69 protein-coding genes (2 of these 69 cut by a window edge) are annotated in these 115,343 nt (G+C 41.3%); 27 read left to right on the forward strand and 42 right to left on the reverse strand.

What is annotated here, in order from left to right; translation table 11 throughout:
* Together FLL46_RS14805 and FLL46_RS14810 are read right to left on the reverse strand one after the other, a co-directional pair.
* Positions 1 to 1,183, reverse strand: partial view of a hypothetical protein gene (locus tag FLL46_RS14805; protein ID WP_142932053.1) — the 5' portion only. 1,067 nt of this gene lie to the left of the window's left edge; 1,183 of the gene's 2,250 nt are visible here — the first part of the coding sequence; the start codon lies at positions 1,181 to 1,183; its stop codon lies off the left edge, out of view.
* Positions 1,184 to 1,186: 3 nt separating this feature from the next.
* Entirely contained in the window at positions 1,187 to 2,371 is a 1,185-nt protein-coding gene (locus tag FLL46_RS14810) for a nucleoporin Nup88 family protein (protein ID WP_142932054.1), read from the reverse strand.
* Between the two features lie 530 nt (positions 2,372 to 2,901).
* Here FLL46_RS14810 and FLL46_RS27850 point away from each other — a divergent pair.
* The 3 genes from FLL46_RS27850 to FLL46_RS14825 all read left to right on the forward strand — a co-directional run bounded on the left by FLL46_RS27850 (position 2,902) and on the right by FLL46_RS14825 (position 6,171).
* Positions 2,902 to 4,815 (forward strand): DUF2817 domain-containing protein, encoded by a 1,914-nt coding sequence (locus FLL46_RS27850; RefSeq protein WP_142932056.1) that lies wholly within the window; start codon positions 2,902 to 2,904, stop codon positions 4,813 to 4,815.
* A gap of 186 nt (positions 4,816 to 5,001) precedes the next feature.
* On the forward strand, positions 5,002 to 5,565 hold the full coding sequence (locus FLL46_RS14820) for a hypothetical protein (protein WP_142932058.1): 564 nt from the start codon (positions 5,002 to 5,004) through the stop codon (positions 5,563 to 5,565).
* Positions 5,566 to 5,844: 279 nt separating this feature from the next.
* Positions 5,845 to 6,171 (forward strand): hypothetical protein, encoded by a 327-nt coding sequence (locus tag FLL46_RS14825; protein WP_142932059.1) that lies wholly within the window; start codon positions 5,845 to 5,847, stop codon positions 6,169 to 6,171.
* Positions 6,172 to 6,266: 95 nt separating this feature from the next.
* Here the strand turns inward: FLL46_RS14825 and FLL46_RS14830 are convergent, their stop codons facing one another.
* Positions 6,267 to 8,255: an alpha/beta hydrolase family protein gene (locus FLL46_RS14830; protein WP_142932061.1), complete on the reverse strand. Its 1,989-nt coding sequence runs from the start codon at positions 8,253 to 8,255 to the stop codon at positions 6,267 to 6,269.
* Between the two features lie 357 nt (positions 8,256 to 8,612).
* On the opposite strand from FLL46_RS14830, the gene FLL46_RS14835 reads away from it, so the two are divergent.
* From FLL46_RS14835 to FLL46_RS14845, 3 genes are all read left to right on the forward strand, one after another.
* Entirely contained in the window at positions 8,613 to 10,715 is a 2,103-nt protein-coding gene (locus tag FLL46_RS14835; protein ID WP_168204176.1) for a Bd3614 family nucleic acid deaminase, read from the forward strand.
* A 329-nt stretch (positions 10,716 to 11,044) separates the two neighbouring features.
* Positions 11,045 to 12,355 carry an isochorismatase family protein gene (locus FLL46_RS14840; RefSeq protein ID WP_142932064.1) on the forward strand — a complete coding sequence of 437 codons (1,311 nt, stop codon included), beginning with the start codon at positions 11,045 to 11,047 and terminating at the stop codon, positions 12,353 to 12,355.
* A 187-nt stretch (positions 12,356 to 12,542) separates the two neighbouring features.
* A complete protein-coding gene (locus FLL46_RS14845; RefSeq protein ID WP_142932065.1) occupies positions 12,543 to 12,845 on the forward strand; it encodes a hypothetical protein in 303 nt (100 codons plus the stop codon).
* Between the two features lie 128 nt (positions 12,846 to 12,973).
* Here the strand turns inward: FLL46_RS14845 and FLL46_RS14850 are convergent, their stop codons facing one another.
* Positions 12,974 to 13,726, reverse strand: a complete 753-nt coding sequence (locus FLL46_RS14850; protein WP_142932067.1) for a hypothetical protein — start codon at positions 13,724 to 13,726, stop codon at positions 12,974 to 12,976.
* Positions 13,727 to 14,320: 594 nt separating this feature from the next.
* Here FLL46_RS14850 and FLL46_RS14855 point away from each other — a divergent pair.
* Positions 14,321 to 18,265 (forward strand): InlB B-repeat-containing protein, encoded by a 3,945-nt coding sequence (locus FLL46_RS14855; RefSeq protein WP_142932069.1) that lies wholly within the window; start codon positions 14,321 to 14,323, stop codon positions 18,263 to 18,265.
* Between the two features lie 352 nt (positions 18,266 to 18,617).
* Here the strand turns inward: FLL46_RS14855 and FLL46_RS14860 are convergent, their stop codons facing one another.
* Entirely contained in the window at positions 18,618 to 18,872 is a 255-nt protein-coding gene (locus FLL46_RS14860; protein ID WP_142932071.1) for a hypothetical protein, read from the reverse strand.
* A 168-nt stretch (positions 18,873 to 19,040) separates the two neighbouring features.
* Here FLL46_RS14860 and FLL46_RS14865 point away from each other — a divergent pair, with 168 nt between their 5' ends.
* Positions 19,041 to 19,379: a hypothetical protein gene (locus FLL46_RS14865; RefSeq protein WP_142932073.1), complete on the forward strand. Its 339-nt coding sequence runs from the start codon at positions 19,041 to 19,043 to the stop codon at positions 19,377 to 19,379.
* A gap of 309 nt (positions 19,380 to 19,688) precedes the next feature.
* On the opposite strand, the gene FLL46_RS14870 is transcribed toward FLL46_RS14865, so the two are convergent.
* The 8 genes from FLL46_RS14870 to FLL46_RS14905 form a co-directional block, all read right to left on the reverse strand.
* Positions 19,689 to 19,919, reverse strand: a complete 231-nt coding sequence (locus tag FLL46_RS14870; RefSeq protein WP_142932075.1) for a hypothetical protein — start codon at positions 19,917 to 19,919, stop codon at positions 19,689 to 19,691.
* Positions 19,920 to 20,020: 101 nt separating this feature from the next.
* Positions 20,021 to 20,554, reverse strand: coding sequence for a TerB family tellurite resistance protein (locus FLL46_RS14875; RefSeq protein WP_142932077.1), 534 nt, complete (start codon positions 20,552 to 20,554; stop codon positions 20,021 to 20,023).
* Positions 20,555 to 20,634: 80 nt separating this feature from the next.
* Entirely contained in the window at positions 20,635 to 20,988 is a 354-nt protein-coding gene (locus FLL46_RS14880; RefSeq protein WP_142932078.1) for a hypothetical protein, read from the reverse strand.
* An 11-nt stretch (positions 20,989 to 20,999) separates the two neighbouring features.
* Positions 21,000 to 32,747, reverse strand: a complete 11,748-nt coding sequence (locus FLL46_RS14885) for an Ig-like domain-containing protein (RefSeq protein WP_142932080.1) — start codon at positions 32,745 to 32,747, stop codon at positions 21,000 to 21,002.
* Between the two features lie 816 nt (positions 32,748 to 33,563).
* Positions 33,564 to 34,544 (reverse strand): sterol desaturase family protein, encoded by a 981-nt coding sequence (locus FLL46_RS14890; protein ID WP_142932081.1) that lies wholly within the window; start codon positions 34,542 to 34,544, stop codon positions 33,564 to 33,566.
* A gap of 34 nt (positions 34,545 to 34,578) precedes the next feature.
* Complete coding sequence (locus FLL46_RS14895; RefSeq protein WP_142932083.1) at positions 34,579 to 36,876, reverse strand: TonB-dependent receptor family protein; 2,298 nt, start codon at positions 36,874 to 36,876, stop codon at positions 34,579 to 34,581.
* A gap of 156 nt (positions 36,877 to 37,032) precedes the next feature.
* Positions 37,033 to 38,310 (reverse strand): imelysin family protein, encoded by a 1,278-nt coding sequence (locus FLL46_RS14900; RefSeq protein WP_142932085.1) that lies wholly within the window; start codon positions 38,308 to 38,310, stop codon positions 37,033 to 37,035.
* A gap of 164 nt (positions 38,311 to 38,474) precedes the next feature.
* On the reverse strand, positions 38,475 to 40,190 hold the full coding sequence (locus FLL46_RS14905) for a DUF4856 domain-containing protein (RefSeq protein WP_142932087.1): 1,716 nt from the start codon (positions 40,188 to 40,190) through the stop codon (positions 38,475 to 38,477).
* Between the two features lie 447 nt (positions 40,191 to 40,637).
* Here FLL46_RS14905 and FLL46_RS14910 point away from each other — a divergent pair, with 447 nt between their 5' ends.
* The 5 genes from FLL46_RS14910 (at position 40,638) to FLL46_RS14930 (ending at position 48,820) form a co-directional block, all read left to right on the forward strand.
* Positions 40,638 to 41,072, forward strand: a complete 435-nt coding sequence (locus FLL46_RS14910; protein WP_142932088.1) for a hypothetical protein — start codon at positions 40,638 to 40,640, stop codon at positions 41,070 to 41,072.
* A gap of 88 nt (positions 41,073 to 41,160) precedes the next feature.
* Positions 41,161 to 42,150 (forward strand): tetratricopeptide repeat protein, encoded by a 990-nt coding sequence (locus tag FLL46_RS14915; protein ID WP_142932090.1) that lies wholly within the window; start codon positions 41,161 to 41,163, stop codon positions 42,148 to 42,150.
* 106 nt (positions 42,151 to 42,256) lie between these two features.
* Positions 42,257 to 42,991, forward strand: a complete 735-nt coding sequence (locus tag FLL46_RS14920) for a hypothetical protein (protein ID WP_142932091.1) — start codon at positions 42,257 to 42,259, stop codon at positions 42,989 to 42,991.
* Between the two features lie 182 nt (positions 42,992 to 43,173).
* Complete coding sequence (locus FLL46_RS14925; RefSeq protein ID WP_142932093.1) at positions 43,174 to 44,394, forward strand: response regulator transcription factor; 1,221 nt, start codon at positions 43,174 to 43,176, stop codon at positions 44,392 to 44,394.
* Between the two features lie 253 nt (positions 44,395 to 44,647).
* Positions 44,648 to 48,820 carry a hybrid sensor histidine kinase/response regulator transcription factor gene (locus FLL46_RS14930; protein ID WP_142932095.1) on the forward strand — a complete coding sequence of 1,391 codons (4,173 nt, stop codon included), beginning with the start codon at positions 44,648 to 44,650 and terminating at the stop codon, positions 48,818 to 48,820.
* Between the two features lie 116 nt (positions 48,821 to 48,936).
* Here the strand turns inward: FLL46_RS14930 and FLL46_RS14935 are convergent, their stop codons facing one another.
* From FLL46_RS14935 to FLL46_RS14955, 5 genes are all read right to left on the reverse strand, one after another.
* On the reverse strand, positions 48,937 to 50,925 hold the full coding sequence (locus FLL46_RS14935; protein WP_142932097.1) for a hypothetical protein: 1,989 nt from the start codon (positions 50,923 to 50,925) through the stop codon (positions 48,937 to 48,939).
* 402 nt (positions 50,926 to 51,327) lie between these two features.
* Positions 51,328 to 51,606 (reverse strand): hypothetical protein, encoded by a 279-nt coding sequence (locus FLL46_RS14940; RefSeq protein ID WP_142932099.1) that lies wholly within the window; start codon positions 51,604 to 51,606, stop codon positions 51,328 to 51,330.
* Between the two features lie 69 nt (positions 51,607 to 51,675).
* Positions 51,676 to 52,104 carry a GNAT family N-acetyltransferase gene (locus tag FLL46_RS14945; protein WP_142932100.1) on the reverse strand — a complete coding sequence of 143 codons (429 nt, stop codon included), beginning with the start codon at positions 52,102 to 52,104 and terminating at the stop codon, positions 51,676 to 51,678.
* A 286-nt stretch (positions 52,105 to 52,390) separates the two neighbouring features.
* Positions 52,391 to 53,374 carry an ABC transporter substrate-binding protein gene (locus tag FLL46_RS14950; protein WP_210418715.1) on the reverse strand — a complete coding sequence of 328 codons (984 nt, stop codon included), beginning with the start codon at positions 53,372 to 53,374 and terminating at the stop codon, positions 52,391 to 52,393.
* Between the two features lie 144 nt (positions 53,375 to 53,518).
* Positions 53,519 to 54,394: a siderophore-interacting protein gene (locus FLL46_RS14955; RefSeq protein ID WP_142932101.1), complete on the reverse strand. Its 876-nt coding sequence runs from the start codon at positions 54,392 to 54,394 to the stop codon at positions 53,519 to 53,521.
* A gap of 291 nt (positions 54,395 to 54,685) precedes the next feature.
* On the opposite strand from FLL46_RS14955, the gene FLL46_RS14960 reads away from it, so the two are divergent.
* The 3 genes from FLL46_RS14960 (at position 54,686) to FLL46_RS14970 (ending at position 57,827) form a co-directional block, all read left to right on the forward strand.
* The gene (locus FLL46_RS14960) at positions 54,686 to 55,756 is read left to right on the forward strand and encodes a FecCD family ABC transporter permease (RefSeq protein ID WP_142932103.1); all 1,071 of its coding nucleotides are present in this window, start codon (positions 54,686 to 54,688) and stop codon (positions 55,754 to 55,756) included.
* Between the two features lie 70 nt (positions 55,757 to 55,826).
* Positions 55,827 to 56,873: a FecCD family ABC transporter permease gene (locus FLL46_RS14965; protein WP_168204177.1), complete on the forward strand. Its 1,047-nt coding sequence runs from the start codon at positions 55,827 to 55,829 to the stop codon at positions 56,871 to 56,873.
* A gap of 102 nt (positions 56,874 to 56,975) precedes the next feature.
* On the forward strand, positions 56,976 to 57,827 hold the full coding sequence (locus FLL46_RS14970) for an ABC transporter ATP-binding protein (protein ID WP_142932107.1): 852 nt from the start codon (positions 56,976 to 56,978) through the stop codon (positions 57,825 to 57,827).
* Between the two features lie 64 nt (positions 57,828 to 57,891).
* Here FLL46_RS14970 and FLL46_RS14975 read toward each other — a convergent pair whose 3' ends face one another.
* The 6 genes from FLL46_RS14975 to FLL46_RS15000 all read right to left on the reverse strand — a co-directional run bounded on the left by FLL46_RS14975 (position 57,892) and on the right by FLL46_RS15000 (position 79,605).
* Positions 57,892 to 71,079: a non-ribosomal peptide synthetase gene (locus FLL46_RS14975; RefSeq protein WP_142932109.1), complete on the reverse strand. Its 13,188-nt coding sequence runs from the start codon at positions 71,077 to 71,079 to the stop codon at positions 57,892 to 57,894.
* Between the two features lie 225 nt (positions 71,080 to 71,304).
* The gene (gene dhbA, locus FLL46_RS14980; RefSeq protein WP_142932111.1) at positions 71,305 to 72,105 is read right to left on the reverse strand and encodes a 2,3-dihydro-2,3-dihydroxybenzoate dehydrogenase; all 801 of its coding nucleotides are present in this window, start codon (positions 72,103 to 72,105) and stop codon (positions 71,305 to 71,307) included.
* A 33-nt stretch (positions 72,106 to 72,138) separates the two neighbouring features.
* Positions 72,139 to 75,450, reverse strand: coding sequence for a non-ribosomal peptide synthetase (locus FLL46_RS14985; protein ID WP_142932112.1), 3,312 nt, complete (start codon positions 75,448 to 75,450; stop codon positions 72,139 to 72,141).
* A 1-nt stretch (position 75,451) separates the two neighbouring features.
* Positions 75,452 to 76,396: an isochorismatase gene (locus FLL46_RS14990; protein ID WP_142932114.1), complete on the reverse strand. Its 945-nt coding sequence runs from the start codon at positions 76,394 to 76,396 to the stop codon at positions 75,452 to 75,454.
* Positions 76,397 to 76,478: 82 nt separating this feature from the next.
* A complete protein-coding gene (locus FLL46_RS14995; protein ID WP_142932116.1) occupies positions 76,479 to 78,152 on the reverse strand; it encodes a (2,3-dihydroxybenzoyl)adenylate synthase in 1,674 nt (557 codons plus the stop codon).
* A 148-nt stretch (positions 78,153 to 78,300) separates the two neighbouring features.
* Positions 78,301 to 79,605 (reverse strand): isochorismate synthase, encoded by a 1,305-nt coding sequence (locus tag FLL46_RS15000; protein ID WP_142932118.1) that lies wholly within the window; start codon positions 79,603 to 79,605, stop codon positions 78,301 to 78,303.
* A gap of 389 nt (positions 79,606 to 79,994) precedes the next feature.
* On the opposite strand from FLL46_RS15000, the gene FLL46_RS15005 reads away from it, so the two are divergent.
* Positions 79,995 to 81,194, forward strand: coding sequence for an MFS transporter (locus FLL46_RS15005; protein WP_142932119.1), 1,200 nt, complete (start codon positions 79,995 to 79,997; stop codon positions 81,192 to 81,194).
* A 118-nt stretch (positions 81,195 to 81,312) separates the two neighbouring features.
* Here the strand turns inward: FLL46_RS15005 and FLL46_RS15010 are convergent, their stop codons facing one another.
* Both FLL46_RS15010 and FLL46_RS15015 read right to left on the reverse strand, forming a co-directional pair.
* Complete coding sequence (locus FLL46_RS15010; RefSeq protein WP_142932121.1) at positions 81,313 to 83,676, reverse strand: serine/threonine-protein kinase; 2,364 nt, start codon at positions 83,674 to 83,676, stop codon at positions 81,313 to 81,315.
* Positions 83,677 to 83,698: 22 nt separating this feature from the next.
* Entirely contained in the window at positions 83,699 to 84,259 is a 561-nt protein-coding gene (locus FLL46_RS15015) for an ECF-type sigma factor (RefSeq protein WP_168204178.1), read from the reverse strand.
* Between the two features lie 423 nt (positions 84,260 to 84,682).
* Here FLL46_RS15015 and FLL46_RS15020 point away from each other — a divergent pair, with 423 nt between their 5' ends.
* The 4 genes from FLL46_RS15020 (at position 84,683) to FLL46_RS15035 (ending at position 89,121) form a co-directional block, all read left to right on the forward strand.
* The gene (locus tag FLL46_RS15020) at positions 84,683 to 85,480 is read left to right on the forward strand and encodes a response regulator transcription factor (protein ID WP_168204179.1); all 798 of its coding nucleotides are present in this window, start codon (positions 84,683 to 84,685) and stop codon (positions 85,478 to 85,480) included.
* Positions 85,481 to 85,982: 502 nt separating this feature from the next.
* Positions 85,983 to 86,897, forward strand: a complete 915-nt coding sequence (locus FLL46_RS15025) for a hypothetical protein (protein ID WP_142932127.1) — start codon at positions 85,983 to 85,985, stop codon at positions 86,895 to 86,897.
* A gap of 328 nt (positions 86,898 to 87,225) precedes the next feature.
* Positions 87,226 to 87,948 carry an aspartate/glutamate racemase family protein gene (locus tag FLL46_RS15030; protein ID WP_142932129.1) on the forward strand — a complete coding sequence of 241 codons (723 nt, stop codon included), beginning with the start codon at positions 87,226 to 87,228 and terminating at the stop codon, positions 87,946 to 87,948.
* Between the two features lie 408 nt (positions 87,949 to 88,356).
* Positions 88,357 to 89,121: a hypothetical protein gene (locus tag FLL46_RS15035; protein WP_142932131.1), complete on the forward strand. Its 765-nt coding sequence runs from the start codon at positions 88,357 to 88,359 to the stop codon at positions 89,119 to 89,121.
* Positions 89,122 to 89,405: 284 nt separating this feature from the next.
* Here the strand turns inward: FLL46_RS15035 and FLL46_RS15040 are convergent, their stop codons facing one another.
* Positions 89,406 to 90,521: a hypothetical protein gene (locus tag FLL46_RS15040; protein ID WP_142932133.1), complete on the reverse strand. Its 1,116-nt coding sequence runs from the start codon at positions 90,519 to 90,521 to the stop codon at positions 89,406 to 89,408.
* A gap of 279 nt (positions 90,522 to 90,800) precedes the next feature.
* Between FLL46_RS15040 and FLL46_RS15045 the strand changes: the two genes are divergently transcribed.
* Complete coding sequence (locus FLL46_RS15045) at positions 90,801 to 91,295, forward strand: YbjN domain-containing protein (protein ID WP_142932135.1); 495 nt, start codon at positions 90,801 to 90,803, stop codon at positions 91,293 to 91,295.
* 12 nt (positions 91,296 to 91,307) lie between these two features.
* Here FLL46_RS15045 and FLL46_RS15050 read toward each other — a convergent pair whose 3' ends face one another.
* The 6 genes from FLL46_RS15050 to FLL46_RS15075 form a co-directional block, all read right to left on the reverse strand.
* The gene (locus FLL46_RS15050; RefSeq protein ID WP_142932137.1) at positions 91,308 to 92,168 is read right to left on the reverse strand and encodes a DUF1223 domain-containing protein; all 861 of its coding nucleotides are present in this window, start codon (positions 92,166 to 92,168) and stop codon (positions 91,308 to 91,310) included.
* A 129-nt stretch (positions 92,169 to 92,297) separates the two neighbouring features.
* A complete protein-coding gene (locus tag FLL46_RS15055) occupies positions 92,298 to 93,458 on the reverse strand; it encodes a PKD domain-containing protein (RefSeq protein WP_142932138.1) in 1,161 nt (386 codons plus the stop codon).
* Between the two features lie 328 nt (positions 93,459 to 93,786).
* Positions 93,787 to 94,509, reverse strand: a complete 723-nt coding sequence (locus FLL46_RS15060; RefSeq protein ID WP_142932140.1) for a hypothetical protein — start codon at positions 94,507 to 94,509, stop codon at positions 93,787 to 93,789.
* Between the two features lie 345 nt (positions 94,510 to 94,854).
* Positions 94,855 to 95,172 (reverse strand): hypothetical protein, encoded by a 318-nt coding sequence (locus FLL46_RS15065; protein WP_142932141.1) that lies wholly within the window; start codon positions 95,170 to 95,172, stop codon positions 94,855 to 94,857.
* Between the two features lie 30 nt (positions 95,173 to 95,202).
* Complete coding sequence (locus FLL46_RS15070) at positions 95,203 to 95,553, reverse strand: hypothetical protein (RefSeq protein ID WP_142932143.1); 351 nt, start codon at positions 95,551 to 95,553, stop codon at positions 95,203 to 95,205.
* 515 nt (positions 95,554 to 96,068) lie between these two features.
* On the reverse strand, positions 96,069 to 96,353 hold the full coding sequence (locus FLL46_RS15075; RefSeq protein ID WP_142932145.1) for a hypothetical protein: 285 nt from the start codon (positions 96,351 to 96,353) through the stop codon (positions 96,069 to 96,071).
* 290 nt (positions 96,354 to 96,643) lie between these two features.
* On the opposite strand from FLL46_RS15075, the gene FLL46_RS15080 reads away from it, so the two are divergent.
* From FLL46_RS15080 to FLL46_RS15090, 3 genes are all read left to right on the forward strand, one after another.
* Entirely contained in the window at positions 96,644 to 98,716 is a 2,073-nt protein-coding gene (locus tag FLL46_RS15080) for a PD40 domain-containing protein (RefSeq protein ID WP_142932146.1), read from the forward strand.
* A gap of 399 nt (positions 98,717 to 99,115) precedes the next feature.
* Entirely contained in the window at positions 99,116 to 99,484 is a 369-nt protein-coding gene (locus FLL46_RS15085; protein WP_142932148.1) for a hypothetical protein, read from the forward strand.
* A complete protein-coding gene (locus tag FLL46_RS15090) occupies positions 99,474 to 100,277 on the forward strand; it encodes a hypothetical protein (protein WP_142932150.1) in 804 nt (267 codons plus the stop codon). The genes FLL46_RS15085 and FLL46_RS15090 overlap by 11 nt, the downstream gene beginning before the upstream one ends.
* A 128-nt stretch (positions 100,278 to 100,405) precedes the next feature.
* Here FLL46_RS15090 and FLL46_RS15095 read toward each other — a convergent pair whose 3' ends face one another.
* The 3 genes from FLL46_RS15095 to FLL46_RS15105 all read right to left on the reverse strand — a co-directional run bounded on the left by FLL46_RS15095 (position 100,406) and on the right by FLL46_RS15105 (position 107,064).
* Positions 100,406 to 104,566, reverse strand: a complete 4,161-nt coding sequence (locus tag FLL46_RS15095; RefSeq protein WP_142932152.1) for a two-component regulator propeller domain-containing protein — start codon at positions 104,564 to 104,566, stop codon at positions 100,406 to 100,408.
* A gap of 379 nt (positions 104,567 to 104,945) precedes the next feature.
* On the reverse strand, positions 104,946 to 105,941 hold the full coding sequence (locus FLL46_RS15100; protein WP_142932154.1) for a glycoside hydrolase family 16 protein: 996 nt from the start codon (positions 105,939 to 105,941) through the stop codon (positions 104,946 to 104,948).
* 292 nt (positions 105,942 to 106,233) lie between these two features.
* Entirely contained in the window at positions 106,234 to 107,064 is an 831-nt protein-coding gene (locus FLL46_RS15105; protein ID WP_142932155.1) for a mechanosensitive ion channel family protein, read from the reverse strand.
* Between the two features lie 322 nt (positions 107,065 to 107,386).
* On the opposite strand from FLL46_RS15105, the gene FLL46_RS15110 reads away from it, so the two are divergent.
* Both FLL46_RS15110 and FLL46_RS15115 read left to right on the forward strand, forming a co-directional pair.
* Positions 107,387 to 107,734, forward strand: a complete 348-nt coding sequence (locus tag FLL46_RS15110) for a hypothetical protein (protein ID WP_142932157.1) — start codon at positions 107,387 to 107,389, stop codon at positions 107,732 to 107,734.
* 83 nt (positions 107,735 to 107,817) lie between these two features.
* On the forward strand, positions 107,818 to 109,215 hold the full coding sequence (locus FLL46_RS15115; RefSeq protein ID WP_142932158.1) for a class II fumarate hydratase: 1,398 nt from the start codon (positions 107,818 to 107,820) through the stop codon (positions 109,213 to 109,215).
* A gap of 42 nt (positions 109,216 to 109,257) precedes the next feature.
* Here FLL46_RS15115 and FLL46_RS15120 read toward each other — a convergent pair whose 3' ends face one another.
* The 6 genes from FLL46_RS15120 to FLL46_RS15145 all read right to left on the reverse strand — a co-directional run.
* A complete protein-coding gene (locus tag FLL46_RS15120) occupies positions 109,258 to 110,223 on the reverse strand; it encodes an FAD:protein FMN transferase (RefSeq protein ID WP_142932160.1) in 966 nt (321 codons plus the stop codon).
* Positions 110,224 to 110,309: 86 nt separating this feature from the next.
* The gene (locus FLL46_RS15125) at positions 110,310 to 111,452 is read right to left on the reverse strand and encodes a DUF3570 domain-containing protein (RefSeq protein ID WP_142932162.1); all 1,143 of its coding nucleotides are present in this window, start codon (positions 111,450 to 111,452) and stop codon (positions 110,310 to 110,312) included.
* A gap of 12 nt (positions 111,453 to 111,464) precedes the next feature.
* A complete protein-coding gene (locus tag FLL46_RS15130; protein WP_142932164.1) occupies positions 111,465 to 111,686 on the reverse strand; it encodes a DUF4266 domain-containing protein in 222 nt (73 codons plus the stop codon).
* A gap of 6 nt (positions 111,687 to 111,692) precedes the next feature.
* On the reverse strand, positions 111,693 to 112,184 hold the full coding sequence (locus FLL46_RS15135) for a TlpA family protein disulfide reductase (RefSeq protein ID WP_168204180.1): 492 nt from the start codon (positions 112,182 to 112,184) through the stop codon (positions 111,693 to 111,695).
* Positions 112,185 to 112,230: 46 nt separating this feature from the next.
* The gene (locus FLL46_RS15140; protein WP_142932166.1) at positions 112,231 to 113,553 is read right to left on the reverse strand and encodes a DUF1552 domain-containing protein; all 1,323 of its coding nucleotides are present in this window, start codon (positions 113,551 to 113,553) and stop codon (positions 112,231 to 112,233) included.
* A gap of 25 nt (positions 113,554 to 113,578) precedes the next feature.
* Positions 113,579 to 115,343, reverse strand: partial view of a c-type cytochrome gene (locus FLL46_RS15145; protein ID WP_168204181.1) — the 3' portion only. The gene runs 3,092 nt beyond the window's last position; the window shows 1,765 of its 4,857 coding nt (coding positions 3,093–4,857); its start codon lies beyond the right edge, outside the window — the gene reads right to left on this strand; it ends in the stop codon at positions 113,579 to 113,581.

Below are 115,343 nucleotides of genomic sequence, written 5' to 3' on the forward strand. Positions count from 1 at the left end.
AACCAACTATTTCGCTAAACGAATCAGTAAATGTTTTGACCAGATCGGCCGCAGTTTTTTCCCAGGCGTTACTGCCGTCAGCAAAACGATGGACATTCTGACCGACAGTGCTTAACGCAACTTTAACCAACTCAGTACTTAGTTCATTGTCAAACGGTGGCTGCATGTTTTGTAAAACTGTGGCAAACCCCGACAATAAATCTTTGGCAAATTGATCCTGAGTTCTACCGCCGGCTCCAACAAACAATTGTGGCTTTTCCGCCACCACACCTAACGCAGCCTGGTACAATCCAAGCAAACCTTCTTGGGTGAATTGTTCATCCAGCCCTGTCTCTGCAGCCTGAGTCAATAACGCAGTGGTCAATGCCCCTAACGCTTTATCGCCACTAAAATCACTGCCGAGAAATGTTGTTGGAGAATTGGCAACCGTCGTTAACATAACCTTAGCGGCCGGCCCGACAATAGCATCGGTCACGGCCTGCCAATGAAGTTGTCCACTCAGATCATCAGGGAATTGATCAATCACAGGTTGTAGCGATGAGGTAATTAATTCCTGAATATGTTTTTCCGAAGCAACCCAGCTAGAATTTTCAGAAAGCGTTTCTAATCCCGCGCGTAAGAACACACCAAGTATTCGCTGTCCGAACTGTTCTTTGCTACCAAACTCACCGCTATCTGGAATCAGTTTGGCTAAATTAGACGCATAGGCAGAGACAAGAACCGCACCACTACCACCACCAATAATTCCGGGGTTGTTACCCACATAATCTAAAACAATATCGCCGGCAGTGAGTACGACTCTGGCCCAGGGACTAATCGGTCCTTTTTTGGGATCCCATTGATTAATTAAAACGGCAGATGTGCTGGTTCCATAAATGCTACCACCCTTTGCTGTTTCCAGACTGACCGCAGCGGTATAAAGTGCATCAATGGAAGAGGGCTCTAATTTAACTGCAAATCCATCCCAATATTCTGCATAAACAGCACCGTCTCCGGTAACATACTTCGAATTTTCAGGCTTGTTAAAATAACCGTTAACAAAATTTTCGGTATTAAAGTCGACTGCTTTTAGTGCGGGAAAAATCGCTGGTTCGTCGCGCGCGGACTGTTCTAGCGCTTCACGACCAGCTCTTGCCAGACGAGTTACCGACTGGACGCCAAAAAGTAATAATGTTGGGTTCATTAGTTATAATCTCCTATCAATAGTTCCATCTGAAGTTAATAGCACTCGACCGTTAATGTTGCCTAACTGATTTGCTTTCGCAGCTTTTTCAAATATTTCTACCAAATTCTTTTTGTCCTGTGTTTCGCTCACTTCCTCTTTCGCCTTTTGAACAGTTGTTTGTAAGCCACGAGCCACACTGGTGAGCGCAGTCAGCTTGCGAAAAATATCGAACCAGAATGGCCCGCCTAAACCTATCAGTATTCCCGTTAAAAAAACTGAAATAAGCCAAACAAAAACCATGCTGGATTTCGCCCAGAAAATACCAAGGCCAGATTGCGATTTTTCAATATCTTGCCATTCTGATAAATTCCAAGGACGCGTTTCTGAGCCAATTGGAATCCCGCTTGAATTTATCGATGCCTTTAACGACCTTAATTGCACAAAGTTTTCTCGAATTTTTTCTGCTTCATCTTCAGTTGTTGGTGGTGCAGGTTTCGATTGGTCACTCTCAGAAGCATCGATAACTTTTTCTTCGGTATTTTCAGTGCGATTAAGTTCACGCCGTTGACTTTCTAATTGCTTATCTAATTGTTTAGCAACAGACTCACCTTTGCTAATCATTTCCTGACGCAACTCCTTGTCCATCAGAAATGTTTGAAATAGATGAATTGCGTTTACGTTTAAAACGAAGGCGACTAAAATAGCAGTCATCACAGAGAACAATCGTGCCCTGCGCGCAAAATACTCCCTTGCATTTTCGCCGAAGTCTTCATACTTGCTTGCGAGATCTTCAAGAAATGTCTCTAAATATTTTCTGCCTCGCTGACGGGTTTCATTAAGCAGCTCTTTGCCCGCAGGCGTTTCCGCCAAACGCTCAATAAACTCAAGTGTCGTCAGTGATTTGATTTCCTTTGCATTGACCCGGTTGTAAACCCATTTTTTTAACCCGGTAGCCTGCTCATCGACCGGAAGAAATCGCGCCCCGGTCATGCCAGTTTGAAAACGAGCTGTTGAGCCATCGCCCCAATTAAGTCGATGAGATAGTCGCGGCTGAATAACATCACGATAAATATGCGACATTAACCGCTTAAGCCCCTTTTCACGCAGGCGTAAAACACGATGGGCAGTTTCAATAATGACGGAAACGATAGTGGAAAACACCATCATTGTGACAGCAAATGCAAGAGAAGCTTCAATCCATTGCATTATCGGTTCCTTTATTATTGGATGAGTGGGTTGCGATAAAGTTAAGCACGACTATTCTTATAATACAAACCAGTCACCCAACGCAACAACTTCTCTTTTTGAGATAAAACTCAAACAGTAAAATCTGAAATTCATCATTCAAAATCTCAAACCGCTACATCGATAGAAATACTCACAGGTGTAGTTTTTCTTCCGACAAGAAACATAAGACACTTTCTATTCGCGCCTTTTCTTGAAAATGTTTTTATATTGATTTATTGGCCATTTGAAAGAAGTTCGATTCGCCACGCCAATTATTTTTTAATTCTAGGACAACTAATTTTAAGTCAGGCGGCAACTTTCTAATAATCGACTAAAAAAGCAAACTTCTTTATTGCAAAAGCAATAGAGGCGAGTATATTTTTTCTTGAGCCTAAGACTGAGCCCACCAGTTTTCTTGAAAAGCAGGTTCACCCAAATAAAAAAAACGTGCTAATTCCAATAAAAAGGTCTAGCGAATTCCTACAAAAAACATTTCTCTGGAGCGCAACATGAGATATTTTAGATTAGTATTTTACATACCAATAATAATTGCTATTTTATTTTCCAACTCAATCTATTCGACACCGTTAGTCGACGAGGATTTCCCCGCGAGTGTTCGCGTTACTTGTGATAAGAATTTATGTGAACAGCTCAAGAAAGATTTTACTCTCGACAATATAGAAAAAGGTTTTGTCGACCTATATTTGCCCAGTTACTCTGATTATCAAAATTTACAAAACTACTTTTCATACGCTGCTTTAGCAAATGAATCTCCAATCGAAATTTTACTTTCAAATCAACAGGCGGAAATTAATTTCAAATCGATTGGCGTCAATGGCGAGGCTTATCATACCTATAACTCGATGCTAGCAGAAATTCGACAACTGGAGAGTAACAACTCTAATATTGTTAAAGTCATCAACCTGGGAAATTCAGCCAGTGGCTCACGTTCAGTTTGGGCGGTAAAAGTATCTGATAATGTGACTTTAGAAGAAGATGAACCCAATACTTTTATTACTGGTGGTATTCACGGCAACGAACGTCCTAGTCCAGAAGTTGCACTCTATGCGTTAAATAAAATTGTTAATAGCTATAACTCTGATCAACAAGTCACAACATTAGTGAATGATACGCAAATGTGGTTTATTCCGATGGTGAATCCTGATGGTCATACTGCAAACCGAAGAACGAATAGTAATAATGTTGACCTCAATCGAGACTATCCCACAGCGTGGAATAACTACCAAGTCACAGCAGCCGAGCAACCCGAGACTCGAGCAATAATTAATAACCTGGAAGCAAGGCAATACGTTGCTGGAATCGACTTGCACACCCACGGAAGAATGGTGATGTATCCATGGGCCCATACATCACAGTCGGTTCAAGATCTTGCAGTGTTTAAAGAGCTCGGTAATATGATTGGTCGTGCAATGGGCGGTTATCGTGTTGACACATTGTATAATCTATTCGGGCGGATTCTTGGTGGTAGTATTGACTATGAGTATGGTGCCCATGGAATTATTTGTCTCGGCGAGGAGTTAGGAACCTCCCATAGCCCGCCCATTTCGACAACCAATCAATTGGCGCGAGATAACTATCAGCCGATAGTGAACTTCCTGAGCCGTGTTTTAAAGTCGACTATTACCGGAAAAATTACTGACGCTAATACAGGTCAAGCTATCGTGGCGACAATCAAAGTCAGTCAGATAGACACAGGTGGCGCGAGAAAAGACTATCAAAGTGAATCGAAGTATGGCCGCTACTATCGAATTTTACCGCAAGGCAATTACACTGTAACAGTCACTGCCCCTGGATACAAAAGCCAGACTTTTAATAATGTGAATACAAATAACAGTAATCAAACAACACTTAATGTGGCGCTTGTTGAAGATGGCGATCCGCCACCACCGCCTCCCGGAGACAATGAACTCACTAACGGCCAGCCGGTAACAGTTAGCGCCGCTAAAAATGAAGTAAAAGGTTATACACTTGATGTTCCAGCCGACACTAGCAGTTTGAATTTTGTTATCACTGGCGGAAGTGGCGACGCTGATCTTTACGTTAAATTTGGCAGTGCGCCAACCTTAGACGACTATGATTGTCGCCCCTACAAAAATGGTAATGAAGAAACCTGTAGTATCACTAATCGACGTGCAGGAAAATACTATGCTTCACTGGTGGCTTACGCCGACTTCTCAAACGTCAATTTAACCGGTACTTATCAAACAGATACGCCGCCACCGCCTCCTCCACCCGGAGATTGTAATGGTATTCCAGCGTGGAACTCGTCGACCTTTTACAATCTCGGCGATGAAGTGAGTCACAATGGAAGTCGCTATAAGGCTTTATACAATGTTTGGTATTACGCGCCGGACGATCCTTATTTTGGCTCGACCTACTGGGAAAAAGTTGGTAGTTGTTAGTACCCTTATTTCATAAGCATTGACGACAGGGATGTTGTCAGTGTTATTTGCTAGTTCAAATACGGTTCAATGTTAATATGAAGTAAGATTAATGACTCCATGATTTAAGGTCTTCAAACTACACAATGACGTAGTAAGCGGATGATGGTATAGTAATTACAAGGTGTTATTTCAATGTGTTAACCAATGACAAGAGCTTGCTTTCTAATCTTATTATTTCTTTTTCCACTCAATGTAATAGCGAACTCAAATGAGAAATTTGTACTGCAAATTCTAGAACCAACAGGTGGAAAAATTGAAAAGCCGGTTAGTTGGTTTTACGAAGAACGCCACCGTTCCGCCAGGTCGTTATCTTGGGTGATATCCAAAGAAGAGCCAACAAATGGCTACGAAACAGGATTAGCCATTCAATTAATGGTTGGTATTCAAGACAAAACAAAAATGACTCCAGCACAGTTTGTTAAAAATCACCTCAACGCAGTCGCTAAGGCAGCTATAAGTGCGAAAGCTTGTGAACCGGAAAGTATTGGCTTTTTTATCAGGCAATGCCTTGAACTGGAAGAAGAAAAAGTTGTTAACGGAAAAGTAATTCAGTTTCACGTCCTCTACTCTTTTTTCTGGAACGATGATACGGATATGGTAGGTGTTACTGTTGCAGGTTCTCCATCGGATAGCTGGTCAAAATATCAAGGCATTTTTGAAAGAATGTCAAAAATAGATTTGATAGACATGGATCGATTTAAAGAATAATAACGGGCCACCACCTGTCAAAGCCAATAAAGTTCACTCCATTGTCAAATACCATTCATCTTTAAATTCACTTTTTCTAATATTTTGTCAATGAATTAACGCTGACTTTCTATCACAATAAATCACTCTTTAATTTATTTGTGACAATTTGCTTCAATTTCCCAATTGAGAGGAGAGTTCTTACTAGTTAGCATTAGTAATGTTAGTTGCAACGTAACTTGTTTATGTAACTTTCTCAAAAACATTTTTACTAGTTTAAATTACTCAGAGGTAACGGTTATGAAAATCAGCAATAAAATTAGTCTAACTCTCGCACTATCACTTGTCTTTTCAACAAGCATCAATGCACAGCAACAAGAATATGAAGCCATGGTAGAGGCTAGTAAGTTTTGTTCGGACCAACAGTGTATTGATTTTGAAAAAGTTGTAATGATCGGTTACGCGTGGTTAGATAAGACCGATACAACCCAAATTGTTACAGAGTCTGCAGCGATAGCGTTGAAAACACCAGGGCTTACAAAGAATATCGTAAAAGCGTTTAATACCTATCTCGCCAAAAAGGAAGCTTATCAAAAGGCTGCACAAAAAATTCACACGATAAAGTAACCTAATACTACAACAGAGGTGAAAATAATATGTATCCATTTAAACGGATACATATTATTGAAATAAGTCATCAGTTCAGAAATGCCCGATAAGCCTTAGTTTTTTTGTTTAGTCTTAATATGTTGGTCCAAAAAGTTAATTAACATTTTAAGCACATCTATTCGAGTTTCACTGCTAGATAACGCATGATCCTCACCTTCAAATTGTCGAAATACTACAGGCTTTTTAAGTTCAGTCAGTTCTTCTAACATACGCTCTGACTGTTCAATGTCCACAACGCGATCTCTACTTCCATGAATAAGCATGATTGGCGCAATAACCTTGGCAACAAAATTAATCGGTGATGATTTCGCTAGCACAGCTTCATCCCCCTTTTCATTTCCGGTTATCAGGCTGTTCCAATAAGAAAAAACCCAATGTTTTCGGCCATGTTCTGCTCTCTCCTTTTTCATCATCAGTTCCAGGTCACTAATGCCATTAATGGAAACCGCACATTGATATAGTTCAGGCGTTAATGTCGCTCCCGCAAGCGCAGCATAACCACCATAACTCCAACCGACAATGCAAACTCGATTAGGATCGGTTATACCTTCTTTAACTAAAAACTTTATGCCATCACTCAAGTCACTCTGCATTTTCTTACCCCACTCGCCGTGTCCTGCCTTAATGTGAGAAAGACCAAAACCAGACGAGCCTCTAAATTGCGGCTGTATAACCAAGTACCCTCGGCTCGCGAGTGCCTGCGCCAACCAATCGAATCGAACGCGATCGTAAGATTCTGGTCCACCATGAGGTAACATGATCGTTGGTAAATGACTCAATGTATTGCTTTCTTCGGCAGGAACCGTCAACAATGCAGGAATGTTAAGTCCATCTTGCGCTTTATAACTGAACTGTACAATAGGGTTAATGTCCCTGGCTTTAATTTTAGGACGAAGATTGGCCAAGAACTTGTGTGCTTTATCTGAAGATGACAAATAATATGTTCCGCTCGACGAACTTCCTGAAACACTAAAAATGATATCGTTAAAATCAGCGCTCCAATCACTTAATATTACCGACTCGCCAGAAAATCCCGCCAAAATCTTTGACACTCTTGCTTGAAGCTTTTTGTCAAAGAATTCGTAACTCGGTGTAAACCCGGAATACCTCACTCCTTTTACAATTCGGAAAATTCCATCAAAAATAATGCTCTCAATATCTGCATCGTCACGGCTAAAAATTGGGCCAGATATCTTTCCGTCTTTCAAGGACATAGTATATAAAACCTTTCTATCGGTATCTTCATCACCAGCACGAATAACCAGAGCCTTCTGATCGGGCGTTAAACCCACAGGAGCAATTTCCCTGATTGTCGTTTCGTTTCGGTAGATCTTTACTTTCTTATCACCCACTTTAGAAAATATCTGATGTAAATTTTTATCATTATCAAAGCGCTCCTCAGCGACAACAACGCCATCAGAATTGATAAAGTAGTCGATAGTTGAAGTTGTTCCTTTATCAAGAATTTTAGGGCTTTTGCGTGATGTTAGTGACGCTTTAACCAAGGCCAAACGCGACGATTGAAAATTATTGGTAACCCCGACATAGGCTGGCATGAGTGCATATTTTTTATCCGGCGTAATACCAGCAATATCTCCGAGACCGCTTTGCCCTCGATAAATAACGTCACCAGGCGTCAACAGCTGCCTGATTTTTCCGGATTGGGTATTGATTACAAATGCAGTACTCAGATCTAATTCACCGCGAATTCCTAGCACGCGCTGCACTTTCGATGCTACAAATATGATTTCCTGGTCACTAATAAAATATAATTCCCGAGGTTTTAAGTCGCCTAATTGAGCACCGGATATGATTTTATTGTCGAGCAATGAAAAAACCACTATGGCATTTTTATCGATTGAATTTTTGATAAAAGCGACTCGCTCGCCATTGGGAGACAATCTCATCAGAGAGACCGAGGTCTGAGCAGCGTAGTCTTCTAAGGTAGGTTTTGAATGGGCGAAAAAGGAACTGCTCACCACAAACAAAAATACGCACCCCTTCGCCAAAAAACTGCCAAAATTTCTCAAACTTTTACTCACTTTTTACTCCCATAAAATTTCCACTACCAGCCGGTCACAAAACTTACATTTCAGCCGACATTTATTCTCTGATTATTCCACACAGATATCTAACACCAACGGCACATTTCATCGGTGAAATAGCAATACCTTAACATTAAGCCGTCCAGACTTTGATTTCAGGAATGTCTTCCAATAATCAATTTTCTTCACTCAACATTAACAACATGAATGTTATCAATGTTTTCCTGCTAATCCAATGTAATCGAGTGTAATGTTGGTCAAAGTTTCACCATGCTAACCTGAATCAAAATTTTTTAAAAATAATGTAACCAACAACGGTTATTCATTTTTATCAGATACTTTTCAAGGATGGCTATGACTTGCCCAAGATGCCTTAAACCAATATCAGAATGTATTTGTAAAAAATCAGTCTCCATTCAACTCGCTAAGGTTTCAAGTAGCAAAAAGGTACTAACGCTTCCAAAGCTGGACACGAAACGAACGGTATACGTGACCATGCAATTAAGAAGCATTAAATCCCCAATTCCAGCTCAAAAGGGAAAACTATGGGTTTATCAACCTCGTCACTTTTACTCCATTAGCCCGGTTGGAGCCGCCCCATGGAACGCAGTCATTAACCTGCTGCAATATCTGGCAGAAACTTTTGGCATGAGCGGCATTGGCTCATTAACTTTTTATGGTGTTCATCCACATACAATTCCTCGTCAAACATGGGCAATGCTCAGCTTCTTAAATCCATCACACCATAAAAAATTTGACGTTTCCTATAAATCGTTAAGCGAAATGCCTCCGAATGTTTATTCGGAAGCTCTACCGGTTTTCAGACAAGATATTGATGATATATTGGTTTACGGTCGGCACATGAATCTGGCGGATTTTTATGAACAGATCAACCAATATGCGCCACGTGGAGTTCAACTCAGCGCTCTCAATACTACCAGCGGTCGCTATGCGCTGGTTAAAACGAATGCTCATCGAATGTATATGTTGTTCGCCTACGCACTATTAGGATTCGATATTGAGCATAGCGGCCACGAAATAGCCTCGCTCTTAGTTTCACCTGACGGGCGAGTGCTTTCATGGGGCCTCAACAATTCTCATTGCAACCCGACATTTCATGCCGAAGTGAGCATGTTGCAGCGATACTACTATTACCACAGCCAGTGTGGTGGATGCGAGAACTGTGATAAAGGTCAGATACCAATGGGCTCGATCATTTATACAACGCTGAAGTCCTGTTGGATGTGCGCAGGTATGGCTCACGATTATTGCAACGGCAGACAAGTCACCGTGATTTATAATCAAAATGATGATGGACGGCACGCTCACAACACACCGTTAGACTTGCCTATGAGAAGTGACATTCGGCAAATCCAACTTGATGGAAAAAATGGCATTAAACCAATAAAACTTTACAATCAATCGAAGTACTATCCAAAGTTACGAAAGGCAGGGTTAGTTTCAGTCAGTGCATCGGCAACACTCGATCGTAATTGGGCACAATATAAAGCAAGGAAACGAGAACTTAGCCAACCCAGCTCTTCGCATTCCTTTTCGAAGTTTTCTTCAGTCTCAAGGCAATTCGTCAAAAATCCTTCTATTGTCAAATTTCTGGAAAGCCAGTCAGAAAATTTTAACGACTTGGTCAGAAAGACGATGGCGCGTAAGCTTTTTAAGTATGTTCAAGACGGACGACCGCCGATGCACAAAAAGCGGATTAACCTAATGATGGACAATGTTATGTATTATATTGTCAATTTGAGTTTGATACTCTCAGGATCTGACACTATTTCTTCGAAAGGATCGAATAGCCGCTTTAACCGAAAACTCAGAATTGATGAGCGTGTTTTAGCTGCATCAAATGTCATTCACGGATTGCCCAAAAAAATTCAGGCAGCGGCGGAAAAGCACTTAAACGACATTATTCATGGACTCTATGATAAAATCAGGCAGAGTGGAGCGCTCGCTGCGCTAAGTAGCCTGGAAATCTGTTTGGGGATCGCTAGCCTCGGTAGTTCAAGCAGTTCAAGTGGTTTTAATCCCTTAGAGTGGCTACCGAGTGATCATCGTCCAGCGTTAACAGAAGCCCATGCAAACTGGGTTATCGGCGAAGCCTCCGCAGCCGGGCACAATTGTTTGATTGACTCTTTGCTCCAATTAACCACAACATTAAACCCACAGCAGCGAGCTCATCGATTTAATATCATTCGTAACCAACTAATTCAAGAGAACCTCACCAACCCAATGGACTTTTTGTCGATACATCAGCACGCGAGACGAATTTTGGAATTAATTCCCGGTGTCACGGCAACAGATTATAATATCGAAGGCTATTGGACTTTTGGTACAACGCTACAGGCGCCAGAGACCCTCGACCTTGGTGGAGACACGAAGTTAAGATTGTGGAATACCGGAGGTCACTTCGAACCGATTTTTATTCGTGAAGAGGAATTGTGACAATAAAATCGTGTTTAGCTTTCTTATCAAGCAACGCTTTTCAGAAAAGAAGAAAAAGTAAAAAACTTTAGGCTTCACTGAAAGAAATTAAAACATCCTATATCGAGATTTAATCTAATCAAATTTTCCACTTTTTCTAAAATATCTCACAAAAAACTATTCATATCTCTCAAACAAAACTATCTATAAAAGAGTTTATAGATTACAAAAAAGCGAGTTAAGAATAATTAAATTCGGATCCTATTATACAAGAAAAAGCTAATTTGACAGTACCTGAAAATCAGCGGATTATTTCACCACCAATACAACAAGGAATAAACAGGTGACTCATGAAAAAAATATTTTTTCTCATCCCTTTGACGCTGCTACTGTCAGCATGCGAATGGGTTGATGACTTACAACTAGCCTCCGAAACCAAAGTGAGCGAGCAGGTTCAGTTTAAAACTGATAACACGGGATTATTAATTATTGACTCTCAAAAATCTTATGTCATGGATAGCGAAGAATTTTGGGTCAACATTTGGTATCCGGACCTTGAAGTACCTCCGGAAAATATTGACCCACAATTGCACAACAATATTGAACGTATCGCTCAACTGGCGCAGTCGGCGAATGACTTAGACTTTCCCACAACCATTACATATGAAGCTTATAACACTGAGTGGGGTTTGGAATACTCACCGTATATTGAAAGTATAAAACAAGCTCTCGATGAAAATACTCAATCTTTTTTTAAGCAGTCTTTTAATTCCACTTTAGAAGACGGCATTAGCAGTGCTATGCAAGCTTGGTTAGATGCTGGCATTAATCGTATTGTGGTTGCAGGCGCGGAAACTGACGTATGTGTTATGCAAACAGCACTAGGTTTAAAGAAAATGGGGTTTGACGTTTATCTAGCCAGCGACGCAACCTTCTCTACAGAAATCTATGAGCGTGCTACCTTTAAGCGCCTGCAACAAGCGGGCGTTAAACTAGCCACTACAAACGAAATCATTGAATCGATGAGTACCGATGATGAGTTGGTATACAGTCCCAGGTACGCGGTAGGTCAACGTGACGATCTTCATCAAGGAGATCGCCATCAAATGGCAATGGTAAATTTCAATATGGACGACGGAAATCTGGCAAGAGCTGTGCACGATAACAAAGCAGCGATTAAACCAAGGTTAATCAGCTTAGGCTTGGAGCAAGAATTTTTATTTAGTAAGTTGCCTAGTTTTCACTTGAATGCTAAAGGTAAAGCCTACACTTCACAATATCGGAAAAATGCCGACTTAATCAGTTATGAAGTGCTTGAAGACGTCATTGCTGACATGCAAGCAAAGAATAAATCCCAAGCAGTTATATCAGGCGTGGTTTCACAACTAGAGTTACTCGATGCTGTATCAAAATTTACTGAGGCAGGCATTACTCCTATCATTCTTGAAGATGCGTTAATGGGGGAAGATGTCGATCCTGTTCATTATCTAGATTATGCCTATCAACTGGGAGCAGTGCCAAGCAGCCAAAAATCTAACGGTTATGAAATGTACGTGGAGGTACAGTTAGGTGATTTCACCGAAGAAGAAAAAGCAGCCTACTGGCAAATGATTGAATTAGGTGAAGGCCTTATACCTGAGGTTTATCCACGCTTGCGTTAGTTTGATCTTTTTTACCTGACGGCATGTCCTTGTATTGACGTCAGGAATCTTTGGCAAGTAGCTAATAATTTGCCATTCAAAAAAGTTTAAGTTCCATAGCGTGGAAACAGTTAATTCATTTATAATTGCCCGGGAGTGTTTGATAATGCTCTCGTATGACTAAGATTTTTATTTAAGGAAAAATATAATGAAGTATATATTGTTAGTTTTAACACTATTTTCGCCAATCACATTTGCAGCTGAAACAGTTCAAGATGGAAATGTCACTAACATAACAAGCATTAAAGAAGGTTTGCTTATTATTTTAGACACAGGGAAGCCTTCAGGATGCAAACAAACATCTGGCTGGATGCTTATTCCTGAGGAAAATAAAACCATGGTTTCAGTTGCTCTCGCTATGCATCTCGCGGGAAAAAAGAGAGCTGCTATTTATGTAGATATTCACGCGCCAGGGGGCTATTGCAAAGTTATTCAATACGATCCGCTTTAGTATTGAATTAATGAAAGAGACTGAAAGTCTCTTTCATTTTTCATCGGGTGGAAGTCAATGAGCTGCGAAACAAGCTGATTGTCTAACTAAGATTTTTATTCGCAAACCTCCAATTGTTAATATCAAACTCACTCTTTCGGCTCTACATAGACATAATCCGAATACCGTTCATTCGATGTTTCATCAATCTCAGTGAAGAATGCAAAACTCCCTTTCATATCCATTGAATTCTCAACCGGTAAAATAGCATTCTTCATTTTTTTAAATTTAAAAACTAATTTAAAATCGGTGATCGACGCCGAAAACACTGGTGAAAACTCACTGTTATTGGTGATTTGAATCGAGTCGATATACTGCTGATGCTTACTAAAAGTCAACTCTCCATCTAACTTACCAATGGCATCGTCCCCTAGTTTTTCAATATAAACATCAAAAGACATCGTCTTGTGAGTCTCGTTTTCGTTCGTTAAGTTAAGACTATCGATATCAATAAGTTCTCTCAGACGAATGGAATAGTTAGCACTATCGTCATCTTTCTTCTTAGAAGCCTTAACTTTCTTTTTAATAAATTTTTTTATTTGCTTTTGGGTTGGCGTTTTGCCATTTAACTCGAGTAACGACCACCGTTTAAATTTATCTTCATTGGGTGTATACACCTCGGTACTAGTAGTTACATCTCCTTCTTCATCTTCATATCGAACCACTTTGAATGACCAACGCTTTCTATCCATGTCTTCAAACTGCTTAATACTGGTTTCAACTTGCTTTTTATAAAGTGGTATTTCGGTCTCGATTAAATCTGCTGCGGTAGTCTTTAATGGCAAGTACAAAGCCATAAAGTAACCAAACCACAATGTCAAAGTTAGGGTAGTTTCTCTCATTTTTTCCTTCTCGATGATAATAACCAGCGAACAAACTAGTTGTATTGATAAATTAATAATGAACGAATGAATGTGAAATGATAGTGAAATGTAAGTGGAGAAAACCTATATCTGGGGTGTAGGAAATAAATAAAGTATGGATAGAGCACTCTTTATTTTTCAAATGAATCGCTGGGCGAAATGGTATTTTCTACCAATCTAAATCACTACCAGCATATCGCTTAAAATAGCCAACAAGCTAATAAGCGTAAGACATATAAACAAAACAGCAACAACTTATTTATCAAGTACTGCAACTGAGTTGTTATATATTTAATTCGTCTTGCTTTTTTATAACAAAAAAACGAGATAAAAAAGTTTCTTATATTTATTTAAAAAAAACAACCAACAACAAAAAATCTCAAAGAAAAAACTTGTGATTAAGAATCATCAAATACAGAGAAAGATCCTGTGAATCAATTCACAAGTTTTCTCCAGAAACACTGGTACGACCGGAGAAAGTTTAACTGCATCACACTCTCAAACTGCAGGAATAACCTACCCTGCCGATTGAAAGTTCATTAAGTATTTATTCAAAGTTTTTCCGGATTTATTATGTTGTTAAACAACCTATTTGTTAGTACCACTAAACTCAGCAATTATATTGGCGCAGTTTTTTTATCACTTTTTCTAGTCGCTTGTGGTGGAGAAGGAGGAGAAGATAACGGTTCAACACAATACACTTTGACCGTTACGGTTAATGATAACGGAATCGGCGGCAATGTCACTTCAGATGACACCAATATTAACTGCGGTGATGACTGCACGCAATCTTATGACAGCGGAACGGCAGTAACGCTTACCGCCCTGTCACAGGAAGGTTATGCCTTTTCGGGCTGGTCTGGCGCCTGTAGCGGCAGTTCGGTTTGCGAAATTACCATGGAGCAAACACAACAGGTCGGAGCTACTTTCGAGCAGCAGCAAACCTCAAAAAATTATTCCTTAGTTGTTGAGCGACTTGAAGGTGGCACAATTACTTCTCAATCGGGGGAAATTAATTGTGGTGAGAATTGTTCACATACTTACGCCGAGGGAAGCATTGTTTTACTTACCGCTATACCAGATGAAGATTATTCTTTTGAAGGATGGGAAAATGACTGCACCGGCACTTCTGGCTGTGAACTTGTAATGACTGAAAACCGGCAGGCAAAGGGAAATTTTTCACGCAAAAGATATACGCTGGCAGTAATGAACAATGGCGGAGGTTCAATAATATCAGAACCTGCAGGAATTAATTGTGGCAGCGACTGTTCGGAAATGTTTTATAAAAATACTAACATCACATTAACCGCTGACCCCGCACCCGGATATATATTTAACGGCTGGAATGGAGATTGTGTTGGAACTGCACCAACCTGCCAAATTAAAATGAGCCGAAACAAAGGAGCGTCAGCCTCTTTTATTCCAATTACTCCGCCCAGCGACTATACTTTGAGCGTTAGCGCTACTGCTGGTGGAATTGTTACATCTCAACCAGGAGGCATCAATTGCGGATCAGACTGCAGCGAAAACTACGTAGAAGACACAATTGTTACATTAACAGCAATACCAGCTGAAGGTTATGCATTTAGTGGCTGGAGTGGAAGCTGTTCCGGCACCGCAACTTGCCAGTTAACAATGGGCCAAAACCTTCAAGTAGCAGCAACCTTTGCTGCAATCGCGCCTTCTCAATATAGTTTAAATGTTACAGCTACCACAGGCGGAAGCGTTGTCTCCAATCCTGCCGGAATAAACTGTGGTAATGATTGTTCAGAAACTTATCTGGAAAACACGCAAGTAACATTAACGGCGACACCGATCAATGGTTACGAGTTTATCGGTTGGAGCGGTAACTGCTCAGGCACAACAACTTGTCAATTGACTATGAGTCAAAGCCGACAGGCAGTAGCAACCTTTAGCGAAATTCCTCCTGCTCAATACAACCTGAGCGTCACCACGACAACGGGAGGAACAGTTTCTTCAACACCAGAAGGAATTAATTGTGGAAGTGATTGCGCGCAAAACTATGAAGAAAGCACCAGCGTAACTTTAACTGCGACAGCTGAATCGGGTTACGAGTTTAGCGGCTGGAGTGGTGACTGTTCTGGCACTGCAGCCTGTCAATTGTCGATGACTCAAAACCGTCAGGCCACCGCAACCTTTACCGAAATTCCAATACAGGAACACACACTAACCATTACAGCCGGCAATGGCGGGACAGTCACTTCTCAGCCCGCAGGAATCGACTGTGGAAGTGATTGTTCGCAAAACTATGAAGAAAACACCAGCGTAACTTTAACTGCGACAGCTGAATCAGGTTACGAGTTTAGCGGCTGGAGTGGTGACTGTTCTGGCACTGCAGCCTGTCAATTGTCGATGACTCAAAACCGTCAGGCAACAGCGACCTTTACCGAAATCGTTCCGCAGGAATACACATTATCTATCAGCACCAACACTGGTGGAACAGTCACATCTCAGCCTAACGGAGTCGACTGCGGTAGTGATTGCTCAGAAAATTATCAAGAAAATACCAGTGTGACCCTCACTGCAACACCAGCGCAGGGATATGAATTTAATGGATGGACTGGCGATGGTTGCTCAGGTAAAGATCCATGCGCATTAACCATGAACTCAGACAAAATGGTTACAGCAACTTTCTCAGCTTCGAGTGGCGCACTTTCAATTGCTGATATGGGGCTACATGAAGTTGATCATGGCGATGTATTCCAATATCAACCACAAATCAGTGGCAACGTTACAATCTGTCGTAAAGATATGGGACACGACGATGTCAAAGTGGATTCTGAAACCGGTGCAATTACCTGGGACACCAACGGACTCACTTTTGGTCGCGGTTTCCATATTCGAATTAAATGCAGCAACTACACCGAAAGCGTATACGCATCAATGGTTGTTCACATTGACATGTCTGGCAGCAGTCAGTTACTTGTTGCAGGTGAGAATGGTGTTTCTCCTTACATTGGCGTTGCAGGTAAAGCCATGACCAGTGGTGACACTATCGTCTTCCCTGATGGTGTTTACCCGGTTTCAGTTGCCGGCGATAAAACCTATGAAAACGCATTTAAAAGATCGGCGCCGACTTCTGGTTCGGCCAATCAGTTCAGCACTCTGATTGCTCGCTCTCCCGGCGGAGCAGTCATTTCAGGCACTGCCAATCAAAATATCGGAAAACAGAAAAATGCGTTTGAACTCGATAACATTGCCTATGTTGCTTTGGTTGGCTTTCAGATTGAAAACGTGCAGCGATCTTCTGTTACCAGTATTGGCACAATTAACCGACTATTGCTCGACTTTGTCGGTGCAGCGGGAGCCGGAACATGGGGATTCCCCTGTTCAAACTTTGAAGAAGCAGATGCAGGCCAATGTTCAAATGCAGGTATGCGATTAAACGACGGTAACCCGGTATTTCAGAATAGCTACGACTGGGGACACAATCGATACGGTATCATGACCCACGGAACTTCAGGCTCCATCACTCGTCGCTCATTCGTCAGACTGGATGAGCACAAAGGTGATCAACCTTATGGTGGATTCAGCAATTATTGTGACTCGGCTCACCTGAGCCAGGACAATACGGTATTCGACTCATTGGCCATCGCCGCACCTCACTACAAAAACTACGCCGGTCTCGAAGCTTACCCCGCAACTGGCTGCGAGTATGATGATGCGACGTTAAAAACAGAAGGTTTGCTGGCGGTTAATAACGACCTGTCACTTTCACTAATGGATCAAAAAGCAGGGCCAGTACACGTGTGGGATCACATTGTATCTTATGACTCTGTTGGTACTTGTACGCCACAAACAGGCTATTGCGCCAATCTGTTACTTCAGGCAGATAAAGAAACTCACGTTTTTAATTCGTTCTTTGGATTAGCCGAATCATTCAATCAAACGCGTGACGCCTTTGACGGCAATGATGTTGTGCTGGACCCTGCATCAGTAGCAAAAAAAGATGTTGAAGGTGAATCAGATGTTGGCGATATGCCTGAGTATCTACCTGAGTCACTGCTTTATTTCCGAGGACGCTCAGATACTTTCTATGGCGATTCGAACTACGATCAGCTAACCAATGTGCGTCGCTGGCCGATTGGCGGTGAAGATATTATCGCCGCTAAAATGCGCAGCTATGATAACCCGGAAGCATTAAAAGTAGGAGGCGGAACAATTCACATTAGCGGCAACCGAGGTGCCACTGCAAACGGTGAATCAATGTCCGAATATTTCTGGGGATATATCAACCCGAATATCCCACCTTTAGTGGTTCGAGTTAAAGATAAAGGACAGGTAAACCGCGTTGCCTGGGAGCATTTAAGTGGTTCGCGCCGAGACGCTGTTACCGGCTGGAAAGTTATCTGTGTTTCTTCTGGTAATACCCTACTGGCTACATTAGGTAAGACTGAGTTGGTTTACAATCACTCAGGTAGCTGCTCAGGATACGCAGTGAAAGCTCTCTATGCTGACGGGGAAAGTGGAATCGCTTATACAGAGTCTCCGCAATAAACTGAGTCTTAAAACTCACCTCTTGTTCAGACAGAGAAAGCCTTACATGAAAAAAATCGGTAAGGCTTTTTTTGTTTGATCGCAAAACTAAACGTTAACGGATATAAATAACATACTGAGATAGCGCTTTACCTCATGTAATAATATGCCATTCTCATGTAATTATTTGCGAATAGAACTAGCTATATAACTTACCAGACCTAAATATTAATAACGCGACCTGACCCGTCATTTCTCATCAATTTGGAGTTTTTCGACGAACGATACTTTCCGCTATCAAAACAATAATAGGTGTCTAATTTCATTTCCTCATTAACACTTAAATGACTAATTAAATCTTATTAAAGAAATGTTATATTTTTACATCAAAAAGACTAATAGAACCATCTTGAATTACTATAAATGTTTCTATGTTTTGAGCTGAAGTAAATCTATACAATGATCCGCCGTCAGGTAATTCGCCTTGAATAAACACAACCTCTCCTTGTTTTGACAACCACATTACGATTTCCTTTTCTTGCAACTCACTTACAAAGTTTTGTGCTTCATTTATTTGGCTTCGAAGATCTAAAACTTTCATATTTAACAAGGATAATGGGCCACCCATTATTTTTCTTTCTGAAATTTTTTGCCCTTGAGGCAGTTTTAAAACAAGAAACCGAAATGCACTAAAGCACTTCTGGCTTCAATTTCCGCAAACACGATAACATTATTTCACCCAAGCAGCAAAAAACAGTAGAATAGAACTGTTTGAAATATACTAAAGGAACTAACATTGAAACTATTGAGAATAATCTGGCTTAGCGCACTTTTATTAACATCCATGGAGGTAAGCGCCACATGGACCGCTCCAGTCGAGATTAAAACGGTCTATCTTCACACGCAACATGGCGGGTACGGCGTATTTATTTTTTCAGATATGAGCGTAAACCCTGCTAAATGCTCGAATACGGCATACTATGTGATAAGTAAAACAAACAACGTGCTCTTCAACGAAATTTACTCGTTAATGCTGGCAAATTACACTACAGGTAAGAAGGTCAGAGTATGGCTTGATAACAGCACTTGCAGCCCGCATAACCATCCATTAATTATTCACGCTCGCACTGAGTAATGATAACGGCGACTTATTTTCCGGTTTCCTCCGGATGAGTGGCCGCATGAATCTCTCGGAAGCAGAGGGTCAGATGAACTTGAAACTCAAATTCAAGAAAACTAGAGTTGCAACTAGTAGTGATTGAACACTTGGTTGCGGCTTGTTTAATCGATAACTGAACAAAAAATACATTTAAAATACTACAAAAACAAGGAGCAGAGATCTCTACTCTTGATACAGCCGCCACTCCTCTTTTCAAGTTCATCTGACCCTAAGCGATCCGAGCTAATGACAACCTAAAGAATACTATTTGGCTCTGCTGATTCCTCATTGGTCTCTTTTATATCTATGCAAAGCGATTTCAGCAGCTTCTGTTCGAGATATGCTTGGGTTAATACTTTGCTCATGGCGAAGAAGCCGTTCTAATTTCTCTCTATCTCCACGACAAGCACGTAACAAATCTTTTTCAAAATCACAAACTACAGCAGCCCTTTTAGCATTTCTTGAAAAATACCAATACAATGTAACAGCCAAAGCTGCAAAAATAATTATGTGCAAATTGATTCTCCTAACAACACTCTTTTTCTATTGTAAATTACGACAGTACACTACGAGCCAGTCATTATCGATAATGCAGTGATTATCCGATTTTAAGTCTATTACCATTTTTCTCTATGACTTTGTTTTGATATTAAAAGTTTTGAAACCGAATTAATAAGCTGCTTCTGTTCAGGTGAAATTGCACTTTCAAGGCCCGCTATTTTTGTCATTAACTCAATTACAGATTCGCTTTGTTCAGGCGAAAACTTATCCGCTGATGACGCTAACACTTTGTCAACATTTTTCAGAAAGTTATTTTCCGATTGAAGGAGGTAAGAGGATGAGGCAAACAGCTCCCTTGCCTTGTCATCTCCTAAATTAAATTCCTGAGAGAATATCCTCAATATTTCCGCTTTGTGCTCTTTGCTGATTTCACCTTCCAGCTTGGCAGTTCCCAAAAGAATCGCAGCCGCGGCATCCATCGGATTTTCTAAGGTGTAAAGCGGGTTTTGAGCGTGTAGTTTTCTCCATTTTCGTCTTCTGTTCCAGAGGAACGGATTGAGTGAGCTGAAAGAAAAACCTGACTGTTGTAAACTGTTCAAGGCCCACAACAGCCCGGCTAGTGCTGTTATGATGCCGATAATGATGTGCATTATTGCTCCTTTATTTTTTCCTTAAAATTATATTTCTTTATTCCGTTTTGAATACCTTGATTATCATCAAGACCACCTCGCTATATAGATTCAGCATCAAAGTTAAATTTATCGGGAGCGTTTAGAATCTCCTCCAAACAGTCGATAGTATGTTCTATCATAAACTCCATTTTATCTCTTCTTATATCATCTCTATAATAGAACACCCCATTAGCTGATATAATTTCTAGCTGGTAACCATCAACAGTTAACCCCTTACAAATATCAATTGTTATAGACCGTTCAATATCAAACAAGTGAACACTATCGTTTTCATCAGATATTTTATCTATATAGCCTTTAATCACTTGGACGCTTGAAACAATTAATCCATTCTCACTATGTAAAAACTCACCAATCGAAGGAAGATGGAAATATAATTTTATTTTTTTCATTTTAAAACCTTTTATGGATGGAAGCCTGCCGTAGCACAAATACCGCAAGGAGGAATAGCGTCACCTAGCCTAGCAAAACCATTTTCGCCTTTACGAACTAAATAAGCAGCAGTCCATCGAATATGTTTAACACGCGATCCAGACCTAGTTAAATTACCAGCCGCCCTCCACTCAGCACACCTACCCACGGTATTTCTGGTTCCGCAAGCATTTCGTTGCCCAATAGATAATCCAAACTTGCGCCCATGTGCCTGTAATCTTGCATTAGGTTTGGCGGGGCCATTTGTTGCGGCAGTACCACGTCCTCGTTTGATATCATAAGCTCCAGTAATAACAACAATTCTCCAAGGTTTAGCCCTGCGCTGCAATCTAGAATTAGGAATAGTCAGCACTTTCAACCTTATTTTAGCCTCGGCTTCAGCTCTTGCTTTAAGGTAATTACACTGTCTTTTCTTTTTACATGCCTTACTTAACAGTTTCAGCAATTTCCCTGCCGTCGCACCTGCAACAGCAGATAGAAATGCCAAACCAACGTCTTTAGCAGTTACTTCCCCTTCACCTGCTGCGGCACTTTCCAAAACATTATAGGTCGAAGTAGCAACTGAATAAATCGTAGCTGCTGTGTTTATAGCAGACAGCGCTTGTCCCAAGCTAAAGTTCCCAGTCGGGTCAATATTATTAACCGGGTCCACATTCGCATACAAATACTTGTGCAGCGTAATCGGGTCGAAATTTCTACCCATCCACGTATCTTGCTGAGTAAACCTCCCGACTCCCTGACTGTAATATCTCGCCCTCAAATAATACTGATTCAACGTTTCATCAAACTGCTCGCCGGTATACCGATAAGCATTCTCCGTATTCCCCGTTTGATTCAGCAGCTCACCAAACGCCTCATAATCATAACTGTCTGTGACCACGCCCTGACTATCAGTCAGATTTCTGGTAGAGCCTAAGCCATCATAAAGATAAAAATAAGTCTCGCCCGCTAACGTCTGACTAATCAAATCATCACCATACACATAACGCTTGGTGACTGAATCACTTGAGTCAATCTCAGCAATCACTTGCGCATACTGTTGATTGTTATCGACTAAATACTGAGTCGTCTCGAAGTTCACCGTCTGGCTCATTCGAATCCCATCAACATTGTATTGATAACTGGCGGTGGCTGAGCCATCACTAAACGACGTTAGTTTGTTCTGCGCATTGTAAGTGAAGGTTTTGGTGGTAGTGCCATTGCCCTCGGTTAGCGTATTACCATTCTCATCGTAACTGTAAGTCACGCTGCCATTGGTTAACACGCGGTCATTATTATCAAAGGTGAATGTCTTTCTTGTACCATCGATCGTTTCTGCTAATCGATTCCCCACCTTGTCATACTCAAAGGTTGCTACGCGATTACCATTGACCGAATCGGTGATGGTTTCGCCCGTTAATCTGTACAGACTATCAAAGGTGTAAGCCATGCTACGACCATTGGACTCATCAATCTTGGTACGTCTACCGGTGGCATGTAAGGTGTAATCAAACTGCTTAATCAAGGCCCCGGTGCCATCGTAATGTTGAACCCGAGTGAGGCGATTAAGATTGTCGTACGCATAGGTTTGACTCGAACCATTTTGATAAGACACACTGGTTCTGTTGCCAACAGAATCATAACCATAAGTCGTGATGTTTCCTTCGCTATCCGTGAGCGAAGCCAATCGATTCAGCTCGTCATAGCTCAGAGTTTCGGTTTCAATATCACCATTAGCATAAGTGACTTTTAACTGCGTCTTATTACCATTGAGGTCATACCCATACTCCAGCTTATCGCCATTGGGCTTAGTCTCACTTGACAGACGATTCATCACATCATAGGTATAAGTCCAAGTCCCCAACGAACTCGTGGCAGTCAGTCGGTTACCACTCAGGTCATAGGTAAAACTTTCCACTGAATCGTCTTTGGCATAAGTTATCGAAGTCACTCGGTTGTTGGTATCATACACATAAGTTGATAACTCACCGTTAAAGTCCGTGTGCGTGAGCATATTGCCAACCGAGTCATACGTGAAAGACTCCACCTGTCCAAGTGGTAAGGTACGCGTTAATACTCTTCCCAACGCATCATAGCTCCAACTTGTAGTGCGCCCTTCTGCATCCGTTTGAGTCAGCTTGTTACCAGCCTCATCATAAGTGAAACTGGTGACATTACCTTCCACATCCGTCACTGATAACAATCGACCCAAAGCATCATAAGCATAATTCGTGACAACACCCGCCTGGTCAGTCATTGAGGTTTTTCTGGCCAACGCATCGAAGCCGTCTGACATCGTTGAAGTATTCGCAAAGGTCGTTTGCGTTTTTCTGTCTAAACTATCATAGGTGTAACTTGTGATACGATTCAGCGCATCCGTTTCACTGGTTAAGTTTCCATTAGCATCATAAGCAAATTGATGAATATTATTCAGTGCATTGGTCGTCTTAATTCTTCGACCGGCTAAATCATAATCATGCTCCGTTCGATTCCCTTTGGCATCAATTTCCGCCGTCACCTGACCCACCGCATCATACTCGGTTTGAGTGATTGAACCATCGGCATAAGTCGTTTTGAACAAACGATTCAAGCCGTCATACTCAAAGCTGGTCACACGCCCTAACCGGTCTGTCTCAGTTAACAGGTTACCTTCTTTGTCATAGGTTTTGGTTGTTTTACTACCATCGGCAAATCGAGTTTCAGTCAAACGACCAAACGCATCATAATCATATTCCGTACGACGATTTAAACTATCCACCGTCGCTTTTTGATTGCCCACCAAGTCATATTCAACTGTTGAAATATTCCCCAACGCATCGGTGGTTTTAATCACTCGATTGCGTTTGTCATACTCATAAGTCGTCGTTTCATTGACAACACTTTCATCCGCCAGCGTTCGAGAACGGGTTTCCGTTAATACGTTGTTATTATCATCATAGGTAAATGTTGTCACCTCACCAAGCGGGTTGGTTTCAGTCAGCTTATTGCCTTCATCGTCATAGGTGTAGGTAGTTTCATTACCTAGCGCATCAGTGACCTTGGCGGGTAAACCTTGCGCATTAATATCACTCCCCGTCACATTATCCTGTGGATCTTTTATCGATAATAAATTCCCCACCGCATCGTAAGTGTTAGTAAACACATGACCGGACTCATCACTCACTGTTAACTCTTGACCGCGTGAGTTATAAGTAAAGCTCACAGTTTCATCTAGCGCATTGGTCTGGGTGAGTTGATCATCATTGTCGTTATAGGTCGCGGTGCTCTTACGACCTAATGGATCCGTTTGGGATAACTGGTTTCCGTTGGTGTCAAAGGTGAAAGTTGTTACACCACTTAACGCATCAACCTGGCTGGTCACATTACCTTCATCATCGTAATAAAGAACTGTAGTACGGCCCAAACGATCTGTGACAACAGACTGTCTGCCAGCCAGGTCATGATCAAATGAAGTTCTGTTACCGTCAGAGTCTTCCTGTGCAATCAGTCGACCATCATCGTTGTAAATGTTTTTAACGACTTTTCTGCCAAGCAGATCGGTAATATCGAGTAAACCGTGCGAATTGTTATAGGTAAAGTTCGTGGTGCTACCCAGCTCATCGGTAACCGACTTCAGGTTTCCGGTTGCGCTGTAGTCGTATTGAATAACATGACCATTGGGATCTGTAATTGATTTGATTCGACCGTTTGCATCACGATTAAACGTGACACTTTTTCCGCTCGAATGGACAATGCCCGAGTCGCTATAAGTTAGTGTATTACCATTTGGATCAGTAACGGTTTCAATACCGAAGTATTGATCCAGTTTATAAACAAAACCTGTTCGAGTGGTCAACTGATATGATTTCGCATCAACCGCCGCAGTTTCGATAATATCTAACGCCAGGTTGCCGCCGTCGACATTAGTAAGATAGAGACTTTGACCATCTAAGCTCACAAGCTCAGAATCAGTACCATCTTTCGCCTCAAACTCCAGGTTAATATACCGACCTCCTAACAGAGTGCAATCAGGATGAGAAAGACTAACTAAGCCACCACTGACTGGTCGACCTTTGGCAACAAAAGTTTCTACATCACCGTCAGGTAAAGTAACAGTGACGAGCTTTTCACTGAATGAGGATGTACAACTACTCGGCAAACTGACCGATTGTCCGTCAATATTAAATAAAGAATTCGAAGCATATTGGCGCCAACCTCTTGTGGGCTGACTCGACTCCTGAATTTTAACGTCTTGATAACCCACACTCCAGCCATAACCAAAATCAAGCGCCTTTGATTTTTGTCGACTATCATAAGTACGCGTAACCCTGATCGGAATACCCGCCAATGGAATAGACTTGTCTTCAAACGTGATGCTGAAGTTGCCGACCTTAAGATCGCCCGTCACCCTTAAAGTCACTGAATTAGTTGTCCATTGACCGTTAAGATCTTCTGCTTGAATTAGTATGTGATATAAACCATTCAACAGCACAGATGGATCAAACTCTGCGACTGGAGCCTCAGTAATATTGTTACTGCCCGAAGCTAAGATTGTGGCATTTTCAAAATTTAACGACTCCCCTGCCTCAAACAACGCGACAAAATAGTTCGCCAAATTATCATCCTGAATACTTGCTACAATTTCTGTCAAACTGGTAATTTCAGCGTGCGAACCAGGTGAATGGATAGTTACGATTGGTGGTGTAGTATCATCAGCGTCACCAACAGTAAAAAAGTAATTCTCTTCCACTGTTTGATTACCATCATTCGCAGATACCACCACATCATAACGGCCTTTTGCAGTAGGTGTAAAAATTGCAACATCATCAATTATCGATTGAGAGACTCCGTCAACCGTAACTTCAATTTGCTTATCGCCGCTACCACCACTCGCGGTAACATGAATTGAAACAGGCTGATCGATTAACGCGACTTTTGGAGTCACACTAACATCAATGTTTAATGGGAGGGGTTCGTCGTAGACAGTAATATTATAACTTTGTGCGACTTGATAAGTACTATCGTCAACCTGAAGTGTGACGGAGTGCTCTCCGACTTGTAGTAAACCTGGCGTCCAGGTGACCAATCCATTAACGTCAACAGACAAATTATCTGGACCGCTAACAACATGGTAACTCAATAAATCTCCATCTTCATCAGGCGCATTAATTTGATAAGTGTAAACTTGATCAACAACACCAACAAAAGATGGCTCACTCGTTATTACTGGCGCATGATTTTGTTCATGCTGATTAACAAAAATCGAATAGTTTTGAAACGCACTGCCATTCTTACTATCAGCCACTTTAATTGACACAGCTTGTATTCCAGACTCTGCTTCAGATGGCGTCCAGGTAATTACTCCGCTGTTAGATTCTATCTGCATACTTTCAGGAGAATTTAACAGAGTGTAGGTTAATCCACTCCCTTCAGGATCATAAGCCTTTACTTCATATTGATAGAGTTGATCAACCCAGGCCGATAACGGTGGTGTGCTTAACACCACTGGAAGCTGACTATCTCCAACATTTAATTGGTAAGTTTGAGTGGCTGCTCCACCTTTATCATCAAAAACCAAAATATCCACTAAATGTACACCAACAGGTTCGCCAATTAGTGTCCAGGTTATTAGACCTGCAGTATTAATCAGCATTCCTTCAGGCGCAGCTCGTAATTGATAGGTTAGCGGATCGCCATTGATATCCGTAGCCACCACCTGGTATTGGTAAGTACCATTGATGGGAGCGTTAAAATCTGGCACGCTGGTAATTACTGGTCGGTCATTATCAGTGTTGTTACTAACGACAGTGACAGTAACACCAAGCTCGTTACTCAATCCCTCATTATCTCTCGCAACAACAGAAAAATAATGTTCTCCAACTTGCGATGTCATCGGCGTCCAGCTCACTTCGCCAGAGCTTGCATTGACAGTCATTCCCGCAGGCTCATCACGCAATTCATAAACAATTAAGTTATTATCACCATCAGGATCATTGGCGACAATGGTAAAATTGTAGAGCTCACTTTCGATCGCAGTTGCTAAATTTAGTGATTGGATTTCCGGCACTAGACCAGTATTTGCAACTACTGTAATCACAATATTTTGAACCTGTGTTAACCCTCCCGCGTCGGTTACAGTCAAGGTGATATTATGTTGGCCAATATCATCATCAGTCGTACGCCAAACCACCGCTTGATTAGCCTGTTGCACTAACATATGAGACGGTGAATTTTCTAAGGAAATCTGATGAACGTCACCAAAATCATCCTTAATGCCCAATTCATAATGATAAAGATTACCAGCAACAACCGTCTGTGGAGCTAAACTAATTATTTGAGGCGGATGATTGATTCTTTTTACATTCAACGCGTATGTTTGAACGTCTGATAATCCATAGACATCAGAAACTTTTACTGAAACAGGCAATGCGACAATCTGATTGTTAGTCACATCACATTCTAGCAATGTCACAGATTCATCAATAACGACAAAAAGTAATTCCGCACTTTCTAAAACAATATTTTCAACCGATACATTAATACTCGCGCTTTTAGCTAACCCATTGATTATTGATTCACCGAGTAAAATACCGCCGTTAGACGGATTACCTTGATAAAACTTAACAGAAAAATCAGTAAGCACGGATAATTGACCACGGTTTAATATAGTCACCGCGAGTGTCTGGTTATCTTCATCGTAAACAACACCATGTGCAGTAATGTCTGGAAGTAACTCGCTACTTTTTGCATTAACATTAAAGCCTTCTGTTAACCAAAAATTAACCTCGTTAACAATTTGGCCCTGATTGTCTGTTGCCGATGGATAAAAGCGACTTTGGTTCCAAGTACTAATCACGCTTCCCCAGCTTTCAGAGCCGCTATCGTACATAGCGACACCGCTGTACCCGGTAACAAGAATTTCGACACTGTCGTCACCATCCAAATCGGCAACAATAGGATGTTCCATAATAGTGCCGCTATTGTGGCTGTTATCTTGATAGAGAATAGTGCCTGTTAAGCTGTCAATAATATAAAAAGCAATTTCGTCCGTGAAGATAATCTCTAAAACACCGTCATGATTTAAATCAAATGCAGTTGCACCAACCGAGCTCGAGGATGAGTCATCCATATCAACTTGCCACAAAATTTGCCCGTTGCTATCCAGCAAAGTCGCTTTACTGCGTGCAACAACAAAAGCTTCATCGAAACCATCGTTATCAAAATCAACAATAACAGGTGTTCCACCACCGCCGACGTTAGTCACATCAAAAATGTCGAGCGCAACTGGCCCCCAAACGACTGTTCCATCGTGTTCAATCAGTGATGCATGATGTCCACTAACAACAATAATTTCTGGGTAATCATCGATATCAAAATTTCCTACACCAAACGCAGCACCAGATTTCAATAGAGATAAGTGACGGTTATTCCAAAGCTCATCGCCTTGTTGATTATATGCGTGAAATCCAGTGAGAATTTCATTGCTACCATCAAGATCAAGATCAATAATTAAGCCTTGCTGACCTAAAATCCCCTGAGTATCAACATTAATATCAGGCTCGGCTTCTAAGATTAAATTACCTTGACTGTTGAAGACTTTATCTCCAACGAGAATTTCAATAACACCATTTTTATCCAAGTCACCAAATACTATATCTGTTGCATCATGAACAGCAACATCATGATTTATCCATTTTAATGTACCGTCATTTTCGAGCGCGATTAACTTAAAATATATCCCTTCTTTGGCGACAGTAATAATTTCTAATAACCCATCATTGTCAATATCAGCGGCGGCAACAGAGGCCCTTAAACTGAAATTATCCATACCTAGATCACCAGGTTTAATTTCTGGCCACACCAAATCTCCATTATCAGTACGCATGGCAATTAATGACACATTATTGGCAACCAATGTAACTGGAATGTCTTTTGTATCTATAAGATTATCATTGTTTGTATCAATTAACGGGACAGCAATAGGTGGGGTTAACGTGGTAAATACACGTCGCCAAGCTTGCTGAACTTCAATTTTATCGAATGCCTTTGGTTCTGCATAACAGCTATTGTTTTCAACAGTCAGCGGCTGTAAATATTTATCTTCGGACAACCAGGTTATATCGCCGCTTTCAGGATTAATTGTCATATTCTCCGGCGAAAAGTCTAGCTCGTAATTTAACAAGTCCTGGTTTGGATCGGTCGCCTCAACATCATAATGATAAACACCATTTTGTAGAGCATTGTTAACTGATGTTGACTGTATTTCTGGTGAGAGATTTTCTTCTGCAGCAGTAACATTAATTACAAACGGCTGTTCATCAAACGCTCCTTTTACATCGATTACCTTAACAGTGACCGAATGTGAACCAACTAATGAATTATCCGCAACCCAACTAATCAATCCAGTTTCCGAATTAATCAACATCCCATCTGGTAGACTAGTGAGCACATATTCCAAGGACTCTGCTTCATCATCCGTTGCTGTTACTTGATAACTATAAAGTTTATCAACATTTGCTAGCTCAACCGGTGCACTCGTTATTTGCGGCGATTGATTTTCACCTAATTCAACGTTAATACTAAACGATTGTTGCGTGATAGCGCCTCTCACATCTTCAACTGAAACTGCCACTGAAGCAGAGCCAGTTTGAGTGTAGCTTGGTACCCAGTAAACCAGTCCTGAGACAGCACTTACAGACATTCCCGCTGGACCATCAATCAGTCGATATATCAAAGAATCATTATCTAAATCATTTGCTGTAATAGTGTATGTATACGCCTCATTCACAACCCCAGTGAGGATCGGAGAACTGGTTATAACCGGTGCTCTATTCGGTTGTTGACCAACGGTTAAAACATACTCTTGAATATCACTGGCACCTAGACTGTCTTCAACTTGCAATTTAACAAAATGAACACCGATGTCGTCGGCTGTAGGTGACCAACTCACTCCGCCACCCACTACGCTTATTGTCATCCCACTCGGGCCGTCAATAAGTTGATAGGTTAACGGGTCTCCATCTGTATCATATGCAACGATTGAATAGTTATACTGGAAATCTTGTGTCGCCACGGTAATAGGGAAGGATGTTATTTTCGGTGCATCATTCACGGCGCCAACGAGTAGATTAACAGTCACAATATTTGAATCAGCCGCACCATCATTTACGATGAAAGTAAAAGTGTCGCTGCCATTAAAATTTGCCAACGGCGAATAAACCAGGTTGGGCGCATCACCACTCAAAACGCCTTGTGTCGGCAGAGTAACTATCGAGTAGGAAAGCGCATCGCCATCCACATCACTACCTGTCAAAGTGATCGCTAAAGTCCCATCCTCTTCAACCGTCAAAGATTGTGCGACAGCAATTGGCAGATCATTTACCGCATTCACTTGTAACTGCACAGTAACAGTCACTGAATCAACAACACCGTCATTAGTTTTAAAAGTAAAACTATCACTTCCGTTAAAATTCCCGTTGGGCGTGTAAATCAAATTTGGCGCAGTTCCGGTTAACACGCCGTTAGCTGGTTGTGTTTCAACAACAAAGCTAAGACTGTCACCATTAGGATCGCTGCCGCTCAGTGTCACAGCGATTGCATTGTCTTCATCCGTTGCTAGCGATTGAGGGTTTGCGATTGGGGGCTGATTAATTGCGTTAACCAAAATACTCACGGTGGCAATATTGGAATCCAGCGCACTATCATTGGCTTTAAAAGTAAAACTGTCAGTGCCTGAAAAATCAGTTTGTGGTGTGTAAGTCCAGTCTTTTCCTGAGCCAGAAAGAACACCACTTTGTGGTTGTGTCACTAACGTGTAAACAATCGTATCGTCATTTGGATCTGACGCGATTAATGTAATTGAAGCTGCCGTATTTTCGTCGGTTTCAACTTGAAGATTTTGCGCAACAGGTGCAAGATTTTCAGATCCAGACGGGATCACTGTGACAGTTAACAGTTTACTGTAATGGCCACAATCTGTTCCTTGCTGATCATTACATGCAACCACCAGGTATTGATACTCGCCAGTCTGCGTCTTATTCATAGACTGTTGCAAAATATCGTTAGATAACGTCGTGTAACTCCAGTCTCCACCATCAAATCGTTCTTTGAAAAGATAACTGGCCGCGCCTTCAACCGGCGTCCAGCTCAACAAATAACTGCCGGTATTGATAGGTTTATCAACACTGAAATTCAACGGTTTGGGCAAGGTTGTATCTTCAGTAAAATCAATCGGAAATTCGAACGCATCACTGATGTATTGATTTTCTGTCGACTGACATTTTACATACCAGGTTTGGTCAACTCGACTATCTGGTGTGAGACTAAATTGATGGGCTGTACCATCTTCGCTAGTAAATACTCTCGACCAATATTCAAACCCATCTGTTTTTTTATTGAGACGACATTCCGCCATTAAATTTGTCGAAACCGCTAACTCAAGCTGAGAAACTGTCTCATCATGGGGGCCGCTACCTGAAACGTAATTAATAATAGGAGGAAAATGCAGCGGATCGGCGCCAACAGACACGATAGCATTATCGCTGAAATGACTACATTGCGTTTTTTGCATATCAGAACAAGCGGCCACTTGATATTCATATCGGCCTAACTCGGTTCGAACCAGGGAAATAGCAGTAACACCTTCAACTAAGTTAACCACCTTCCAAAGTTCGTTATCCTTCTTTTCCATCAGATGATAAACATTAGCGCCACTTACCGGATTCCAGGTGAGTTCAAAAACACCGTCCAGATTCATTTCTGGCGTAGCAGACAGCTGTTCAGGCTTGGAAAGAACTTGTCCGTTAGTAAATCGTATAGGAAAAACCAGGCTCGTTTTGTTGGTGTAACCAGTGGCTGTCGCTTTACAGCGCACATAAACTTCCTTGTCATAGTCACCATAAAGGCTGACCTGATTAGTGTGAGTCAATCCGTCTGTGGATGAAAAGTCATGAGACCAATATTCAAAGATACCTTCGTTAAAACCGCTGTAACGACATTCCGATTCAAGATTGGTGGTGATTGAAAACTCAACTTCTCTGGTACCTGCAGGATAAGGTCCAGAACCGCTCAACGGTTGCATAATCGGGGGAAAATGGCTGGCAAAAGCGCCAACAGAAACAATGGCCTCTTCACTAAATTCACCACAAGAGGTCAAATCCCCGTCTGAGCAGGCGCTCACACGGTATAAATAGCGACCAATTTCAGGTCTTGAGAGAGTGACGCTTAGTTCGTCTGATGGCAAGTCTACTGCATTCCACAAACCATCATCTTTTTGTTCAACTAAATAATAGCTTGTTGCTCCAGTTACGGTTTCCCAAGACAGAGTAAAATCACCGTTCTGTGACAGCGGGCTGTCGGCGATAAGATTCTGAGGTTGGGGAAAACTATCTTCCTTAGTAAATCGAATGGGGAAAATAAAGCTGTTCGGGGTGACTTGACCACTCTCAAGCGACTGACAACGAATAAAGACCTGAGTATCATGATCACCGTACAATTTTTGCTGATTTCGATGAAGCAAGTTGTTACTAGACACGACATTATCAGGCCAGTATTCAAAGATGCTTTTATCACTGGTTTTAACTTTACACACTGACGGAATGTCGGTTGTGAATGAAATTTCAACCTGGCGAGTGCCATCAGGATATGGCCCCGAGCCAGATACATAAGAAATTGTTGGTACAGCTGTCGCCCCACTGTCTCCCCAAACATTTTGCCCTGATAAACTGACTGACAACAGTATAAAGACTAACCAATTTTTCATCTGACCCAAAGCTCCGTAAAAATGTTCCACTGACTTCCCACAACAATCTCGATAAGACTATTTACAACCAATCATCTCATTTCGCGTTAATTTTGATTAACAAAAATCGGACAATGACTAACACAAATCGGACATTATCGAAAAATCAATCAGTTACACGCACAACCAGCGAGCGAATTTACTCAAAACTAAAAACACAGCGGGTTACATCACCGTCATGGGAATTAACAAACCGATTAGAATTGAAGATAAAACGAAGAAAAGTGATTAAATGACAGTAAGTAGAATAAACGCTCTGACGAAAATCCATTTTCTTTATTTATGGCAAACAACTACATCGATAAACAATAAATTTAAACTTAATTCCATAGCTTCAAACAAAACCACCCATAATCTCATTTTGAGATTATTTGGTTTGAGCGCATTTTAAACAGATAGCAACCAAATGACAATGATTAACACGATACAAATTGGCATACCTGTAGACTTTTCAGGCATATTAATTCGTTGAAAACAGTCTGTTTGAAAAAGCAGAAAAACTGACCTAACTAACCTCAGCAGCGTATAAGAAGAGTCATTGAAGGTCAATATTGGTAATCATTAACACCAAAAAACAGGTCTTAAGGATAATTGAGTCACTCAATGTGAAGCCAGTGCAGCGATTTGAGTGGTTAGCAAGGCGAGTTTGTGCAGTAATAGCAAGCTATTAAAAACAAGCTCAACGAAGAAAACCGCTCAAAGCGCTGTATTGGCTGGCTCTTCTTATGCGCAGCTGAGGTTAACTATCAGAGCATGCTTAACCTGAACTTGGACAGTTTAGTTTTTACTGAAAAAACCAACTCGAAACATCGAAAGAAAGCGTTGGGCAGAGGATTTCAAAGGATTCCAATAAATCCCTGCAACGGTATCATGCTCATTGAAATCTCGGCCAACACCGAAATGGATGTTGTTCACTTTATCGGCAGTAATCAGCGTTCCAGCCATTCGATCCCAAATAGCAAGTGCAGAACCCAGGTTGCTATCAAAGTGAGCAGGATTATCACTGTGATGAATTTGATGTTGGGCAGGACTCACAAGCCAATGTTCAACCTTATTTCCCCAACTTAACCAAATGTGAGAATGACGTAAATTCGACCCCATAAAGTTAAAAGCAAAAACAAAAATGTTGGCGCCGGCAAATTCAATCACAGAAAGGGTTGGCCCAAATAGATAGTAGGAAACACCGACCGCCAAGCCCTGAGCCAGAGCTAATCGGCAAGCAAACAGGTAATTTTCAACTGGGTGAGAGCGATAAATAGTAAATGGTGTAAGCACTTTTGCTGAATGGTGGACTTTATGGATTTCCCAGAGAAAAGGAATTTTGTGTAACATCCAATGGAGTATAAACCGAGAAAGATCATCGAGTACAAACAACAGCGAAGTAAAGGAAATCATCACTATTGTTTTAGAGGTTGTTAAAGGAGCTTGAGCCCCCAAAGCCCATTCAAGAACATCCGTAACAGCTAATGCAACCGGCACCATCACTAAGATAATTGGCGCAAGTAAAACCCCCTTAATAATCTTGTTAACCACTAATAAAACGTAGTCTTGTTTTGCAGAAGACGCCAACCAGATCTTTCGTGGAAATAGAAATTTGAAAAAATTAACAAAGGATTTGTTTTTCTTGCTAGCAATAAACACGGGTATCGCCAGGAGCACCGCACCAGCCAGGTAAATTAAATAAATTCGCTGGCTGGCATCAAAAAAATAGCGACTCAAATCGTGCAGACTGTTTGTTAAAGGTTCCAGAAACTCCATCGCTTTATCACTAATGTCGTTATTTAACGACTATTTACCATCGATATTTATAACCAAGAAAAACTTGTCTCGGTTTACTTGGGCGCGCACCAAATGGTCGCCTGCTGATGATTTTGGTTTCATCTGATAAGTTATCGACTTTTAAGTATAGACTACCAAATTTAGTAAAGTCGTATGCCGCTGAAAAATCGACAACCATTAACGAATCAGTGCTGACCCCGGACAAAGCCACATCGGTTCCAGCAGCTTCGAACATGGAATTGGTGTATCGCGCCAATAAGTTAGTTCTCCACTTAGCCGCCTCTAAACCGAAACTTATAGTCAATTGATTTTCAGGTAAATAAGGCACTGGATCACCGGCAGTGACATTGCCCCATAATGCGAAATCAGAGCTAAATGTTTCCTGAAACTCAGCGTTCGTGTAGGTATAAACAACCGAGAAAGGGAAATCGATCGATTTGGTGAGTCCAAAGCGATGTGCAAAACTCGCTTCTAATCCATAAACATCAACTTTACCGGCATTAAACTGTTGATCAATAATGGAAAAACAAGCTGACGAGGTCGACGCAGTGCAACTTTCTGTGAGGTTTTTAAAGTCGCTCATAAACCCAACCAGATCAACCTGTGTGTTCGGACTATGATAGCGATAACCCAATTCCAGATTAATGCTTTCCTCAATATCAATTTCTGGTGCCTGCTTTGGACTGGTAGGAATAAATCCACGATGAACTCCCATGAACAATCCAGATTGACTGTCTAACGAATAAAACACGCTAGCGCCAGGCAACCAAACCGTGGTGCTTTTTTTCAGCCAGTCATTTTCCTGACCCGCCAGGTTGTTTTGATAAAATGAATCGATAAACTCACCACGAATACCAAAAGTGAACTCCCACTCATCAAAATTTAAAGTGTCCTGCAAATAAACAGACCAAACTTCAGAAAGCTCGGTGTTCGCGGTCGTTAATTCAGTGCTATTTCCGGTACTGACTAATTGACCAGACCGCATATCAAAACTGTCTTCGGTGTGGTTACGCTCAATTTCGTCTTCGTGATAACGAATGCCAATTTTCAAATCATGAGAAAGATCTGCCCAATCTAATTTCCAACGCAAATCGGATTGAACTCCCTGCGAATAAAATGAACGGTCATTAGTGCCAATAAGTAATTGCTCAAAAAGTCCTTCACTGTCTTTTTCACCAGTTAAAACCTGATAGTAAATGGCATTGATACCATCTTCAGGTGATTGAAGAATTTCCTGTAAACTTCGTTGTGTTGCAGGATTTCCAGATTGACGGAAGTTATTAATCTTACGCCACGCACGCTCAAAGTTATTGCGATATACACGGGTGGTCAGATCGAAACTTTTTCCTTCCAGGAAATGGTTGAATTGAAATTGTTCATGTTCCCAATCCATTTTACCTAACTGGGTTGCTGCGTAACGCCGATAAGGATTTACTGCAAAATCTGCGTCGGTCAGTCCCAGGTAAGTCTCATCAGAAACTTCATCGGCATAACCAAGCTTAACTTCAAATACCTGATCATAATCTTGACCATTCAGATCGTATCGAACTTTGGTAATAAAATCGTTTTTATCAAATCCGGTGTCAGCGCCATCTGGTAACTCTTTAAAACCATCTGTCTGGGTGTTAAGCCCTTCGAACAAGAATCCTAAATTACCTTTACTTTGCATGACATAGCCATGTGTTTTTCGGTAACCGTCACTGCCAACAGAAAGATCAATCATACCTTCGCTGTAACCAGAAATCTGACGGGTTTGTAAGTTTAATGTTCCAGCAACCGTGTTGGGGCCGTAAAGAATTGCTGATGGGCCTTTAAATACTTCAACTGAAGTCAGGCGGCTAACCATCGGAAAATAATAGGCGGCCGGTGCAGAATAAGGTGCTGGGCCAATTAGAATACCATCTTCTAAAATATTAATTTTTTTACTACGCTCTGGTGTTACACCACGGAAACCAATATTGGGACGCAATCCATAGCCATCTTCTTGACGAATATTAATACCGGGGACTTGTGCTAAAATTCGGTGAATATCATCATATTCAAACTTTTCCAAAGCTTCTTCATCAATGACCGTTGCTGAACCGGCTTCAGTATTTAATTTTTCACGTGCACCAATGATCAACATACGCTGATTGTAGGCATCGTCTTGTTTGTTTGCCTCATCCGCACTTATTTCATTAGTGCTCGTCTCGTTCGTGCTTGTCTTATTCGTGCCGGCGTCACTTTGCTCTTGTGCAACACCGTTGAAGGCTACCGAAAATGCTAGCGTTAGTGCTGACAACTTAAAAGCAACTTTATTCTTGTTTATCATTGTTAATTACAACCCGTCTTCAAATTATCTGTTTTGGTTAAGTTCAGATCTGTTTAACAAAACAGATTTAATTGCGCAGTTTTTTCACCCGGTATCAATAACAAAATAACGAAATTAACCGGTCGATATCCCCTGACTTTGTCATTATTCCTAGAGCTAATCATTATCCCCGGCAGAACTCGCCGGCAACTCTAACGAAAGCTGGTTAATAAAATCTTCTTTTAGTTGATCAGTAATTGCCTTCACTTGTGCGTGAGTGGCCTGCACTTGTGTGGCGTCGCTTTGAATAGTATCGCTTAGGTTTTCCTGGTAGGCATCAACATTCGCAATAGCAGCATCAATGGCACCTAAAATTTCAGTTGCCGTTGTTTGGGCGCCTTCTTCAACTAGAAAATCGTCAAACCCAGTTGTATCTGATGCATTTCCGGTAGCTAATTCTCCGGTAAACAGAGCTTTCAAACTCACCAGGTTGCTGCGAATATTAGCCAAGGATTGATTAGCAAACTGTGACTCAAGATCTTGTGGACAAATATTTTGCTGACAACTATTGTCAGAAATACCTAGCGGAACACCCAGCTTTGCATCTTTGGTGACTGAGTCAACATAAAACATTGCATCGGAAATACGATTCACTGCTTCATGAACATTAGCAAAATCACTACCGGGTTGGCTTGCCGCATTGAGCAATGACTGAGCATACCCACCAGAGCCACTCCAACCATCTAACAGCACTTGAGTATTATCGGCGACATCTTTCGCGACTTCTGTTGCAAACTGACAGCGCCACTCGCGGCGTTGATTATCGGTCAAACTATCCCAACCGGCCGGTGCTGTCGATGCTGTGCAAGAGTGATCGAGAACCGTGTTAAAAAGTAAATATTCGAGCGCATCTAGTCCGCGGCGGGTTACGACACGTTGTTTAATATCGTAGGGAGCACCGTTAATTGTCCCTTCGTTAAAGAAGGTAACATCCTGATCCACCGCGCAGGTGTTAACCACTGGCCATGAATATATTTTATTTCTTAGCGAACTCTGATCGGTTATCAAGGGCCCCAATTGCATCACTTCTATTTTCTGCCATTCGCTCATAGAATCTTTCCATTGATTTTGAGTGAGTAGCTTTTGGTCATCCCGTGCCTGCTCTGTGGCGTTACCTGCGTTAAAGCTTTTTTCCAGGTTGCAATATTGATCGACAGATTGATGTAATTGAGTGGTTAGCGAACCGAAATTTTGGAAGGTTGGTGTAATCACATTGTTAGTCAGGTTGGCAACCAAAGTGCTCTCGTCAAATTCGGTAACAACACCACCACCATTACCACTACCGCCATTAAAACCCGAACCGGCGCTACTGCTTGAACTATCGCTACACGCCGACATATAGAGAACAAGTGAAACAGAAAGAGCAGTTTGCTGTAGTAAAAATCTTTTTTTCATAATTAATCAATTCTCAATAAGTTTGCTCAATGATCCACTCCGTAAACCAAAGACCAACAGACCTTAAACTTCTCACTAAAAAACAACAAAAGGCTAAGCATTGCGGCTTAACCTTTTTTGACCATTTGAACTAGCCGGCTGTAACAAATAACAGCCATAGTCATTTACCAGTTTTCAACATGCTCTTGCTCAAAACTATAAGCAGTTTGCAGTATCGCGCGAGCGGCCAACAAATCAGCTTTGTATTGAGTCAAATCCGCTTCAGGAGCTACAACTGGCGCGTCTTTCAACAAGTTGTGCAACTCAGTGTAATTAGCATCTGATAGTGGAGAAAAGCGGCTAAACTGAAGATTCAACGCAAAACCTTTCATTTCAGACCAGTGCTTGGCAAGGTCGGCGTAATTAAATTCCGCAGTACCTAGTTTATCCAAATCAGCAATAGTGTCATTGATGTAATGAACAACAGTTGCTGAAATTGACTTTTCCCAGTGATCAACAACAATATTACGCTGTTCGACCAAGGCTGCCATTTGTTCAGTAGTTAATTCACTACCGATATTGTCATTGATTATTTTTCGACCACTTAGCAAAGCATTAAACGCGGCACTTGTATAATCAGTAGGATTCGTTAAGGCAGCTGTGCCACGGTCTCGCTTGGCCGCGTTGGTTGAATTGCCAAGATTAACTTCAGACTTCAGGTCAAATACGCTGTCGCCGTTACTGTCATGGCGACCACTACTGTACTCTTCACGACCACCTTTTCCGGCAATTTCATCGTCAGTGTATTCAAGATAATCGCGAGCAGCACCAAAATACCCATAACCTTCGTCCCATTGATGTTCTAGCGACGTATAATCGCTGTCTGTTGCGATATTACTGACCATTAAACCTTTTCCAGCAGTGTCGTTATCAAAGTAATCATCGGCTCCCTGAGAGAATGCGACCGCACCCAATAAGAACTTTTGAATCAATTGTTTTAAATCTCGACCGTCGGTAGTTAAATAAATCGTATTTATTTCATTCCCATTAAAATCTTGTCGGATGTTTCCATCGATGAAAGCTTGTGCATTGTCACCTAACATACCAAAGTAGATTTGAACCAAACCATGCGGTGTGGTCGAGCCTGCAGCTCCCCATCCTTCAAATGCGCCATTATTCCAATCTTTGTGCTGGCCAACGGCATCATTTCCCGCAATTTTACCAATAAGATCTTTTTGCGAACTCGACAGCTGTCGTAGCGTCGTTTGCTCTAATGTGTCAATAAAATCAATGACGAAGGTATCTGCCCTTAAATCATAATCCTGCTCTGAAATCTCGTAGAAAGAATTGAGCTTATCGATAACAGCCTGTCGAGAAGTCAGTTCTCCAGAATTTAAGTCAGCTTGTAGCTCGCTGGAAATATATTGATTCAGCTCAGAAATTAATGCCATTCGAGTGACCTGGCCCGAATAAGAAACTGTCGAGTTTCCATCGGCGTTTTCAAACTTGTAGGTATCTAGTACATCGGTGACATTGATGGTCAACGCTTGAGTGAAGCTTAGGTTTCCGCTATCGGTTACTGTAACTGAAACACTAACTGTTGGCGTTTTCTCGAAATTTAACGAAACTTCGTCTTTTAACTTCAGGCTGGTGCCAGAAATCTCAAAATCTGCATTGGAAGTAGTAAAAGTCGCCGTATCACCAGAATCTGCGTCGGTTGCAGATAAAGTACCAACAACTGCGCCAGCGGCATTTTCTGCAACTGAATTCGCTGATATGGCAATTGCAGTAGGTGCCGTGTTACTTGAACCACCGCCGCCTCCTCCGCCACATGCGCTAATAACCAATAAGCCAGAAGCTGTCGCGAGCGAAAGCGCCAGATTTTTATTCTTGATGTTCATTTTTTTGTCCTGATCGAATATTTAGGCAATTTGGTCAAATGATAATATAAAGGCAAATGCTAATCAATCTCAATATCTAATAAAGAAGTGCTATATAGTGGCTAAGTTAAGCATCATTTGATCTAAGTCACCCCCATAAAGTCCAGCTGACCTTTCCAATCACTAATTTCGTCCTTGTTATACAAAAACAGCATTATTGCAAATGCGACATTTTCCACATATCGGCCACATAATAATTTTCTGCTGAGATAGTCAATCATTCCCAGATTACGACATTCCTCTTTTGCGCCATTGCAAATCTACTAATACGACAATTTTTAAACCCAATTGAATTAACCGTTGCGGCAAAAAGATCAACAGATTTAGACTTTTTAGCGCGTTAACACGCAATAGAAATTCACTAATAAAGTTGTTTATTTTTTTAATCTTGAAAGGACAGGAGGAAGCATGAAATTTACCATTTCTGCAATCATATTATTCGCCGCATTAGCATTTCCCACTGAATCCAAAGCAGTATTATTCTGCAAGTGGAGTGCACCACAAAATCCAACTTTTGGCTGGTTTCATAATACCGAAAGATTTGAAACCCGCGCCTTCTATGAGGTTCACAGTACCAGCCAGTGCGCTTTTCCGAAAACGGATTCCAACGGAAGATATCGATATCGTTTTTACGCCAACCCATCACCTGGTCCCAGCAAAAAAGTCTATGTCAGTCTAAAGGACAATTCCAAATACCACGTTTACGCAACTATCGGCTTTGACAAAAGAGCCGATACTGTTAAGCAGTGCGTTAAGTATAAAAAGACTTCAGGTATTTATAAGAGCATGAAGTACTGGTTTACCCAGGATAAATGCAAGACATTCACGGTTGTCGACTCATAAATATCACTATTTCAGTCCGGTAAAGATAAGTTATTAAGATGCTCTTTACCGGACTTTTTATTTTGCATGAAAATTAAAGGAGTTCAATATGTGCCTTAACCAACGGGATCTTAATCAAGCAAGATCTAATCAAGAAAACCCTGATCAAGCTAACTCTAATCAACTGGACAATATTGATTCCGTTTTCAAAGTGTTACGTTTGAACTTTATTTTGTTGATTGCCTTTTTTTCGGCGCTTGTTCATTCACAAAATACTATGGAGGACTCAAATTACCAATTTGATGACAACAATGAAATTGCCATCAATCAAGAAACCAAAGTTAAGCAGTCAATCGCCAACTTCGGTCATGAACACTTCAACACCGCTTATGCCTGGGTTGAGCTTGGATGGTTTTGGGAAGCTCATGCTGAAGTGGAAAAGTCGATTACCTGTTTTAAAAAAGCATTGGCAATTCATACCAAAGCGGCGCTCTCAGATGATTTGGAAATCGCCAGAATCAACGATTATATCGGTAATGTTTACCACGCCAACCGTCAATATCAACTTGCACTGGATTATTACCTTTTAGTGGACAAACTCTATGAGACAGATCAAAAAGTGATTGGGTTTGAAAAAGCAGACATCGCAATAAATTGGAGAAATATCGCCAGAGTATTATCAGAACTGAAACAATACGAACGAGCCCTTGAATATGCCAAAAAAGCACACGAGAGTGATCTTCAGGCATACGGCTCTGATGATTCGATGATTGCAGATAGTCTTGTTGATCTGGCGATGGTTTATAACCATTTACAACAACACGAAAAAGCGCTTCAGCATTTGACCATCGCAATTTCGGTAGAAGAACGTCACCTTGGTAAGCAAGATATCTTAGTCGCCGAACACAAAGTTCTTCAAGCAGACACCTTGATGCGCCTTGGCAAAAAAGAGACGGCCCTTAATATTTATCGGCTCGCGCTATCAACCTATGAGAAGGAAGTCGGGCCTGAGCACCGTTTAATTAATCAACTAAAAAACAAAATTCGCAACATAGAAAAAGTCAATAAAAGGCATGAAAAATTAGGGCTGAATGACTAACAATATTTCAAGATTTACCAAAAACTTAAATTAAGTTGTAGTCAAAATATTCAACTGAACTTAGATATTGACTAACAGAAAAACTGTGTTTATGGAGACAACAAAAATGTTCAAAAAGACTGTATCTTTAATTACTCGGAACCATTGGAGAAGTTTAGCCATTACTTTAGCGATACTACTAGCTTTCTCATTTAATAGTAATTTATCTGACTTAAATCGCGACCTGTCAAATGCTAATACCGAACTAGAGCATCAACTTGCCCAACTGTCGGGTAACTATGAAACTGAAAAGAAACAACTTAAAAAGAGAATCCAGTTCAACATCGACAAACTGGTAGAAAAAGATAACGAAATAGAACGACTTAATTCAGAGCTCGAATCGCCTGTCCATAAACAACGCGTATCCCTGAAACGGGCAACCGGTGGTAGCTCAAACTCTAGCCGATACAAACAGCAGAGTGAGAACGATTCACTCGATTCATCACGGGAAAACTCATCATGGGATAATCAACCACAGCAAGCGAGACAGTTTCGCATGTTGATGGAAATGACAGAGAATATTCCGATGAATTCAGAACTAACAGATGAGTTTGAAGTGGCTTTGAATGACGCTATCCCGCAAACATACGAAGGAAGTGAGCTAGATCTAGTTGAATGCATCGCTGCTTATTGCCGCCTGGAAGTCATCCATGACAACACCGAACTACAAAAGGCGTTTCTCGAGAACACTAACCTGCTACCTGACTGGAACTCAGAGAGTATTGTCAAAGAATTTAATGACCCGGAAGAATTTAGAACAGTTGTGTTTATCCCAGTTAGAAATAAAGTTTTTTCCGAATGAACATGACAGGAAGTTATCCCCATTTTAGAAACCGACCGCGATTGACAGGAAAAACGACAACCTTGTTTGCGAAAGCGACATATTGAACTTCATAGTATTGAAAAGACGGAGTTTTTTTACGACTATCTCACGGTAAAAGTAGCGAATATTTTTCAGGTATACAGCCAATAAAGGTCAGCATCATGCAAATAACGTCGCGCAAGCTAACAAGAAAAGTAGAAGTGAAATTATTACTCTTGGGAATTTGCTTGTCTACGGCTGCTTTCTGGATGAGTTTCGACTGGGTGCAAGTCGGCAGAATTACTATCGATAGAGCTAGCGCCGAGCAAATCTATTTCCCGCTATTAGTTGTGATTTGTGCAATCTTTTTTATTACGACACTATTTATGGCTGCTACTTTTGTTAAAAACCTCCTAGTTACAACACCTGCTCGCCTACTGATAAATTTCTCGAAGGAAAATCAAAACTGCAAAGAGCAGCCTATATTTTACAAAAGTCATGCTTCACTGAAGCAGCAGCAAACTTTTCAAAATGAGATACCCAAAAACTCTCCTGGCAAACACGTTCTGGTTATTGATACCAACGATTCAAATCATAATTTGCAAAGAATACTGACACCGTATTACTTCATTACAGTCACATATAACAGCCAGGAAGGGCTCAAAGCAATTAAAAACTTTCCAATAGATTTGATTATCGTTGATCTAAAGCCAACGGACTCAGACACCATTCAGGCATTCCAAAAAATTAAACAAAAGTCAGATCTCTTTCACATACCACTTATTGCCATTTTAAGTGATAACGACGAGTATCGTGATGCACCAATCACCAAAAAAATCTCAGGTATCAATACAATCAACTCGTTAAAGAAATCAAAAGTTTCAACAGAGCTAATATTGCTGATTGATAGTCTACAGTCGACTAATCAAAAAAAACCTAAAGGAACTAACTCAGAGAAAGAGCTTTCTTTAACGCGCCTGGATATCAAATATCCAAAGACGATAGGGTTGATTGATGATTATCAGGTCAAATTCCTCAATAGAGTAGTAACAACATTGGAGCGGCACTATTCAGAAACCGATTTTACTACGGAAAAATTTGCCGCGTTACTCAACGTCACTTCCCGAACACTACAAAGAAGACTAAAATCACTCACGGGACACTCTCCTAAAAATGCTATTAACCTGTGGCGCATCAAAAAAGCAGCGGGAATGATAACTGAAGGTACAGAAACGATGGATAATATCATCGGAAAAACGGGATTCAATAGCCGCTCTAATTTTTATCGTTGTTTTAAAACACATATCGGAACATCTCCCTTAAAATACCAGGAAAATAATGTATCAGGAAAACAAAAAACCGAAGCAGTTGACTCCATTGAAAAGCCATTAACTGAACACTAAACTACCACAGGTAAAAACCATTACTTATTCTGTTCGATAAAATTGATTAACATATTTAGAAAATTTTATATACATAAACCTCGCCTAAACAAACTAGCCTAATTTCAATTTAGTACCATAAAAATTCAGTCCATTACTAACACAACCCAAACCAGTCGCATTAGTGATTTTGTTATACTGCTCCCGCATCAATCAGAAAAATGTCCGATTAATATTCAATTTCCGATTAATATTTTTGAGGGTTAGCTTTAAGATGTTGTATACAAAACGAATTCTAAAGTTAACTAACATAATTATTTTCTGTCTGTTTTTCGCAGCTATCTCTAAAGCAAAGGCAACTTATTACTTTTCAACAGAGATTACACATTCCGATGGACTACCGAAAGGCCCAATTAATGACATTGCGCAAGACCATGAGGGTTATATCTGGATAGCGACTCGAAATGGTTTATTTCGATACGACGGTGATAATTACAAAATATATTACCCCAACCAGGGCCCTTATAATTCAATTCCTGATCAGGTACTATTTAACTTATACATTGCAAAAGACGGTACCTTATACGCCGGTTCAATGTTCAGCGGCGTTCTCAAATATGACCGTCAAACAGATACCTTCAGCGCTTTTGCTGACACGCCAGGAAATTTTGCAATTCGCTCGGTTATTGATGTTACTGAAGATCAGGAAAACAGGATCTGGAGCATTGGTAAAAAAGGGCTGATGCGTCTGGAAAATGATGGAAAGACCTACACACCTTTTCTCTTCAAATCATCGGAAGACATCGGCAAATATTTAACCGTCGCAAAAAACCAAATGTTCTTCGCTTACTACAGTCAAAATTACTCTGGCTTTTGTCAGATAATAAACGAACAACAGTCTTGCCTTCGTGAGATGAGAATCCGTTTTATTCTCCAGAACCCGACTAACGATAATGAACTTTGGATAGGCACCCGCAAGAAAGGATTGCAACGATATCAAATTGACGAAGCTCAATGGACTGTCGAAGAGCCGGAGATAGACATGGTTAGCGCAGTCGACATGAAAGATGGCAGTTTTCTTTACACAACCAAAGATGACAAACTCGGCCGCTACGATATGCAGCAGAGGAAAATAATCGCTATCGATAGCGCGCGAAAAACTCCCATACTTTCACCCAATCCTTATGGCACTATCCGACTTTTGTTAAGAGACAGCTCAGGAACAGTTTGGGCTCGCTCTCATGATAAAATTGTAAAGATAAAAAGTTCTGACTTTATCAGAAAAGTGGATTTGATGATTGCTGACGATGCGCTCATTAAAGAAATTAGCGAAGATTCAGAAGGCAACCTGTGGCTAATTACTGATTACCATGGACTAGTCAAATACGATCCCAAAAGAAATAAATCATTTTCATACTTACCGCCGGGAATCACTAAAACCAGGGCACGAGTTTTATTACCGCTACCGGATCAATCTATTATCACAGGTTTTTCAGGAAAACTCTTCCGTTACTTTCCTGCTACTGATTTTTGGCAGCCTATTCAAGTGCCGAAAGGCCCCATTCATGCCATCAATTTGATTAGTGACAATAAAATTATATTCGACACAGACAAGCTCTACACATACGACTTAAACTCTAATAATCTCGTTAACCTTTTTGACGTTTACGATATGGATATGACAACTATCTATGACATAATTCCACTCGGCGCCGAGAAATTTCTGATTCTCGATTATGCTAAAGCGCACTTGCTAGATCTAAAAAATAACCACTACCAACTATTTAAAGCGAATACACCAACGGCCTCTGGTTTATCTCGAAGTGTCAAAGGCGGCGGCGCTTATACAGTTAAAAACGAAATATGGATTAACGCTGTTTCACAACGCCTTCATCGAATGTCTCACTCGACTTCGCAAACACCATCATTTGAAAGTTTTGACTTAAATCTGAACGGCATCATTTTAGAGATTTTATCAATCACCGATGATAATCAGGGCGAACTGTGGCTTGGCACTAACCAGGGACTGGTCTTATTTCAAACTAAAAATCAACAGCCGACTTTGCTAACTCAAGAAGACGGTATTCCCAAGCAAGGGTTTAACAATTTATCAGCTTTTAAGACAAAGAGCGGAAAAGTTTATTTTGGTATAAAAAATTCACTACTCGAAGTTTCTCCAGAAAAATATCACGCCAGAACCTTCGCGCCTAATATCGTCGTACCCTCTGTGACTATCAACGACAAAGTGGTTTTGTCTGGCACCAACTATATACTTCACCCCGATGACAACTCAATCACATTCAAATTTGCATCGTTAGACTTTCATCAAAGCAATAACAACCAATTGAAATTTAAATTGTCTGGATTCGATTCCAGTTGGCGTCAAGCCAATGGAAATAATCAGGCACAATATACTAATTTACCCCACGGAGACTATCAGTTTAAGGTCAGAGGAACAAATAGTCATGGGCTGTGGAGCGATAAGGAAGCAGTCATTTTTATCCAGGTTATACCGGCATTCTGGCAAACTCCGATTGCTTACCTACTCTATATTCTACTGATAGCGCTAACCATTTTCAGCGCGTTCAAGTGGCGCTTCAAATTGCTTGAGGCAAGAGCAGAGAAACTCAAACAAGAGGTTTCTCTCAGAACCCATCAAATTCAGAATCTTTTGGAGAAAAAAAATACACTTTTTTCTAATATTTCCCACGAACTGCGTACACCATTAACATTAATTATCGGTCCAATTAGAAAGATACTGAGTGATAGTAAGAGTCTTGATCAAATAAAGTCATCGAGCACAGAAAATCAGACCATCGATGAAAATCTTGTGAAGAATATGAATACCGCTCTCGATAATACCAATCGTCTCATCCAAATGGTCGATCAGTTACTGATGTTAGCCAGGTCCAGCGCATCAACTCAGGAAGAATGGAAATATTACGAAGTTGGCAGAGTCATAAAATACATTGTGTCGTCTGTCAGTTCATTGGCGGAAGACAAGAACATTTCATTGCAGGTAGAACTCGACAAAGAGATTTTCGTTAAAGCCATTGAGCACTCATTAGAAACAATATTGCTAAACCTGACTGTAAATGCCATCAAGTACGTGCCCAGAGGGGGACAAGTTAATATAAGCGCAAAGGTTAGCAACAATAACGTAGCAATATCAGTCAAAGATAACGGACCAGGAATTCCCCCAATGTACCGAGACTCTATTTTCGAACGCTTCACCCAGGTAGACAGTACCAGACAAAAGCAAACCGAGAATAACTCTGAATTTGAACCTGGTTCTACATCTGGTGTTGGATTGGGGTTAGCTTTGGTTAAAGAGTTATTAGTACTTCAAAATGGCAGTATCGAGTTAATCGATGATCACGGCGCACATTTTCTGGTTAAGTTGCCTGTCACTCAAAAATTGGCAGCAAAATTGGCAGCAAAAAAATCGCCGTCGACCTTTCAGCTCGATAAGGAATTACTCTCGAATACCAACTTGATGCCTAAACAAACCATTCAATCACAGCTGACATTTTCTATCGATACCGCAGTTATCGGTGAAAGTGTTAGCCTACCTCCCGACAATCAGGAGTCTGCGTTTAATCCGCTGAACAAAGATAAAAAGATTTTAATTGTAGATGACAATCAACAAATGTGCGGCTATTTGTTTGACCTACTTTCTAACAACTATTCTTGCGCAACGGCTTATGATGGAAAAAGCGGAATCGAAATCGCTTTGAAAGAAATGCCAGACCTCATCATAAGCGATGTAATGATGCCAGGGGTCGACGGCTTAGAGTTAACAAAGACATTACGTAATAACCCAAAAGCGTCGCACATTCCAATCATTTTGTTGACCGCTCAAGGAACCACAGATTTTAGAGTTGATGCTTACCAAGTCAATCCAGATGACTTTATCACCAAACCATTTAGAGATGACGATTTATTAACTCGCATAGAAAGTATCCTGACTGTACGTGAAATTCTTCAACAATCCATATTCAGAGGAATTGGTCGACACGCGCAAAATTTGATTAATGAAGCCAAAAGTCAAGTCGAGGAAAATGAAACACTTACAAATTCTACCCAAACAAAAAAACTTGCTGAAAGTAATAATTTTATCGACAAACTAAACAAAATCATCGAAAAACACTATGCCAATGATCGTTTGACGTCGAAAGATATCGCTGACCACCTGAATATGTCAGTGCGTTCACTACAGCGAAAAGTCACCTATTATTCTGGCGTTTCGCCACTAACCTATTTAAGAACTTTTCGATTGGAAAAGGCGGCGAAATTAATAGTTGCGGGCCAAACGTCAATCAAATTAGTTCGTCATCAAATTGGGATGACAAATAACGCCCGTTTTTATGAATACTTTAAACAATATTTTGGCCACACGCCCAATGAGTATATGGCTAAGTATCAAAAAGAGAACTTCAATAATTGAGCTGTTCTTGACTATGTTCACGAAACATCACATTTAAGAAAAGATATACCCCAAAACCAAAAAAGGCCCTGCATAATGCAGAGCCAAAGCATTCTTTAATGTTAGACAGGCCTAACTTAAAGAACTGGTAAAGTAATGGTTCCTTCGTGAGCAGTGTCTTCACCTCTCACACGATAGGTATATTGGTAGGTTGCAGTGTTAGTGTAGCCGGGTTGATTTTCATAAGAACTAACTCCGCCGCTAGAATAGGTGTAAACTAAACCGTCTTCTAACGATGTTTTAGTACGTACATTGATACCTTGCCCACTCACTACTTGTACATCCTCGTTAGTCGCCAGGCTCACTAAGTGCACTTTATTTGCATTGTTATACTGCGAATCAATTATACGTATACGGTTATCATAAAAACGAACAGTATTATTATTGACCGTACTAACCAGCCGGAACTCTAGAAAATCAAGAGATTCGATAGAAGTTGGTAAATATAAGCTTGTTGAACCATACCAAGAATAAGGAGCAGGTGCAGTTTCACCGGCAGTGTTCTGAGTAACGATTACAGCACCATTAACCGATCCGTTATTGTTATCTAATTTAACATCATTAATATCAAACACTAGTCCTGTCGCAGGCACGTCAAATAGCTTAGTGAAGTTTGGCACGTAACGATTTTCCGACTCGCGGTTTACCAGCTCCGTAACTCGATATTGGTAGCGACCCGATGGCAATGCCTGCTCTGGCACTACAGCCAAGAATGTATCGTTATGAGTTAACGTAGTAGAAGTCGTTAGGGCTTCTGACAAGTATTCAATCTTGGTTGTCCCCAGCGGTACGATATCTGAAGCAGACGCGTTCCCTTTGGTCACAGAAAGAATATTTTCTCGTGATAGCGCAACCGAATTATCTAGCAAAGCTACTGGTAATTCGAAAAATTGCTTCAAGCTAAAGTTCTGATTTTCGTCAATAACTGAACTAACAATTCGATTGTAATCTGAAGATGGCGTAGAGGTTTCATAAGGCTGAAGAATAACACTATGTACACCATCAACGACTTCAACAGTTCCTGACAAATTATTTCTAAACCCATTACTGTGTACACTTAACAATCTTGTACTTGACCAATTCAGATTGATTCGCCCACTTTGAAAGATAACATCTTCATCAGTAGTAAAACTCGGCATCAGAAGTTCAACGCCGCTAGAAGATTGATAATTAAAAACATGCTCTTGAGTTTCAGCATCAAAACTAACATCAACTCGCCCCAGGTATTGATCATGAGCAAAAATTTCCAGATTTTCGAACGCATTTCCCAGAGAATCAATCATCTTAATTCTGAACTCTATCGCTTGGTACGCTAGCGATTCATTCAAATACAATGTTTCCAAATTAAGCGCATCATCTGACTGCAGATAAATACTATCGTAACGCCAATAGCTATTATTTTCAGGTGAATAATCAACAATATCATCGCCATCGATATCGCCTGGAGCAGTTAAAACAAAAGGAAGATCTTTCGGCAGAGTAATACGATAAAGTCCAGTTTCCGAATCAAATGTAGACTCTGTTTTGTAATTATTTAATGAACCATAGTTATAATTCGGAGAAAAGCTGCTAGACGTGCTGTAGCTAAATTTTAAACCTTCTACCGCTTCGCTGTTTTCCGTGTCCAAAATAGCATAAGATTTCTCAACACCTTCCGAAACTCTTAACTTACCAATCGCTTGGTGAGCTTCCTGACCCGCTGCAACGGTTTCAGTTTTGCCGTAAAAAGCACGGTCAAGAAATGCACCGGACGGGCTTTGAACAAGCACGACAATATCGGTGTTAGCAGGTAAATTATCGATTGAGAATTCGCCAGAAACAGCGATTGCACCTTGCCATTGACCGCCAATTTTTAATCTAACAGTCGCATCGGTGATAACCTCATCAGTCGCAGCATCAACGATACTTCCGAACACGGTAATCGGTGTCTTTTGATCCTGAATTGCAGCATTTTGCTCTTCCAGTGCTGCGGCAACTTCGTCATGACTTTTATCTTCAACTTCGAAGCAACCAGTCAATACCAAACAAACTGCTGCGGAGACCGCTAGTTTGGAAAACTTAATCATATTGTTTAACTCCATGGTGTAGATTTCTCTTTTAAAAAAGAGCTCAATAAACGACTAATTTGAACTAATCGGTTATCTTCAAATAAATTTGTTCGACCCAATAAGTCGAAATATGGCTGGGACAAGAAATGTGTTGGATTTCAATCGGCAAAAGACATGAAAAAAATCAGAAAACCTGAAATTAGATTTGATAATTTTGACTCGATGATTAAATTTTTTGAAACTACGAATTGAACTTTGAGACTATGAGTTGAACTTGACTAGCAACTCATTACTACTCCGTTTACCCTTCTAGTAACTTCCCCTGCTTCCTTATCCTGCTTTTACAATATTAAAAGCGGGCGAAGTCTATCATCTCAAATCGAGAACAACCAAATAACCAAATGGAATACAGCTTAGTATTTATTGAGTATTTTGAGTTTTTTTCAGTTTAGCAGGTCGCCAAATAACTGGCTTTTTTACTTTTCGAGGGCGACGCCATTTAATTAAGCTGATGATAAATTCTTTCAACCAAAGAAATAACCACAGAATAATTTCAAAAATAAAAACTAACAAGATGGCTAAAATCTCGCCAATGCTAAGAGCTTCTCCACCGGCAATAAAAACTGACGCTATCGCCTCGATCAGCGATGCAATAAATGCAACGATTGCTTCAATGATAGCCGCGACCACTTCAAACATATTAATTTATTGTACAACATAACAATGAAATTTATCGGCAATATTAGTGCGAGTTCATGGTGCTCACTACTAACCACCAATATCGGTAATAGAAAAATGATGACTACTAATTTTAAATCGCTCGCGAAGGTAAAATCGATGGGCTGGAAACTTTTGAACACCTGAGTCCAAGTGCAGCTGCTCACAACCTAATTCCGCTGCATAATCTTTAAACCAATTGATTAAAAACGAGCCAGCTCCTGTTGATCGTTGTGACTCATTAGTTACCAGGTCATCAATGTAAAGATATTTTCCCCAGCCTAGTTTTTGGCCGGTCACAAATCCAGCAACACTCGATACCTTACCATCTAACTCGATATAAACAATTTGATAACCGGATTCCTGCTGCTCTTTAATTTGAGCAATCAGTTTTTCTTTTGCGTATTGAGGCCTGAGTTGCAATAAAATTTCTGCAACTTCAGATAATTCTTGATCAGATTTTAAAAATTGAACTTGCATTTAATCCCTACCAGTTTATTCAAATGGAAGGACATAGTTAATTGATTCACCTTCCCTTAAGTTAGTCCACAGATTTGCTATCGCTTTCTGTTTTCTTATTAGAATAAGCGACAGTTACTTAATTTGAGAGCCTCAAATAATTTTAAGAGTTTCTCTAACTTGATGTCGCGTATCCTAGTCGAAGTAAGGTCAAATATCAATCAATGAGCGCTTCACTATTTTTAAGCAAAAAACAATGTCATCACACGCTCATTTACTCAGTAAAATTTCATCCACCGATAAGGCACTACTTTTTTATAGAAGCGCTTTGCAGATTTTCAGCAGGTTGTTCAGATCGCTTAAGCATTGCCTGCTCAATATCTTTAAGAACCTGCAGCGCTGCTAAAGGTCCACCAACTGAAGTCCATAGTGAACCATCAACGGGGATAACTTGATTTTGTCGGCTTGCCTTCAATTGCTTAAAAGGCTCTGAATTTCTTGCAACTTGCATGGCATCCACCGCATCACCTGTGCCGTCTAAAGTTCCCAGAAAAATCCAGTCAGCATCAATCTGATGTAGCGCTTCTAAAGACAACGGCCTTGAATGGTGGTATCCCTTCTGCTGCTGTACTTTCGGGCGCTGAAGTTTTAAGTCGCGAACGATTAAACTGGCAAATGAATCATTAAACATATAAGCCGGTCCCTTAGGATTCCAGCGAACGATACTCACTGTGGAGTTTTTACTATTCTTGAGATTAGTTTTCACATCTTCTAATCTTTGGTGATATTGTTCGAGAAACAATCCAGCTTCCGATTCTCGATTTAAAACGGTGGCGATTCGAGCAAAAATTTCGCGCCAACTCTCACCTCGCTTAGCCGTTACAACAGTCGGCGCAATCAGGCTTAGCTGTTTCATAACACCCGGGCGCTGTTGAGAGGTGATAATCAGGTCGGGCTGTAGTTCAATAATTTTTTCCAGGTTCGGCCGACCAATGTCACCAACGATACTTAGCTCCATTGATGAATCAAGCTGCTTAGCAATTGGTTTTAAATAACGCGGAATATCCCCCTGCCCTCTTCCACGAATGGTCGCAGAAGGAGCAATGCGCAAAGCCAGGGTACTGTCATAGTCTATTTCACTTAATGCGACTACTTTCTTCGGCTCAACGGGCACTTGAACTTTATTGCCCAACGCATCAAACACACTGCGAGTGGTGGCTTGAACCTGCCCGATAGTCATGACAGCCAGTGAACAAATAACTGCTAAAAATAGTTTTGTCAGTTTATGCATAACGAATCTCTATTATTTTAAGTCGATCTAATGTCAGTTGATCGAAAAAACGTGATATGTTTTTATGTTAATTCAGTGAAATAACACCCATTTTGATTTGGATTAAATTCAAAAAAGCACTTTGAAAACCTGCATTAGAATTCACTATTCTTGCGCAAGCTGATCCATAACCTCGTGCCGTTCGCTGTGATACCCCTCTTCACTGAGATTATTTTTCCAGTAGGGCACGGCGTAAATTTGTTTGCGGTGAATTTGCAGTTCTTCCTTTAAGTATTTTCTAATCGCCAAAACCGCATCATTTTCACCACCAACCCAGAAAAACACATCATCCGAATTAGATTGAGTAACAGCTGGTTCAACCAAAGGATCAGCCTGCGACCATCCGATTGTTTTTAGCGCATTCAATAATGGAGATGGTCCCGGCTGTCGGACCAACCAGTGGATCTTAAGCTGCGGCGGGTGCTGAAGTTCGTGAATGTCCGTGACACACGGAACTTCCAGAAACGCGTGCCCGGTCGCTGATGAAGGCAAAGTCTCTAACAAAGCAGAAATCGCAGGAATAGCAGTTATGTCACCGGCAAAAACAAATTGTTCAGCGTCTGGTAGCATTGGGTAAGGTCCGCCAGGACTAGAAACGCCGATGTAATCACCTCGCTTAGCATTCAATGCAAAGCGGCTGGCCGGCCCCTCATCACCATGGAGCGCAAAATCGATATCTAAAATCATGTCCTCGGGATAGAAGCCTCTCACACTATAAGTTCGGGTCATCGGTCTGATACTTTTATCCGGCCATTCAATCCCTTTTTGCCCCATCGTTGGTAAAACAGGCTTTACTTGTCCTTCGAGTGGTAAAAATATTTTGATATGTGCTGCTGGAATATCCTTTGGATAATCTTTCAGTTGTTCGCCGGTTAACCTGAGTCGACGCAATCTTGGACTGATATTCACAATTTGCTCAACTTGCAAAAGCTTTGGCGAAGAAGGTTTATAAAGATTTTTACGAGGCTTATTCTTGAGCATTTTGTTTTATCTGTTACTTGTTGAATTGATTTTTGACCGTTGCTTTTGTTCGTTGTCAGATCTCACACCTATCTCTTATAAAATCGCTTGTAGGAAATAACTTGAGCCCTCATTAGCTTTCTCATGAAAGCATATAAATCCCTAAGTGAGATATAAACATCAACAACAACTTGATCTTTGGACAAATTAGCGAATGGGCGATACAATAGCACAAACAATAATGATTCGCATTAAGATTACTATTAACAAATGAATAAATTAGTCACCATTGAAAAATAAAGGCGTACATTTTTGGAAGTCGGCAATTTAAACAAAACCAGCGATATCACGCATGCGGCCACCGATTCTCATCGACTCCCCTTGCTCTACCCGCTTATCCTCGGTATTGCCGGACTACTAGTGCTGGGAATGACATCAATGCTCACCGGCGCAGGATTTGTTGACGCCAAACAGAGTCTCAACTATCTTATCGGCGACCCGCAAGCAAAAGAAAATGCGCATCTTGCCATGGTAATGGAGACCTTGCGCGGCCCAAGAACAATTATTGCAATCCTCGTTGGTGTTGCACTGGGTGTTTCGGCAACCTTGATGCAAAACCTCACTCGAAACCCTTTAGCAGACCCTGGCTTACTCGGCGTTAACGCCGGTGCAGCGCTTGGTGTGGTATTTGGTATTTCGTTTGCGCAGGCTGAGAATGCAATGAGTTACCTTATTTGGGCTATTTTGGGTGCATCACTGGCCAATATTATTGTCTTGATTGTGGCTCAAACTCGAAAAAACACATCTCCACTACGGCTGATTTTAGCCGGAATGGCGATCACCGCTACCTTCGTCGCACTCACCAATTTCTTATTACTTTCTTTCGTTAACTCTCTCGATCAATTTCAATACTGGACCATGGGATCATTGTCCGGCGGTCAAATGGAATTAATTTACTGGATGGCCCCAGTGATTATTCTTGGCCTTATTCTGACAGCAGTTTTCACTCGACCATTGTCGGTTATGTTACTGGGTGATCAAAGCGCCTTATCGTTAGGATTCGATCCGCGAGTGATTCGTTGGAAAATAGTCGTTGTCACCACGATATTAACCGCCAGCAGTGTCGCTATGGTCGGTCCGATTGGCTTTCTTGGATTGATTGCAGCTTATCTTGCCAGGGGGCTGGTCGGCGCATCCATTGCACGTCAGGTTGTGTTTTCAGCCATCATTGGAGCATTGGTTTTATTGGCCGCCGATATTCTTAGCCGAGTGATTGCCCGACCATTTGAAACACCAGTGAGTGTATTAACCGCAATTTTAGGCGCCCCCCTGTTAATCTGGATTGTTCGCAGCAATCGCTTACTTTCAATAACGAGCCAATAGCGATGAATGGAGCAATCTCGATGCTAAGTATTAATTTTACCAGGGACACAACTCACGGAGAAAACACATAGTGGAACTCACACGATTTCAACAACACTATTGTTTTCGTTTTGCTCACTATTCGGTGTTAATTCATCCGAAGCAAATTTTAGTTGCCCTGTTTCTTTTTATCTTGTTAGCAGCTGCTTGTCTCATTGCCATTGTCAACGGCTCTGCCAAGATGTCTGCGTTTACCGCAATTGAAGTATTAACCGGCGGTGGCGATGCAATGAGTAAAATGTTAGTCGAGCAAATTCGTTTGCCTCGTATCACCGCCGCTTTGATCGCTGGTTTTGCTTTAGGTCTTTCAGGGTGCCTTATTCAAACCACAATTAAAAATCGCTTGGCCACACCAGAAATCATTGGCGTTAATGACGGAGCAACTGCGGCTGTTGTTTTAGTCTCCGCATTGTCAATGAGCGGCACATGGGCATGGTGGATTGGGCCAATCGGCGCAGTGTGCGCTTTTATTTTCCTGGCACTTCTCGCGGGGCAACCCGGCAGAGAAGGATATCGTCTGATTGTTATTGGAATGGCGCTGGCTGAACTGTTGCGATCAGGTTCCGACCTGACATTATCAATGCAAGAGATGCATTTGGTGAACGGCCTTTATGTCTGGAAAAACGGCAGCCTTAGCGGACAAGGCTATGAAGTCAGCCTTCCTGTCTTGGCAGGGATAGGAATTTGTGTCCCGCTATTAATCACTTTGTCGCGCCGCTTAAAAGCCATGCAGTTGAGTGATGATACAGTAAAGACATTAGGTGTTTCGCTTGGTTTCACGCAAGTTTTAATTTTATTTCTGGCGGTAATAACTGCCGGTCTTGCCTGTGGAATTACCGGTCCCATTGCCTTTGTCGCAATGGCTGCACCTATCTTTGCAAGCTATCTGACAATACCCAATAGCGTTCCTGTCTGGTTATCCGGGCTGGTTGGTGCGTTATTGGTATTACTCGCAGATACCATTGCGAGAAGTGTTTCAATCAGCCAGCAAGAAATTGGCGTTGGCATCATCACTTCGTTAATTGGCGGCCCCTTTATGTTATGGGTCTTACTACGCGACTCTGCAGAGGACAAATAAATGTCGGTGTCGATAAACCAATATAGCTCAGAGCCACAAACAACTGAAATCAAAACATCAACAAAAATAAAAACAACGTCGATAAAAGTTCGGGAAAGAAAAATGTTAACAACACAAAACTTACATATCCGCTACGGTCAAAACGCTGTTGTAAAAGGAATCAATCTATCGGTAGGACAGGGTGAACTTGTCGCCGTTGTCGGCCCAAATGGTTGCGGTAAGTCAACCTTGTTAAAAGCACTCGCGAAACTTGAAACGCCGCACCAAGGCGAAGTTTTTTTAAGCGGAAACAGCCTGGCAAAACTAAACCGAAAAAAACTCGCCAGGAAAATTGCACTGCTACCACAACATCCAGTTGCACCGGAAGGAATCACCGTCGAAGAACTGGTTGGTTATGGACGCTATCCCTATCAAAGCCTGTTAAGACAATGGTCAAAAGAAGACGCTAGAATAGTCGCAGATGTGATGGCTAGAGCGCAGGTTAATCAATTTGCCAAACGACGCTTATCATCTCTGTCCGGCGGCCAAAGACAGAAAGCCTGGTTAGCGATGGTATTGGCGCAACAAACCCCTTTATTATTGCTCGACGAACCAACCAGTGCACTCGATATGGGGCATCAAATCGAAGTGTTAAAACTCATCAAAGAACAAACGGCATCAAACACCAGCATCTTGATTGTCATGCACGACCTGGCCGCCGCTGCTCGCTATGCCGATCGCATCATCGCCATGAAGGATGGAAAAATTATTGCCGACGGAAAACCTCAGCAAGTAGTTACCTCAGCACTGATCCGCTCGCTTTATTCGGTGGATGCCAACATACTCGAAGCCCCCTGCGATGGAACGCCTGTAATAGTGGCTAAGTCGGAACCGGAACAACCAAGTAGGTTACCGCAAATGTCACCAGATTCAGACACAACAAAGCCAACAAAACCCGAGAAGCTGGTGGCGTAGTCTTTGCTAAGGTAAGACACTTAAGAAAAACGCCAGCTCGTCTTCACTCAGTTGTCATTTTGCCTTACCCCAATTGTCGTCCAACAATTGCTTTCGCCAGCGAGTCTGCGTGTTCCCCGGCTAAACAACTTAGGTGCCCCCCCGAAACTTGCTTAACGCTAACTTCTCCACGACAAAAAGATTGGTAGTTCCGCTTTATTTGCTCAAGATCAACTAATTCCAGTTGATTTTTATTCACCATAGTTAAAGAATCTTCCGTCACCAAGCAACCTAAGGACGCATCCAGCGGTCGGCTGATCTGATAGCTCGCCATCATTTTTTGCTGCGCGACAAATAAGTCATTGCCACTTTCAAGCTCATCCTGTTGGTGTTGCTTAGCTTTTGCAAAATCTCCAGCATCAAGACGGCTCTCTAATAAAATCAACTCCACTTCAATATTTGAGGCTTTTAAAATATGCATCATTTCAAACGCAATACAGCCACCGAATGAATGCCCAATTAAGGTAATCTTTTCTGTTCCTTGGTCAGACTGATTCGACAGTGCCTGATTTGAAATTACGCCAGGCAACATTAAATCAACATGGCTTTGCGCCATTTCAACAATCGTGTCAGGCAAACCAAACTTTTTAACCAGATTTTCTGGCTCAAACACATGTAGTTCAGCTTTATCTGGCAACGCTTCATCTAACAATGCTTCCGCTAGTTTATGGTAGCTCATTGTCGTGAGGCCGGCAGCGGGAACCAGATAAATTTTCTGACGTTGAAACTCAACAGGACTTTTTTCTGAAGACCGAACCATTGAAGATAAATTTTTAAGCGGCTCCCCGGTTAATTCAATATCATTATTAATTAACTCAATTAATTGTTGCGGCGATGAGCTTTCGATGAGTTGATTAAGCGATAACGAGACTGACATCTGTTGCTTAATCTCCGCCAGTAGTGAAATCGCTAACAATGAATGTCCGCCCAATTCGTAAAAATCATCAGTCAAACCAACTTGTTCCACTTTTAAAACCTGCTGCCAAATCGCGCACATGCCCTTTTCTTGAGTTGTGCCAGGCGCAACATATTTTTGCTCAACCAGTTTTGGATCAGGTAATGCCTTCTCATCTATTTTGCCATTGCTTGTTAACGGCAATTGTTCAAGAATCTCCCAGTGCGTCGGCTGCATATAAACCGGTAAATTTCTCTGCAATAATTTTTTCAGTTTAGCGAACAGTATTTTATGATCATCGCTATCATGACCGTCTCTTTTACCACTGCTTTCATGATTATCGACACAAACTAGATAAGCAACTAACAATTCACGCCCGTCGTATTTCTTAACGACGACCTTTGCCTGACTAACCCGTTCTTCTTGTAAACAAAGACTTTCAATTTCGTTGAGTTCGACTCGATAACCTCGAATTTTTACCTGGCTATCCTGACGACCTAAAAACACAATCTCGTTAGCGCCATTGATTAATGCCCTGTCACCGCTATGGTAAACTTTTTTACCTGCACTGAAATCATGAATTTGAAAAGCTCTTTCGTTCAGTGTAGAACGATTCAAGTATCCAACAGCAATTCCTTCTCCACCGATGACCAACTCCCCCGGGACTCCTTTGGGCAGCAACCGGTTATTGCCATCCACCACATAGACTTCTGTTCCCGCGATTGGTCGGCCCAATGTAATATTTTCCCCCGCAACTAGTGTTTTATAGGAAGTAACGATGGATGCTTCTGTTGGTCCATAAACATTGAGTAAGCGCCTGTTCTTTCCCCAGGTTTCCACTACTTCTGTATCACATCGATCCCCACCGACAACAACGGTTTCTAACTTCGGTAACTCGCGATAAGCCTGAGCCTGCAGTAATCCAACAGGACTACAAAAATGTGTGATATCGTGACTCTCTATATATTCAGTCAATTGACTTGTCGGTGCCACCAAATGAACTTGAGCACCATGGCTCAAGGGACTAAACAATACTTGCGTTGCTGCATCAAAAGCAAAGTTAACCGCGTGTAGCACTCGGCTGTTTTTGGCTAGTCGCCACATTCCACCATCGTAGTTCAATAACGAAACAGGCCCTCTGTGGTTAACGGCAACCCCCTTGGGTTTTCCAGTAGTACCAGAGGTGTAAATGATATAAGCCAAATCATCCAACCCTACTTTTGGAAGCTCGCGCTGTATTAACTCGGATTGTTGCCTGTCGGATTGTTGCCTGTCAAAATTTGCACATGACTCAATCCACTTTTCATTATCTATTTCGATCAAACCATAGTTCAGTTCAGGTAAGTCACTTACCTCCCTACTCTTCAACACGTCACTTTCACTAATCAACAATTGAGGATTGGCATCTTCAATCATGTAGCTAACGCGCTCTTGTGGTAAATCAGAGTCAATCGGTAAATATGCCGCCCCAGCTTTCAAAGTTGCAATCATCGCAACAACAACAGAAACATTTCGAGTTAAGTAAATACCAACCACATCTCCTTTTTTTATTCCTCGATTAAGCATATCTGCTGCTAACCCATTTGCTCTCCGGTTTAGTTCTGCATAACTTAGCTTTTGTGTTCCACACACCAGTGCGATTGCTTCAGGCTGCAAGTCAGCGTAATTTTCAAAATACCGGTGCATTGCCGATACAGAAAACTTGGCAGATTCGCTCTTAAGAATCGAAAGTTCGACATCACCAAACTCAACAAGTGAGTGAGAAAGCTGCCACTTCTCTGGAATTTGTTTGATTATGGAGACAAGTTGATCGAGCAACCGGTGAGCAGATTCGCTTCCAAGTATTTGCGAGTCAAATTGTAATTTCACGCCGAGCCGACTATCTCTTTCAAAACCAACTAATCCTAACGGGTAATTGGTTTTTTCCACCGTCGGATGAAACCTGGCTGTGAGTTCAAACTCACTACTCTCGGCTCTCTTTGTCGGCATCGGATAATTTTCAAAGACCAGTAACGACTGGAATAAGCGTTGTCCATCGGGTTGGATTTCCGCCAGCGGCTGATAAGCATAGCGATTCATATCGGTCACACGCCGCTGAATTTGTTCGACAATTTCGCTGACCTGGCTCGAATTATCCCACACAACTAACAGAGGCAATGTATTAATAAACAAGCCGACACTCTTATCGATTTCCGCCACGCTAATATCACGACCGGAAACTGTTGTGCCGACCAGAGTATGAGTGTCCCCAGTGTAAATTTGAATCAATTTATGCCAGGCAAACTGGATCACGGCATGCATGGTTACGCCGTGAGATTTTAAACATTGATCAAGACGGCTATACTCATCCAACGTAGAATGCCAAATCACTTCGTCAACTTTTTCAGCCAGCTGGTGTTGGGCTAATCCACGTGGCTTATCAACCATGAGGCCCAAATCATTTAAGCGTAGCCGTTGATCCGTTTGCTCATCACGCAATAACGCTTGCCAATAACCACGACATTGATCACGATTTTTAAAGTAATACTGCTGCGCTTTAAAATAACTGAGATCTTTCGTTTCAACTGGTCTTTGACCTTTCATCAACGCCAGATAAATGTTGTGGACTCTCGACAGTAACACAGGACCGCTCCACCCATCTCCGATACTGTGATGCTCGGTTTTAATGATAGTGACTTTTTGTGGGTTAAATCGAACACAAGTTATTCGCATTAACCCTGGGTCATTAAGTGCAAAAGGTTTACTCAATTCCAGCTTTTTAAGCTGTGTATACTTTTCGATTTGCTCCGCTTCTCCAGAAAGATCAATGTCTTGCCATTTTATTTCTACTGACCGAGCGATAACCTGAAGTAACGGCCCCTGCCAATCAAACGCCATCCGCAAAGAGGGAAACTGATTAACTGCCATTTGCCACGCATCTTTATATACTTTTTGATCAAAGTGACCATCGTAATCCCAACTAGCCTGAACCCGATAAGCGATATCATCTGGGTACTGGAGTGCGTGATAAACCAGTCCTTGTTGCAAAGCATTAGCAGGGAATATTTGTTCAATGGGATAACGCGCTTGTAATTGGTTTAAACGGTCTCGTTCAATTTGGCTCTCAACAAAGTCGCCAGGTGTAAATTGTTGGATGCCACGTGACACTCTATCGCTACAAATTTCAATGAGCGTAGTAAGCTCTGCACGTAAATTATCCGCAATTTTATCAAGCGCGAGTTCAGTTATCCTGCCGGAAAGATGAAAAACCAATTGACCGTCATTCACTCGGCAGTTCACCGAAAGTAAACTCGTGTTTGGGTTCCCCAGGTTTTCAGAACTCGTAGTAACGCCTGCTACTTCTGGAGTAATCGTCCAGTGATTATCTCGCTGAGTGGATTGAGACTCGAACTGTCCCAGATAATTAAAACTGATCCTGGCTTTTGCAAGGGATCTTAACTCACTATTTTGGCGTAAATATTTATACGCGCCGAAACTAGCACCTTTATCAGGAATCGCTCTCAAAGTTTCCTTAGTCTCTATTAACGTATCAACCAGGTTGCCTTGATTTTTTAATTTGACCGGATAAGCAGAAGTAAACCAACCCACTGTTCGGCTGACATCAATATTGTCTGACAAGGCTTCACGTCCATGCCCTTCTAACGTCACATAAAATTGCTCACTATCGATTAGTGGAGACACTGCTGCTGCAAGCGCAGTTAATAACACATCGTTAATTTCCGTTGAAAAGGCACCATGAATTTCAGATAACAAAGATTGAGTTTTATCGACATCCAGTTCAAGTTGAGTTGCCGCATTTTGTGGGGCGGTAATCGACCAGTTTTGACCATCTTCAGAATCGGACAACTGTTCATGCCAATAATGATATTCTTCGGTTTCACTATTCGCTCGCTCTTCAAGCAAACTTTGCCACTGACGATAGCTGGAAGTTTTGTTAAGCGCTTTGTTGCCCTCGTAAAACCTGTGCAAGTCCTCCGCCAATATACGCCAGGAAACAGCGTCAATTAATAAGTGATGAGCAGCAAAAAAGATTCTCGACTCTTGATTGTCCAAACCTGAAATATAAGCAATGGTCCAAAGTGGCCCATTTATCACATCAAACTCACCCTGTAACTCGCTAAGCTTCTTTTGCAGCGCCTCAGAATAAACAGAACGATCGTTGAAATCACTCGCATCAATATGATAAATATCCGGGATAGTAAGCTCTTCAAGATAAACCTGTCCCTGAGAACTAAAGGATGTTCTTAACATATCGTGATGTTCAACCAACATCTTGAGTGCTTGTGTTAACTGTTCCAAATTGAGCTGTGGTACTTTAATTAAAAACGCCTGATTAAAGTAGTTCGGCTGTATCAGGTCTAATTCAAAAAACCACTGCTGAATTGGGTGTAACGGAAATTGGCCAACCAGTTTTCCTTGTTCAGCATCAACCTGAACTTCTTCTGTACGCGTATCAATTAGTATGGCGAGCTGCTGAATCGTGCGGCTTTCAAAAACGTCTTGAACAGAACATTGAATATTGTTTTCTCGCAATCTTGAAGTAAGTTGAATTGCAAGAATTGAATCTCCACCAATTTGATAAAAGTCATCTTTTGTACCGACTTTTTCCAAGTTCAACAAGGTTTGCCAACACTCGCAAAGTAATTTTTCAAGTTCTGTTTCAGGTTCGGAAAACGCGTTAGACAATGCTTGCCAGTGGGGAACAGGAAGCGCTCTTCGATCAATCTTACCATTAACCGTGAGCGGCATAGATTCCAAAATCTGATAGTTTGCCGGAACCATATGCTTCGGCAGTTGAGCCGTCAGAGTCTCTTGCAATTGCTGACTAATATCTTCTTCCGCGACAACATAAGCGACTAGCTGAAGCGTGTTGTTATGATCTTTTAACATTTCAACAATGGCTTCTTTAACGCCATCGCAAGTACGAATTGCAGTCTCAATTTCACCTAACTCAATTCGAAAGCCACGTATTTTAACCTGGTGATCGACTCGGCCTAAGAAACTTAACTCAAAATCATCTGTCCATTTTACCAAGTCGCCGGTTTTATATAATTTCTCCCCTGATAACTTTTTCCCTAAGAACTGAGAAAACGGATTATCAACAAAGGCTTTTTGAGTCAAATCTGGACGTTGCCAATAACCTCTCGCCAGTCCTCTTCCACCAAGGAAAAGTTCACCCGGTACGCCCGGCGGGCATAAATTCATTGCACTATCCAGGACCAAGGCGAAAGTATTATCAATCGGTTTCCCTAAAGTAATGGTTTCCCCTGGTGAGAGTTTTTTAAACGAGGCAATTATTGCCGCCTCGGTAGGCCCATACATGTTAATAAAACAACATTGCTCAGACCAAAAGTCAGCAAGTGCAGGAGGACATTTATCACCGCCGCCACTCAAGACCTTTAACTTAGGAAGCGAACGACGTGGCAACGCGTCCAACAGCGACATAGGCAAGGAGCAATGAGTCACTTCTTCCTCCGCCATGATATCAATCAAAGGTTGCTCAGGGTCGGCAAGCAACACATGAGCGCCGCCACACAAACCTTTAAACAAATGCGCGGTTCCAGCATCGAATGACATTGAAGTGGAGTGCAAAACCTTTGCACTGGTATCTATTTTTAACTCAGTTACCTGATTACAAATCGTATTCGCTAGCGCTTGATGCTCAATCATAACGCCTTTCGGTTTGCCAGTTGATCCTGAGGTATAGATCAGATATGCAAGATCATTTGGCGACGGGGTAACAAGCGATTGCGCTTCGGATGTAGAAGGAATTTCCAAAGATTGCTGATCTAAATTTAAAGCAAGCGAGCGGATCACATCAATCTTCGACGAAATATTTTGAAGTGTTAATATTAGCCCAACTTCTGAATCTTCAATAATGTACGCTAGTCTCGCTTCAGGATAATCAGGGTCAAGCGGTACATAGGCATAACCTGCTTTTAAAATTGCCAGAATTGCGACTGTCATTTCATAACAACGTGGCAAACAAAATCCGATAAAATGATGTTCACCTAAGTCAAGTTGTTTGAGGTAACAGGCAAGTTTTTGCGAGTCTCGATCTAATTGCTGATATTGATGTTGAGTCTGATTGTGTTCAACGGCAATCGCTTGCGGATGATTTTCAGCCACATAAGAAAACATCTCAACAATACTGGTAAAAGGAAAATCTGTTTGCGGCCCAGCAACTTGCTCTAAATGCCTTTCGACTTCCGTTTCAGGTAACAAGCTGAGTTGTTGATGAGGCCGGCAAATATTTTCAGCTAACTGGCACAACAATACATTGAGTTGCTCGATAATTTTTTCTGCGCGGCACTGAGATAAATATTTCGCATCATAGTTAAGTCTGATCCCAAGAGAATCATTTTGTTCAAATGCTAATAGCCCTAGCGGGTAATCAACTTTTTCCAGCGCATTTTCAAACTGTGCATGTAGCTGGTGCTTATCAGTATCAGCAGCCTTTTCTGCCACAGGATAGTTTTCAAAAACAAGCAAGCTATGAAATAAGGGTTCACCTTGCCGCTGCAACTTTGCAAGTGGTTGACAGCTATAAGTGTTCATTGCCGCAACATCTTTTTGCATTTTGGATAATATAGCGTCACAACCAGCAGTGCTATTTTGCTGTTCATTACTCCATTCAACCATTAAGGGTAAAGTATTTATGTAGAGCCCAATACTGCGCTCAACGCCACTCACACCAATGTCCCGCCCCGATAAAATAGTCCCCACTGTTGTGCGCTGATCACGGGTGTAGGTTTGAATCAGTTTATGCCAGACAAATTGAACAACCAGATTGGTCGAGAAGCCGAAGCGCTTCAACTGTGATTTCAGATTAGTATAGTTCTCGCCGGTAAACTGAAGTTCCGCCATTGCAGGGTCAGTCACTTTCGATACACGAGTCAAATCCACAGGTGAATCAAACAATACCGAAAGGTCATTGGCATAATCGAATTCACTAAGATAATCTTGCCAGTGGTCGGCCGCTGCTTTTAGATTTCTGGCATACCACTTTTGTGCTTGAAGGTAGGCGCGGTCTTCGTTAAAAGTATTTGGAAGCACCTCGTTAATTTCGTTACTTCGAGAAACTCTCGCATAATGCTGATGCAAGCTGTCGATCAAAATTGGATTACTCCATCCGTCAACGATTGCATGATGCATAGTTAACAGAACCACGTAGTTAGCATCAGTCACTTTGATACAATGAAATCTGAATAAGCCAGGCCGCGACAATTCAAATGATTTTAATCGGTCGCTCTTTTGCAAGGCATCAATGTCATCAGCTACATTTTCTCGTTGACTAAAGTCATGATACTCAAAACCATCATCAGCCTGATGGTTCACTAATTGAAGCATGTCTTCTTGCCAGTTAAATGAAAGCCTTAAAGCTGGGTATTGTGCAATTGTAGCAACCCAGGCCTGACGTAAATAATCAGGATTTAATGACTGTTGATAACGCCACATTACTTGAACACGATAAGCATCATCATCTTGCTGCTCGATGGCGTGATAAAGAAACCCTTGCTGCAGTCCTGTGGCAGGATAAACTGCCTGAAGCGAATTGTTTACTTGTAGTTCTTCCAATAACTCAGGCGATATTTTTGCTTCAGGAACATCGTTTGGCGTCAACCAGAATTGAGATTGTCGCTGCCTCTGATAGCAATGCTCAATTAACAAATTAAGCGACAGTTGAAACTGTTCAGCAAAACTTTGTAAATTTTCCTCGCCGAAATAACCACGCAACGACAGTTTAAACTCACCATCAATAACCAGACAGTTAATTGACAAGTTATGGGGATGAGCGTTATCGGGATGAACAGCATCACCACTATATTCAGATGTTATTTGCCAATAAGCACTGGTATCACTTTGTATATTACTATCCAGTTGTACATTGCTATCCAGTTGTCCAAGATAATTAAAACCAATTTCCGCGTGGTAATTTCTTAATCTCTGATCACTCGCTTTAAGCGCACCAAAACCAATACCTTTGTTCGGAATGTTTCGTAGCTTTTCTTTGTTAAAAATTAATTTTTCATGCCAGTCTCCATCGCCACGTAATCGCACAGGAAACTCGGTGGTAAACCAACCGACAGTTCTACTCACGTCGATATCATCTTGCAACGGCTCTCGGCCATGCCCCTCAAGATTGAAATACTGATAAGTATTGTTGTTCAAAACACATAAAGCATCCGCAGTTGCTGTCAACAAAATATCGTTAATTTCAGTGTTGTAAGCTTGGCTGATATCGTTCAATAAATGTTTCGTTTGCTGCTTAGCCAGTGACAGTTCAACATGGGCCAGAGATGGTTTTAGTTTCCAGGATAAATCTGAGCCATCTGAATCAGGTAGTTGGCGTTGCCAATAGTCTAATTCAGCATGATATTGCTCCGCATATAATTGCACTGTGCCAACCCACTGCCGATAACTACTGGATTTTTCACCAAGCTCCCTGCCTTCAATTAATTTTTGCAGGTCTTCAACTAAAATGCGCCATGACACGGCGTCGACTATCAAATGGTGAAAAGACATCAACAGGCGTGCAGAATGATCGTCATACTCATCCTCAATATAGGCAAACTGCCAGAGAGGACCTTGATAAATATCGAACTGACTTTGCCATTCGGTAAGTAGCTCAGTTAACGATTCTGTGGACTCTCCTTTCCGAAAAACTTTTAACTCTGGCAAACATAAATCAGATAAATACTGTTGAGCTCCCTCTGCCGTAAAACGAATTCTCAATGCGTCATGATGAGATACCAGCTTTGCTATTGCTACATTAAGCTGGTCTATAGAAAGCTTGGGCACTCGTACTAGAAAGGACTGATTCCAATGATGGCTCATTGCAAAATTTTGTTCAAAAAACCATGACTGGATTGGTAGTAAAGGAAATTCCCCACTTAGCAATCCCTGTTCAGCGTTAATGACAGGTGCGTCTGATTGGGTTTCAATCGCACATGCTAACTCTTGTATTGTCGGATTTTCAAATAATAGTTTTACGCTACATTCATGCCCAAGTTCTCGAAGTTGAGAAGAGACCTGGATACTTAATATTGAATCCCCCCCTAGTCGGAAAAAATCCGCTTCGACACTCACTTCATCCAATTTTAATAAGTTTTTCCATACATTCGAAATAACAACTTCTAACTCGCTAGTTGGTTCTACAAATTCCGAATGAATTGTTTCTACTGGCAAAGGCAATGCTGCAATATCGACTTTGCCATTTTGATTCAATGGAAAATGGCTAACCGATACAAAAATTTCCGGGATCATATATTCTGGTAAGCGAGATTTTGACCATTGGCGAACAGCCGCCTCATCTACCTCATCGGTACGCTTTTCAGGTATCACATAAGCGACTAGTTTAGCTCGTTCGAATTGCCCGTTGTTGTCGCTGACCATTACAAATGCTTGCCTAACTGAAGCATGGGCATTCAGTGCATTTTCAATTTCTCCAGGTTCAATTCGAAAGCCTCGTAATTTAATCTGGCTGTCGTTTCGCCCACAAAAAATGATATTTCCCTCTTTATCCAGACGACCTAAATCTCCACTTAAATAGAGCTTTTCATTGTCATTACCAGGATTGACAACGAATTTTTCCTGAGTGAGTTCCGGGCGATTTAAGTAACCTCTTGCGATACCGAGCCCGGCAATACTAATTTGTCCAACAACTCCATCAGGTACTGGATTGAGATTATCGTCCAGCAAATAAATTTTGTTACCCGGCACGGGCTTTCCAATACTATGTTTATTTTCCTCCGTCAGCTTATCCAACCAAGTATTGCAACAGCTCGCTTCGGTCACACCATACTCGATACTAACATTGGGATACTTTTCTATGAGTTTACTGAGTACTTCGTCGGCAATCCGGTCACCACCAAAACTCAAATACTTTAATGTTGGGCAATGTTGATAAGCTAGAATTTCCGCTAACGCTGATGAAGTAGAAATATGAGTTGCCTGATACTGGCGTAACTCATCTGCATCAATTCCAGCTTTTTTTGCAATACATAAAGTCGAACCACTATACATTGCCGAAAAAATGGCTAGCACGCTCGCATCAAACGCGAGCGATGGAGAAAGGTAATAACGACTTTCCTGAGAAAGTCTATCTTTAACTGACTTTTGCTGCGTTAAATTCAGCAAACTACGATGTTCAATTAATGCAGCTTTAGGCTTGCCTGTTGTACCTGATGTATAAATTGCATAAACGAGATCCGAGTGGGCCGGAAAATCAGATATTTTATTTTTTTGGGGATCTAGTCTCTTAAGCTCAGAAAGTGTTTTATTGACATCGACTCGAAAAAACTCATGTTCGATCTCCACCGACTTGGCCAGGGTAAAGTCAGAATCACCAACCAGTAAAATCGGTGCTCTACAATCACTAAAAGTAAAAACCTGTCTTTGCTCTGGTGCATCAGGCTCAATGGGGACATAAGCCGCACCTACGCGTAATACAGCAAACACCGTAACAATCATATTGATAGAACGATTAACACTCACAGCAATCAGCGTATCGGGTCCTATTTCTTTACCGAATTGACTCTGATAGGAATCTTTAATAAAACCGGCCAACAATTCAACTTGATCATAAAACTCCGAGTAGCTAATTGAATTATCGCCATAACAGACAGCAGTGTTCTCAGGTGTATTTTTTTGCCAATAATTTAGCTGTTCGAGAATTCCACCAACTGGATTATTAAATTGCTTTTTAATTAATAGCTGGTGTTGTGAATTTTCTCGCTCACTAAGAATAGGCAGCGAATAGATATCGACGTCAGGGGCTTCTAGTTGTTTTTCCAATAAAATCTCAAAATGCTCGGCCAGATTTCTAATCGTCTGACTCTCAAACAGGTCAGGATTAAAAATCCAGTCAAGTGAAACGCCTTCTTTCAACTCCGTTGCCTTCAAGGTAAGATCGAATTTTGCTGAAGCCTGGGTCGGGCTAATTTCAGAAACGTTGTGTCCAGCAAATCTTGTCTCTGAATAAGCCTGGTAAACAAACATAATTTGAAACAGCGGACTAACTGCTAGATTGCGTTGCTCAACTAACTCATCAACCAGCTTTTCAAATGGATACTGTTGATGCTGTAAATGCTTAACCAGTTTATTTCTTGTCGCTTTCAATACCGCGGAAAAGCTGGTTCCTTTAGATAAATCCGTTCTCATCACACCGGTATTAACAAAATAACCAATCAAGTCTTTAAGTTCGTCCCTTTCACGATTGGCCATTGGGAAACCAATGATCACTTCTCTTTGCTCTGCCCCTTTCTGGTTAGGAGAGCCACCTTGCCAGGCGGAATAGCGGCCTAGTAAAACTGCGAAAGTCGATTGCAAGCCGGTAAACAAAGTAGCACCATGTTGACGGCAAAATTGTTTAAGTCTGGAAACGATCTCTGGCTTTAATTTCACGCTAACCGTTTCGCCGGAAAAACTTTGTTCGACCGGTCGCGAATGGTCCAGTGGAAGTTGATGACACTTTGGCAAGTCTTTCAATTCATTGAGCCAATACTGTCGCTCACTTTCAAATAAACCTAGCTCGAAAGCCTGTCTTTGCCAGCTTGAATAGTCAACATAATTAAGCGGCGGCGCAGGTAACAACAACTGATTCTCAGCGGCTATCTCATCGTAGTAGGCGCTCAGCTCTTGCAACAAAATACCAGCAGACCATCCATCAGCAACAATATGGTGGAATGTTAGCAATACTGCTTGTTGTTTTCCTGGCAAGCGCACTAAAGTCACTCTAATTAATGATTCTCGAGTCAAATCAAAAGGAGAGTTAATCGCCTGGTTAACCAAATCTGATAATTGTTTATCTGCCTGTTGATAACCATATTGACGGTAATCAAGCAGATTTAAATTTAATGGAGTATGGTTGATGATTTCTTGCTGGCTCTGCTCACCGGATTGAGTTTTAAAAACGGTGTTTAACCCTTCGTGTCTTTCAATAATTTGCCGTAAAGCAAGCTCTAAGCAGTCTGCATTTATCTCACCCGAGATTTTGAAATAGAGCGGCATGTTATAAGACGCAGCGCCTGGAGAAAATTGATAAGCGAACCAGAGGCTTTGTTGCTGAAATGAAAGCGGGAATGCTTTTTGATTTGTATTGGATTTGATTGGTTCCTTAAAGTTCTCCACTTGCTCCAGGTAAGAAACCAGCGCTTCTTTATTATTTTTAATTAGCGCTATCCGCTCTTCGGTCATAGCTTGTTTGTGAGCAATTGTTTTCAATCTTCGTTCTTCGTTCTCTGCTCTATCACTTAATGCAAGCTGAATACCATTGGCTTCAAGTTGAAAAACTATCTCGCTTATATGACTTGTCATTTTAACTACCTTTCAATCCAATTTGTTTTAGTAGCTCACCTTTTAATTCGTCATCAGCGAGCAATTTTGGTATTCGTCAACTCCCCAGAATCGAGTGCATCAACTTCACAAACATTTTCCGAAAAAAGAAGCCCGACCGATAAAATATATTGACGATTTGTAATTTAGAATGTTTAGTGTGAGTCCTGGCCGCTGATAATGAGTTAGTCGAAATAACCAACTTCATTAAGCACCTAAAGATGCCCCACCATCGACAACCAGATCCTGCATAATAATATGGGTCGCCTGACTGGAGGCAAAAAATAAAATGGCGTTGGTTATTTCATCGGGTTTCGCAATTTTCCCGAGGGGAATTCCAACCTTGTAACTTTCCGGAAATCCTTGAATAACTTTTTGCTCTCCAGTCTTGTCTTGCCACATGTTGCGTTGCATCGGTGTATCGGTGGAGCCTGGAGATACCTGATTACATCTCACACCATAAGGTGCAAGTTCAAGTGCAAGACATTGACAAAACATACGAGTTGCAGATTTAGACGCAGCATAAGCAGCCATGTCTGTGCGAGGAACATGTGCGGCATTTGATCCCACTGTCACTATCGCACCACTTCTTTGTTCTTTCATAAAAGGGATCACAGCGCGACACAAATTAAATACACCAAAAGTATTGACGTTAAAGCAGGCGTTCCAATCATCGTCATTTAAATTTTCTACCGCACCTAACCTGAGAATTCCGGCCACATTGATAAGCACATCAATTCGGCCAAATTTATTGAAACAATCCTGAACAATTTTTTTAACAGCCTTTGAATCAGAAACATCGACAATTCTCCAGTCTATGGTTTCCAAATCGACAGAACCCAAATTAGCACTTCCTTTACCGGCATCCTGGCTTGCCTTAGCCTTAACAGATTGAGTATCCAGCGCAATCACTTTAGCACCAGACTGAGCAAGTCGTGTGACGACTGAAAGCCCGATACCTTGTGCCGCACCAGAAACAATAACAACCTGTTCATTAAAGTCATACATTAGCCATTTTCCTCATGTACTTAACAAACATCTCTACCAGACCATTTCTACAAGATCTTCTTCTGAAGTTAACTCAGCGTTGGTTAGTTTCGCCGAAATAAAACCGGCAAGCTCACTTGCTGTAGGATACTCAAAAATATCCGCCACACTGATATCCAAACTCAATGCTGAAGAGAGCCGGCTGGCAACCTGAATGGTCTGTAATGACTGTCCGCCAAGAATAAAAAAGTCATCTTGCAACTGAATACTCTGCCGACCAAGAATTTCTTGCCAACATTGGATAACAGCCTTTTCTTCAGAACTTAACGCGGTAAAGTCAAAACGCTCGGCTTGAGCCAAATAATCGGCATGCAACTGTTTGCGATCTATTTTTCCAGAACTATTTTTAGGTAACTTATCGACCAGTAAATACTCACTCGGGATAACGGCGCTGGCAAGAAATTGACCGAGGTGTTGTTTCAGTGCTGCGAATCCGTTTTCCTGGCTTGTCAACTCGGCTCCCTGAGCGACGACCAGATGCGCAACCAATCGTCTAACACCACCTTGCAGCACGTGCCCGATAACCGCAGCTTGCTCAATGCCACTAAAAGTCAAAATAACATTTTCGATTTCAACAGGTGAAACACGATGCCCGCTAATTTTAAACTCATCATCAACTCTTCCCAGATAGAAAAGCTGTTCGCTTGTTGTTAATTGGGAGTCGTTTTTACATTGAACTAAACAAACCTTGTCACCCGTTCGATAAGCTTTCACCGGAGAGTCCCAATGTTTGATTTCTACAAATCGCTTTGCCGTTTCTTCTGCTCGATTAATATATCCTGAGGACAACGCCGGCCCTGAAATAAATAGTTCACCTTCAACTCCTTTCGGAACAGGATAACCTTTCTCATCTAAAATTAGGGCATGATATCCAGGCAACGGCAAACCAATTGATACTGACTTCATTGCTTTTTCAACTTGCTGATTTAAATTGCCGCCTGATAATTTTGCGGCAGTCGCGACCACAGTGGTTTCCGTAGGACCGTAAGTATTCCATAAGTCCACGTCTGGAAAACGCTCACACCAGCTTGAAACTCGTTCAGGTAATGCAGCTTCTCCACCAATAATGATCCCTCTCAAACTTGTCGGTAATTGGTTTTCTGCCGGCTCATTCTGACAGAGACTTAATGCCATTTCGTGCCAATAAGCGGTGGGTAAATCCATTAAAGTGACCTGATGGTATTGGCATCCGCTGAGCATTTCTTCAAACGACTGGAGCATTCGATCGTTTCGTAAAACTAACGCGGCGCCGCTTACCAGCGTGACAAAAACTTCTTCAATTAAAGCGTCAAAAGTGAGTGGTGCAAACTGCAACATTCGGTCGTTTTTTGAAACTTGATAATAGCTCGCAGCGGAGCGAGCGAAATGAGCTAGTGCACCATGTGACGTTTGAACACCTTTGGGTTGCCCGGTCGTTCCCGAGGTATACATGATATAGGCGTTACTATCCAGATTGATATTCAGCGGCGAACATTCAACAGGCGTCAACAATTCATCTTCAACAGAAAGCACGGGATAATCAGCAATCGATTCACATGACAAATGCTCTCCACTAGAAAGAACAGCCTTTACCGAAATGTCATTAAGAATATGCATGGCTCTTTGTTTCGGGCCGTTCGGGTCAACTGGAACAAAGCAAGCCCCCGCTAGCAAACAACCAAGGATAGCCACTATTCCAAACTTCCCTCTCGGCATATAAATCGCAACATTGTCGCCTTCAGTCACACCATTGCGAGTGAGTCTGACAGCTATCTGTTGGGCATTTTGCCAAAGAGATTGGTAAGTTAAATTGTTGTCGCCATCAATTAAAGCGATTGTATCGGGTTCAGTTTCAACCCATTTAAAAATATCAGCAACGATTGATCGAGTTGGTGCAGCGAGTTCGGCCCCCGAAATTAAATGTGCTTCTAGATTTCCTAGCTCTGCGTCGATCAAAATATTTTTGCAAAATGCGGCAGGTTCTTGTAGCCATTGTTGTAAACAACTTATCCAACTTGAATAGTGTTGTTGTAGCGACAAGTCGCCATAAAGTTCTGGGTTAGCGTCAAAATCAACGCGTAACGCATTACCATCAGCTCTCGCATAAATGCCAATAGATAAGTCTTCAACCGGACCGGCAGAAATGTTATGAGCCCGCGACTCACAATCGCCAAAATTTAATTGATAATCAAATGGCATGACGTTAATCACCGGACCGAAAAGTTTTTTACCGCCACCAATTAAGTTTGAATCTCGACGCATATCCTCATAACGATAACGGTGATGCTTGCGTCCAAGACGTATTTGACCGGCAACATTATTAGCGATATCAATAATACTTTGCTCGCCATCAACAGCCACTCTGAGCGGGATGATATTCATCACCATCGCAGGAATTTTTATGGTTGCGCTTCCCAACCGGTTCATGACCGGCAACCCTAACACGACTTCTTCACAGCGCTGTGCCCGAGCAAGGTAAGCGGCAAAACTTGCGATCAAAATATCTGGCCACGCAAGATTTTTCTGACTAGCCAGTTTTTTCAATTTATCTAAAAAGGAAACTGACAACTCGCCGGTATGCCTTTTGATCACATTGGTCATTGCGGCGTTGTTACTTTTGGCTAGAGATACCGGAGTCGGCATGTCACTAAGGTAAGACTGCCAAAATGTTTTGTCCCGAACGAATTTGTCTGAAGCGCGATAATCTTTATCTTCATTCAATGCTCGCTCAATTGGAGAAAAGTAAACGGCTCTCTCTGCATTTAATGATTTTCCTTTCCCTGACAAAAGTTGATAATGCTCTGAGACATTCCTGGCAAGCATAGAAAACGCATAACCGTCTAACGCGATATGATGTGCTCGTTGATACCAGAAAAAATGTCGCGGTCCTGCGACCAACAGTACTTCGCGGTATAGCGGACCCTCTTCAAGGTCAACAACCGTTGCCAAATCCTGCTGACTCAATTGTTGTACATAATCTCGGGGCATTGACTGCTCGCTGATATCGATGACTTCAACTACAACATCTCTTTTCTCATCGACAAATAATCGCGGAACATTGTCAGTCTGCACAAATCGGCAATGCAAGGTGTCCGCCTGTTTGGCAACTTCCCGAACGGCTTCGACAAAAGTATCAACATCTAACGGACCGATGATTTCAATGCACTCAGCAGCATTGTAAACCGAACTTTTTAAATTCAAGCGCTGACCCGACCAAATGCCGAGCTGTGCGGCAGAAAGAAACTGATAGTTAGATATTTTCGGCAGGCTCGGTTTCGAAAGACCGGACTTCGAAAGACCAGGCTTCGGCAGACTTGGCTTCGACATACTATTCCCCTTTTTCGGCAAGGAGAAGCTGGTGCCAACCGTTAATAGTAGGGTTTTCCGCTAGTTGCTGAAAATTAATGTTGAGTCCCTGTGAGCGCCACTCTTCTACCAACGTCATCACTCGAATTGAATCGAGCCCATAGTCAATCAGACTTTCATCACAGTCGATATCTTTCTCGGGAACTTGTAAAAAGCTCGCGATTCTGGCCACTAACTTTTCGATTGTCCATTCAGTGCCGATGTTATTTTCATCGATATTGAACTGGGAGTTTTGAACATTTGAGATTTCAGTTTGTCCGCTTTTCGAGCGTTCGGAAATAGCATCAATTAGACTATTCGTTGTGTTGACCGAACCACAAAGTTTGGCAACGTAATTCAGTGCCATCAAATGATCTTCTCTGGTGAAATCCGCCAACCCATCGGCCACCATAAAAGGTTTAATATCCCGCATAAAAGCATCACACGCGGAAGTCATGCAGCCAATATGAGCGTAGATTCCACAAATAATTATCTGGTCTTTATCCAATTCATCCATCAAATGATGCAATGGACTACGTTTAAAAGCACTATAGCGCCATTTGGTTAATACGGTGTCCGCGTCATCAGGTGCTAACTCATTGGTTATGCTTTTTTGTTCCGTCGAGTTATTAAGGCCTGCTCCCCAAAAGTCAGTTAACAAACCTCTTTCCTCAAGTGATTGATGTTCGGGCTGCGCGGTGTAAATAACTGGAATACCTGCCTGTTTTGCAACTGCTTTTAGACGACAAATATTTTGAATCATTTGAGAAATCATTTCTGCATCAGACTGGTAAAAATTTAAAAAATACTCTTGCATATCATGAATAAGTAGTACCGCTTTCGATGCGTCTAACTGCCAGTCAACCTTGTTTATTGGTAACTCAGATTGTGTCGGTAACGAGTAAGGTTTGATCTGTGGAATTGCCACAATAAACTCCTGATGTTTTCTTAAATTAAGTCTGTCTTAGACTCTGTCTATTTATTAAGGGTTGACGAATATCGAAATAGCGTTATTTCGATACCGCACTATCGGTGAATGATTGCAAAGATAATTTATGACTTCCTTTGAGAATATCGATAATCTGCAATCGCAATTGTTTTTTGCTGACTTTCCCCACCGCTGTTTTAGGAAATACCGGGACGAATTCAAATCGATCAGGTATTTTGTAATCCGCTAAACCTCTTTGTCGTAAAAACTGTCTGAGTTTAATCACCGGAATATTAACGTCTTCAGGGATTAGAAAAGCGCAGCTTTTTTCTCCCATAAGTTCATCAGGCATAGCAACTAGTGCAACATCTAAAACACCATCAAAAGCAATCAGATGATTTTCGATTTCTTCAGCCGCTATTTTTTCTCCACCACGATTAATCTGGTCTTTATGTCGACCTTCAACAATTAAATAACCATCAGCGGTTTGTCGAACGATATCGCCTGTTCGGTAAAATCCGTCAGCGGTAAAAGATTTCGAATTAGTAACAGGCGCTTGAAAATAACCTCTAAAAGTGTAAGGCCCTCTCGTTAACAGGTGGCCAATTTCGCCTCTCGCCACTGGCTCATCATTATCATCTAAAACTAAAATTTCATCGTCATCGCTGATTGGGCGACCCTGGGTGTTTTCTATGATTTCCGAGCTGTCATCTATTCTGGTGTAGTTCACTAATCCTTCAGCCATTCCAAATACTTGTTGTAACTTGCAGCCCAATAACGGCTCTACTTTTTTTGCCGCTTCTTGCGAAAATTTCGCGCCCCCCACTTGTAAAAGTTTGAGAGAAGCGAGGCTTTTGGCATTTCTTTCCGCCGACTTCATCCAAACCATTGCGACAGGCGGAACCAATGCTGTGATATTTATTTTTTCGGCTTCAATGATGGAAAAACAGGTATCTGGACTAGGATCTTTTGCTAACACGACAGTACCGCCTGCGTAAAAAATACCTAATGCACCTGGAGAACTCAGCGAAAAATTATGGCCAACCGGCAAAGCACAAAGATAACGGCTTTGTTCATTTAGCTGACAAATTTTCGAACTTTCTCTAACACTGTATAAGTAATCGTCATGCGTTCGTGGTATCAATTTTGGCGTACCGGTACTACCGCCTGATAGTTGAAAAAATGCCACTTCGTTCGGCAACCCCAGATCCCCATGAATGGAATCATCTTCACTCGTCAACGAATTAAAGTCGGTAACAAAATCAGGCATATCCTGCAATGAGTTTGTCATTACTATTTGCGCTAAATCAGAATGCTCTGCTTGCAAACGCTGCATCATTTCTGAACATTGTTTTCCCCAAATATCGCCGTCGCTTATGAGTAGTTTCGCGTTGGTTTGGCTGAGGTAGTGACTCAGCTCGGAATACCGATGGGCCGCTAGTGCTAACACAGGTGTTACACCACGTTTTAATAACGCAAAAAACGCAAGATAAAATTCAAATGTATTCGTCAAATGTATGACCGCGGTATCTTTGGGACCCAGTCTTTTTTTAGCAAAAGCAATCGATAGACGATTAACCAAACTGTAAAACTCGGCATAGTTTATCCGTCGTTTTCCACAAACAATCGCGATGGCATCAGGTGTGGTTTTAGCGCGACTGGCCAGCAAACTATGAATGGTTTCGCCGGTCCAATAGCCTTTATCCCGATATTCACTCGCCGCGCTTTCTGGCCACGGGCTAAATGGAATTCTCACTATCCTGTCCTCTTTGCTTGATAGTTTGTTCAAAACACGATAAAACAACAAAAGTGTTTAGCGGATTTCATCCGAAAATTTTTCATGCTTGCTTTGTTTGATGCTGAGCATGACCGCCTAAAAATTATTGATCTTTCCGTTGTTGTTACTAAGCCACTTTCGTTTTAGTCGACGTCGACATTCCCATGTCCGAATAATTGATCGCATCGGAATAACTAATACCAAGCGCGTTAAGCATGGTGCCAAATTTCGCGGCAGTTTCCGCCAGCTCAAGATCTGGCAGTGAACCTTCGACAATACCAGCGCCTGCGTATAACTTAAGCAACTGCGCTTGTTTTTCAGCACACCGAATGGTGACAGACCACTCACCATCACCGTTGATATCAGACCAGCCAACCGTTCCGGTAAAAAAGCCTCGCTCAATATGTTCCAAACGGGAAATTGTTTCTCTTGCCATGACTGTCGGATTTCCACACACAGCCGGTGTTGGGTGAAGCGCTTTGGCTAAACTTAATGATGAAGTTTCACTATCTTTTAGTTCGCCCTGAATTAAAGTTGAGAGGTGCCACATAGTCGGTGTTTTTAATAACGAAGGCTTTCCTGGTAGATGAAGCTTTTTACAATAAGGTGACAAAGTATCAACGATTGACTCGATAACTAACGCATGCTCGTGAAGATCTTTAGTCGAACGAAGTAAGGCTTCGGCCCGGTTGCAGTCTTCAGTGACACTTGTGCTTCGAGCAGCGGATCCCGCGAGTGGATTAGAAAAAACTTTCGCGCCTTTTTTTGAGATTAACAATTCAGGACTTGCCCCGAATAACGTCCGAGGTGAAAGCTGGTTGAGACTGGAGTCTGCGGCAAAAATAAACCCGTTGGGGTTACTCTGTGCTAATCTCGCGATTAATTTGGAAACTGGCAATTCTTGATCACAACCGATCTCTAAGGTTCTTGCCAATACCACTTTATCAAGTTCCGTTTTCGCGAATAAATCTAAAGCCTGACTGACACTTTGTTTATAAGCGTCACCATTCGGGACACTTCGCATGTGGGTGGTAGTCCAATTCGAAACCACTTCTTTAACTGATGATAAAGAATGGGTAGCTTCAACAGCATCCACAGATAAGCGGGTTTGTGGATCAAATCGCTTGACGCTTTTTGGAATTCGCAAGTTGACCGGTTTAGTTCGGTCAAATGGAATCGCCCCAACAACTAAAGGCGGCTCTATCGATGCAGTTTTGTTCGACATTAAATGCTTAGCCTGTTCGAATGTTCGCATCACAGTCTGTTCGAAACTTTGGCAGGTTAAATTGGTGTCGGGCACTTTTACCAACGTACCAGAGGTCAGAAACGCGAACTCCTCAGACCGGAAAAAAAATGACTCTCCTTCTCGAAATTCTTCCAGAATGTTTGAATTTTCACTGGAATCTAATGATTCCCCGTCATAACTTAACATTTCTTACTCCTTGTATTGATACGGCTAATCGCTGTAAAAGTATTGCCAGACGACTGCAACGTATTCATTTATCAGTTGGAATTGTTTCTTTTGTGCTTAACTACCACTTAGCTCTCAAATAGGTGGATTTAAGTTCACCTTTCAAATAATAACGCGTATGATAATGATTATCATTTAGATGTAAACGATTTATTTAAAAATCCTCACGATCTTTACAAATAGAGATATTTCCCAGGTTCTAGCGGCACTATCATCAAAACCAGACCCTTATGAATTAATTCGAATTAACGCTGGTAATTACTTGATAATTTAATGATAATAATTCTCATTACTATTAAGTGACTAATTTTCAACCAAAGACAATTAGTCAAAATTTGAAGGAGTTCCCGATGCGGGAAGCGAATACCCGTGGCGTCATAATTTTAATTATGCTGCTGCAATTTGTGTTTTTGACAACCACTATGATGATTATGCCGCTTGGTCCTGAGCTAGCTGAATCTATCGCTATGGATCCCGCAGATATTGGTTATCTGAATGGTTTCGCGACTCTTGCAGCGGCAATCGCGGGCATTATGTTAGCGCCGATACTCGACCGGTATGATCGTCGAAAATTGCTTTTGATTGCCTGTCTGGGTAAAGCGATTACCACCCTCCTCTGCGCGGTTGCGTGGGATACACAAAGTTTAATTTTTATTCTGATTATTTCTGCTTTATTTGGTGGTCCGGCGGGCGCAGTTATGTTGTCAGTCATCATGGATCTTATTCCTCCTCAGCAAAGAGGTAAGGCGATGGCGATGGTATCGAGCGCTTTTTCGCTTTCGGCCATCATTGGTATTCCAACGATGCTTCAGCTCGCCAGTTGGAAAAATTGGACGCTTCCTTTTCTTACAACTGGTGTTTTGGGCGCAACCTTGTGTTTAGTCGCTGTCTCTCAATTACCGAAGATGACCGAACATATCAATCGAGAAAAACCAAAACTCGACTTAAAAAAATTACTGAGTAAACCAGAGATAGTTATGGCTCTGGCACTAGTTAGCTGCCATATGTTAGGTCATTTCATGATCGTACCGAACATTGCTACTTTCTTCGTTTTCAATCTGGATTATCCAAAAGATAGTCTTGGCTTGCTTTACCTGGTTGGTGGAATTGCTAGTTTGATAACGCTGCAACTAACCGGTCGAATTTTGGATAAGGGCTTTCCAATGATGTTGGCCAGTACGTTAACAGCTATCATCATTTTTTCAATAATCGCAGGTTTTATTGCTCCCGGCCTAATTCCCGTGATGCTGGTATTTGCACTTTTTATGGCAGCGACTTCCGCAAGAAACAGTTCTACCATGGCAGTTGTTTCAAAGATTCCCGCTCCTCATGAAAGAGCTGGATTTATGTCTTTTTACACCACAGTCGGTAATATTTCAGCGGGACTTGCCGGGTTTGTTTCCGCTCAAATTTTGTCAGTAGATACAACCAATGAAATACAGGGAATGCCGCAATTGGCAGGATTAGCGGTGATTTTGATGAGTTTGCATCCCGTCATTCTTTTCTTGTTGTTAAGACGAGAAAAGAGCTCCGTGTTGCAACCAGGATAGCTCGCAAAGAATTGGGCGAAAAGATTTCGGTAGTCACTATAGATCTGATTTGAAACCGCAGAATTTTAATAGAATGGGATACGATCAAGAGTTCAGGTGGCATCAACTCGGAAAGAAACTAATGAGTTTTCTTAGTCAGTGGGCTTAGTTCGGTGTGTGTTTCCTCTATCACAGGAATTTGAATTTTTAGACGATTAATGTGGTTAGCAATTTCTCTAGTGCGAAAGTGTTCTGTTCCAAAACTTTTACGAGCAATTGTGTGAGCTTGAGTGAAATAGCCGAGTGCTAACCAACTCTCTCCTTGACTTGCATGGACCGCCGCTAGAGTTAAGTATGGCGATACTAATCCTGGATGCGACTCACCTAAATTCTTCAAGCAAATATCTCGTGCTTTCTTACCATAATATAATGCCAAATTGTTCTTTCCGTATTGAAGATAAGCTTCCCCCATACCAGCATAACTTTCATGGAGAATGACATTGTCCTCACCAAAGTTTGGAACAAAAACATCAAGATTTTTCTCAAAATATTCAATCGCTTTGAGTGGCTCTTTTTTTTGAACATAGGTATTCGCCATGCTCAAGAAATACCAACCTGACGAAATATCTAAGTCATCGACATTCCCGTTAAATATGTCTAAAGCCTTTTGATGATAATCTAATGCCCGCTCAAAGTTTTTTTTACCAGCATAAGCATTTCCGAGACCGAGGTAATTTTCGGCAACCGAATAATGATACTGTAAGCCAGGTAGCTTTAGCCGAATATCAAGTGACTTTTGCTGAAAATTAATAGCTTGCTCGTATTGCCCCTGAGACCAACGAAGCCAGCCAAGTAAAGAATATATGTTTGCTATTAGCGAATATTCTTGTTCGAAACTACTCTGATAGATTTCCAACGCACTCATATATAATTCATTTGCTTGCTGATAGTTTCCCAGCCCGACGCTCAACCGCGCTAATTCATACTTGCTCTCGGCAACCTCTAAACTATTTTGCGGAAAGTTTTGTTGGCGGAGGGCTAGCGCAGGCCTGAGCATTTCAGCTGAAAGTTTATAATCACCAAGATGCATATAAGCGACTCCTAAAGTATTCATTATTTCGCTTTTGACACCTGGCTCACTATTAAGACCTTCTGTTGCGTTTTTAATAGCATGCTCCAAAAGGCCTCTTGCCATACCTCTATATTCCTTTGGCATTCTATTTCTCGAGATCTGGAGTATTCCTAACAAATATTCTTGAGTATGTTTGAATTTATCCCTTTCTATTGCAACTAAGTGGCTCTCATTAATAATTTTAAACTGCAAAAAAGCACCAACAGATATCAGTGTGACAAGAGAAACAATAATCACGGACGTCAGTATCTTATTGCGCTTATACAACCGACTGACTCGATACCAAACGCTATCCTTGCGAGCAATCACGGGCTCGCTATTCAAATATCGTCTAAGGTCATCTGCAAATTCTTGAACAGATGCATAACGTCTCTCTGGTTCTTTCTGTATTGCTTTCATGACAATGGTATCAAGATCACCAGTCAACAAACGGCTTAGCTTTTTGTTAGATTGACCGACCATCTGACTCATTAGTTTCGGTGTCGAATCACTTATTTGTTGCAGTAGCTCTAGAGATCTGACTGAATCATAGGGGCTAACACCGGTTAATAACTCGTATAAAATAACTCCAAGAGAGTAGATATCTGTTTCGGTTGTAAGCTGCTCCTGACGAACCTGTTCAGGACTAGCGTAATGTGGAGTTAATGGTAACGCGGTTACCGTTAAATCTTTCTCAGCGAGATCTTTCGCAATCCCAAAATCCAGCAACTTCGGCTGCCCATTGGAATTAACCAGAATATTCGACGGCTTCAAATCTCTGTGAATAATTAAATTCCTATGGGCTAAAACAACACCAGAGCAAACGCTTAAAAAAAGTTCGATACGTTGTCTTATTGTCAGTCGCAAAGATTGACAGTAATCAGTTATGTACCTTCCCTTAATAAACTCCATAACATAATAAGGAAAACCTTCTTTGGATGTTCCTCCATCCAATAGCTTCGCAATATTTGGATGATCTAGTTTGCTTAGTATTTTTCTTTCTCTCTCAAATCGGTTAATTTGCTCAGGATTGTGGTCAACTCCGCGAATTAGTTTCAAGGCCACCGGCCTTGCATAAATATTATCAACACGTTCGGCGAGATAGACAGTTCCCATTCCACCACTGCCGATAACTTTTAGCACTCTGTATTTATTACCAATTTTTTTATCGCCAACTCCGGTCAAGGTAATATTTTCTGCGTCAAGTTCTGGTGGTACTTTCAAAAACTCGTCTGCTCGCTCATGTTTATTCAACATGTCGATTAATTGTTTCTTAATGGTTTCGTTGTTAAGCAGGGCAGCAGAAATATATTCAACGCGATCTTTCGGCGCTAATTCCAAAGCATTGTGAAAGGACTCGAAAGCGTACTCAGAAAGTTTGTCATTTTTCATTTTTCACAATCCTTAAAACAGGTTAGCAATCCATTTCGTACATCAACCAGGACTTCGACCACGCCCAATGTCGTTGAACAGCTTGCTCACTGATTTCCAGAACCTCTGCAACTTCTTTCTCAGTTAACCCCACAAAAAATCTTAACTCTACGACTCGACAACTCTCTGGATAGTTTTGCTCCAATTTACTCAAAGCTTTATCCAGGTCGATAATATCTACCGTTGGTTTTCCAGTCTCAGCAAACTCAAAATCTTTTGCAGTTACTCTAACCAGCCTTCCTCCTCGTTTTTCCGCGTTTAATCTAGTGACTTCATTGACAATTATCTGACGCATTGCCAGCGCTGCGATCGCAAAGAAATGGTTACTATCCTTCCATTGTACGCCAAAATAATTTTTAAAATCGAAATAGAGTTCGTGCACCAAGATTGTTGGCTCAAGTGATTTGGCGTTTTTTCTGGCAAGAACTTGTTTGGCTTTTAGCTTAAGCTCTCTGTAAATATCTGGTAACAGCGAATCCCATGCTCGAGGGTCTTTGCAATTCCATTGTTTTAGTTTTTCTGTAATATCACGGTTACTGCTCACAAAAACCATCCTTACACTTAACAGTACAGAGCGTTACTCAACTCGTATACTAGCTCAACATTTTTTTCAAAGTCACAGTTTATCAAAAAAAATAAAGCATTCTAATTGTTTTTTTCTTTCTTTTATAAAGCATCATTTTCCTTGGAAAACTTGTCCTTTTATTGGAGAAAAACTGACGCAAAAACCTACATTATTAGGATAAGTAATAAAAAATTGAAAAATTCAAAAAAAGAAAACCTTAGTATCTAAACACGAGATTTACTTAATAAACAAAGTCAAAATATCAGTTTAAATATGCTTTTATTTATTTTTTTTGAGGATTTTTTCTGGCGTTTTTGTATTAAGTAAATATCACTTCATTTTATGGCACTAACCAGAACTTGAGTGACAAGACGGAAAATTAACAAACTAAAGGAAATGACAATGAAAATATTGATAATTGATGAAGATAAAGCGCTTTCAAACTCGATAAAGCCGGTATTAATGCGATACAACATCCGACTAGACGCTACGGCCTGCTCTACTTTGGGATATAAGCTTCTCACACAGCACACCTATAATCTATTATTAATCGTTCTGGACTCTGCAGCAGGAATTGGCCTGAATTTATGTCAAAAAATAAGAACATCTACAACACACTTTAAGAACATTCCAATTATCTTATTAAGTTCAGAAAAAGATCTGACTGATTTGATTGTGGGCCTGGAAATGGGGGCCGATGATTACCTGTGCAAACCAGTCGAGCAGAGAGAATTGGTAGCAAGAATTCGAGCTGCAATACGCCGCAGCCAGGACAAAGCATCGGAACAGAAAATAGAATTGGGCCAACAAAAAATTCAACTTAAAATTGGCCATGAATTTTTATTCATAGACAGAGTAGAGGCAAAATTGAGTCTTGACGCAAAGCCTGTCAAACTGACAGCTATGGAATTTGACCTTCTCGCTCTATTAGCCAATTCGCCCGGCGCAGTGTATAGCAGAGATGAGATAATAGATTCGCTCGTCGTACAGGGTGGCGACTTCTCAAGAAATATCGATGCGCTGGTTTACCGTATTCGAAAAAAGTTTCAGCAAGTAAGTAGCAAGATAAATTTGATTAGAACTGTGAGAAGTAAAGGTTACAGCCTTGTAGGAAAGAGAATTGTCAGCCCGCCTAATTTCTATCTGTTAAAACCAGGCAATGAGAACAATGGTTTTATCGACAAGTGCACCGAAAACTAAATAAATATCCCCGGCTGGTATCCATATTATCATTGGGAGAACCATTTAGGTGTTAAGGTGTTCTCCTCAAAGAATGATAACCGCCTACTGAAGTAGGCGGTTCAAGGCTGAAAATAAAATTGGCATTATAGTTACAACGATTGGCCAGTTATTAATAAACGCCAACTCTCCTTTTCGATAGTCTAGAAGAGCCTCTTTTTTGAGGTAGCTCTTATCATAAACAACTAAGTGTCAGGGTTATTAAACGTGGATTGGCTTACTATCAATCATTTCTTAATTGGAATCTTATGGATTCTGATTTACCTCAGCTGGAACAGTCTAAAAGAACAAAAACTGGTTAATAAGGTAACCGTTTGGCTTATCAATATAGTTACATTGGCCTGGTTATATGATTCTTTACAAGCACTAAAAGAGGGGAATATCAGTAGCGTGGTATTAAGTTTAACAATCGTTTTTTATGACCTTAGGGTAATCTATTCATATTATAAGGAAAAATCTAACGATGAAACTAATAACTAAGATAATTGCAATCAACTTACTTTTTTTTGTTGGCACAGCTTCCTCTATTGGACTTATACCCCCGGGCGAAGGGCCGGGCGAGGATACAATTCAACTCTATGATGACATTTTAAGTACTAATGTTTTTGGCACTCTTAGGGTCAAAAACTCGGTACGAAATGGCCAATTAGTTTTTATGACTTTGAAGTTTGAAGGGCAATCTGGATTAAGTTGGCAAATGACAACGAATGCTGATCGCTCATTCATCTCCGTTGTAGCACCAAATTCAAGTTGGAGCATGACCCGGGGGGCCGGTGCCACTTATACCGCTCGAAACAACCACACAAATGAAGTCCAGATTATAGAATATGATCCTAACTATGAAAACGAGTCAATCCCGGATTTGTCGTGGGTCGATACAACAGATCAACTTCAGAAAGATTGGTATGATTTCGTCAGTTATGAACAGGTTCAAAATAAAGCATATAGTGCTCTAAATACCCATAGAAAAGACGATGTGAGTTGTGCTGACCTTCCAGCCTGTGACGCAGGCAATATGATCGCCTTAATGGGAACTTCGCTTAGAGCAGGTGTTATTTGCGCAGCAAGCGCTGGGTGGGGATGTGGCTTTTCATTAGCCATGGTTGCTGGTGCGATGGTGGACTACAATCAAGATTGTGGAGATTGTAACCTCTATACAGAACCAAATAATGATAATGACGACCAAAGTGACGATGACAACGATGACAACCAAAACTGGAGTAGTTCTGGAGAAGATACTTGTGTCGGAAGCTGTAGTAACATAACTGGTGGTAGCGGCTCCTCAAATGGTTTCTTCGTGTGTACTCAGTGGACCGACTTTTATCAGCAAGGTGTAAGATTATACACTTGGTGTAGTCGATATACTCGTATGCCGTAAATCGACTAGACTCGCCGAGTTTAAAATGTATCACTCGGCGAGTTAAACTATTAATACTCAATTTAATACTCAATTTAATACTCAATTTAATACTCAATTAGTATGAAGTAAATCGTTTTCAACTCCATGGAAATGATCAAAATACATTGACCAAAGCTGAACCGATGATTAAGTTACCCTTTCAGCTAACTTAAGGATTAAAAATTGCAATGTACTAAAATGTAGCGTACTAAAAATTTAGCTTACCGCACCAGATTTTTTAATGTAAATAGAAAGAACAAGTCATACAATATTAGCAGTCAAAAGTTAAACTGGCAGAAACAAACATATGGATTTAAAGCAGAACACTCAACATATTGGCATTGTGGCCTGTTCAGCTGAAGGGGCCTCACTTTGTTATCGCACTATCTGCAACGAAGGCTCCAAAATTTTAGGACCACATGGTCACCCAGAGATATCCTTGCATACTCACTCTCTGGCCGAATACGTTAAATACCTCGATAACAATGATATGCAAGGTGTCGCAAATTTAATGTGCTCATCGGCGGATAAGCTTGAAAAGGCGGGTGCTGATTTTTTAATTTGCCCGGACAACACAATTCACCAAGCTTTTCAGCATATTCCCCATAAATCATCACTACCGTGGATACATATTGCGGAAGTTGTGGCAGCCCAGGCTAGTCAACGTGGATTTAATCGTCTTGGTATCACGGGGACTCATTGGCTGACTCAAAGTGATATATACCCCGAAAAACTCGCTCATCATGGTCTTGAGTTCGTTCGCCCCGAAACTTCGGCAAGCAAGGAAATTGGACGAATTATTATGGAAGAACTGGTAAACGGAATTTTCAATCCACGGTCTATTGCCTACTTTCAAAACGTTATTGAATGGATGAAAAATAAAAATTGTGACGCTGTAATATTAGGCTGCACTGAAATTCCATTAATCATTAATGATCACAACTCGACACTTCCCACACTAGATTCAACACGACTATTGGCCAGAGCCGCACTACAAAAAGCAACCAATAAAATCGCTAACGGAGAATAAGAGCCATTAAATAAAACATATGCAATATTTGTCAAAAAGGCACTCATAATTTTTTATTATTAGTGCCTGAAAAAATGAAAAATATAAAAATAACAAATGCAACAAATCAAAAAACTCTCAAGTAAATCTAAGATTTATTTTCGTTAAATAGAAAAAGACCGTTAACACTTGTATACCCGACATTTCCTCAACGCCGGAACTTATTAAATAGAATTTTGTTCTAACTGATCACTCAACTTAAGAAAAAGAAAACACAACTGATATAATTTTTTTCTCCAATATATTTATTGCAAAGCGAGTTTCAAATAACCAAAAAATAATTAATTAAGTTGAAACATTAACCTACCATTATTTTTCCCGCGCAAGGCGCAAATTTCAAAGACACAACACTTTATCAGGAGAAATAAAATGAAGATTTTATCTTCAATTGCAATTTCTAGTTTGTTAGTACCGGCCCTACAAGCAGCTCAACCAATCTACGATGAAGACCAGTCATACAATCGCTCCACTGAATATTCTTATGGACCAATAGAGCGAGTAGAAGTCAACTCTTCGAGTAACTATTATCTTGAAGCCTACGTCTATAACTCAACGGGGAATACAAACTGTTCCCAAGCCAATATTTTGATCGAGTCGTCTTACCAAACTTTAAATTCTTTGGCTCTAACTCAAACGCCTTTCGGTTATGTCGCACACGGAAAACTGGACAAAGGTTATGAGTCACAACCCAAAACACTGAAGCTAGATTGCCAAAACGATTTAACTGAAAATTTTAATGTTTATCACAAGATACCTGCCACACCAAGTATCAATCTGTCTTCAAGTTTACACGGAAGTGACTGGGTTCCGCCCTATCGTTATCGTCCGGGATTTTTTCGTCAGCTCGATTATCAAGGGCAAACATTTATCGACAATCAAAGCCCCGACGGTTCATGCGTTGAAGGCGTAACAGGCTATTTGCCCACATTATCGATTCCAAGTGAAGAGAAGTTTCATAGCAACAGCTTCAGCCGGGCGGGTAAGGCTCGCTACTCCAGTATTTTTTACCCTCACTTAAACAGGAATATTATTTGCAAAAATTCTGGAGGAACTACTGTATTTTACGAACGTTGGGATCTACCGAAGTACGATCCCGATAATATCAACGTGACTTATGAGATGGTCACTCGGTAGTTATTTGATAGTTCTAAAATCACACAAAAAATATAATTAGCCAAGCAATAACCTTTGACTAACGACTATATCCAAAAAGCGATTATGAACATAGTTTGAAAGAAATAACGAATAAAAATCTGGCAGTCAAATCATTAACGAAAACTAGCTCAAAGGAGAAACCTAGCGCAGCGAAATAATTCATAACACAGCAAGGATATCACATAAAATTTGAAAGTGGACTCAGCCGAAACAATATTGGCGTTCGAATATAGTCCACTAAAACGAGAAAGGTGACAAATACGTTATTTTATACTTGCTTTTTGTTCATGATATAGATTAATAGCTTTATCTATATACTTTAAGCCTTCCTCGCTTCTACCAACTTCACTGAGAAGTAACCCTCGATTTAACTCAACGAAAAGTTTTTGCTGAACCCCAAGATCGCTGTTATCCAGTAGCTTTCCGGCGTACTCTTGATAAACCTCATAACGATCTTTTAAAAATGCGCTAGTCATTATTATATTATAAAAGAATCCTTTACTCTCTTTATCAATATCATTCGACTCAATATACTGTTCTGTCGCACTAATCGCATCTTGCCAGTCTTTGTCATTGTCGCTTTCCAGCTTATTAAAAATCATTGAGGACTGATTGTAATTTTGCGTGGTAGGCTTCATTTTGAACTTAAGTTCTTTAGCATTAGCGACATACTTTAGCGTCTGAACTTTTGCAAGTAGCAGCGCATTCTTATCAAGCTCTCCCAACTTTTCATATTCACTAGCATCGTTGGTGTACAACGAAAAACCTTTAGCCATAACCTGTGCGTTGTCTCGCGGCCCAAAACTTGCCAAATGCCGGGCATAAAGCTTTCTTGCTTCTTCCTTGTTAACTAATTGCTCACTTAAACACTCAACAGCTGCCAGATATCGCAACGCTATATTATCCGGCGAGCTTGCCAGTTGCTCTGTGACTAAAGTTTTATCATCGCAATATTTTCTAATTGATGTATAAAGTGAAGCAACCTCTGCTGGATTTTTTTGATATTCAGAGTTAACCATTTCAACGCTTTTTAAACGGAGTTTCAACCAGGAAGGCGTATTACTTCCCAGTGCTTTCGCCCAATAGATAAAACTCTCTTCGTCGAAATTTCCAAAATCGCCTGTAAATAATTTACCTGATAGTAACTCTATGGCATTTTTTCGCATTTTTGCATCAGTTCCCGGATCATCAATCATATCTTCCAGTGACTTTCTGGCTTTGACATAATCAGCTTTTCCTGCAGAGTCATCCATCGCCTGCTTGTAATTATCCCAATGTGTTCGCTGTGGCGATACCGTCTTACAACCCACAATGACGAAAGCGGAGAAAACCATAAGCCACGTTGCTAAGCTGGCGTTATTGGTGGAATTTCGGTGCATACTTCTTCTTCCTTTGGCAATAAATTGAAAATTTAACAGCAAACATTTTTATTTCGTTAAAATGTGACCGCTGAATTATATCTAAATTCACTTAAAATACATCTATTTTCTCTGTGTAATCATGCCCATGCCAGATTGTTGAATGACGCATTTGTAACTATTTGTCTTATAGTTAGTCATTAACTACTAAGATTGCTTTTTCGTTCAGATTCACCTGGATATTTAACCGATCTTAAACAAAGCACTTCAATCGCCCTCAATTGCTCCAGGATTACGAATATGAAAATAGTCATTAAGATAATTTTTTCGCTGAGTTTCTTGGCTAATATTGCGTTAGCTAACGATGGTCAGATGACGGCAAAATTGTTGACCGATACGATAAAGTCTTATGGCAATAAAATTGAAATTAATAGCAATGTCATTAGCTTTAAGTATGACAGTGTGTCACTCTATTGTGTATTTGATATCAACGCTGATCGCATGCGTTTAGTCAGCCCAATTGCCAATATTGATCAACTGTCAGCGGAAATGGTCATCAGAGCAATGCAAGCGAACTACCACTCTGTGCTAGACGCAAGATACGCCATTGGCGATGATTTGATTTATTCTGCTTTTATTCATCCTCTTTCATCCTTAACTGTAAAGGAAGTCGAGTCTGCTATCAGACAGGTGGCAACTGCTGCGCAAACATTTGGTGGCCTGTATTCCAGTGGAGAATTAGTTTTTCCCCAAAGTCCACAAAGAGAAGAAAAACCTAAGAAAAATGAAGCCTGATAAAAGCGACATTTATAACCAATCAGCAACCACCTGTATTGGTGCTTGTTGATTTTTTTCAGACACCCAGATAACAATCGCTTTTTGAGTCAATTCAAATTCGGAAACATCGGGTAAAGACAAAACGGCTGAGGATTCTTGTGCAACTTTTTTCATGGGCTGCTTGTGATAACCGGCAACAACGAAATCATGGCTAAGGCGTTTACCGGCATTTTCACCACGTTTTACTGCAGTTACTATATCGAAACCAAGTATTGCAACGTGTACCTGTAAATCTTCATCAATCGGATTAACCGGATTAAATCGGATATCAGCCTGCTGCTGGGTTAACTCGGCGGAAATGACGCCAACGGGTTTGCCTTGCGCAAGTGGTAGCGGCATGCGAGCAAACCAGCCGCTCCAGCCTCTTCCGTTAACCATAAATCCGGGCGTTGCTACAACTCGACTTCTTTTTGTTTTTTTGTACTCTCGCTGCCTTTTGGTAAATTCAGCAGAGGCAAAGGGATCTTTCCATCCCAGAAAATCCCAGTAATCCACATGGAAATTAACAGGAACAATTTGTTTCCATAAACGACTGTCATTTTTAAACTTTGATATCCATTTTTCAGCCGGCGGACAACTACTGCAACCCTGTGAGGTGTATAGTTCCAGCATGTTGTTTTGATTTACTTCACTACGCAATGATTTCGTCACATTCTGAATATTCTGGTTTGAAGAAGCATTAGCGGAAAGTGGCATAATAAAAATGAAAAAAAGGGTGAATAAAAAATAAAATGATAACAATACCTGACTAGTCGTTCGCTTTAAAACAGTCGCGTTCAACGCAATCCTGTTTTTGTTAGAAATACCATCACTTGAAACTTTAATACGCATAACCTAGCTCTGATCCAACCATTTTTCTATGAATTCATTATAGTTAACGACACCTGGAGAGTTATCACAATTCCATAACATTTTTGATGCAAAGCTCCGCGCTAACGCGGAGCCACAACTGCCTTTGGTTTATTTAACCAACAAACTTTTAATGTTAGAAGAGTGACTACACTTTTGATCAGTGTTATCCGCACAGGCATAAACTTTGTAGTGATAGGTGCTGCCTTTATCGAGTGCCGAGTAGTTAATTTTATATTCGATATTGGATGTAGAAACATGCCATTGCCATGAAGTGTCGTTCACTTTGCGATAAATCCGGTAGTTTTTGGCATCACTGATTCTGTTCCATTTGAGCTTGGCATTTTTATGTTTACTGAGAGTTTGAATGAGTTCCAGTATGGGCGCGGTCAATTTATCTTTCACAACATTAATATCAACCAGTTCTTGCGGTGGATACAATCCGGGGCCATCATGCGCGCTTAATATCATGGTAAAACTGCCAGCCTTGGAAAATTGATGAGTCACTTTCTGCGTTTTGTAAGCGGCAATTTTGCGGTTGCCTGAGTAGAGTGACCAGCGGAAATTGAGCGAGTCGCCATTGGGGTCGTATGAATCTCCGGCATCAAAGTTTAAGGTGTCCCCCTTGGCGATAGTGAGCACATCACCCGGTTTATAATCTGGGAACTGGTCGACTTTAATCACCGGAACAGGCGGATGAGGCTGTTTAATATAATCGCTGTATTTTGCAACGGTTGGTGCATAGCTGACTATGAATGAGAGGTTATTTGCCTGGGTGTTACCAATAGGTACTCGTTGATTGGCGACATAATCAAATTGAGAAGCGGCAGAAAACTTTCTGGATGGAAAACAAAAGCCTGCTGGACCACAGTGACCCACGGGCCAGATGTCCCGCCAATTATTGGCTTGGTTGCATACATCTTGATAAGTCATAATGGTTCTCATGCCATGATGGTGGGACGTTGAACAGCCGGTTGTGTGGAAAAATGTAGAAGCCAGTCCTTTGTTATTGTGTTGGCCTGGAAGCACATTAAACTTGGAATGATCCGCGCCGAGTAAGTGGCCTATTTCATGGATGATGTTTTCCAGTTGAGGAAAACTATCTTCAGCATCAGGATCTACTTCGTATAGCCTCGCAACCGCCATAGCTCTAAAAGCTCTTTTTAAACTATGGGTATTGAGTTGGATAGAGGAGCCATCGTGACTAGCATTATTGGCGGAATGTTGCTCTCTTAGTAGCACCAGCAAATCAGTATCATAATCCTGTTTCATCCTTACAATTTCATTGCTGCCGTGTATTCGTCCTCGATTTTTTGCGTCGCCAGTGTCGTTATAATAACTATCTCTGCATGGCGCGGATATATTTCCGATGCATGGTATCGAGGATGGCGCAAAGCGAATCGCTTTTGTGGACTTACCATCGATAACACTTAACGCAGTAAAATGGATATTTGGATATCCTTGCGCACGAAAAATTTGATTTAGGTAAATCAGAGTTAGGTTAACGAGTTTTGCTATTTCTCTGTTCGCTATGTCTAGCCCTTGGAATTTATTGACAAAATATCTCTCCGCAACAAATAGTAGATTGATGTCGATTCTTTCAGAAGTGCTGAGTTTTTTTTAAATCAGATTTTTCATCTACCGGCAATATGATCCTGTCATTTGGTCGTTTGCCTTTGTGTTTACGCTCAAGTGGAACAGATTTATCTCTGACCCATATCTCATAATCATTTGAAGAAACTTTTCCTTTACGATTGAAACGGACAAAATACTGTCCCACGTTGAGAGAAGCTTCGATATCGTTATCGATTATCACAGAGTGCTGTTCATGGTGGCCGTCTATTTTAAAAAACACATAGTATGTATCGACGGGTATTACATCGTCTCTCACTTTTCCATCAACGATGTTTGTTCCTGGACTCATAGTTATTTCTTCAATATAAGTTTTATCAGAGAGCAAACTCCCAAAATCGAACACAAGATCAATCCCCAATTTAACGCCTTCTTGCTTCTCAAATATCGCACTATGATTTCCTATCGGGTTAGTTTTGCGCTCACTCCGAGCATTAAATAAGTCTTTGATATAATCTTTAAAGTATTGCTCGGCTAAAGGATCTAGTTCGACAGGATAACCAAAAGAAGCAACCAGTCCTTGTTTATTTCTTTTGTAAATGCTCTTTTTCAGGTTGGCATCTAAAGGTTTAAAAAGTGGGATAGCAGATGCTTTCTTTTGAACCGAAAGTACCTGTCTGAAATCGTTAATTCGCTCGGCATTAGCCATCAACGAAAATATGGCAATTAAAGTAATTAAAAAGTATTTCATTGTATTTACCTTTTAGTGATTATTTATTAAACATCAGGTTGACTGTTAGTTCAACCCGTTCATGGTCTTTCTTTTTAGCTTCGTTTTTGTTTCACCTCCTTAAATGTTCAATGACACTCGCATCACCGCAATTTGATTTTGAGATGAATATTCAAAATTGCGATTTAATTGATTGTTAAAGTCCGACGCCAACCGGTAGCACTGTAGGTCGGGTTGACGAAGGAAACCCAACAGCGATCTCAAAATTTTCAAAGGGAACAACAAATTGAAAACCAGCATTCAAAAAAGACTTTTATTCATTAATATTTCGTTTTGGCTTCAAGCTTTGTTGTTGGGTTTCCTTCGTCAACCCAACCTACGCCCCTCATGCTTTTTTTCGCCCACGACAGACAAGCTCCTTATCGTTTGCGGACAATCTGGGTTTAAAATGGCATTTAGCCTGATGTTTTCGCTAGCGGTTAGTCCATGTAACCGAATCTCAATCGGAGGCTGTCGTTTGGCTTCTTCTGAATTCTGTGGAGGCTGAAGCATTTCCTCAATTTCCTTCTGGCATTCGCTAATTCTTTTTTCAAGCTGCTTGAGTTTTTGCAAGTTTTTCTGTGCAAGTTCTTGTTGAATTCGTTTGGCGAAATGTTTTTTTCTTGCCCTGGCTGGGTGTGTCATGGTGTTTTCTTCCTGTGGTTTATCGGGTGGTTACTTTCTTAGTGCTTTCCTATTTCGCTCTTCAAGAAACTGATTAATTGTTCCGACTAAATCTACATTGACATAGGAAAGGTTTCGGAAAACTTGGGCGTTATAACATTTTCGTTCTGTAACAACGCCCTGTTTCTGCAGCTGTATTTCAATGCGATGCTCCATGCGATAAAAATTACAAGAAAGTGAATAAAGCAGACTGATTTCTTCCCGAGTGTTAAGGTGCTTGAAATATCGCATTAAAAAACTCGCAGAAATCCCCATCATATTGCGCAAGTCTTTTAACAACTGTAAAAGCGCTTGCTGCCCCACTTGATTGTCGGGTTGATATTTTTCGAATCGCTCCTGCATGGCTACTCCTAAAAAAACCAGTCAGACAACAGAATCAATTAAAAAACATCGATTCTCTGACTGGTAATGGAACAAGGTTTAATTCCTAATGAGTAAGGAAGTGTTCCTGTTTGGAACTGGTGGAAATTATTCAGGATAAAAAATAAATTAAAATACGACTTTTCTAGAATTTATCAGAATTTATTTAGTTATTTTCTTGAGCACTGAGTTGTAAAATAATTGTAAAGCGTGAAAAAAATCAAGTTGAGGAAAGCCGCAATAAAAAATATTTATTAATGTTGTCGATGACTTCCATGCCGTAAATCACTATCGTTCCACTGATGTAGCGAAAAATGGGATTCAATTGAGATAAAACAGACTTGTAAAATAGTAGATCTGTCACCTATAAAATACTGGAAAGACGTGAAGAATACGTTAGATGCGTGAATAAGTAGAATAAATTAAGTTTTAGCGCAAAAAACAAATGAATCAGTTTATTACGCTAAAATCAGCAAAGCTATTTAAACTGAATCGTATTACTCCCTGATGGCATCTTGATGCTCAACTAAATTCTCGAACAGCTCAAACAGCCAGTTAGATTGAGTGTTGAACTCCTGATTGCCTGATTGACTATCACTATTATCGTATTTGCATTGTGGGTAAGGTGTACAAGATCCATAGCCAGACACATTTTGGGTAACAGTTTCTTTCGCGAGAGAGTTTTCCGAACTTTTTTTTTCATTGTCGGTACCGGCCTGCGTTGCTAACGAGAATAACAGTATGCCGGTAATTAACGGAAACTTGTGTTTGACGTTTTTCATTTGACTTGCTCCGATTGATTGATAATTTTTTTATTGTAGAGTATACGATGTTGCATTTTTATTCAGCAAAATATCTCATCTCACGCAGAAATAAGACGCACAACATCACAGGTTGTTCAACAAAATTCCATCTCATAAAAAAATAATAAAATGCTTATTAACAATTCAATAGAACTGGCATTTCACGCCGCGATAATAAAGATTTTATTTTTGTAACAACGCTTGATAATATCAAAAAATTCATTCCGCTATTAAGTAACTAGTTAACCCGTTCAGGACAATAATAAAGTATGGAAAATAGGACACCGATTATCAGTCATCATATTTTTGCAGGATTAACTTATTACCCCAATAAAGCTCTACTTAAAATTGATGACGAAACTCGGCGGGTTAGCGGGATCCCCAAAAGTCTTTTAGATGGCGTTTTAAAATATTACCCGGAATTAGTCTCGATGGAGCGACTGGCAGAGGAGCTTTGGCCAGACGAACCAGAGAAACGCACTAGCACCAATTTTTATACTCAGCTCAGGTTAGTCAGAAAACTCCTGGGTGATGATAAGCAGGAGGTAGACAGGGAAACGGGGGAAAAACGACCGAGAATTATCGATTTTATTTCAACAGGATTTATAGGGGTTACCTGCAAGGTTGAAACCCATTATCACGAATCGTCTCTGCCTTATCGAACACGCTCCTTAAGTGGGTGGACAAAAGCCGGGATAAGCGCCTCACTGTTGGCAATTGCCACCATCAGTTTTTCGTTTGCCTTTAAAGATACCGTTTATTACGCGCAAAACAAATCGCAGCTTTCTCAACTCAATGGTGAATTTCAGCGGGCGGCAACATCGCCTAATGGTCTAATAACGGTTTACAACTTTAAATATGAGAGCAGCACCAGCTGGCATTTAATTGCCACGAACAAGCAAACCAGTGCCACTAGCTGGTTGGTCACTGAGCAAAAGCCTGATACCCATAATACCGAGCCAAACTTTTCACCTTCTGGCAAACAGCTTGTTTGGGTACGTACTGATTATAAAACTCATTGTGAAATACTGGTTGCTGAATTTGAACCAGATACTCTGACCTTTGCACGTACCAGAAAGGTGCTCAATTGCGACCCACCGATGAACGCCAGAACACCGCAGTTTAAAAATGAAAACGAAATTTTAGTGGCGGTTAGCGACTTTCAATCACCGTTTCGCATCATTAAACTGAACCTTTGGACTGGCGAAAAAACGACAATCACTAAACCGGCAAATGAAAACAACAATGACTATAGCTTATTTTATAATTCGGACAACCAACAAATGGCTTACCTCCGTGAAGCTGATGGAACAGGTGCCGAACTTAGAATTTATGACTTTACTCATCAGACGGATTCACTACTGAAAAAATATCCATCCGCACTTTATTCAGTGGCTTGGATTAACAACCGTATTGTTGCACAGTCAGAAAAAGGTTATGAGGCAATATCAACCACAGCCTCAATAACACCAATACAATTTAACGAAGTAGAATCACTGCACTTTCCCTTTTCCGATGGCCCAAAAGCAGTTGGCTTTGTTAAGGGCACTTTGTTTAATCGAGATATCGTTATATATCATTTAAAAACGCCCTCAGAGTTTAGTCAATTATCAACTAAACATGCCGACTATGTGGTTGTCGGTGCCAAAAATAATGACACTCTCATTTTTTTCTCCCTTAAAGATGGCAAAAACTTAGTTTCTTATCAAAAAGGAAAAAGCACCAAAGTAATTGCCGATTTACAAAAAAATGGAGCCGATGATCTGGCAGTTTCACCAAACGGAAAAACTATCGCCTACAAATTAGAAAATACTCTTATCGTTCAAGATCTGGAAGGCAAAACACTATACTCAGAAATCACGGGAATTTCAGGATTCACCTTTAGCAGTGACAGTCAACAATTGCTAATATCAAAATCCTCTCCCAATGAAGAACCCACCATTGTCAGTTTGTCGTTGAATAATCAATTTCAACCAACCACTATCACCAAAGGCTTCCTGCCCAAAACCACCAACAACAAACTCTACTACATGCGCAAAAACCCGGCAGACGAAAAAGTCTGGCTTTACGAACATTCAGATGACGAACCAAAACCAATCATGGTCGCGCCCTTTTCCACCGACCGCATTTATTCCTATGCGTTCGATATCGTCAATAACAACCTTTATTATTTTGAGAATGATGCTTTAGTTAAAACAGATTTAACAACCCAAGAAAAAACAATCGTTACTCCGGTGGAGAATGCACGAGGCGTGTCCATCAACAACGCAGAAGATTTATTTCTCACCACTAAAAAGATGCCGGTGCAAAATAGTTTAATTTCCGTTGAGCTGGTGAAATAATCTTAAGTATTTCACAATCACGGTAGGTTGGGTTGACGAAGGAAACCCAACAGCGATCTCAAAATTTTATAGGAACCCCCCAATTTGAAAACCAGCATTAAAGAAAGACTTTCACTCATTGATATTTCGTTTTGACTTCAAGTTTTGTTGTTGGGTTTCCTCCGTCAACCCAACCTACTGCCCTGTCTAACGGTTACCCCGAGCGACAATGCCATCCACATTTTTTAAATTAAATCACATATCTCAAAAATATATCTCACAAAAAAATCAAAAAAATTTTATCTCATATTGCAACTTGTTCACTCTGGTTCGTAGTTGTAGCATTTAATCGCCACTCCAAACGGATGGCCTCGGTTGTGGCCGCAACGCTTACTCTAATTTATAATTAAGGAGAAAAATATGAAGAACTTACTTCGAGCCGTTGTTGTTTTGTACATAACTTTAAGCTCTGGTACACTTTTCGCGTTTGCTAATGGAGATGCTGATAACAATTTCGTTGTTGATTGTCCTTTTAGCATGTGCGGTTATCCCGGCAGCAATATGAATAATTACTACGAATATCAAGATCGTGCGGACCAATATGCGCGCGACAATAATTTAGGAGCGGGTACGCACACAATCGTTGTCGTAAATCAGGATCAAGATACGTATGCGGTTGTGCATGTCACAATGAACGATAGTAACCAAGTTACCTACTCACATACCGATGGGCCGAAGTCTGGTTATAACGGTGGACGCGGTGAAAGCAATGAATCTGATGAAAAATAAATCATTATTACTCGTGATTTTATCCCTTACCGCTATTTTAGCGGTATGGGGGTTTAGTCAAACAAGCGACAATTCGAATGTAAGCACTCGGAAAATTGAAAGTGAAGGACTACAGTTTGCTAAATCGGGAATTCAGGCAAACGTACAGACAAAAGAGCCAGAAAAGACTTTAAGTTCTGATAACATTGTTCCCATTCAAAATACGCAATCTGATAATGAACAAGAAACTCTTGTGGAAGGTGAAACTGGCTTTCTTGAAGATGGGAGACGCTATGTAGTCTCTCTAACAAGTAAAGGGAAATTATATAAATTTATCTTCGGAAAGAACCCTGTTAAAAATGCTAACTATTTAGGACGCAGAGTTAAATTTGCAGGGACAACATGGGAGGCGATGACCGATGAAGAGCTTCTTGTGGCAGCAGAAAGCGGTGATGCAATGGCCACGTTGTTTCTCACTCATAAAAAATTGAGAGCGGGCGCAGCTGACGCGCAAAAATGGTTAGAAGCGTCATTGATTGATGGAAGAACCAGTGTTTTAGAATATGCTCAAATGGCGTTGAGGGAAGAGGCGAGTGCAGAAAATCGAGAAGTCGATAAAGTTCTTTTTCATACTTATGCTTTGCTTATGAAAATGCGGGGAGATAGACGTTCCACACTTGAAGCATTTGGAAATGACCTGAATGCGGAAGAATTGTCTCAAGCACAAACTCAAGCCGAAGCGATGTACAACGAACTTTCCTCAAAACGCATGGACGTTTACGGCATTCCTTGGGAGTGTTGCGAAGGACAGTAATCCACGCTTTTCTCTATCGAAAACAAATCAGCGAGGTCACCCATTAGCCAGCCGGCGTTAATAGCACGAGTTGACTTTCACCGATAATACTATCTGCGTTGGAGACAGTAAAAAATTAAATTTTCCAGCTAAATCGGATCACCAACATTAGAATTCAAATCCACCGGAATACAAATTTCAACTTCAAAGCCCCCACTGGCAGATCGATTACACTCAATACTACCGCCTAACATTTGGGTCACCTGATTATACACAATATTCAACCCCAAACCGGTATGACCGCCACCTCGTTTCGTGGTAAAAAAAGGTTCAAACACTTTTTCCATCTGTTCTTCTGACATTCCTTTTCCATTATCTGAGTGAATAATTCTTATTTTACTTGGCTGATGAAGAGAGTCCTCCTTTTTAAATCGAATATTTTCTTCTTCAACGGTTACTAACTTGATTGAAATCACACCACCACCCAATTCACCAAAACCATGATAAATGGAATTGAGTGAAAGGTTCATTATTATTTGCTTAATGATTCCGGGATAGCTGAACACATTAATGTTTTCGGGATACTCCAGTTTGAGTTGTATCTTTTTTTCTTCCAATATTGAACTCAATGTACCAAGAGACTCAGTAATTAGTTGGCCTAAATTAAATTCATGGCAAACTTCCATAGACTGCGCCACATCGATACCTTTGAAGTTTTTAATCAACTCCCTGGTTTTTAGCAGCCCTTTCAAAATTAAGTTAATACTGGTATGTGCATCTTCCTCAAATTCCTGAAATTTCTTTTTGGTTAACTCCCCTCTTTTTTGCCTACGAAATAGCTCTTCAATTTCATGTTTAAAGTGAGTAGCAGTAGTAATGCAAATACCCAAAGGCGTATTGATTTCATGGGCAACACCTGCCACCAGACCGCCAAGAGAAGCCATTTTTTCCGATTCAACTAAATGTTTTTGTGCATCGATTAAACGTCGATGAGTTCTCGCATTTTCCAAAGCTGTCGCTGCATAAGATGCCAGCGTTTGTAAGATATCAACATGAATTGGTTGATAAGCATTCTTTTTCAAACTCTGTACGCTTATAATACCAACGACTTTGTTAACCAGCAGCATGGGAATATAAATAAAAGAGCCAGGCTTAGATGATCGACCACCACCTTCCAATATGACCGCGTTATCATCGTAGTTGTAGTATTCGTGGTTTTTAAGATACTTTTCACCGTCCACATCCAGATCATTAATAAACACTACCTTTTTGTTTTCGATACACCAAACAGGAAATTGCTCTCGATTGAGAGTGCTGCGAGTATAAGGTTTATATCGCTGCCCGTTTTCGATTGCCAGCTCGTAACGAATAAGCTTTTTTTCTGGTTCATAGACGCCAACACCAAAGATGGTTGCATCCATCAATTGATTGACATACTCGTGTACCGTTAATAAAACTTCTTCAAAGTCTAGTGTTGCGTTAATCTGTTTACCGATTTCGCTCAACACGCTGACATTATCGTAAGAATCCTGCAACGCCTGTTTTTGCTGGTTAAGTTCGGCTGTCCTTAGTTGAACCTGTTCTTCGAGATATTGTTTTCTTTTTTTAAGACGCTGTACTCTTTTTTTATAAATTAAATAAAAAATACTCAAAATGAATAAGGCGACAAGAAATTTAAGCCACACTGTTTGGTACCAGGCAGGAACCACTCGAATGGGTAACGCAAGTCGATTATCGCTCCAATCACCCAGACGATTCGAACCTTTGATATGCAGAACATATGTTCCAGGATCAAGATTGGTATAACTAGCCTGCCGATGTTCGGAATCTGCATCATTCCACGATGAATCATAGCCGTATAGTTGATAAGCGTATTGATTATTGGCTGGGCCTGAATAATCAAGGGTAGAAAATTCGATTGAGAAACTTTTTACTTCAGGCCCTAATACTAATTCATCCAATCCCGCTACCGGCTGCCTCATTCCATCAATGATTAGCTCACTGATCACCAGTGGCGGCTGATAAGACCAATCACGAAATAATTCTGGCTTTACCAATAACACACCTTTGCTTCCACCAAACATCAAAGTGCCACCCGATGTTTTGATAAAGGAATTATCCCAATTTCCGCCTATATCAATGTCATCGAAGCGGTCAAACGATCGAAACTGCCAACTAGTTAAATTTAGCATCCCTTCATCAGACCAAATACGGCCTTGTGGATCCTGAAGCATGTTGGCAAAAACCTGACCATCGGCAAGTTGTAAACGTCGATTAATGGATTCAAACTTTGCAGTATATTGCCCTTTTTGCTGACCTTTTTGACTATCCAGTTCGCCCGACAACAAATTTAGCCCCAATGCAGTATCAATCCACAAACGATTCTGATCATCCACCAGCAGCCCACTCACGCTGTCGTGATTAAGTGACTCCGTTCCCCCGGGTTGATGAGTAAATCGAATTAACTGTTTTTCGCCTGCCGGCAATGCATAAAGCCCCCAGTCAGTCCCCACCCATAAAGTTCCGTCGTTTTGCATCGCCAGACTTCTCACTCTTTTCTGAAATAATTCATCGGGCTTTTCGACTGCCGTAAATGTTTCAAACGTCAACTGGTCTGGCAGCGCTTTTTCGGAATTTGTTTTTTTTAAATTTGAATCGCTCGCGTTTGAATGGCTGATTTTTTCTTCGCTTAATGCATTGTTCAAATCTGAATCAACCAATTCTGAATCGTTCGAAATCAGCTTCTTAACATTTTCTGAGTTCGGCTTTATTCGATTAAGACCTTTACTGGTTCCAATCCAGAGATTGTTTTTGTCATCAACCAACATAGTGGTAATGTCATTACCTAAAGGTCCTTCACTCAGAAATTTTTCACCTCGAGCTTTTCGATCAAGGTGCTCTTCTCCCTGCCCGCCGGTACTGGCAACATAACGACGAAACGAACGCGTACCGGGCAAAAAACGGTGTAAGCCAGCTTTAACGGTTCCAACCCAAATCGTTCCATCATGAGTTTGCGCCAGAGATTTAATTGCAATATCTGCTAATCCACCTGGTTTTTCATACTCGGCTCTAAAACTATCAATGACGCCTTTTGCAGGATCAATAACATCAATTCCATTACTTCGAAACCCTACCCAGATATTGCCATTGGATAGCTCTAGCAGCGAAGAAACATCTGCACTACTTAAAGTTCTGGTTTTAGTGGGGTTATGACGTAAACTCCTGAATGCACTATTGTTCGGGTTATATCGATTTAAACCGCCACCCCAGGTGCCAATCCAGAGCAAGCCGGAAGCATCAACTTTTAGCACCGCAATATTATTTGAATTAAGGCTGCCAGGCATAGTCACGTCATGACTGAGCTGGCGTAAAATTGTACCGTCTGATGCATCAACAATACTGATCCCACCACCATAAGTTCCTAACCAGATTTCAGACTCTCTTGGCTGTGCAATCGAATAAATAATGTCATATCCCTGGTACTTCTGTTGTAACGAACTCGAATTCACTCGAACCAGTTTCCCCTCTTTTCCAATCCAGGCAGCCCCCTGTCCTTTGGTCCCTACCCAGACTTTCCCATCGCTTGCTTGAAATAGTTGAGTAATCGTGTTGTTGGTCAGAAAACCAGAACTATCAGAATCACCTAAATGTTGAATGAACGATTTTTCTTTGATATCAAACAGACTAATTCCATCTTCACTACCGACCCACAAAATGCCGTTTTGATCACGCATCAGAGAATGGATTATATTTCTCCGGTTGTCGCTAATTGAACTGTGAGCAATCTGCTTAAAATGCTGAAATTGATCAGAGTCAGGTGCCAGGTAATCAAGCCCGCTATTGGTTCCAACCCAAACACCACCATCCTGGTCACTCAGTAATGAATGGACCTTGTTATCAACCAAACTATAAGGATCATCAGAAGAATAACGATATCGCGTAAACTTTTCGTTTTTCGGATTATAAACCGATACGCCATCGGTGCTGGTGCCTACCCATAAACGACCATCTTGAGCAGGCGAAAGCGCAGTGATTAAGTCACCCGAGATAGAGTTAGGATCATCAATGGAATATTTAAACTGACGAAACCGATAGCCATCAAAACGCAGTAAACCATCCTGAGTACCTATCCACAAAAATCCGTCTTTATCTTGCTCGATTTCCATGACACTCCCCCAGGGAATGTCACTTTCATCTCCAACAGTTTCGAAATAAAGCTCGCCCAGTTCAAAAATATCCGCAGCAATGACAGGCTTAGAAAATACAAAGGCGAAAATGAACAAGATCAGGTGAGACAACAGCTTGAGCATACTTGGGTTCCACTCATCATTTTCGTGCAGATAAACTCTGATGCCCGGAATTGAGACAAAAGCCCTAATTTGGAATGATTAGTTTTTTTCCAAGTATCAGTTTATTCCTGTATTCAAAGCGCGATATTAACGTCACTATCATAAACCTCGCTATGGACATTAAAGTATAGATGAAGATTGAGATATCTTGACAACAAATAATATCACCACGACCAACGGCTTGATTTAGCGGCTAAAATCAATACAACCAATCCATTAATGATGTCCTGAATTGGCCATTCCCGAGATATCGGGCAACTTCGAAAATATCCGAAGTCCCCGAAAAAATTTCGCTTCAGGCAAAAGCTAGCCCGACAGTCAGGGCCAACTTTTCTATTTTTTATAAACCGCAAGGCGAAGGTAAAACCGGCGTTCCCGGTGAAACCGTATCTCGAAAATTCACTTTGTTTTTTCTTAACTCAGCCACTTTGCGGTCAACTTCCAGCGGCGATAAAATTTCGTCCGCGTTATGATAAACCCAATCGATATCTTCCTGGTATACACGTTTTTCCTTCGAGTCAATTGGACCTTCTGGCGTAAACCATTGATTAAAGTTTATTGACATTCGCTCCTCTGGATAAATCACATCACTATGTTCGGCGAACATTTTTCCATCAACATAGTAACGAACTTTATTATCGCCAACTTGCAAGACTAAAGTGTGCCAACCTTTAAGATCTTCAAAATGGGTATCGTTTTCATTCACTTTGGTCCAGGGCTCTAATTGAAATGTTTCCCATGAAGTCGCCCAAAGCGCGTGCTCGCCTTTGCCCCAACCACCATTAGGAAGATACTCAAAATCGAGTTCACTATAATCGAGATCCATTGGCGCTTTTAACGGACTGATCACATAAAATGTTTGGATCACTTCATCACCGTCAGGCCCATGAGTCGGCTTATTACGAAAGTAGACTCGGGCGGCAAAAGTTCCTTCTCTGTATTTTCTCGCGTGGCAAATTTGAGTGTGCAATGTATTTTCAGCGGTCCCGTCGGTATATGAAGTAATTCGAGCCATGCCATTAAGCGCTCCTTCACTAGCCTGTAAAAATGAAATCCCTTCCTCCGACCACGAAGCACCTTTCACACCCGGATGTCCCGTCTGTGTTCTGGCTTTCCAGCCATTTTGATAGAAAGCGTTGAGATCTTGATAATTAAAATCATCAAATAAAATTGCAGCTTTAGATTGATGTTCCGTTTTCTCAGTGGATCCTTTTTGAGAGTCTGTTTTTGCAAGCTCTGCTTTTTGCTGAGCCGAACAACTTACGCACATCGAGATCCCTGCCGTAGCCAATATCCATTGAACAGACTTTATTCGTTGTTTTATTAATTGATACATTTTCCTACCCATAAGTTGACAAATATTCAGATAATCGAAAATGATGACACACCTTGGCAAGCTCAAAACTTCGATTAATTGGATATCTCTAGAATGAAGTCACCACTTTGCAACAAAAATGACAACGCTGTCAAATCTTTATCAAAATACGATATAAGCTAACCGGAAATCGGCATCAGTTATTTTTGAGAGAAAAGCCTGTTCAGACTAAACAGGCTTGAATTAACTCGCTTTTTTACTGGTAAGCCATGAAATAAAATGTTTCAGTAAGATCAGGGTCTGTCGCACTAAATTAGCTCAACATTTTAACTTCGCGTTGTGGGAATGGAATTTCAATATTATTTTGCTTTAGCGCATCCCAGATGGCTTTGTTAATCGCAAAGCGCGCTGCGTTGATTTTATTGGAGTCTGCCCATACGCGAACCTCAAAGTCGACACTGCTATCACCGAACCCCGCGATTCCAACCTGCGGTTCCTTAGCGTCACTCGCGTCTTGATGATTCTTAATGGTCGTTTCCAATAACCGGGTCACCTGATCCAGATCCGAACCATAGGAGACACCGACGCTCAACTCCAGCAGTGAAACCGAGTGGCTGTTGTGGATAATTTCTCCAACGATATGTTTGTTAGGGATAGTAATTTCCACATCGTCCTCTGTCACAATAAGCGTATAAGCCAGCAAAATGTCTTTCACCTGACCACTCACCCCCTGTACCTTGATGGTATCGCCTACGACAAAATAGCGGGTCAAAATGATGTTTAAACCGGCGCCGTAATTTGACAATAATCCCTGAACCGCCAGGCCAGCCCCCAGAGAAATGGCACCAATGGCAGCAATCAATGGTGTAATGTTAATCCCCAGCTTATTCAGGCATATGACCGCCACCATGGTGACAATAACGATTTTTGCGATATTGGCCAGAAATCTGGAAAGCGTGATGTCCAGCCCCTTGGCCTCACATACTCTCTGAACAAATTTCGCGACTCGGCGAGCAATAAACAAACCGATAAACAGAATGAACAGAGCGCCGATGATTTGAAAACTGTAGTTAACAAAGAAGTTGATTACCGTGTCGTAAACAACCTGAAGTTGCTGGAATTCTTTTTTAAGTTCTTGTTCCATTGATGTTTCCTTGATTGCTGTTATTTAAATCTGCAGTGTTGAATTTTAAAAACCAATAGTATCAAGCTAGCAAGTTCAGTCAAAAATTGGAAGAATCACATTAAAAAATAGACAATCAAAGCAGAAGTTAAGAATCCAGGGTAAAACGCCCCTATTTTGGCTTGAATAACGATTTTGGATTGAATAAGGATATCGCAGCTTGACAGATTGCATCACCAGAGAAGATAATGAGAATCATTATCAACAACTATTGCTGGCCGCACGATGATAAATTATCGCGACGGAGCAGTAACTAAGTCCAAATGAGCTGGTTTGAGAAAATATGCTAATACCCGATGATACCACCAAGTTCAAAACCCTTGAGACCATTATCCGATATGGCAAACAACCGAATAGCCCCACGCTTCTATACCACTACCTCAGGCTTGGTGAGCAACAGGCAAAAACGAAATCAGAATTTGCCGAGCGACAAATGTACCTTGGTATGTTTAATACACTCATGAACACTATTTGCGATACTTGTGTCGCTTACCATTGGCGTAACCTTTGTCTCGATCATGTTTACAAACCACTATTCTTAATCGAACGCCTGATTAAAACCCAGGCTGATCAACGGCAAGTTAAGCAGCTGTACCGAGAGCTAAAAACACTGAGTCACTATTTTTTATAAACTCAAATGAAAACCTATATTTAACTTGAACTCAGGTTACTTAGTTCAAAATCGAAGCGATAGACAGATACCAGGATCTCATTATGAATAAGACACGAATTGAAAAAGACAGCATGGGCGAACTTGAGGTGCCGTTCAACGCACTTTACGGCGCTCAAACCCAGCGGGCTGTTAATAATTTTCCAATTAGCGGTCAACCGATGCCTGAGCCCTTTATTCATGCACTGCTCGCCATAAAAGCCTCGGCAGCCAGAGCGAATAGTCATTTAAATAGTATCGATAACTCAATGGCGGAAGCGATTGTTGATGTTTGTAGCGAGCTATTAGCGCGAGATGATTCATCGCCTGCTAATAGCCTGATGCAACACTTTCCGGTCGATGTTTTTCAAACCGGTTCTGGTACCAGTACCAATATGAATGCAAATGAAGTGATCGCTCACCTTGCCAGTATCAAGCTTGGTTCGTCGGTTAACGCTAACGACCATGTTAATTTTGGCCAAAGTAGTAACGACGTTATTCCAACGGCTTTGCACGTGAGCGCTGCAACGCAACTTCACAATAAACTACTACCTGCTCTGATTCACCTGGCAACGACCATCGAGAACAAAGCAGACACTCTGTCTCAATATTGTAAAACCGGCCGAACTCATCTAATGGATGCCATGCCGGTGAGAATGGATCAATCACTGCGAGGCTGGGCCGAGCAAATCCATTCGAATATCAGAAATCTGCAGTCGATACAGCCCGCAATCCAAACCCTGGCGCAAGGCGGCACGGCAGTGGGAACCGGCATTAATGCTCATCCCAAATTTGCACGCAGTTTCACCCAATTTCTCAGTGAGTTAATCGGTATCAAATTTTCTCCCGCCAGCAACCACTTTGCCTTAATTAGCTCTCAAGACACCGCCGTTGCCCTCTCAGGCCAGTTAAAAACCACCGCAGTGTCAATAATGAAAATATCCAATGATCTACGCTGGATGAATTCAGGCCCCCTCGCCGGACTTGGAGAAATATCACTGGAAGCGTTACAACCAGGTTCTTCCATCATGCCGGGAAAAGTTAACCCGGTGATCCCGGAAGCAACTGCGATGGTTGCCGCGCAAGTTATCGGCAATGATGCGGCAATAACCATCGGTGGACAGTCTGGTAACTTTGAACTCAATGTGATGCTGCCCATGGTTGCGTTTAACTTGCTCAACAGTATTGAGCTTTTAAGCAATAGTGTTCGCTTACTAGCCGATAAAGCGATTGCCACTTTTGAAGTGAATCAGGACAAACTGACTGAAGCGCTCGACCGCAATCCCATTCTGGTCACCGCTTTAAATCCGATTATTGGTTATTTGAAAGCTTCTCAAATTGCCAAACAGGCTTACCAGGAAAAACGCCCGGTCATTGATGTTGCGGCAGAAAACACTGACCTGTCACGAGAGGAATTAAAGCAGTTGCTTGATCCAGACAAGCTGACTCGCGGTGGTTTATAAGAAAGGAAATTATCACTCGCCAAGTTGACAGTGACTTTTGCATCAGTCTCGAACTATTTTGAGTTTATCTTCTTCTCGATAGGTCAAAATAAAAGTGACTTCACTCTGCTTTAAAAAGGCTATCGCGTCTTTCACCGGTAATAACATACCAAGTGTCGATAGCGTTCCAGCAACAATACAAAGCGGCGCAATAACTGTCACACTCGCCGCGTTGGACACAGGATAACCTGTCTTTGGATTAAAAATATGACAATACCTGCGACCATTCTGGATGAAAAATTTTTCATAATCTCCGCTGGTAGCCACCGCTCCATGTAATAGATTGATACGACAGCATGCCTTGTCACTATTATCGGGATGGCGAATGCCAATGGGCCAGCCTTGATTCGCAGAATAATCTGAATCCGCGAATGCGCTCCCGTTGCTCTCTTTTAAACTAATCGATGAACTTAATTTAGTTTCCTCAGTTAGCTCGGATCCAATGGCAACAATATCTCCCCCCAAATTGATCAACCCATTTGTAATCCCAGAGTTTAACGCGATATTCTTAACAGCATCAGCCGCGTATTCTTTCACAATGCCACCAAAATCAAGCTCCATGTCTTTAGGCACTGAAATCTCACCGTCATTCCAATTGATTTTGTTCCAACCAATTCGTTTCAAACAATTGTTGACCACTTTTTGTTCGGGAATTAGCTTTGACTTGAAATCCCAGATCGTGCGGAGCACGCCCGAGCTGATATCAAATAAGCCATCGCTAATTTGATAGGCTGTCTGCGCGTAGTTGAGTATTGCGGTAGTCTCAGAATCGACTTTAGTTGCATTAGAATGCTGATTAATTTTAGAGAGGACGCTATCTTCAAGATAGCGAGAGTATTTCTTTTCGAAGCGAAGCACTTCATTTCTACAGGCGTCAAAAACCTTGCGAACACTTTTTTCACTGTGATGAAAAAAACGCAGTTCGCAAGGGCCGCCCATCGCGTGAAAAGAGATTTGATAGCATTTCATCGTTTATAGTTTACACGCTTTTGGAAAACGAACTATCAATATATTTTTTAATCGGCGCAATAAATTCCATCGCCGGTAAAAACAATTTACCACTTAGTATCAAACCCAATAGTTAACCGGGTAAAGTCAACTAACCCAGGACTTTCTAACGCCACATTGTTAAACGAATAGTCAGCGTCCGAATCATAATTTTCGTATGAAATCGTATATGACCACGAACTAAATCTCTGGATAAAGGCAAGCTTAAGACTCAACGCACCATAGGGCGATAACCGAAAGTCTGACGAATAAAACTCAGGTTGATCATCGGGTTCATAGGGTTCGTAGAAGAATGTCTCTCCTTGAGAGTAATAACGAATCGCCGGAACCAGTTGCATATCGGTCCCAATATTTTGATGCCATTCAATATCAATCGTATCTGACTGCATTTTCCAGTCGTCACTATAGTAGCGATAATTAAAATGCAACGCGGCATCAGCAGCATCAAAAAAGCTTCGTAATTGAACGCTATACGCACTTTGTTCTTTAGTCGTCGGACGAGAATCACCTGTTTTGTAAGGATCAGTTAAAAAACCTTCCGACTCGGTAAAGCTGGTGCCGAACAAAATAATATTGTTTGGCGAAAGAATTTGCGACAAGCTGAGAGAATATGAACTGGTTTCTTTTTCGGCACTTAACACGCGATTAAATACTTCTGCGTCCGATGGTGACAAATCATCATCTGCCGTGGAGAAACCAATATTCAATGATGTATTTTTGGCATTAAAAGAAAAACCTAAATCGCCGGCCACGTAGCTCGACTCATAATCATTTTCTTTTGATACGCCACCTTCCAAAGCCCAGTTAAAAAGTTCACCATAATGGGTAAAACGAACACTGGTATCTTGCCGCTTTTCTGAAATACTGGCACCACTCATAATTAAGCCAACGCCGTTAGCGGTTCTTTCCGTGGCAACCGGTGATGCACCGGAAAGTGATTCTCCTAACCAGTTCACTTCCAATGAATTATCATCGCCAATTAAGGTTAATAACCTCATTTGGTGCACATCAATTTCATACCGAGACTTGACGCCGCCGGTTAGTTCAACATCATCGGCGATGTCGTCTTCAACATAACTGGAGTAACGATAACTAAATTCCGAATCAACGGGTGCGCCATTTCCGGAAGCAACAGCCGGCAGCATTAACGCACTGGCCATCAGGCAATTTTTTGGATTTATTTTTTTCATTTCACTAATGTCCTAATTACAACCACAACCGCCGCCGGCAGCTGAACTGCCTCCTGATGAAGCTTCTTTACTCCAATAAATATGCGACTCTAAACGACCTTCAAGAACATCATTGCTCCAGGCCATTTCAGGTCTGGCTAATTTGCCTCTTTCCCAAGGCTGAACAACCTGACATCCACTTAGAAACATTCCCAACAGCGAAATGCTTAATATCAATCTTACGCGGTGATACATCGTTATTTACTCACTCAATAAAATCTTGATAGCTTGATCCAATTTAGCCTTGTCAGACTTTTTATAACCCTGATGTCGCAGTCGAATCTTGCCTTTTTTGTCAATTAAAAAAGACGACGGCATGGTGGCAACCTGGTAAGCTGATGGCGTCTGTTTTTTATCATCGTAAAGATTGGTGAAACTCACTTTAAAACTTTTGAGAAACTCTTTTCCAAGACCTGCGTTGTCATCAAGATTAACAGTGATAACTTCAAATCCTTTGGCTTTGTTTGCCTGGTAAATTTCTTCCATAGCAGGAAATGATTTCCGGCAAGGTCCGCACCAGGAGGCCCAAAAATCGACATAAACGACCTTTCCGGCATAATCAGAAAGCGACACTTTCTTGCCTGAATAAATATCTGACAAGGTAAATGCCGGGGCCGGTTCATTTTTAGCCTGGGCAACAGAAATGGATGCTACTAATGCAAGTAGACCTAACAACTTAAACCACAACTTCATTGATTTTTTCTCCTGATAAAAAGCGCGAATTAAAATTTGTTTTACGTTAAACATTGGTAAAAATATTATTTAGCGTCGAAACATTGCCCCCATAAGGAACCGTTGTTCCAACCGCTTTGGCAACTGTCGCCCAAACTCTCTGAACATCGACGAGTTTACCTAGTCGCCAATGGTTGCGTTCACCCTGCTCACGTAAATCAAAGTAGCGACCTGTTCCGTTCCCATTTTTTAGTAAACCTGAAGCACCGCCGATCATGGTGATAGGTAAATCAACCATATGCTCTGGTGCTCCGTCGGCCATTTCGCTGGTGAAAATAACTAAGGTGTGATCGAGCAGAGAGTCTCCCGGTACATCGGGATCAGGGTAAAAAGCGAGCCGGTCAAGCAAATGGCGTACTTGTTTTACGTACCAGATCCGTGAACCTTTCCATTCTTCAGCACTGCCATAACGATGGGAGCAGTCGTGAGGATTACGAGTTGGGGAAACCGATTTAATGACCACTTGATCCGAAGAGCGGCCAATCTGGTAGGTTGCCACCCGAGAACTCCCGCAGCTTAACGCAGAAGCCAAAATGCTGGCGTGCGCCTGCGTTACCTCTTGTCGAAAATCGGGGGAAGTAATTGCCATTCCCTCTTCCGGCTTTGCACTGGCAGGACTACACCCTTCAATTGGAACACTATCTCTGAGTTCTTGCGCAACTTGTTCAACGGCATCAAGATGAGTGTTTAATTTATTTCGTTCACTAAGTCCTAATTTTGAGCGCAACTCTTTAATATCTTCTTTCACTGGATCGAAAACATGTGCTTTATTGGCAGGGCCTTCTCCTGAACCATCTGCACCGTAAATCTGTTCAAAAAGTTGGTAAGGGTTATCTTCTGGAAGCAACAAAGTATTATCTTTATAAGAAACATTCCATTGCACGCCAACCATCGAATGAGGGCCGGAATAAAGCCTTTTTAACGCAGGAGTGTTTCCGGGAATGGCATTACCAATGATATTATCGATTGACGTCATACTTGAATTGGAATCCCTTAAAATCGTTTTCCAACCATTGTGGCCGCCGGTGCCGCTTCCCAAAATAAAGCCACGCAAAAATAACGACTGCTTGTAATAGTCTCCCAAATGTTGCGACATTTCATTCATCAGGAATGATGTCGTGTCTACTTCATCGGTTTTTGGATACCACAAACCATCATCAAAACCAGCGAAGCTATCAACGCCAAAACCATCGGGCATCACCGCAAAAACAACTTTCAACTTAGGCGTTCCAGAAGCCATCGCCATGCGCATCATCCCTGTCATTGACAGAGGCGTCGCGATTGAAGTTGCTAACACACTATTTAAGAATTTTCTTCGAGTCATATTCATGACGTTTACTCTCTATTGTCTTTTATTACTCTCGATCCAGTCGATAAATTGAAACATTGTTCATCAACATTTCTTTGATCAGCGCTTTCATATCACCGGAATCTCTAAAGTTCTTCTGCACCTGTTCGAGTCCTTTTCTTGAGGTAACATCATCTTTGTGACCGGTAACAAATCGAAACATATTATCGGCGAAGCAGTCTCGAACCAGATTGCTGCTTCCCATAAACTGAGTTAGCTCGCGCGCGGTTTGGTAGTTCAATAGATCGGTTCCGCCGGAGTTGTCTCTCAGAGTACCGGCGGTAACAATATCAAGCATTTTGCTTGCATCGTTGTAGGCAGGTTCTTGCGTTCTGAATTTTCCTGTCTGGTCGAATGATTCGAGTGAACTTCCCGGCTCATTCATTAACTGATGACATTCCCAGCATTGCCCTTCACTGGCCGCCGGTCCTGTGATGACATTCCATCGTTCTCTTGTGGTGATGGGGTGAGTGGGTAACTCAATAGTCGCCGGGTCAACACCAGACGGAACGCCCATCTCGTGGCACAACATATTTTCTCGAATCATTTTGCCGCGCTTAACCAATGATGTCGCCGCGAAATCACTATTCAGAATTTGTGTGTATCCCTGGTGTAACAAACCACCTCGATTTTGATCACTTAACTCAGTTTTTTGTACTGTAGAACTCGCGACTCCATTGATACCATAGTGAGAAGCCAGCACGTTATTTAGAAAGGTGTAACCTGGGTTGAACAGTTCGTTAATATTTGCAGTGCCTTCCTTAAACAAATACTTAACTGACTCTTGTTGTTCTTGCTTCATCGCACCGATGACAGAGGCATTCAATCCTGGTTTTTCATGGGGCTCGCCATAGGTTTTGGTGTAGTAAGAAACGAACTTTCCAAGGTGTGCCGCAAAGCGATCATCATTCATCATGGTGTCGATCTCTGTGCCTATTTTTTCAGAGACGATGAAATCATTACTAGCAGCCTTGGCTAACATTGCGCTATCGGGTGCTGTTCCCCAAAGTTGAAAGGACAGCATTGATGCAACTTCATAGGAGTCGAGCTGATAAGCTTTTTCTTCTTCACTCCATGTACCTAACTCAACCAAATACAAGAAGTGAGGAGACAGCAACATTGCGTTAATCGCATCGGCAGCTCCGTGATTAGTATTGATTGTGCTATAGCGTGTTGTCTCGGCAGAAGTCAGCGGTCGCCTGAACACTTTTAAACCCAGCGCGACCAATTGCGCTTGCGTACAAGCATTGGCAGAGCAACCAACCGCAGTCAAATTAGTTCTCGCCGCGACTTTTTCTGCTAACGCGTGAAACTCCCGAACTCGATCAGCTAACAGCACGCCTCTTTCAGCTTGCGTCGGGTATTTAAAGTCATCTTCAAAAATCGCTTTAGGTAGTAGTTCATCTTCTAGCGCAACCTGGAAAATATCCTTAACCACGTTTTGGTATTCGTAAGGCGTTAATAGTCTCAAACCTCTCACGCCTCTTGCCAACGTCGGTGTTTCTCCTGGGTCAATGGTGAATCCCCACGCGTCTTCCCAGATATATTGTGAGATAATATCAAGGCAGTCTGTGTCGCAATCAACCACTTGCATCGACGCAACTTTGCTGGTGAATTCATCATAAGTTTTCGTCGACCATTTGGTTTTAACCTGGCTGGTAAACAGATCACCACCAATGCCGCCGCTTGAATTATGACAACCAGAACAAACTCGGTTAAAAGCAGATTCGCCTGGACTGGTTGCCGGGTAAGTCACCTCGCTGACATTAGTA

The organism is Aliikangiella coralliicola, from assembly GCF_007004725.1.
Taxonomy (GTDB): Bacteria; Pseudomonadota; Gammaproteobacteria; order Enterobacterales; family Kangiellaceae; genus Aliikangiella; species Aliikangiella coralliicola.

What these genes read in the sequence shown, in the direction of transcription:
- FLL46_RS15050 (WP_142932137.1), bottom strand. Translation starts at nt 92,168, where the DNA reads ATGCGTATTAAAGTTTCAAGTGATGGTATTTCTAACAAAAACAGGATT.
- FLL46_RS15125 (WP_142932162.1), bottom strand. Translation starts at nt 111,452, where the DNA reads ATGAAAAAAATAAATCCAAAAAATTGCCTGATGGCCAGTGCGTTAATG.
- FLL46_RS15060 (WP_142932140.1), bottom strand. Translation starts at nt 94,509, where the DNA reads ATGAAATACTTTTTAATTACTTTAATTGCCATATTTTCGTTGATGGCT.
- FLL46_RS14895 (WP_142932083.1), bottom strand. Translation starts at nt 36,876, where the DNA reads ATGATAAACAAGAATAAAGTTGCTTTTAAGTTGTCAGCACTAACGCTA.
- FLL46_RS14940 (WP_142932099.1), bottom strand. Translation starts at nt 51,606, where the DNA reads ATGTTTGAAGTGGTCGCGGCTATCATTGAAGCAATCGTTGCATTTATT.
- FLL46_RS15115 (WP_142932158.1), top strand. Translation starts at nt 107,818, where the DNA reads ATGAATAAGACACGAATTGAAAAAGACAGCATGGGCGAACTTGAGGTG.
- FLL46_RS14820 (WP_142932058.1), top strand. Translation starts at nt 5,002, where the DNA reads ATGACAAGAGCTTGCTTTCTAATCTTATTATTTCTTTTTCCACTCAAT.
- FLL46_RS14835 (WP_168204176.1), top strand. Translation starts at nt 8,613, where the DNA reads ATGACTTGCCCAAGATGCCTTAAACCAATATCAGAATGTATTTGTAAA.
- FLL46_RS14855 (WP_142932069.1), top strand. Translation starts at nt 14,321, where the DNA reads ATGTTGTTAAACAACCTATTTGTTAGTACCACTAAACTCAGCAATTAT.
- FLL46_RS15120 (WP_142932160.1), bottom strand. Translation starts at nt 110,223, where the DNA reads ATGAAATGCTATCAAATCTCTTTTCACGCGATGGGCGGCCCTTGCGAA.
- FLL46_RS14850 (WP_142932067.1), bottom strand. Translation starts at nt 13,726, where the DNA reads ATGAGAGAAACTACCCTAACTTTGACATTGTGGTTTGGTTACTTTATG.
- FLL46_RS15140 (WP_142932166.1), bottom strand. Translation starts at nt 113,553, where the DNA reads ATGAATATGACTCGAAGAAAATTCTTAAATAGTGTGTTAGCAACTTCA.
- FLL46_RS15030 (WP_142932129.1), top strand. Translation starts at nt 87,226, where the DNA reads ATGGATTTAAAGCAGAACACTCAACATATTGGCATTGTGGCCTGTTCA.
- FLL46_RS14915 (WP_142932090.1), top strand. Translation starts at nt 41,161, where the DNA reads ATGTGCCTTAACCAACGGGATCTTAATCAAGCAAGATCTAATCAAGAA.
- FLL46_RS15105 (WP_142932155.1), bottom strand. Translation starts at nt 107,064, where the DNA reads ATGGAACAAGAACTTAAAAAAGAATTCCAGCAACTTCAGGTTGTTTAC.
- FLL46_RS14925 (WP_142932093.1), top strand. Translation starts at nt 43,174, where the DNA reads ATGCAAATAACGTCGCGCAAGCTAACAAGAAAAGTAGAAGTGAAATTA.
- FLL46_RS14860 (WP_142932071.1), bottom strand. Translation starts at nt 18,872, where the DNA reads ATGGGTGGCCCATTATCCTTGTTAAATATGAAAGTTTTAGATCTTCGA.
- FLL46_RS14890 (WP_142932081.1), bottom strand. Translation starts at nt 34,544, where the DNA reads ATGGAGTTTCTGGAACCTTTAACAAACAGTCTGCACGATTTGAGTCGC.
- FLL46_RS14825 (WP_142932059.1), top strand. Translation starts at nt 5,845, where the DNA reads ATGAAAATCAGCAATAAAATTAGTCTAACTCTCGCACTATCACTTGTC.
- FLL46_RS15045 (WP_142932135.1), top strand. Translation starts at nt 90,801, where the DNA reads ATGAAAATAGTCATTAAGATAATTTTTTCGCTGAGTTTCTTGGCTAAT.
- FLL46_RS15110 (WP_142932157.1), top strand. Translation starts at nt 107,387, where the DNA reads ATGCTAATACCCGATGATACCACCAAGTTCAAAACCCTTGAGACCATT.
- FLL46_RS14845 (WP_142932065.1), top strand. Translation starts at nt 12,543, where the DNA reads ATGAAGTATATATTGTTAGTTTTAACACTATTTTCGCCAATCACATTT.
- FLL46_RS15070 (WP_142932143.1), bottom strand. Translation starts at nt 95,553, where the DNA reads ATGCAGGAGCGATTCGAAAAATATCAACCCGACAATCAAGTGGGGCAG.
- FLL46_RS14950 (WP_210418715.1), bottom strand. Translation starts at nt 53,374, where the DNA reads ATGCATAAACTGACAAAACTATTTTTAGCAGTTATTTGTTCACTGGCT.
- FLL46_RS15095 (WP_142932152.1), bottom strand. Translation starts at nt 104,566, where the DNA reads ATGCTCAAGCTGTTGTCTCACCTGATCTTGTTCATTTTCGCCTTTGTA.
- FLL46_RS15000 (WP_142932118.1), bottom strand. Translation starts at nt 79,605, where the DNA reads ATGTTAAGTTATGACGGGGAATCATTAGATTCCAGTGAAAATTCAAAC.
- FLL46_RS15080 (WP_142932146.1), top strand. Translation starts at nt 96,644, where the DNA reads ATGGAAAATAGGACACCGATTATCAGTCATCATATTTTTGCAGGATTA.
- FLL46_RS15100 (WP_142932154.1), bottom strand. Translation starts at nt 105,941, where the DNA reads ATGTATCAATTAATAAAACAACGAATAAAGTCTGTTCAATGGATATTG.
- FLL46_RS15025 (WP_142932127.1), top strand. Translation starts at nt 85,983, where the DNA reads ATGAAACTAATAACTAAGATAATTGCAATCAACTTACTTTTTTTTGTT.
- FLL46_RS15135 (WP_168204180.1), bottom strand. Translation starts at nt 112,184, where the DNA reads ATGAAGTTGTGGTTTAAGTTGTTAGGTCTACTTGCATTAGTAGCATCC.
- FLL46_RS14840 (WP_142932064.1), top strand. Translation starts at nt 11,045, where the DNA reads ATGAAAAAAATATTTTTTCTCATCCCTTTGACGCTGCTACTGTCAGCA.
- FLL46_RS14910 (WP_142932088.1), top strand. Translation starts at nt 40,638, where the DNA reads ATGAAATTTACCATTTCTGCAATCATATTATTCGCCGCATTAGCATTT.
- FLL46_RS15085 (WP_142932148.1), top strand. Translation starts at nt 99,116, where the DNA reads ATGAAGAACTTACTTCGAGCCGTTGTTGTTTTGTACATAACTTTAAGC.
- FLL46_RS15020 (WP_168204179.1), top strand. Translation starts at nt 84,683, where the DNA reads ATGAAAATATTGATAATTGATGAAGATAAAGCGCTTTCAAACTCGATA.
- FLL46_RS14885 (WP_142932080.1), bottom strand. Translation starts at nt 32,747, where the DNA reads ATGAAAAATTGGTTAGTCTTTATACTGTTGTCAGTCAGTTTATCAGGG.
- FLL46_RS15005 (WP_142932119.1), top strand. Translation starts at nt 79,995, where the DNA reads ATGCGGGAAGCGAATACCCGTGGCGTCATAATTTTAATTATGCTGCTG.
- FLL46_RS15065 (WP_142932141.1), bottom strand. Translation starts at nt 95,172, where the DNA reads ATGACACACCCAGCCAGGGCAAGAAAAAAACATTTCGCCAAACGAATT.
- FLL46_RS14905 (WP_142932087.1), bottom strand. Translation starts at nt 40,190, where the DNA reads ATGAACATCAAGAATAAAAATCTGGCGCTTTCGCTCGCGACAGCTTCT.
- FLL46_RS15055 (WP_142932138.1), bottom strand. Translation starts at nt 93,458, where the DNA reads ATGAAACAGGATTATGATACTGATTTGCTGGTGCTACTAAGAGAGCAA.
- FLL46_RS14880 (WP_142932078.1), bottom strand. Translation starts at nt 20,988, where the DNA reads ATGAAAAAAATAAAATTATATTTCCATCTTCCTTCGATTGGTGAGTTT.
- FLL46_RS15130 (WP_142932164.1), bottom strand. Translation starts at nt 111,686, where the DNA reads ATGTATCACCGCGTAAGATTGATATTAAGCATTTCGCTGTTGGGAATG.
- FLL46_RS14945 (WP_142932100.1), bottom strand. Translation starts at nt 52,104, where the DNA reads ATGCAAGTTCAATTTTTAAAATCTGATCAAGAATTATCTGAAGTTGCA.
- FLL46_RS14955 (WP_142932101.1), bottom strand. Translation starts at nt 54,394, where the DNA reads ATGCTCAAGAATAAGCCTCGTAAAAATCTTTATAAACCTTCTTCGCCA.
- FLL46_RS14920 (WP_142932091.1), top strand. Translation starts at nt 42,257, where the DNA reads ATGTTCAAAAAGACTGTATCTTTAATTACTCGGAACCATTGGAGAAGT.
- FLL46_RS15075 (WP_142932145.1), bottom strand. Translation starts at nt 96,353, where the DNA reads ATGAAAAACGTCAAACACAAGTTTCCGTTAATTACCGGCATACTGTTA.
- FLL46_RS14935 (WP_142932097.1), bottom strand. Translation starts at nt 50,925, where the DNA reads ATGATTAAGTTTTCCAAACTAGCGGTCTCCGCAGCAGTTTGTTTGGTA.
- FLL46_RS14900 (WP_142932085.1), bottom strand. Translation starts at nt 38,310, where the DNA reads ATGAAAAAAAGATTTTTACTACAGCAAACTGCTCTTTCTGTTTCACTT.
- FLL46_RS27850 (WP_142932056.1), top strand. Translation starts at nt 2,902, where the DNA reads ATGAGATATTTTAGATTAGTATTTTACATACCAATAATAATTGCTATT.
- FLL46_RS15090 (WP_142932150.1), top strand. Translation starts at nt 99,474, where the DNA reads ATGAAAAATAAATCATTATTACTCGTGATTTTATCCCTTACCGCTATT.
- FLL46_RS14875 (WP_142932077.1), bottom strand. Translation starts at nt 20,554, where the DNA reads ATGCACATCATTATCGGCATCATAACAGCACTAGCCGGGCTGTTGTGG.
- FLL46_RS14970 (WP_142932107.1), top strand. Translation starts at nt 56,976, where the DNA reads ATGTTAACAACACAAAACTTACATATCCGCTACGGTCAAAACGCTGTT.
- FLL46_RS14930 (WP_142932095.1), top strand. Translation starts at nt 44,648, where the DNA reads ATGTTGTATACAAAACGAATTCTAAAGTTAACTAACATAATTATTTTC.
- FLL46_RS14975 (WP_142932109.1), bottom strand. Translation starts at nt 71,079, where the DNA reads ATGACAAGTCATATAAGCGAGATAGTTTTTCAACTTGAAGCCAATGGT.
- FLL46_RS15010 (WP_142932121.1), bottom strand. Translation starts at nt 83,676, where the DNA reads ATGAAAAATGACAAACTTTCTGAGTACGCTTTCGAGTCCTTTCACAAT.
- dhbA (WP_142932111.1), bottom strand. Translation starts at nt 72,105, where the DNA reads ATGTATGACTTTAATGAACAGGTTGTTATTGTTTCTGGTGCGGCACAA.
- FLL46_RS14810 (WP_142932054.1), bottom strand. Translation starts at nt 2,371, where the DNA reads ATGCAATGGATTGAAGCTTCTCTTGCATTTGCTGTCACAATGATGGTG.
- FLL46_RS15040 (WP_142932133.1), bottom strand. Translation starts at nt 90,521, where the DNA reads ATGCACCGAAATTCCACCAATAACGCCAGCTTAGCAACGTGGCTTATG.
- FLL46_RS15035 (WP_142932131.1), top strand. Translation starts at nt 88,357, where the DNA reads ATGAAGATTTTATCTTCAATTGCAATTTCTAGTTTGTTAGTACCGGCC.
- FLL46_RS14985 (WP_142932112.1), bottom strand. Translation starts at nt 75,450, where the DNA reads ATGTCGAAGCCAAGTCTGCCGAAGCCTGGTCTTTCGAAGTCCGGTCTT.